Source organism: Mesorhizobium sp. WSM4836, assembly GCF_055811815.1.
Genome location: NZ_JBVVQF010000004.1, coordinates 165,068 through 277,212 on the forward strand (window position 1 = coordinate 165,068; position 112,145 = coordinate 277,212).

At 62.0% G+C, this 112,145-nt stretch carries 114 protein-coding genes, 1 tRNA gene and 3 pseudogenes (2 of these 118 running past the window's edge); 40 read left to right on the plus strand and 78 right to left on the minus strand.

Annotation, left to right across the window (positions count from 1 at the left end; genetic code table 11):
* Positions 1 to 499 carry the 5' portion of an alpha/beta hydrolase gene (locus AC0L2P_RS06910; protein WP_473500471.1) on the minus strand. Its footprint begins 332 nt before the window's first position, so only the first 499 of its 831 coding nucleotides appear in the window; the start codon lies at positions 497 to 499; the stop codon falls past the left edge of the window.
* Between the two features lie 96 nt (positions 500 to 595).
* On the minus strand, positions 596 to 1,843 hold the full coding sequence (gene kynU / locus AC0L2P_RS06915) for a kynureninase (protein ID WP_473500472.1): 1,248 nt from the start codon (positions 1,841 to 1,843) through the stop codon (positions 596 to 598).
* Between the two features lie 445 nt (positions 1,844 to 2,288).
* Here kynU and lexA point away from each other — a divergent pair, with 445 nt between their 5' ends.
* Positions 2,289 to 3,020: a transcriptional repressor LexA gene (gene lexA, locus AC0L2P_RS06920; RefSeq protein ID WP_473500473.1), complete on the plus strand. Its 732-nt coding sequence runs from the start codon at positions 2,289 to 2,291 to the stop codon at positions 3,018 to 3,020.
* Here lexA and AC0L2P_RS06925 read toward each other — a convergent pair.
* Positions 3,014 to 5,479, minus strand: a complete 2,466-nt coding sequence (locus AC0L2P_RS06925) for a ComEC/Rec2 family competence protein (protein WP_473500474.1) — start codon at positions 5,477 to 5,479, stop codon at positions 3,014 to 3,016. The genes lexA and AC0L2P_RS06925 overlap by 7 nt on opposite strands.
* 96 nt (positions 5,480 to 5,575) lie before the next feature.
* Between AC0L2P_RS06925 and gltX the strand changes: the two genes are divergently transcribed.
* The gene (gene gltX / locus AC0L2P_RS06930; RefSeq protein WP_473500475.1) at positions 5,576 to 6,997 is read left to right on the plus strand and encodes a glutamate--tRNA ligase; all 1,422 of its coding nucleotides are present in this window, start codon (positions 5,576 to 5,578) and stop codon (positions 6,995 to 6,997) included.
* Positions 6,998 to 7,172: 175 nt separating this feature from the next.
* Positions 7,173 to 8,501 (plus strand): citrate synthase, encoded by a 1,329-nt coding sequence (gltA, locus tag AC0L2P_RS06935; RefSeq protein WP_473500476.1) that lies wholly within the window; start codon positions 7,173 to 7,175, stop codon positions 8,499 to 8,501.
* Positions 8,502 to 8,570: 69 nt separating this feature from the next.
* Here the strand turns inward: gltA and lpxB are convergent, their stop codons facing one another.
* The 14 genes and pseudogenes from lpxB to AC0L2P_RS07005 form a co-directional block, all read right to left on the minus strand.
* Positions 8,571 to 9,737, minus strand: coding sequence for a lipid-A-disaccharide synthase (lpxB, locus tag AC0L2P_RS06940; RefSeq protein WP_473500477.1), 1,167 nt, complete (start codon positions 9,735 to 9,737; stop codon positions 8,571 to 8,573).
* Positions 9,727 to 10,629: an LpxI family protein gene (locus tag AC0L2P_RS06945; protein ID WP_473500478.1), complete on the minus strand. Its 903-nt coding sequence runs from the start codon at positions 10,627 to 10,629 to the stop codon at positions 9,727 to 9,729. Before AC0L2P_RS06945 ends, lpxB begins: the two co-directional genes overlap by 11 nt.
* A 6-nt stretch (positions 10,630 to 10,635) precedes the next feature.
* Positions 10,636 to 11,460, minus strand: a complete 825-nt coding sequence (gene lpxA / locus AC0L2P_RS06950) for an acyl-ACP--UDP-N-acetylglucosamine O-acyltransferase (RefSeq protein WP_473500479.1) — start codon at positions 11,458 to 11,460, stop codon at positions 10,636 to 10,638.
* Between the two features lie 13 nt (positions 11,461 to 11,473).
* Positions 11,474 to 11,938, minus strand: a complete 465-nt coding sequence (fabZ, locus tag AC0L2P_RS06955; RefSeq protein ID WP_473500480.1) for a 3-hydroxyacyl-ACP dehydratase FabZ — start codon at positions 11,936 to 11,938, stop codon at positions 11,474 to 11,476.
* Complete coding sequence (gene lpxD, locus AC0L2P_RS06960) at positions 11,931 to 12,989, minus strand: UDP-3-O-(3-hydroxymyristoyl)glucosamine N-acyltransferase (RefSeq protein WP_473500481.1); 1,059 nt, start codon at positions 12,987 to 12,989, stop codon at positions 11,931 to 11,933. Before lpxD ends, fabZ begins: the two co-directional genes overlap by 8 nt.
* A 180-nt stretch (positions 12,990 to 13,169) precedes the next feature.
* A complete protein-coding gene (bamA, locus tag AC0L2P_RS06965; protein WP_473500482.1) occupies positions 13,170 to 15,521 on the minus strand; it encodes an outer membrane protein assembly factor BamA in 2,352 nt (783 codons plus the stop codon).
* 217 nt (positions 15,522 to 15,738) lie between these two features.
* Entirely contained in the window at positions 15,739 to 16,881 is a 1,143-nt protein-coding gene (rseP, locus tag AC0L2P_RS06970) for an RIP metalloprotease RseP (protein WP_473500483.1), read from the minus strand.
* A 103-nt stretch (positions 16,882 to 16,984) separates the two neighbouring features.
* Positions 16,985 to 17,818, minus strand: a complete 834-nt coding sequence (locus AC0L2P_RS06975; protein WP_473500484.1) for a phosphatidate cytidylyltransferase — start codon at positions 17,816 to 17,818, stop codon at positions 16,985 to 16,987.
* A 3-nt stretch (positions 17,819 to 17,821) separates the two neighbouring features.
* On the minus strand, positions 17,822 to 18,544 hold the full coding sequence (locus AC0L2P_RS06980) for an isoprenyl transferase (RefSeq protein ID WP_473500485.1): 723 nt from the start codon (positions 18,542 to 18,544) through the stop codon (positions 17,822 to 17,824).
* Positions 18,545 to 18,576: 32 nt separating this feature from the next.
* Entirely contained in the window at positions 18,577 to 19,131 is a 555-nt protein-coding gene (frr, locus tag AC0L2P_RS06985) for a ribosome recycling factor (RefSeq protein WP_084640965.1), read from the minus strand.
* A 91-nt stretch (positions 19,132 to 19,222) separates the two neighbouring features.
* Positions 19,223 to 19,945: a UMP kinase gene (gene pyrH / locus AC0L2P_RS06990; RefSeq protein WP_473500486.1), complete on the minus strand. Its 723-nt coding sequence runs from the start codon at positions 19,943 to 19,945 to the stop codon at positions 19,223 to 19,225.
* Between the two features lie 132 nt (positions 19,946 to 20,077).
* Positions 20,078 to 21,183, minus strand: a pseudogene (locus tag AC0L2P_RS06995) (aldo/keto reductase).
* Between the two features lie 55 nt (positions 21,184 to 21,238).
* Positions 21,239 to 21,376 (minus strand): hypothetical protein, encoded by a 138-nt coding sequence (locus AC0L2P_RS07000; protein ID WP_473500487.1) that lies wholly within the window; start codon positions 21,374 to 21,376, stop codon positions 21,239 to 21,241.
* Between the two features lie 107 nt (positions 21,377 to 21,483).
* Positions 21,484 to 21,669 carry a hypothetical protein gene (locus AC0L2P_RS07005; protein ID WP_473500488.1) on the minus strand — a complete coding sequence of 62 codons (186 nt, stop codon included), beginning with the start codon at positions 21,667 to 21,669 and terminating at the stop codon, positions 21,484 to 21,486.
* Between the two features lie 114 nt (positions 21,670 to 21,783).
* Between AC0L2P_RS07005 and AC0L2P_RS07010 the strand changes: the two are divergent.
* Positions 21,784 to 22,721 (plus strand): annotated as a pseudogene (locus AC0L2P_RS07010) (LysR family transcriptional regulator).
* Here AC0L2P_RS07010 and tsf read toward each other — a convergent pair.
* From tsf to AC0L2P_RS07035, 5 genes are all read right to left on the minus strand, one after another.
* Positions 22,722 to 23,645, minus strand: coding sequence for a translation elongation factor Ts (gene tsf / locus AC0L2P_RS07015; RefSeq protein ID WP_473500489.1), 924 nt, complete (start codon positions 23,643 to 23,645; stop codon positions 22,722 to 22,724).
* Positions 23,646 to 23,764: 119 nt separating this feature from the next.
* Positions 23,765 to 24,562, minus strand: a complete 798-nt coding sequence (gene rpsB, locus AC0L2P_RS07020; RefSeq protein WP_473500490.1) for a 30S ribosomal protein S2 — start codon at positions 24,560 to 24,562, stop codon at positions 23,765 to 23,767.
* Between the two features lie 204 nt (positions 24,563 to 24,766).
* A complete protein-coding gene (locus tag AC0L2P_RS07025; protein ID WP_473500491.1) occupies positions 24,767 to 25,045 on the minus strand; it encodes a DUF4031 domain-containing protein in 279 nt (92 codons plus the stop codon).
* Positions 25,046 to 25,088: 43 nt separating this feature from the next.
* Positions 25,089 to 26,387, minus strand: a complete 1,299-nt coding sequence (locus AC0L2P_RS07030) for a lysophospholipid acyltransferase family protein (protein WP_473500492.1) — start codon at positions 26,385 to 26,387, stop codon at positions 25,089 to 25,091.
* Between the two features lie 126 nt (positions 26,388 to 26,513).
* Positions 26,514 to 27,341 carry a cell envelope integrity EipB family protein gene (locus tag AC0L2P_RS07035; protein WP_473500493.1) on the minus strand — a complete coding sequence of 276 codons (828 nt, stop codon included), beginning with the start codon at positions 27,339 to 27,341 and terminating at the stop codon, positions 26,514 to 26,516.
* A gap of 138 nt (positions 27,342 to 27,479) precedes the next feature.
* On the opposite strand from AC0L2P_RS07035, the gene AC0L2P_RS07040 reads away from it, so the two are divergent.
* The 4 genes from AC0L2P_RS07040 (at position 27,480) to AC0L2P_RS07055 (ending at position 30,493) form a co-directional block, all read left to right on the plus strand.
* Complete coding sequence (locus tag AC0L2P_RS07040) at positions 27,480 to 27,944, plus strand: RidA family protein (RefSeq protein WP_473500494.1); 465 nt, start codon at positions 27,480 to 27,482, stop codon at positions 27,942 to 27,944.
* Between the two features lie 14 nt (positions 27,945 to 27,958).
* Positions 27,959 to 28,687: a glycerophosphodiester phosphodiesterase gene (locus tag AC0L2P_RS07045; protein WP_473500495.1), complete on the plus strand. Its 729-nt coding sequence runs from the start codon at positions 27,959 to 27,961 to the stop codon at positions 28,685 to 28,687.
* 40 nt (positions 28,688 to 28,727) lie between these two features.
* Positions 28,728 to 29,942 carry a GNAT family N-acetyltransferase gene (locus tag AC0L2P_RS07050; protein WP_473500496.1) on the plus strand — a complete coding sequence of 405 codons (1,215 nt, stop codon included), beginning with the start codon at positions 28,728 to 28,730 and terminating at the stop codon, positions 29,940 to 29,942.
* A 119-nt stretch (positions 29,943 to 30,061) separates the two neighbouring features.
* Complete coding sequence (locus AC0L2P_RS07055; protein ID WP_473500497.1) at positions 30,062 to 30,493, plus strand: HIT family protein; 432 nt, start codon at positions 30,062 to 30,064, stop codon at positions 30,491 to 30,493.
* Between the two features lie 95 nt (positions 30,494 to 30,588).
* Here AC0L2P_RS07055 and clpA read toward each other — a convergent pair whose 3' ends face one another.
* The 3 genes from clpA to AC0L2P_RS07070 form a co-directional block, all read right to left on the minus strand.
* Complete coding sequence (gene clpA / locus AC0L2P_RS07060; protein ID WP_473500498.1) at positions 30,589 to 33,057, minus strand: ATP-dependent Clp protease ATP-binding subunit ClpA; 2,469 nt, start codon at positions 33,055 to 33,057, stop codon at positions 30,589 to 30,591.
* A gap of 6 nt (positions 33,058 to 33,063) precedes the next feature.
* A complete protein-coding gene (gene clpS, locus AC0L2P_RS07065) occupies positions 33,064 to 33,390 on the minus strand; it encodes an ATP-dependent Clp protease adapter ClpS (protein ID WP_023717744.1) in 327 nt (108 codons plus the stop codon).
* Positions 33,391 to 33,664: 274 nt separating this feature from the next.
* Entirely contained in the window at positions 33,665 to 33,994 is a 330-nt protein-coding gene (locus AC0L2P_RS07070; RefSeq protein ID WP_473500499.1) for a phasin family protein, read from the minus strand.
* 299 nt (positions 33,995 to 34,293) lie between these two features.
* On the opposite strand from AC0L2P_RS07070, the gene AC0L2P_RS07075 reads away from it, so the two are divergent.
* Positions 34,294 to 35,682: an SPOR domain-containing protein gene (locus AC0L2P_RS07075; RefSeq protein WP_473500500.1), complete on the plus strand. Its 1,389-nt coding sequence runs from the start codon at positions 34,294 to 34,296 to the stop codon at positions 35,680 to 35,682.
* A gap of 48 nt (positions 35,683 to 35,730) precedes the next feature.
* Here AC0L2P_RS07075 and AC0L2P_RS07080 read toward each other — a convergent pair whose 3' ends face one another.
* From AC0L2P_RS07080 to AC0L2P_RS07095, 4 genes are all read right to left on the minus strand, one after another.
* Positions 35,731 to 36,429, minus strand: a complete 699-nt coding sequence (locus tag AC0L2P_RS07080) for a DnaJ domain-containing protein (RefSeq protein WP_473500501.1) — start codon at positions 36,427 to 36,429, stop codon at positions 35,731 to 35,733.
* Positions 36,429 to 37,160 (minus strand): vWA domain-containing protein, encoded by a 732-nt coding sequence (locus AC0L2P_RS07085; protein WP_473500502.1) that lies wholly within the window; start codon positions 37,158 to 37,160, stop codon positions 36,429 to 36,431. Before AC0L2P_RS07085 ends, AC0L2P_RS07080 begins: the two co-directional genes overlap by 1 nt.
* Positions 37,161 to 37,284: 124 nt before the next feature.
* Positions 37,285 to 37,722, minus strand: a complete 438-nt coding sequence (locus AC0L2P_RS07090) for a DUF1489 family protein (protein ID WP_473500503.1) — start codon at positions 37,720 to 37,722, stop codon at positions 37,285 to 37,287.
* A gap of 84 nt (positions 37,723 to 37,806) precedes the next feature.
* Positions 37,807 to 39,210, minus strand: coding sequence for an L-serine ammonia-lyase (locus tag AC0L2P_RS07095; protein ID WP_473500504.1), 1,404 nt, complete (start codon positions 39,208 to 39,210; stop codon positions 37,807 to 37,809).
* Positions 39,211 to 39,380: 170 nt separating this feature from the next.
* Between AC0L2P_RS07095 and AC0L2P_RS07100 the strand changes: the two genes are divergently transcribed.
* On the plus strand, positions 39,381 to 40,124 hold the full coding sequence (locus tag AC0L2P_RS07100; RefSeq protein ID WP_473500505.1) for a DUF599 domain-containing protein: 744 nt from the start codon (positions 39,381 to 39,383) through the stop codon (positions 40,122 to 40,124).
* On the opposite strand, the gene AC0L2P_RS07105 is transcribed toward AC0L2P_RS07100, so the two are convergent.
* From AC0L2P_RS07105 to AC0L2P_RS07130, 6 genes are all read right to left on the minus strand, one after another.
* Positions 40,073 to 40,867: a YdcF family protein gene (locus tag AC0L2P_RS07105; RefSeq protein ID WP_473500506.1), complete on the minus strand. Its 795-nt coding sequence runs from the start codon at positions 40,865 to 40,867 to the stop codon at positions 40,073 to 40,075. The two genes, AC0L2P_RS07100 and AC0L2P_RS07105, sit on opposite strands and share 52 nt — an antisense overlap.
* A gap of 130 nt (positions 40,868 to 40,997) precedes the next feature.
* Positions 40,998 to 42,563 (minus strand): amidase, encoded by a 1,566-nt coding sequence (locus AC0L2P_RS07110; RefSeq protein WP_473500507.1) that lies wholly within the window; start codon positions 42,561 to 42,563, stop codon positions 40,998 to 41,000.
* Complete coding sequence (locus AC0L2P_RS07115) at positions 42,563 to 43,021, minus strand: GNAT family N-acetyltransferase (RefSeq protein ID WP_473500508.1); 459 nt, start codon at positions 43,019 to 43,021, stop codon at positions 42,563 to 42,565. The genes AC0L2P_RS07110 and AC0L2P_RS07115 overlap by 1 nt, the downstream gene beginning before the upstream one ends.
* 7 nt (positions 43,022 to 43,028) lie before the next feature.
* Positions 43,029 to 43,316, minus strand: a complete 288-nt coding sequence (gatC, locus tag AC0L2P_RS07120; protein WP_023674910.1) for an Asp-tRNA(Asn)/Glu-tRNA(Gln) amidotransferase subunit GatC — start codon at positions 43,314 to 43,316, stop codon at positions 43,029 to 43,031.
* A gap of 76 nt (positions 43,317 to 43,392) precedes the next feature.
* On the minus strand, positions 43,393 to 43,806 hold the full coding sequence (locus AC0L2P_RS07125; RefSeq protein ID WP_473500509.1) for a hypothetical protein: 414 nt from the start codon (positions 43,804 to 43,806) through the stop codon (positions 43,393 to 43,395).
* 24 nt (positions 43,807 to 43,830) lie between these two features.
* Positions 43,831 to 44,538 carry a metal-dependent hydrolase gene (locus AC0L2P_RS07130; protein WP_473500510.1) on the minus strand — a complete coding sequence of 236 codons (708 nt, stop codon included), beginning with the start codon at positions 44,536 to 44,538 and terminating at the stop codon, positions 43,831 to 43,833.
* 117 nt (positions 44,539 to 44,655) lie between these two features.
* Here AC0L2P_RS07130 and ruvX point away from each other — a divergent pair, with 117 nt between their 5' ends.
* Positions 44,656 to 45,141: a Holliday junction resolvase RuvX gene (gene ruvX, locus AC0L2P_RS07135; RefSeq protein WP_473500511.1), complete on the plus strand. Its 486-nt coding sequence runs from the start codon at positions 44,656 to 44,658 to the stop codon at positions 45,139 to 45,141.
* Here ruvX and AC0L2P_RS07140 read toward each other — a convergent pair.
* The 3 genes from AC0L2P_RS07140 to AC0L2P_RS07150 all read right to left on the minus strand — a co-directional run bounded on the left by AC0L2P_RS07140 (position 45,108) and on the right by AC0L2P_RS07150 (position 47,761).
* Positions 45,108 to 45,419, minus strand: a complete 312-nt coding sequence (locus AC0L2P_RS07140) for a DUF6105 family protein (protein ID WP_473500512.1) — start codon at positions 45,417 to 45,419, stop codon at positions 45,108 to 45,110. The genes ruvX and AC0L2P_RS07140 overlap by 34 nt on opposite strands.
* Positions 45,419 to 45,973, minus strand: a complete 555-nt coding sequence (locus AC0L2P_RS07145; protein ID WP_473500513.1) for a hypothetical protein — start codon at positions 45,971 to 45,973, stop codon at positions 45,419 to 45,421. Before AC0L2P_RS07145 ends, AC0L2P_RS07140 begins: the two co-directional genes overlap by 1 nt.
* A gap of 159 nt (positions 45,974 to 46,132) precedes the next feature.
* Positions 46,133 to 47,761 carry a DNA alkylation response protein gene (locus AC0L2P_RS07150; RefSeq protein ID WP_473500514.1) on the minus strand — a complete coding sequence of 543 codons (1,629 nt, stop codon included), beginning with the start codon at positions 47,759 to 47,761 and terminating at the stop codon, positions 46,133 to 46,135.
* 155 nt (positions 47,762 to 47,916) lie between these two features.
* Between AC0L2P_RS07150 and AC0L2P_RS07155 the strand changes: the two genes are divergently transcribed.
* The 5 genes from AC0L2P_RS07155 to AC0L2P_RS07175 are packed head-to-tail and all read left to right on the plus strand — an operon-like array spanning position 47,917 to position 52,371.
* Positions 47,917 to 48,882, plus strand: a complete 966-nt coding sequence (locus tag AC0L2P_RS07155) for an aspartate carbamoyltransferase catalytic subunit (protein WP_473500515.1) — start codon at positions 47,917 to 47,919, stop codon at positions 48,880 to 48,882.
* Positions 48,879 to 50,165 (plus strand): dihydroorotase, encoded by a 1,287-nt coding sequence (locus AC0L2P_RS07160; RefSeq protein ID WP_473500516.1) that lies wholly within the window; start codon positions 48,879 to 48,881, stop codon positions 50,163 to 50,165. Before AC0L2P_RS07155 ends, AC0L2P_RS07160 begins: the two co-directional genes overlap by 4 nt.
* Positions 50,166 to 50,222: 57 nt before the next feature.
* Entirely contained in the window at positions 50,223 to 50,810 is a 588-nt protein-coding gene (gene plsY / locus AC0L2P_RS07165) for a glycerol-3-phosphate 1-O-acyltransferase PlsY (protein WP_473500517.1), read from the plus strand.
* Positions 50,807 to 51,931 (plus strand): DNA-processing protein DprA, encoded by a 1,125-nt coding sequence (dprA, locus tag AC0L2P_RS07170; protein WP_473500518.1) that lies wholly within the window; start codon positions 50,807 to 50,809, stop codon positions 51,929 to 51,931. Before plsY ends, dprA begins: the two co-directional genes overlap by 4 nt.
* A gap of 44 nt (positions 51,932 to 51,975) precedes the next feature.
* On the plus strand, positions 51,976 to 52,371 hold the full coding sequence (locus tag AC0L2P_RS07175) for a hypothetical protein (protein ID WP_473500519.1): 396 nt from the start codon (positions 51,976 to 51,978) through the stop codon (positions 52,369 to 52,371).
* 58 nt (positions 52,372 to 52,429) lie between these two features.
* Here the strand turns inward: AC0L2P_RS07175 and AC0L2P_RS07180 are convergent.
* Positions 52,430 to 52,505 (minus strand) — tRNA-Lys (locus AC0L2P_RS07180).
* A 308-nt stretch (positions 52,506 to 52,813) separates the two neighbouring features.
* Here AC0L2P_RS07180 and AC0L2P_RS07185 point away from each other — a divergent pair.
* A pseudogene (locus tag AC0L2P_RS07185) lies at positions 52,814 to 53,294 on the plus strand (BA14K family protein).
* Between the two features lie 79 nt (positions 53,295 to 53,373).
* Here the strand turns inward: AC0L2P_RS07185 and glpK are convergent.
* From glpK to AC0L2P_RS07260, 15 genes are all read right to left on the minus strand, one after another.
* Positions 53,374 to 54,867 carry a glycerol kinase GlpK gene (glpK, locus tag AC0L2P_RS07190; protein WP_473500520.1) on the minus strand — a complete coding sequence of 498 codons (1,494 nt, stop codon included), beginning with the start codon at positions 54,865 to 54,867 and terminating at the stop codon, positions 53,374 to 53,376.
* 143 nt (positions 54,868 to 55,010) lie between these two features.
* The gene (locus AC0L2P_RS07195) at positions 55,011 to 56,738 is read right to left on the minus strand and encodes an ABC transporter substrate-binding protein (RefSeq protein WP_473500521.1); all 1,728 of its coding nucleotides are present in this window, start codon (positions 56,736 to 56,738) and stop codon (positions 55,011 to 55,013) included.
* A 78-nt stretch (positions 56,739 to 56,816) separates the two neighbouring features.
* Positions 56,817 to 57,083 (minus strand): DUF2160 domain-containing protein, encoded by a 267-nt coding sequence (locus AC0L2P_RS07200; RefSeq protein WP_473500628.1) that lies wholly within the window; start codon positions 57,081 to 57,083, stop codon positions 56,817 to 56,819.
* Positions 57,084 to 57,256: 173 nt separating this feature from the next.
* On the minus strand, positions 57,257 to 58,171 hold the full coding sequence (locus tag AC0L2P_RS07205; RefSeq protein ID WP_352448784.1) for a carbohydrate ABC transporter permease: 915 nt from the start codon (positions 58,169 to 58,171) through the stop codon (positions 57,257 to 57,259).
* 1 nt (position 58,172) lies between these two features.
* Positions 58,173 to 59,039: a carbohydrate ABC transporter permease gene (locus AC0L2P_RS07210; protein ID WP_023674893.1), complete on the minus strand. Its 867-nt coding sequence runs from the start codon at positions 59,037 to 59,039 to the stop codon at positions 58,173 to 58,175.
* Position 59,040: 1 nt separating this feature from the next.
* Positions 59,041 to 60,108: an ABC transporter ATP-binding protein gene (locus tag AC0L2P_RS07215; protein WP_473500522.1), complete on the minus strand. Its 1,068-nt coding sequence runs from the start codon at positions 60,106 to 60,108 to the stop codon at positions 59,041 to 59,043.
* A 9-nt stretch (positions 60,109 to 60,117) separates the two neighbouring features.
* Positions 60,118 to 61,197 carry an ABC transporter ATP-binding protein gene (locus AC0L2P_RS07220; protein WP_473500523.1) on the minus strand — a complete coding sequence of 360 codons (1,080 nt, stop codon included), beginning with the start codon at positions 61,195 to 61,197 and terminating at the stop codon, positions 60,118 to 60,120.
* 38 nt (positions 61,198 to 61,235) lie between these two features.
* A complete protein-coding gene (gene glpD / locus AC0L2P_RS07225; protein WP_473500524.1) occupies positions 61,236 to 62,762 on the minus strand; it encodes a glycerol-3-phosphate dehydrogenase in 1,527 nt (508 codons plus the stop codon).
* Positions 62,763 to 62,886: 124 nt separating this feature from the next.
* On the minus strand, positions 62,887 to 63,654 hold the full coding sequence (locus AC0L2P_RS07230; RefSeq protein ID WP_473500525.1) for a DeoR/GlpR family DNA-binding transcription regulator: 768 nt from the start codon (positions 63,652 to 63,654) through the stop codon (positions 62,887 to 62,889).
* 85 nt (positions 63,655 to 63,739) lie between these two features.
* A complete protein-coding gene (locus tag AC0L2P_RS07235; RefSeq protein WP_473500526.1) occupies positions 63,740 to 65,152 on the minus strand; it encodes a pyridoxal phosphate-dependent decarboxylase family protein in 1,413 nt (470 codons plus the stop codon).
* 58 nt (positions 65,153 to 65,210) lie between these two features.
* Positions 65,211 to 65,942 carry a proteasome-type protease gene (locus AC0L2P_RS07240; RefSeq protein ID WP_473500527.1) on the minus strand — a complete coding sequence of 244 codons (732 nt, stop codon included), beginning with the start codon at positions 65,940 to 65,942 and terminating at the stop codon, positions 65,211 to 65,213.
* A gap of 31 nt (positions 65,943 to 65,973) precedes the next feature.
* Positions 65,974 to 66,768 carry a transglutaminase family protein gene (locus AC0L2P_RS07245; RefSeq protein ID WP_473500528.1) on the minus strand — a complete coding sequence of 265 codons (795 nt, stop codon included), beginning with the start codon at positions 66,766 to 66,768 and terminating at the stop codon, positions 65,974 to 65,976.
* 61 nt (positions 66,769 to 66,829) lie between these two features.
* Positions 66,830 to 67,771 (minus strand): alpha-E domain-containing protein, encoded by a 942-nt coding sequence (locus tag AC0L2P_RS07250; RefSeq protein ID WP_473500529.1) that lies wholly within the window; start codon positions 67,769 to 67,771, stop codon positions 66,830 to 66,832.
* Positions 67,772 to 67,914: 143 nt separating this feature from the next.
* On the minus strand, positions 67,915 to 69,327 hold the full coding sequence (locus AC0L2P_RS07255) for a circularly permuted type 2 ATP-grasp protein (RefSeq protein WP_473500530.1): 1,413 nt from the start codon (positions 69,325 to 69,327) through the stop codon (positions 67,915 to 67,917).
* Positions 69,328 to 69,498: 171 nt separating this feature from the next.
* On the minus strand, positions 69,499 to 69,735 hold the full coding sequence (locus tag AC0L2P_RS07260) for an Lrp/AsnC ligand binding domain-containing protein (RefSeq protein ID WP_023674883.1): 237 nt from the start codon (positions 69,733 to 69,735) through the stop codon (positions 69,499 to 69,501).
* Positions 69,736 to 69,932: 197 nt separating this feature from the next.
* Here AC0L2P_RS07260 and AC0L2P_RS07265 point away from each other — a divergent pair, with 197 nt between their 5' ends.
* Positions 69,933 to 70,352: a DUF4864 domain-containing protein gene (locus tag AC0L2P_RS07265; protein WP_473500531.1), complete on the plus strand. Its 420-nt coding sequence runs from the start codon at positions 69,933 to 69,935 to the stop codon at positions 70,350 to 70,352.
* 10 nt (positions 70,353 to 70,362) lie between these two features.
* On the opposite strand, the gene AC0L2P_RS07270 is transcribed toward AC0L2P_RS07265, so the two are convergent.
* The 8 genes from AC0L2P_RS07270 to coaD form a co-directional block, all read right to left on the minus strand.
* Positions 70,363 to 71,088: an SDR family NAD(P)-dependent oxidoreductase gene (locus AC0L2P_RS07270; protein WP_473500532.1), complete on the minus strand. Its 726-nt coding sequence runs from the start codon at positions 71,086 to 71,088 to the stop codon at positions 70,363 to 70,365.
* 61 nt (positions 71,089 to 71,149) lie between these two features.
* Entirely contained in the window at positions 71,150 to 72,280 is a 1,131-nt protein-coding gene (tgt, locus tag AC0L2P_RS07275) for a tRNA guanosine(34) transglycosylase Tgt (RefSeq protein ID WP_473500533.1), read from the minus strand.
* A gap of 8 nt (positions 72,281 to 72,288) precedes the next feature.
* Positions 72,289 to 72,558 (minus strand): hypothetical protein, encoded by a 270-nt coding sequence (locus AC0L2P_RS07280; RefSeq protein WP_473500534.1) that lies wholly within the window; start codon positions 72,556 to 72,558, stop codon positions 72,289 to 72,291.
* Positions 72,548 to 73,633 (minus strand): tRNA preQ1(34) S-adenosylmethionine ribosyltransferase-isomerase QueA, encoded by a 1,086-nt coding sequence (gene queA / locus AC0L2P_RS07285; RefSeq protein ID WP_473500535.1) that lies wholly within the window; start codon positions 73,631 to 73,633, stop codon positions 72,548 to 72,550. Before queA ends, AC0L2P_RS07280 begins: the two co-directional genes overlap by 11 nt.
* A gap of 12 nt (positions 73,634 to 73,645) precedes the next feature.
* On the minus strand, positions 73,646 to 74,044 hold the full coding sequence (locus AC0L2P_RS07290) for a hypothetical protein (protein ID WP_473500536.1): 399 nt from the start codon (positions 74,042 to 74,044) through the stop codon (positions 73,646 to 73,648).
* Positions 74,041 to 74,553 carry a peptidylprolyl isomerase gene (locus tag AC0L2P_RS07295; RefSeq protein WP_254817363.1) on the minus strand — a complete coding sequence of 171 codons (513 nt, stop codon included), beginning with the start codon at positions 74,551 to 74,553 and terminating at the stop codon, positions 74,041 to 74,043. The genes AC0L2P_RS07290 and AC0L2P_RS07295 overlap by 4 nt, the downstream gene beginning before the upstream one ends.
* 28 nt (positions 74,554 to 74,581) lie before the next feature.
* Positions 74,582 to 75,172, minus strand: a complete 591-nt coding sequence (locus tag AC0L2P_RS07300; protein WP_473500537.1) for a peptidylprolyl isomerase — start codon at positions 75,170 to 75,172, stop codon at positions 74,582 to 74,584.
* Between the two features lie 70 nt (positions 75,173 to 75,242).
* On the minus strand, positions 75,243 to 75,743 hold the full coding sequence (coaD, locus tag AC0L2P_RS07305; protein ID WP_473500538.1) for a pantetheine-phosphate adenylyltransferase: 501 nt from the start codon (positions 75,741 to 75,743) through the stop codon (positions 75,243 to 75,245).
* Positions 75,744 to 75,938: 195 nt separating this feature from the next.
* Between coaD and AC0L2P_RS07310 the strand changes: the two genes are divergently transcribed.
* Entirely contained in the window at positions 75,939 to 76,091 is a 153-nt protein-coding gene (locus tag AC0L2P_RS07310; protein ID WP_473500539.1) for a hypothetical protein, read from the plus strand.
* A gap of 56 nt (positions 76,092 to 76,147) precedes the next feature.
* Here the strand turns inward: AC0L2P_RS07310 and gyrA are convergent, their stop codons facing one another.
* The gene (gene gyrA, locus AC0L2P_RS07315; RefSeq protein WP_473500540.1) at positions 76,148 to 78,958 is read right to left on the minus strand and encodes a DNA gyrase subunit A; all 2,811 of its coding nucleotides are present in this window, start codon (positions 78,956 to 78,958) and stop codon (positions 76,148 to 76,150) included.
* Positions 78,959 to 79,107: 149 nt separating this feature from the next.
* Complete coding sequence (locus tag AC0L2P_RS07320) at positions 79,108 to 79,935, minus strand: helix-turn-helix transcriptional regulator (RefSeq protein ID WP_473500541.1); 828 nt, start codon at positions 79,933 to 79,935, stop codon at positions 79,108 to 79,110.
* Positions 79,936 to 80,020: 85 nt separating this feature from the next.
* On the opposite strand from AC0L2P_RS07320, the gene AC0L2P_RS07325 reads away from it, so the two are divergent.
* Entirely contained in the window at positions 80,021 to 80,548 is a 528-nt protein-coding gene (locus AC0L2P_RS07325; RefSeq protein WP_473500542.1) for a hypothetical protein, read from the plus strand.
* 74 nt (positions 80,549 to 80,622) lie between these two features.
* The gene (locus AC0L2P_RS07330; RefSeq protein WP_473500543.1) at positions 80,623 to 81,252 is read left to right on the plus strand and encodes a MarC family protein; all 630 of its coding nucleotides are present in this window, start codon (positions 80,623 to 80,625) and stop codon (positions 81,250 to 81,252) included.
* Between the two features lie 8 nt (positions 81,253 to 81,260).
* Here AC0L2P_RS07330 and AC0L2P_RS07335 read toward each other — a convergent pair whose 3' ends face one another.
* On the minus strand, positions 81,261 to 81,686 hold the full coding sequence (locus tag AC0L2P_RS07335; RefSeq protein WP_473500544.1) for an OsmC family protein: 426 nt from the start codon (positions 81,684 to 81,686) through the stop codon (positions 81,261 to 81,263).
* Between the two features lie 124 nt (positions 81,687 to 81,810).
* The gene (locus tag AC0L2P_RS07340; protein WP_352448761.1) at positions 81,811 to 82,323 is read right to left on the minus strand and encodes a single-stranded DNA-binding protein; all 513 of its coding nucleotides are present in this window, start codon (positions 82,321 to 82,323) and stop codon (positions 81,811 to 81,813) included.
* A gap of 273 nt (positions 82,324 to 82,596) precedes the next feature.
* Between AC0L2P_RS07340 and AC0L2P_RS07345 the strand changes: the two genes are divergently transcribed.
* The 9 genes from AC0L2P_RS07345 (at position 82,597) to AC0L2P_RS07385 (ending at position 90,178) form a co-directional block, all read left to right on the plus strand.
* Positions 82,597 to 82,923, plus strand: a complete 327-nt coding sequence (locus AC0L2P_RS07345; protein ID WP_473500629.1) for a cupin domain-containing protein — start codon at positions 82,597 to 82,599, stop codon at positions 82,921 to 82,923.
* Positions 82,924 to 83,003: 80 nt separating this feature from the next.
* Positions 83,004 to 83,318 carry an ArsR/SmtB family transcription factor gene (locus AC0L2P_RS07350; RefSeq protein ID WP_376704334.1) on the plus strand — a complete coding sequence of 105 codons (315 nt, stop codon included), beginning with the start codon at positions 83,004 to 83,006 and terminating at the stop codon, positions 83,316 to 83,318.
* Positions 83,315 to 83,839, plus strand: a complete 525-nt coding sequence (locus tag AC0L2P_RS07355) for an SRPBCC family protein (protein ID WP_473500545.1) — start codon at positions 83,315 to 83,317, stop codon at positions 83,837 to 83,839. Before AC0L2P_RS07350 ends, AC0L2P_RS07355 begins: the two co-directional genes overlap by 4 nt.
* Positions 83,840 to 83,865: 26 nt before the next feature.
* On the plus strand, positions 83,866 to 84,471 hold the full coding sequence (locus tag AC0L2P_RS07360) for an ATP-dependent Clp protease proteolytic subunit (protein ID WP_473500546.1): 606 nt from the start codon (positions 83,866 to 83,868) through the stop codon (positions 84,469 to 84,471).
* Positions 84,468 to 84,854 carry a hypothetical protein gene (locus tag AC0L2P_RS07365; RefSeq protein ID WP_473500547.1) on the plus strand — a complete coding sequence of 129 codons (387 nt, stop codon included), beginning with the start codon at positions 84,468 to 84,470 and terminating at the stop codon, positions 84,852 to 84,854. Before AC0L2P_RS07360 ends, AC0L2P_RS07365 begins: the two co-directional genes overlap by 4 nt.
* A gap of 691 nt (positions 84,855 to 85,545) precedes the next feature.
* Positions 85,546 to 88,467, plus strand: coding sequence for an excinuclease ABC subunit UvrA (gene uvrA / locus AC0L2P_RS07370; RefSeq protein ID WP_473500548.1), 2,922 nt, complete (start codon positions 85,546 to 85,548; stop codon positions 88,465 to 88,467).
* Positions 88,467 to 88,877: a DUF302 domain-containing protein gene (locus AC0L2P_RS07375; protein ID WP_473500630.1), complete on the plus strand. Its 411-nt coding sequence runs from the start codon at positions 88,467 to 88,469 to the stop codon at positions 88,875 to 88,877. The genes uvrA and AC0L2P_RS07375 overlap by 1 nt, the downstream gene beginning before the upstream one ends.
* The gene (locus AC0L2P_RS07380) at positions 88,874 to 89,344 is read left to right on the plus strand and encodes a GNAT family N-acetyltransferase (RefSeq protein WP_473500549.1); all 471 of its coding nucleotides are present in this window, start codon (positions 88,874 to 88,876) and stop codon (positions 89,342 to 89,344) included. The genes AC0L2P_RS07375 and AC0L2P_RS07380 overlap by 4 nt, the downstream gene beginning before the upstream one ends.
* Before the next feature lie 27 nt (positions 89,345 to 89,371).
* The gene (locus tag AC0L2P_RS07385; protein WP_473500550.1) at positions 89,372 to 90,178 is read left to right on the plus strand and encodes a DUF72 domain-containing protein; all 807 of its coding nucleotides are present in this window, start codon (positions 89,372 to 89,374) and stop codon (positions 90,176 to 90,178) included.
* Positions 90,179 to 90,252: 74 nt separating this feature from the next.
* Here AC0L2P_RS07385 and AC0L2P_RS07390 read toward each other — a convergent pair whose 3' ends face one another.
* From AC0L2P_RS07390 to urtA, 6 genes are all read right to left on the minus strand, one after another.
* Positions 90,253 to 90,453, minus strand: coding sequence for a hypothetical protein (locus tag AC0L2P_RS07390; protein WP_352491591.1), 201 nt, complete (start codon positions 90,451 to 90,453; stop codon positions 90,253 to 90,255).
* Positions 90,454 to 90,670: 217 nt separating this feature from the next.
* Positions 90,671 to 91,366, minus strand: a complete 696-nt coding sequence (gene urtE, locus AC0L2P_RS07395; protein ID WP_473500631.1) for an urea ABC transporter ATP-binding subunit UrtE — start codon at positions 91,364 to 91,366, stop codon at positions 90,671 to 90,673.
* 70 nt (positions 91,367 to 91,436) lie between these two features.
* Positions 91,437 to 92,183: an urea ABC transporter ATP-binding protein UrtD gene (urtD, locus tag AC0L2P_RS07400; protein WP_473500551.1), complete on the minus strand. Its 747-nt coding sequence runs from the start codon at positions 92,181 to 92,183 to the stop codon at positions 91,437 to 91,439.
* 7 nt (positions 92,184 to 92,190) lie between these two features.
* Positions 92,191 to 93,423 carry an urea ABC transporter permease subunit UrtC gene (urtC, locus tag AC0L2P_RS07405; protein WP_473500552.1) on the minus strand — a complete coding sequence of 411 codons (1,233 nt, stop codon included), beginning with the start codon at positions 93,421 to 93,423 and terminating at the stop codon, positions 92,191 to 92,193.
* Positions 93,420 to 95,036 carry an urea ABC transporter permease subunit UrtB gene (gene urtB, locus AC0L2P_RS07410; protein WP_473500553.1) on the minus strand — a complete coding sequence of 539 codons (1,617 nt, stop codon included), beginning with the start codon at positions 95,034 to 95,036 and terminating at the stop codon, positions 93,420 to 93,422. Before urtB ends, urtC begins: the two co-directional genes overlap by 4 nt.
* 99 nt (positions 95,037 to 95,135) lie before the next feature.
* Positions 95,136 to 96,446, minus strand: a complete 1,311-nt coding sequence (urtA, locus tag AC0L2P_RS07415; RefSeq protein WP_473500554.1) for an urea ABC transporter substrate-binding protein — start codon at positions 96,444 to 96,446, stop codon at positions 95,136 to 95,138.
* A gap of 302 nt (positions 96,447 to 96,748) precedes the next feature.
* Here urtA and AC0L2P_RS07420 point away from each other — a divergent pair, with 302 nt between their 5' ends.
* Complete coding sequence (locus tag AC0L2P_RS07420; protein ID WP_473500555.1) at positions 96,749 to 97,141, plus strand: hypothetical protein; 393 nt, start codon at positions 96,749 to 96,751, stop codon at positions 97,139 to 97,141.
* A 47-nt stretch (positions 97,142 to 97,188) separates the two neighbouring features.
* On the opposite strand, the gene AC0L2P_RS07425 is transcribed toward AC0L2P_RS07420, so the two are convergent.
* Both AC0L2P_RS07425 and cckA read right to left on the minus strand, forming a co-directional pair.
* Positions 97,189 to 97,899: a purine-nucleoside phosphorylase gene (locus AC0L2P_RS07425; RefSeq protein ID WP_473500632.1), complete on the minus strand. Its 711-nt coding sequence runs from the start codon at positions 97,897 to 97,899 to the stop codon at positions 97,189 to 97,191.
* 82 nt (positions 97,900 to 97,981) lie between these two features.
* A complete protein-coding gene (cckA, locus tag AC0L2P_RS07430) occupies positions 97,982 to 100,555 on the minus strand; it encodes a cell cycle histidine kinase CckA (RefSeq protein ID WP_473500556.1) in 2,574 nt (857 codons plus the stop codon).
* A gap of 203 nt (positions 100,556 to 100,758) precedes the next feature.
* On the opposite strand from cckA, the gene AC0L2P_RS07435 reads away from it, so the two are divergent.
* Positions 100,759 to 101,511 carry a hypothetical protein gene (locus tag AC0L2P_RS07435; RefSeq protein WP_473500557.1) on the plus strand — a complete coding sequence of 251 codons (753 nt, stop codon included), beginning with the start codon at positions 100,759 to 100,761 and terminating at the stop codon, positions 101,509 to 101,511.
* An 83-nt stretch (positions 101,512 to 101,594) separates the two neighbouring features.
* On the opposite strand, the gene dksA is transcribed toward AC0L2P_RS07435, so the two are convergent.
* Positions 101,595 to 102,011, minus strand: a complete 417-nt coding sequence (gene dksA / locus AC0L2P_RS07440; RefSeq protein ID WP_023674847.1) for an RNA polymerase-binding protein DksA — start codon at positions 102,009 to 102,011, stop codon at positions 101,595 to 101,597.
* A 259-nt stretch (positions 102,012 to 102,270) separates the two neighbouring features.
* Between dksA and AC0L2P_RS07445 the strand changes: the two genes are divergently transcribed.
* The 6 genes from AC0L2P_RS07445 (at position 102,271) to AC0L2P_RS07470 (ending at position 108,746) form a co-directional block, all read left to right on the plus strand.
* The gene (locus tag AC0L2P_RS07445) at positions 102,271 to 102,774 is read left to right on the plus strand and encodes a SixA phosphatase family protein (RefSeq protein WP_473500558.1); all 504 of its coding nucleotides are present in this window, start codon (positions 102,271 to 102,273) and stop codon (positions 102,772 to 102,774) included.
* Positions 102,775 to 102,836: 62 nt separating this feature from the next.
* Positions 102,837 to 104,315, plus strand: coding sequence for a YcjX family GTP-binding protein (locus AC0L2P_RS07450; protein WP_473500559.1), 1,479 nt, complete (start codon positions 102,837 to 102,839; stop codon positions 104,313 to 104,315).
* Positions 104,312 to 105,406, plus strand: a complete 1,095-nt coding sequence (locus tag AC0L2P_RS07455; protein WP_473500560.1) for a YcjF family protein — start codon at positions 104,312 to 104,314, stop codon at positions 105,404 to 105,406. Before AC0L2P_RS07450 ends, AC0L2P_RS07455 begins: the two co-directional genes overlap by 4 nt.
* An 87-nt stretch (positions 105,407 to 105,493) precedes the next feature.
* The gene (locus tag AC0L2P_RS07460; protein WP_473500561.1) at positions 105,494 to 106,048 is read left to right on the plus strand and encodes a hypothetical protein; all 555 of its coding nucleotides are present in this window, start codon (positions 105,494 to 105,496) and stop codon (positions 106,046 to 106,048) included.
* A gap of 293 nt (positions 106,049 to 106,341) precedes the next feature.
* Positions 106,342 to 108,177 carry a monovalent cation:proton antiporter-2 (CPA2) family protein gene (locus tag AC0L2P_RS07465; protein WP_473500562.1) on the plus strand — a complete coding sequence of 612 codons (1,836 nt, stop codon included), beginning with the start codon at positions 106,342 to 106,344 and terminating at the stop codon, positions 108,175 to 108,177.
* A gap of 20 nt (positions 108,178 to 108,197) precedes the next feature.
* Positions 108,198 to 108,746, plus strand: a complete 549-nt coding sequence (locus AC0L2P_RS07470) for a DUF924 family protein (RefSeq protein WP_473500633.1) — start codon at positions 108,198 to 108,200, stop codon at positions 108,744 to 108,746.
* Positions 108,747 to 108,770: 24 nt separating this feature from the next.
* Here AC0L2P_RS07470 and folK read toward each other — a convergent pair whose 3' ends face one another.
* Genes folK through folP form a run of 3 tightly spaced genes read right to left on the minus strand, consistent with a single transcriptional unit; the run spans position 108,771 to position 110,475 of the window.
* On the minus strand, positions 108,771 to 109,283 hold the full coding sequence (gene folK, locus AC0L2P_RS07475; protein WP_473500563.1) for a 2-amino-4-hydroxy-6-hydroxymethyldihydropteridine diphosphokinase: 513 nt from the start codon (positions 109,281 to 109,283) through the stop codon (positions 108,771 to 108,773).
* A complete protein-coding gene (folB, locus tag AC0L2P_RS07480; RefSeq protein WP_473500564.1) occupies positions 109,267 to 109,626 on the minus strand; it encodes a dihydroneopterin aldolase in 360 nt (119 codons plus the stop codon). Before folB ends, folK begins: the two co-directional genes overlap by 17 nt.
* Positions 109,627 to 109,629: 3 nt before the next feature.
* Positions 109,630 to 110,475, minus strand: a complete 846-nt coding sequence (gene folP, locus AC0L2P_RS07485) for a dihydropteroate synthase (protein ID WP_473500565.1) — start codon at positions 110,473 to 110,475, stop codon at positions 109,630 to 109,632.
* Between the two features lie 96 nt (positions 110,476 to 110,571).
* Between folP and AC0L2P_RS07490 the strand changes: the two genes are divergently transcribed.
* Both AC0L2P_RS07490 and AC0L2P_RS07495 read left to right on the plus strand, forming a co-directional pair.
* Positions 110,572 to 111,189: a DUF922 domain-containing Zn-dependent protease gene (locus tag AC0L2P_RS07490; protein WP_473500566.1), complete on the plus strand. Its 618-nt coding sequence runs from the start codon at positions 110,572 to 110,574 to the stop codon at positions 111,187 to 111,189.
* A gap of 227 nt (positions 111,190 to 111,416) precedes the next feature.
* Positions 111,417 to 112,145 carry the beginning of an MDR family MFS transporter gene (locus AC0L2P_RS07495; RefSeq protein WP_473500567.1) on the plus strand. The gene runs 753 nt beyond the window's last position, so 729 of the gene's 1,482 nt are visible here — the first part of the coding sequence; the start codon lies at positions 111,417 to 111,419; its stop codon lies beyond the right edge, outside the window.

A 112,145-nucleotide genomic window follows, 5' to 3' on the forward strand; every position in this document is an offset into this window, starting at 1 on the left:
GCCGGACCACTTCGGGCGCCAGCGGCGTCGTCGCCGTAACCATTCGGCTAACAAGATGGCCGCCGGCCGAGTGCCCGGTCAGCATCAGCGGCCCTGCGACCATCGCCGCCGCCTTGCCTATCGCCGCGCCGACTTCCTTGACGATGCCGCCGATGCGCATCTGCGGACAGAGCGTGTAGGACGGCATCGCCACCGCATAGCCGCGATAAACAGCGCCAGCGGCAAGATGCGACCAGAAACTCTTGTCGAATGCCATCCAGTAGCCGCCATGGACGAACACCACGAGCCCCTCGGGCTTGGTGGCCGGCAGGAAAAGATCGAGCCGGTTGCGTGGTTTATCGCCATAGGCCAAGTCGAGCCGCGCCCTGCCCTCGGTCGAAAGCACGTCGCGGAAAACCCGCGCGGGCTCGACCCAGGCCGCCGGCCAGCGATCGCTGCCGGCTATGTTGGCGCCGTTGGCATAGGCGTTGTCCCAATCGGCAATGTGATGTTCGAACACCCTGCGCCCTCCCCGGACAATATGGCCTGCAACGTAGCCGTGATCATCGTGCGGCGCGTCGTCGTCAGCCTCAAGATTCGAGCTCTCGCATCAATCTCAAGTGACAGCCGCCTTGATGGCGAAGCGCGCATCCTTCCACCCACCGGTGCGCAGGATGTCCTCAAGCACTTCGACGGCCTGCCAGACATCGGCATAGCCGACATAGAGCGGGGTGAAGCCGAAGCGCATCGTCGATGGCGCGCGAAAATCGCCGATCACGCCACGTTCGATCAGCGCGCGCATGATCTGGTAGCCATGCTCATGCATGAATGAAATCTGGCTGCCGCGTTTTTTCCCGTCGCGCGTGCTTTCGAGCGTGAGCCCGTAAGTGCCGCACTTTGCCTCGACAAGCTCGATGAACAGATCGGTCAGCGCGATGCTCTTCTTGCGCACTGCCGTCATGTCGACATCGTTCCAGACGTCGAGCGCGCCCTTCAGCGTGCGCATCGACAGGACCGGCTGGGTGCCGCACAGAAAACGGCGGATGCCGGTGCCGGCCGTATAGCCTGGCTCGAAGGCGAATGGCCGTGCATGCCCCCACCAGCCGGTGAGCGGCTGCTGGATGTCGGCAAGATGCCGCTCAGCCGCATAGATGAAGGCAGGCGCGCCCGGTCCGCCATTCAGATATTTGTAGGTGCAGCCAGCGGCAAAATCGGCGTTTGCCTTGTCGAGCTCGACTGGCATCGCACCGGCGGTGTGGCAGAGATCCCAGACGACCATCGCACCGGCTTCCTGGGCCCTGCGCGTCAGCGCGGGCATATCGCGCAGTTCGCCCGACTTGTAGTTGACGTGATTAACCAGCACCACGGCGGTGCGTTCGTCGATCAGCTCTTCGATGGTCGGCGCGTCGACACCCGACAGGCGCAGCAGCGTATCTTTTTGCGTGGAAACCACACCCTCAGCCATGTAGAGGTCGGTCGGAAAACTATCGCCCTCGGCGACGATGACCCGCCGCTCCGGCCGCATGGCCATGGCGGCGTGCAGCAGCTTGTAGATGTTGACCGACGTCGTGTCGCAGACCACCGTCTGGCCGGCCGCGGCACCGATCAGGCGCCCGAGCTGGTCGCCAAGTTCAAGCGGCATGTTGAACCAGCCGGCCGTGTTCCATGCGCGGATGAGATCATGCGACCATTCTTCGGTCGCGGCCTTGCGCAATTCATCGAAAGCGGCACGTGAAGCAGCTCCTAGCGAATTGCCGTCGAGATAGACCACTCCTTGCGGCAACACAAAGCGGTCGCGCATTGCCCGCAGCGGATCCGCGGCATCCATCGCCTTTATGGCCGCGAGATCGGGAATCCCTGTCATGATTTGACTGCTCCCCCAAGATCCAACGCAACGCCGGACACGCATCGACTGTTCTTCCAATACCTGGTTGCGCGCAGCAAGGCTCACCGGCGAGAAGCGCCCTGACCAGGCGGTGGAAACGAGGACTTAACCGAGGTTGGCGTTTTGAGTTCGTTTCGTTCACGGTGCATTGACCAAACCGCAGAGTCGATACGAGTTCAATTCCGTGCCCTTTGCCGACCGGCGGCCGAAGGCCAGCGTGGCCTTTCGGGAAGCCAGAAGAGCGCAAACGAAAGCAGAATCAAGGCGATGAGGCTCGCGGCGGTGAAAATGGGGTACCCCGGTAGAGGCGTCGTTTGTTTCCCGAGCCTTAACGCATTCATTAAACTTTAAACAGTTGCGGAACACAACTGGAACAGATAGTGTTTGTTCTGGGTTTGTTTTTCTGATTCTGTTGGGGGTCGTTATGCTGACACGCAAACAACACGAACTGCTTATGTTCATCCACGAAAGGTTGAAGGAAAGCGGTATCCCGCCTTCCTTCGACGAGATGAAGGAAGCGCTCGACCTGGCTTCCAAATCCGGAATCCACCGGCTGATTACGGCGCTGGAGGAGCGCGGCTTCATTCGCCGTTTGCCCAACCGGGCCCGTGCGCTGGAGGTGCTGCGCCTGCCTGACTCGATCGCCCCCGGCCTCAATGCGGCACGCAAGTTCTCGCCGAGTGTCATCCAGGGCAGTCTTGGGCAAGGCGGTCCTCGGCAAGGCAAGCCGGCCCCTTCGCGCCCTGCAGCCGGCAATGATGACGATGTCGTCGCCGCCATTTCGATCCCAGTGATGGGCCGCATCGCCGCCGGTGTGCCGATCGATGCCATCCAGCACCAGACGCATTCGATTTCGGTGCCGCCGGATATGATCATGGGCGGCGAGCATTATGCGCTCGAGGTCAAAGGTGATTCGATGATCGAGGCCGGCATTTTCGACGGCGACACGGTGATTATCCGCAATGCCGATACGGCGAGCCCCGGTGAGATCGTGGTGGCACTGGTCGACGAGGAGGAAGCGACGCTGAAGCGCTTCCGCCGCAAGGGCGCCTCGATCGCCCTGGAAGCCGCCAATCCGGCCTACGAGACGCGCATCTTCGGACCAGACAGGGTCAAGGTGCAAGGCAAGCTCGTCGGACTGATCCGCCGCTACTGAGTTCCGCCCTTGGCGCCAGCTTTGGGTTTGTCGGCCCTGCGGTATGGCGGCAGGCCCCGTGCCGCGCGTGAAAATTTTCGCTGCACGTGCCAGGGCCGGTATGATTTTTCGATCGCGAAACGGATTTCGGCGCGCGTTGCCGCTTGTGGATCGAAATAGACGGCCGCACTTCCCGCGCGCGCCAGTTGCCGTTTGGTGACGACGAGGACCAGCCGGTCGTAGTAGCAGGGATTATGGGCGGTGGCGTCGTCGATGACGATCAAGCTGGCAAAGGCGCAGGCTGGCCCTGCAGCATCGCGGTCCTTGGCTTGCGCGATGATCGCGCCGGATGGATGCCGGGCAAGGCAGAGACCGTCCGTGCAAATGAACGGCATGCCGGGCGGTAGGTCGGCCGGATCGGCAATGTCGAATTGCGGATCGTTCTTTCCAGGTGTTTCCGGCGCGACGATAGCCTCTGATGTGAGCGCGCGTTTCCAGTTGTCGATGGTGAACTCATTCGGGCCTGCCCGGTTGACCGCGAGTTCACCGCTGCCGATCGGCAGCGCGACCAGCCGTGCGTCCTCCGAGATCAATACATCGGGTACGCGGGTCTGCGTTGTCGTTAGCAAGCCGGCGAGCGCAAAAGGAAGTGCCACGAGCCGCAGCCAGGTCGTCGCCATGCTGGCAATGACGAGGGCGATCGTCACCAAAAGGACAGATCTCAGCGAAATCAGCCCGACCGCATCGATCGGCGAGCGTTCGGAGATCCACCCGGACAGGGCGATCATCGCCGTCAGCCCCTTGCCCATCACGTAGAGGAAAGGCCCGTCCGCGCCGAACGGCATCGCCAGCGCACTGAGGACGGCGAAGGGCATGACGACCAGTGAGACGATAGGCATGATGGCCAGATTGGCGAGCAGGCTGAGCGGCGCCACGCGCTGGAAATGCCATATGGCGAAAAGCGCCGTGGCGCTCCCTGCAATGATCGAGGTCATCGCCAGGCCGCCCATCCCCAGCAGAACCTTTCGAGCGGCAAAGCGTAGCGGCGACCGCCGGGGCGGCGGCGTGGTGGCCCTGCCGGCGCGGTAATCGGACCAGCCTGCATAGGCGCCGACAAGGGCCGCCGTCGCGGCGAAGGACATCTGGAAGCTCGGACCGACCACCTCGTGCGGCGACACCAGAATGACCGCGATGGCCGAGATCGCCAGATTGCGCATGGTGAGCGCGGCCCGGTCGAACAGCACGGCGATAAGCATCACCGCCAACATGATGAAGCTGCGTTCGGCCGCCACCACAATGCCGGAAAAGACGAGGTAGGCCGCAATCGAAAAAAGCGCGGCGGCGGCCGCATATTTCTTGACCGGCCGTCGCGATGAGAAATCCGGAAACAGCGCAAAGGCGCCGCGCAGCAGCGCCATGATGGTGCCGGCGACCAACGCCATATGCAGCCCCGAGATGGAGATGATGTGGTAGATGCCGGTACGCCGCATCGCTTCGTTGATCTCTTCGGGAATGCCGGCGCGCACGCCGACGATCAGCGCAGCAGCAATCTCGCCCTCAGCGCCGCCGATGACGCTGCGGATATGGTCCGCGATGGATTCGCGCGCGTCTTCGATCGCGGAAGAAAGCCGCGCGGCAAGCGGCATGCTGCCCGACGGCACGACTTTCGGATTGCCCAGAAAAAAGCCGCTGCCGCCGATACCGGCGAAATAGCTGTCGAAGGAGAAATCATAGCTGTCGGGCCGCACCGGCCCGGTCGGCGGCAGCAGCCGCGCATAGCCGGCGATCTCGGAACCGGCGGTCAGCTCAGCCGGTATCTTCATCGCCGAAACGCGGACCCGTTCCGGCATGTAGCGCAGTGTCGGCCTGGCAGTCGAGATCACATCGATCGTCAGCCTGATGCGGCCGCTCGCCATGGGCTCGAACGATACGACGCGACCCGTGAGGCGCGTCGAGATTTCGGAACCGAGCATATGCGTTCCGACACGCCAGGTCTCGACCTTGGCGGCAAGCACGCCAAGCGCGCAGAGCAACGCCGCCATGAAGCATAGGCGGGTTCTGGGCCACGACCGCGAGGCGACGGCACAGACGGCTGCCAAGGCGACGATTGCGATCGGCTGTGGAAAGGCTGGCTCTACCGCCAGCGAAAAATATACGACCACCCCGCATGCGAGGAACACCGGCACCAGCAGGAAGGCGACCCCACGGTCGAGCTCCAGGCCGGCCGCCGAGGTTACGCCGTTGCGGAGACGGGACGGTGACGGGAGGCGGAAACGCCGGCGTAGGCGCACGATGGGCTCGGCCGCGGGCACGGGAACCGTTGCTGGGTCGCTCGCCGGCAGCGACCGGGCATCAAAGCGTGGAGCCGGCAGCAAGGCCGGTGCCGGCAGGACAGGCAGGGGCGTGGCAAACAGCAAGCGTTCGCTGACGCCGCTGCCAACGTCCTCGCCCTCGCCCGCACCACGGCCTCGCACAGCCATCGGGTCTGCCCCTTGCGCCCTCGACCTCCTATGCTACATGAACGCGCAACGCGCGAAAGTCCGCAAACCCACTTCCTTCGCCTGCCTGAGAGTTCCATGCCCGACAAGGTCGTCACCCGTTTTGCCCCCTCGCCCACCGGCTATCTGCATATTGGCGGGGCGCGCACGGCGCTGTTCAACTGGCTGTATGCCAAGCACACAGCCGGCACGATGCTGCTGCGCATCGAGGACACCGACCGCGAGCGTTCCACCGATGCGGCAACCGCGGCCATCCTCGACGGGCTTTCCTGGCTCGGCCTGACATGGGACGGTGAGCCGGTGTCGCAGTTCGAGCGTGCGCCGCGCCATCGCGAGGTTGCCGAGGAGCTCGTTCGCATGGGCAAGGCCTATTATTGTTATGCGACGCCTGCCGAGTTGGAGGCAATGCGCGAGAGCGCACGGGCCAAGGGGCTACCTCCCCGCTATGACGGTCGCTGGCGCGACCGCGACCCCTCGGAGGCGCCGGCCGGCGCCAAGGGGGCGATCCGCATCAAGGCGCCGACAGACGGCGAGACGGTTGTGCATGACCGCGTCCAGGGCGACGTGCGCTTTCCCAACAAGGATCTCGACGATTTCATTATTCTGCGCTCGGACGGCAACCCGACCTACATGCATGCCGTCGTCGTCGACGATCACGACATGGGCGTCACCCACATCATCCGCGGCGACGACCATTTGACCAATGCCGCCCGCCAGACGGTGATCTACCATGCCATGGGGTGGGAGGTGCCGTCGATGTCGCATATCCCGCTGATCCACGGTGCCGACGGCGCCAAGCTTTCGAAACGTCACGGTGCGCTCGGCGTCGAGGCCTATCGAGCCATGGGCTACCTGCCAGAGGCGCTGCTCAATTATCTGGCGAGGCTTGGCTGGAGCCACGGCGACGATGAGATCATGTCGATCGCCGACATGATCGCATGGTTCGACATCGGCGACGTCAACAAAGGCGCCGCCCGTTTCGACTTCGCCAAGCTCGAGGCGCTGAACGGCGTGCACATGCGCCGCATGAACGACGCGACGCTGCTCGATATCCTCATCGCCACTCTGCCCTATCTCGAAGGCGGCCCGGCGATCGCAGCTAGCCTCGACGACAGACGCAAGGCGCAATTGCTTGCCGCTTTGCCGGGCCTGAAGGAACGCGCAAAGACGCTGGTCGAACTTGTTGAAAGGGCTGCATTCCTGTTCGTCGAGCGGCCGCTGCCGGTCGACGAGAAGGCGGCGGCGCTGCTCAGCGGTGAGGCGCGCGCGATCCTGCAGGGCGCTCATGCGGCACTGGCCGCGGTTTCTGAATGGTCTGCCGCCTCGGCGGAAGCCGCGATCCGCGACTATGCGCAGGCCGGCGGCCACAAACTCGGCGCCGTGGCCCAACCGTTGCGGGCCGCGCTCACCGGCAAAAGCACCTCGCCCGGCGTCTTCGATGTGCTGGCCGTGCTTGGCCGCGAGGAAAGTCTGGCGCGGATCGCTGATCAAATCGATTAGGAAACTGGCCCAAGAAGATTGGCATTGAAAGGTGTGTTTCGCAGTGCAACATTGGGTCTTGGCCTAAATCTGGCCCGCAGATTCAGTTGCGGGCGCAAATGTGCGTATTCCGATGCTTTTGACGTGTTCAGATATTTTGCTGTTGCCGGCCTGAGGAAACAAAAAGGAGTTTGCTATGACCGAACCTGCGACAAAGATGGAATTTGGCGGCAAAACCCAGGCGTCGACGGCAAAACTGCAACTCGACGGCAAAACCCATGAATTCAAGATACGAAGTGGTTCGGTAGGACCAGACGTCATCGACATCGGTTCGCTCTACAACACCACCGGCGTCTTTACCTATGATCCCGGCTTTACGTCGACGGCGAGCTGCGAATCGGAAATCACCTTCATCGATGGCGATGCCGGTATTCTTTTGCACCGCGGCTACCCAATCGACCAGCTGGCCGAGCACGGCGACTTCCTCGAAGTCTGCTATCTCTTGCTCTACGGAGAACTACCGACCAAGGCGCAGAAGGACGATTTCGACTACCGGGTGACGCGCCACACCATGGTTCATGAGCAGATGTCGCGCTTCTTCACCGGCTTCCGCCGCGATGCGCATCCGATGGCGGTGATGTGCGGCGTGGTCGGCGCGCTGTCGGCCTTCTATCACGATTCGACCGACATCTCCGACCCTTATCAACGCATGGTCGCCTCAATGCGGCTGATCGCCAAGATGCCGACGATCGCGGCGATGGCGTACAAATACCACATCGGCCAGCCGTTCATTTACCCGAAGAACGAGCTGAATTTCGCAGCCAATTTCCTGCACATGTGCTTCGCCGTGCCTTGCGAGGAATACAAGATCAATCCGGTGCTGGCGCGCGCGATGGAGCGCATCTTCATCTTGCACGCCGATCACGAACAGAACGCCTCGACTTCGACCGTCCGTCTGGCCGGCTCGTCTGGCGCCAATCCCTTTGCCTGTATCGCTGCCGGCATCGCCTGCCTGTGGGGTCCCGCACATGGCGGCGCCAACGAAGCGGCCCTGAACATGCTGGGCGAGATCGGCCATGTCGATCACATCCCGGAATTCATTGCGCGCGCCAAAGATAAGAACGATCCGTTCCGATTGATGGGATTTGGCCACCGCGTTTACAAGAACTACGATCCGCGCGCCAAGATCATGCAGAAGACCGCGCACGAGGTCCTGGGCGAGCTCGGCATCAAGGACGATCCGCTGCTCGACATCGCCATGGAGCTGGAAAAAATCGCGCTGACCGATTCCTATTTCATCGAGAAGAAGCTCTATCCGAACGTCGATTTCTATTCCGGAATAACGCTAAAGGCGCTGGGCTTCCCCACCACCATGTTCACCGTGCTGTTCGCGGTCGCCCGCACCGTCGGCTGGATCGCGCAGTGGAAGGAGATGATCGAGGACCCGCACCAGAAGATCGGTCGCCCGCGACAGCTCTATACGGGCGCGCCGGAACGGGATTATGTGCCGATCGCGAAGCGGTGAAGATAGAGAATAGTGAATAGGAGTAGCGAAGCGTCGCTCGTTGTCTATACAAGCCTGTTCACTACTCACTCACTTCCCCACCATCCCCATCACCACCCCCGCGGCAATCTCGCCTGACGGCTTGGCGGTTGCCATACGCCCGGCAATGTCGGCAAAACCATCCTTCTGCCAGGTGCGGTAGGCGGTATCGGAGAACAGCGCTTCCAGCTGCCGCGCCTGATAATGCGGCCGCACATATTGGTTGTAGTGTTCCGGCACAACCGGCCGGTCGGCGATGAGATTGGGCAAGGCTGCGCTCCATACTTTGATCAGCGGCTGCGCCATGCGCATGACGGGATCGAGCCGGTAGCAGGAGATCATCGGCACACCCGCCAGTGCCAGTTCCAGCGATACGGTCCCCGACGCGATCAGCGCCGCATCCGCCTTGCCGAAGGCCTGCCATTTACGTTCGGCATCAAGGATGATCTCCGGCTTCTCGTCCCAGCTCGCAACCGAGGTCCTGACCAGGTCGGCGACGTGCGGGACGGTTGGCAACAGCAGGCGCAGGCGGTGCCCGCGTCCCCGCAGGATCGACACCGTTTCGCCGAACGGCCCGACCAGGCGTCGCACCTCGCCGCGACGCGAACCGGGCAAGACAAGCAAGGTTTTGACGTGATCTGCGGACAGGTCACGCGGCTGCGCCTGCGCCCTGGCGGCACTGATTATGCCCGGATCATGTGCAAGGCGATGCCCGACATAGGTGCCAGGCGGCCCGCCCAGGCGAGCGAGTTCCTTCACCTCGAACGGCAGGACGCAAAGGATGTGATCGACATATGGCTTCATCGCCGCCGCCCTGCCCGGTCGCCAAGCCCACACGCTCGGGCAGACATAGTGGACAATCGGAATCGTCGGATCGGCGGCACGCACCTTTTTGCCGACGCGCAGCGAGAAATCCGGGCTGTCGATGGTGATAAGACAGTCGGGCTTTTCATCGACAATGGCGTTTGCCGTCTGGCCGATCCGCCGTATCAGGCGCGGCAGGTCGCGCAGAATAGCGCTAAGCCCCATCAGCGCGATCTCGTTGCCGTCGAACAATGGCGCCACGCCGAGCGCCTGCAAATGGCGGCCGCCAATGCCTACGAGCCGAACGTCGCGCCCGGTCATGCGCTTTAACGCCTGCACAAGGTCGGCGCCAAGCAGGTCGCCGGACTCCTCGCCGGCGACGACGGCTATCTTCAACGGCCGCTCATTCGCCATGCGCCGGCTCCGCAGCAGGCAGGCCGATCACGAACAGGCCTAGCGCATTGGCACGCCCGATCGTGGCGGGACCTTCGAGCACCAGCGAACGGCCGGCTTCGACGGCAATGCCGGCCAGTCCGGCGGCATGCGCCGCACCGACGGTCAGCGGACCGATGGAGGGCAGATCGGCACGCAGTTCCTGACCGGGCTTGGCGCATTTGACCAGGACGCCACGCGTCCTGCCGGCCAGCCTGCCGTGCCCGCGCAACTCCCTTGTCCGCTCGAGCAGCCCGTCGGTGCCTTCGACGCCTTCCAACGCAATGGCGCGGCCGCCGACCGCAACAGCCGCCTGGCCGATATCCAGCGCGCCGATGGCTTTTGCCGCCGCGTGCGCCGCCTCGATGTCGCGCCAGTCGGATTTGCGTGGCGCCGCCTTGGTCAGCAGGCCTTCGGCGGCGACCAGCTCCGGCACGATCTCGTGAGCGCCGACGACCTTGATGCCGCTGCGCTCGATCCTGCGCACGAACAGTTTCAGCACTGTATCGTCCCCCCGGGTTACACCGACGAAGAGACTGGGAAGCCAGGCGAGCAGGCCCAAATTGAGGCGCATGGCGCTCAGCCTGGGGCGGCGCGTGATATGACCCGCGGTTACGAGATGCGTAACGTGATGCCGCTTAAGGATCGGCAGCAGCGAGCCGACGTCTTCCAACCTCAAGGTTGCCTGCTCATAGGGCTCGAAATCGGCTATGCGATCGACCTCGCCGGCCGCGATCACGACGAAGGGCGATTTTCCTTGCCGGGCGAGCGCTCGGGCAATTTCGACCGGGAGACTGCCGCCGCCGGCGATGATGCCGACCTTGGCATCTGGCGCGAGATCAAGGCCCTTTCCGGCAGCCTCAATCTTCGTCATCTGCCCTCAGTCTTCATCGGTATCGTCGCCATCTTTAAGCGACGGCACGGCATAGTGCCGCTTGCCACGGCCAGCGATGAAATCGACGATCTTCATGGCAGTCGGCGACAAGGCGAATTCCGCCTTGGCGAATTCGATGTTTTCGCCGACGGTCCGAGAACGATCGAAGATCGTCTTGTAGGCTTTGCGCAGCAAGTGGATCTCCGAACGCGGCAGGCCGGCACGCTTCAGGCCAATGACGTTGAGGCCGCGAAGACTGGCACGGTTGCCAACCGCGATAGCGTAGGGAATGACGTCGCCGACGATCGCCGAGCAGCCGCCGAGAAAGGCGTTATCGCCGATGCGGACAAACTGATGAACCGCGGTAAGGCCGCCGATGTAGACATTGTCACCGACTTCGCAATGCCCGCCTAACGTGGCTTGATTGGCGAAAGTGGCGTTCTTGCCGACCACGCAGTCATGGGCAATATGGGCATAGGCGAGAAAATTGCCGTTGTCGCCGACCGTCGTTTCGGCGCGGCTGGAATCGGTACCGAGATGCATGGTGACGCCTTCGCGGATCATGCAGTTCTCGCCGATCACCAGTGTGGTACGGCCACCCTTGTGTTTGGTGTTCTGCGGCGGTCCGCCCAGTATCGCCATTGGATAAACCTTGGTCGATGCACCGATGGTGGTCGCGCCCATCACCGAGACATGGCTGACCAGTTCGACGCGGTCGCCGATCACGGCGTCGGGGCCGATGTGGCAGAAGGGCCCGATGCGGGCGCCCTCGCCGATTTGGGCTCCTGCCTCGATGACCGACGATGGATGGATGACTGTCTGGATTTTCATTAGCATTCGTTTATCAGCCGCTTGCGACCATCATCGCCGATATCTCGGCTTCCGCCGCCTTGGCGCCATCGACGAGGGCCTCGCAAGCGAATTTGAGAAGATTGCCGCGTTTTTTGATTTTTTTCACATGGATTTTCAACTGGTCGCCTGGAACGACCGGCTTGCGGAACTTGGCATTGTCTATGGTCAGGAAATAAACCAGCGACGGCTTTTCAGTACCGAGGCTGCGGATGCAGATAGCGCCGGCCGTCTGTGCCATCGCCTCGACGATCAGCACGCCGGGCATGACCGGCTGGTCGGGGAAATGACCTTGGAAATGCGGCTCGTTTATGGTGACGTTCTTGATGCCGATGGCGGATTCGTCACCATCGATGTCGACGATACGGTCGATCATCAAGAACGGATAGCGGTGCGGCAGGAGCTTCATCAGCCGCATTATGTCAACCGCTTCGAGCGTCGCCGCTGCGATGTCAGCCATTTCCCCCCTCACCCTGTTTGCGCGTCCGTGCAAGTCTGCGCAAGGCCGCTATCTCGCGCATGGCTTCCGCCATCGGCTGCGCCGGATATCCTCCCCAAATCTCACCTGCAGGCACATTGCTCATAAACCCGCTTCTTGCCGCAAGCTTGGCCCCGGACCCTATAGTCAAATGATCCGCTAGGCCGACGCCGCCACCCATGGTGACGTTGTCGCCTACCGTCACGGAACCGGAGATACCCGAAAGCCCTGCAATTATGCAATTGCGGCCGATGCGAACGTTGTGCGCGATCTGCACCAGATTGTCGATCTTGGTGCCCTGGCCGATGATCGTGTCGGACATGGCGCCGCGATCGACAGTCGTATTCGACCCGATCTCGACGTCGTCCTGGATGATTACGCGGCCGATCTGCGGAACCCGCTCAGGACCCTTGGCGCCGGCCACAAAACCGAAGCCATCCTGGCCGATCCTGGCACCGCCATGAATGATGACGTGATTGCCAATCAACGCATATTGCACGCTGGCACCTGGACCGACATAGCCGTCGCGGCCGATCTGCGAGGACGGACCGATGACCGCATGAGGGGCAATGACGGTTCCGCTGCCGATGGCCGCGCGCGGTCCGATGACCGCGCCTGCTTCGATGATCGCGCCGGCCTCGACATGCGCAGTGGGATCGACATGGGCGTACGGCGAGATACCGGTTTCGCCGGTCATCGGTCCAGGTGTCGCAGCCGCCGGGAACAGCAGGCGCCCCACCATTGCGAATGCCTGCTGCGGGCGCGGATGCACCAGCACCGCGATGCCTGCCGGCGCCTTGCCGGCAAATTCGGAAGGGCAGAGAACCGCTGCCGCCCGCAGCGACTGCATCAGGGTGAAATTGCGCCTGCCATCGACGAAGACAAGAGCGTTCTCGCCGCCTTCGTTGGCGGGCGCCAGAGCCTCTATCGACACGTCGGAGAGGCCGGAATCGACAAGCGTCGAGCCGGTCAGATTCGCGACTTCGCCGGCCGTATACCGGCGTGAGGGCGCGAAGAACACCGGATCGGTCATTCCAGAAGCAATATCCAGCTAGCGCATGACCCCGAAAATCGGAAATCGACCCTCGGAAAGGATCATGCGCAAATCAAAGTGCTACAACGTCCTTTCCGCGTCCGATAGGACGCGCTGCGCTGTAGTGTCGGATCACTGCCCTCCGGATCCAAACGAGCCGGAAGCATCGTTGCCCGCAGATCAGAAGCGGGTCGATATGCCGAAGTTGAATTCCTGCACGTCGTCGGTCTTTTCCTTCTTGACCGGGATCGCATAGTCGATGCGGATCGGACCGAAGGGCGATGCCCACATCAAGCCAACACCGACAGAAGCGCGCCATTCCATTCCGGTTGTCGACTGATCGACGAGGGCGGAGGCAATCTTGCTGCCATAGAGCGTTGCCGCGTCGGCAAACACCGCGCCGCGCAAGCCGAAGCTTTCCGGGATGACCGGCAGCGGGAACTGCGCCTCCGCTGAGGCATTGAAATAAGTGGTGCCGCCGAGATGGTCATTGCTGTTGTCCGAAGCAACCGGGCCGATGCCGCCATATTCGAAACCGCGGATCATGCGATCGCTGCTTTGGAAATGGTCGAAGACACGTAGGTCGCCGCTGCCGTACCCCTGCACATGGCCGGCGCCGCCAGAAATGAGGCCCACCAGGTCCAATTGTTCGGACAGCGTCTGATAGATGCTGCCGCGCGCCGTCACCTTGATGAATTTAGCGTCACCGCCCAAGCCAGCCACTTCCGTGTTGACGTTGGCATAGATGCCTTCATGCGGGTTCTTCATGTCGTCGATGGTGTTATAGAGCAGGCCGAGACTGACCGACGACTTGAGCCACGGGCTCTCTTCGACGCCGTTTTTGATCGCCTGGGAGACGTCGCAGGTGGCGGGGTCGCAGCCTTCGTCGAACTCATACTTCTCTTGTGCGATGTTATACGCCAGTTGCGTCGAGATATTGTCGGTAATCGGTAGGCCGAAGCGCACCGTTGCGCCTGTCGTATCGCTATCGTAATGGTCGTAGTTGCGGGTTTGTTTGTAGATGTCGAAACCGGCGGCGATACGGCGACCGAGGAAATATGGTTCGGTAAACGAGAAGCTGTAGTCGCGAGAGTTCTTGCCGCCACCGGCCGCCACCTTGATGAATTGGCCGCGGCCGAGGAAGTTGCGCTCGCTGATTGAACCTTCGACGGACGGACCTGCCGTCTCGCCACCAGTCGAATAGCCGGCACCGACCGAGAATTCACCGGTCGATTTCTCGACCACGTCGACCACCAGCACAACCTGGTCCGGCTCAGAACCCGGAACGGTGGAAATATCGACTTTCTCAAAATAATCGAGCGCTTCCAGCCGCCTCTTCGCGCGCTGGATGAGAACCTGGTTGAAAGCATCGCCTTCGCTGACATCGAATTCGCGGCGAATGACGTAGTCGCGCGTCCGATCATTCCCGCGAATCTCGATACGCTCGACATAGGCCTTGGTGCCCTGGTCGATCGTATAAACGACCGAAATCGTGTGGTTCTCGAAGTTGCGGTCGCCGCGCGGCGTCACCTGGGCGAAGGCATAGCCGGATCCAGCCACCTCCTCGGTCAGCGCGATGATCGTGTCCTCGACGTCCTTGGCGTTGTAGACATCCCCCTTGTGTGTCTCGACCACCGATTCAAGCGACTTGCTGTCGACCTCGGGGATCGTGCTTTCGACGCTGACATCCCCGAACGTATAACGCTCGCCCTCCTGCACCGTGATGGTGACGGTGTATTTGTTGGTGGTGTCGTCGAGTTCGCCGACGGCCGAGACGACCTGGAAGTCGGCATAGCCGTGATTGTAGTAGAAGCGGCGCAGCAGCTCCTGATCGGCGCGCAGCTTATCCTCGTCATAAACGTCGTCGCGCAGCACAAACGACAGGAAGGATGAGCGCTTGGTGGAGATAATGTCCGACAGCCGGCGGCTCGAAAAGGCGCTGTTGCCGACGAAATTGATCGCTGCAATCTGGGTGCGGCCGCCTTCGTTGATGTTGAAGACCACGTTTACCCGGTTGTCTCCGAGATCCATGATCTGGGTGGTCACGGCGGCGTCGTCGCGGCCGATACGCCGGTATGCGGCCTTGACCGCCTCGACATCGGCGTCGAGCTGCTGTTGCGAAAAGGTGCCGCGCGGCTTCAATTGCACCGCGGCTTCAAGCGCGTTGTCCTTGAGCTTCTTGTTGCCCTGGAACAGCACCTGGTTGACGACCTGGTATTCGGAAACCTTGATGACCAGCGTCGATCCGACCTGGTTGATCTGCACGTCCGAAAACAGCCCGGTGCCAAACAGCGCCTTGACCGCATCGTCGATGTCCGAACTTGAAAACGCCTTGCCGGGTTTGATCGTCACGTAATTACGGATGGTGTCCGCGTCGACACGCTGATTGCCGGTGACTTCGACTCTGGAGACGACAGCCGCCTCGGCGGCCGATGTGGCAACGAACTGTACTGCGAGCGCGCCTGGTACAACCAGAGCGGCGGACATAGCCACCGCGGACGCGGCGCTCAGAAACTTGGATGCTGCCTTCATCGGGCTTTTGTACCTTTTCTCGAAGTCCCCACGGCGAGAAAACCGGACGTGCGGTAATTTCCCCTACCGTATTAACCGGATTTTCCCTACACGCAAGGCTTCTGGTTAATTTGTATTTACTTAACCCTGTGGCGTGGCTTTCGCGTCACGCATATCCCTACGCATGGTAAACGGCGTCTCAACATTGCTCGTGCCGAAGCCAAATTCCTTCATGATTTCAGCACCCAAACAGATCGTTCCAGAAAACAAAGCCCATGAACCCGAGCACCAACATGAGGCCGCTTCGGTAAGCCATTTCCATCATCCGTTCGGACACCGGCCGCCGGATGACAGCCTCCACGCCGTAGAACAGAAGATGCCCTCCGTCGAGGGGGGGAATCGGCAAAAGGTTGAGGATCCCTATCCCGACTGACAGGAATGCAACAAGCTGCACGAGCCATTCAAAGCCGAGCTTTGCCGCCTGACCCGACATCTTGGCGATCTTGATGGGGCCGCCCAGCTGGCACTTGTCCTCGCGACCGACAACGAAACGTTGCAGGAACTGGCCGGTGCGCTGGATGACGTGTCCGGTTTCCTGGACCGCTGCCCCGACCGCCCCGGCCGGACTGTAGGTGATCAGCCGCGGCTGCCCGAGTTCCTTGTTGTTGACGACGCCGATCACGGCCACCTGGACCTTGTTGCCCAGCGCGTCTTGTTGTTCCATCAAGCGCGGCGTCGCCGTGACGGTGATTTCCTTGCCGCCGCGTAGCATGACGAAGGTGATGCTGTCGCCGGCGCGGCCAGAGACCAGACGCTGGACGTCGGCAAAGGTCTCGACCTTGCTGCCGTCGACGCTGACGAATCGGTCGCCGGGCATGATGCCGGCCCCGGCGGCCGGACTGCTGACGGTGACCTCAGCCACCATCGGCTCCAGCACGGGCCGGCCATGGACGGAAAACAGTACGGCAAAGACGGCGATCGTCAGCAGGAAGTTGAACAGCGGCCCCGCTACGACGGTCGCCGCGCGCTTCCAGATCGGCTGCGTGTGGAAGGCGACCTTGCGTTCCTCGTCGCTCAGCGCCTTGATCTCCTCGGAGCTGGGCTGGCTCGACGTCGCGTTCATGTCGCCGACGAACTTGACGTAGCCGCCGAGCGGTATGGCGCAAAGCTTCCAGCGCGTGCCGCGGCTATCGTTGAAGCCGATGATCTCGGGGCCGAAACCTATCGAGAAAGCTTTTGCGCCGATACCGCACCAGCGCCCGACGAGGTAATGGCCCATTTCGTGGACGAAAACGACCACGGTCAGCACGAACAGGAAAGGCACCAGCGTGCCGAGGACAAAGCCCTCTGTGCTGAAAACCGCGTGAAGAATCTCGTTCAACTCATGTCCTCAAATTCATCCACGGCACAGATCACGCCGGACTGTGACATCAATCCAGGCGAATCCATGGCGCAGCCCCGCGCCGGCCCACCGACGATGCCGCTCAAACCGGAAACAGTCCTTGTGCCGGATGATCGGCGGTCGCGCAAATCCAGCCGATGACGTATAGGGCGAAAGCCGCCGCGACAAGCCCATCGACCCGATCCATGATGCCGCCATGGCCGGGTATCAGCGTGCCGGAATCTTTACGGCCGTGGCGTCGCTTGACCCATGATTCGAACAGGTCGCCGGCCTGCGCGACGATCGAAAGCACCAGTGCGACCACGCCAAGCACGACGAGGTTGCCCGTTCCGGCTACGGCGGCCAGAAATAGCCCGGCGACTACGCCGCCGACGACCCCACCGAGCGCCCCGCTCCGCGTCTTGCCCGGCGAGATCGACGGCGCCAGCCTTGGACCACCGACGGAGCGGCCGACGAAATAGGCAAAGATATCGGTGGCCCAGACCACGGCGAACAGGAAAAGAATGGCCAGCAGCCCGGACCGGTCGCCGTCGCGCAGCAAAGCCAGCGACAGGCCGGACACGGCTGCATAGGCCAGGCCGGATGCTTCCCACGGTCCTGCGCTGCGCATGAAAGCCGCGACGGCAGCGACAGCAACCAGAGTCGCGACGAGCGGCAGCAGCAAAGACGCAGGCAGGCCGGCGACCAGGGCACCAATAAAGACCACGATCAGCGCCTCGGGCAGAAAGCCGAGACCTGCCGCAGCATTAGCACCTGGCGGGGCAACGGGGCGGCTCATCCGCGTCCACTCGTAGAAGATCACCGCCGCCATAGCAGCGCAAAGCAACCGGAAGGACAGTCCGCCGAGCCAGGTCAGGCCAAGCGTAACGATGGCGAGCACGGCGGCCGAAATGACCCGGAGTTGGAGGTTGCTCATCCCTCAGCCTGAGGCAACATCTTGGGCGGCAAGTCCGCCGAAGCGGCGCTCGCGGCCGGCGAAATCGCGCAGTGCATCGGACAGGTGCTCGCGACTGAAGTCGGGCCAATAGCAAGGCAGGAAAACGAGTTCGCTGTAGGCAGCCTGCCATAACAGGAAATTCGACAACCGAAGCTCGCCGCTGGTGCGGATGACCAGTTCCGGATCCGGAATGCCCTCTGTATCGAGCGAGCTGGCAAAGGAATCGGCCGTGATCGCCTCGCTGTCGATCTCACCGCGCGCCACCGCCGCTGCGAGCTTGCGCGCGGTGCGAACGATCTCGTCGCGCCCGCCGTAGTTGAAGGCAATCACCAGCGTCAGCGCCTTATTGCGGAGAGTAAGCGTTTCGGCTTCCTCGAGCAGGCCCCTTATGTCGGGCTGCAGCCCTGCCCTGTCACCGATGACCCTGATCCGCACCCCACTCTGGTGCAATTCGGCGAGGTCACGTCGGATGAAAAGCTTCAGCAGGCCCATGAGGTCGCTGACTTCGGATTTCGGCCGTGACCAATTTTCCGATGAAAAAGCGTAGACCGTTAGGAAGGAGATGCCGAGGTCGGGGGCGGCGCGCACAGTCTTGCGCAGCGCCTCGACGCCGGCGCGGTGACCGGCCAGCCGCGGCAAGCCGCGCGCCTTGGCCCAGCGGCCGTTTCCGTCCATGATGATCGCGACATGCGCGGGCGTTGCCATGTTCTCACTTCCGGGCCAGCCGTGGCCAGACCCTAGACCTGCATGATTTCCGCTTCCTTGTCGGAAAGCAGGTGGTCGATGGTGCTGATTGTCTCGTCGGTCAGTTTCTGAACCTGGTCGGCCCGTTTGCGATGGTCATCCTCACTGATGTCGCCGTCCTTTTCCGCCTTTTTCAGAAAGTCCATGCCGTCCCGGCGAACGTGGCGTGCGGCGACGCGGGCATTCTCGGCATAGCCATGCGAGATCTTGACCAGCTCCTTGCGGCGCTGTTCGTTGAGCTCGGGCAGCGGGATCCTGAGATTGGTTCCGTCGACGATAGGATTGAAGCCGAGATTGGCTTCACGGATGGCGCGGTCGACGGCGCTGACCATCGACTTGTCCCAGACCGAAACCGAAATCATGCGCGGTTCCGGCACCGACACTGTTGCCACCTGGTTGATCGGCATGGTGGTGCCATAAGCCTGCACCTGGACGGCATCGAGAAGGTTGCTCGACGCGCGGCCGGTGCGCAGCGAAGCCAGGTCATGCTTGAACGCGGCGATCGCCCCGTCCATGCGCCGTTTAAGATCGTCGTATTCGCCACTCATCATCGTCTCCTCGACCCGTTAACCGGGGTTCACTGCTTAGGCCCTGTTCGAGCCTCATCCGCAACCGGTCCCTTGCGGGTTCATGGTCCGGTCAATCGTCTGCGACCACCGTGCAGCGGCCGCCGCCCCTCAGAATATCGCCGAAACCACCCTTCTCGTGGATCGAATAGACGATTATCGGAATGTTGTTTTCGCGCGCAAGTGCAATCGCCGTCGTATCCATGATCGAAAGCCCGCGTTTGATGACTTCGTCATGGCTGATCCGCTCGAAACGTGTCGCGTGCGGGTCCTTCTTCGGATCGGCCGAATAGACACCATCGACCTGGGTGCCCTTGAACAGAGCATCGGCGCCGATCTCGGCGGCGCGAAGGGCTGCAGCCGAATCGGTGGTGAAGAACGGATTGCCGGTGCCGCCGGCGAAGATGACGACCTTGCCCTGGTTCATGTAGGCGGTCGCCTGACGCTGCGAAAAACTTTCGCAAAGCTCGGGCATGGCGATCGCCGACAGCACCACGGCGTCGACGCCGATCTTGTTGAGCGACGTGCGCAGCGCCAGCGAGTTGATGACAGTGGCTAGCATGCCCATATGGTCGCCGGTAACGCGGTCGCCGCCCTTCGAGGCAACCGCAACGCCACGGAAGATGTTGCCGCCGCCGATGACGACACCGACTTCAATGCCCAGTGCGCGGGCCTCGGCGATGTCGGCGGCGATACGGTCAACCACCGATACGTCGATGCCGAAATGCTGCTCGCCCATCAACGCTTCGCCCGATGCTTTCAGCAAGACACGTCGGTAGAGGGGCTTCACCGTCATCTGGTCCTCGTCATCGTGCGTGTGACGCGTTTCGGTGCGCCCCGAAACACTGGGCGTTCCGATACACGAAGGGCGCCGCGATGTCACGCGGCGCCCGAGCCGGAAAGTTGAGATCGTGGACCGGGATACCCGTCAGCTCACGCCGGCAAAAGTGCCTTGCATGAGCGGGTCCGGCAGATAATTTGCCGGCTTACCACCAACCGCCTGCCCCCCGGTCAAGCCGGCTTGTATTTCAGGGCCGAAGAACGAATACGGAAAGGGCGTGACCGGCCGGCTCACCTCATCGAGCCGTGCCCGAAGATCTTCGGGAATGTGGAAATCAAGCGCGCCGAGATTGTCCTTGAGCTGGTTAAGCCTGGTGGCGCCGACGATGACGGACGCAATGCCTGGCCTGTTTGCCGCCCAGTTCAGGGCGACCTGGGCCATGCTGCGGCCGAGCTGGCCGGCAACCGTCTCCAGTTCGGCGACGATTTGCCAGTTGCGATCGGTGAATTTCTGGAAACCGGGATTGGTCGAACCACGCATTGTCTCCAGCCGGCCACCATCCTTGACGATTGTATCGAAACGGTATTTTCCGCTGAGCAGGCCGCTGGCTAATGGACTGGAGATCATGATTCCGGCGCCATAGCGCGTGCCGAACGGCACGAACTCGTGCTCGATGTTGCGCTCGGCCAGCGAATATTCGAGCTGAAGCGCCGAACCGGTTCATAGCCGCGCTGCTCGGCGACCGCCTGCGCCCGGCTTGCGTACCAGGCCGGCACGTCGGACAGACCGACATGCCGGATCTTTCCGGCGCGCACCAGATCGTCCAGCGTCCGCATCACCTCGTCCGGTGGTGTCAGCCTGTCCCAGGTATGGAGGATGTAGAGGTCGATGTAGTCGGTGCCGAGTCGCTTTAGCGAACCGTCTACCACCCGCAGGATGTTCTTGCGGCCGTTGCCGCCGGCGTTCGGGTTGCCCGGTTCGGCGTTGTAGGTGAATTTGGTACTGATCACCGCCTTGTCGCGCAGCCCACGCTCGGCGATGAATTCGCCGAGCCAGGTTTCGGCAGTGCCACCGGTATAGAGATCGGCGGTATCGAAGAAATTGCCACCGGCTTCGACATAGGCATCAACCAAGGCGCGCGCGGTTTCCTTCTCCGCGCCCCAGCCCCATTCCGTGCCGAACGTCATGGTGCCGAGCGCCAGGCGCGTTACACGCAGTCCGCTGTTGCCGAGCGTGTAGTAGGACATGGTCATGGATTTTCTCCTGAAGTTTGAAAAGTGGGATTGAGGTCTTGCCTGGGATACGCAGTCAGGCCTTGGCCAGCGCATCGACCACCACCTGGAACCGGCGCGGATCGAAATAGTCGTGGTAAGCGCTGATCAGACCACTCTTGAAGCGGAAAATCGCGATATTGCTGTTGGTGTATTCAGTGCCACCGATCAGCACCGCGCGGTTCTTGTACTCAACGACGATCGCGCCCGAATCCGCTGCTGGATAGATGGCTGTCAGCTGCGAATCGAAGGATTCGAAATTACCGAAGAGGCCCTTGTCTTCTACCCGCCGGCAGGATTTGGAAACAGCATCGATGGTAAGGCCGCGATCCTGACGGCCTTCCGAGGGATACGGCCATCTTCAGCCCAAAGGTCGCCCCATGCCTCAATGTCCTTGCGGTGCATCAGATCAAAGAATTTACGCACGGTCTCGAAATTGCGGGGTCGTTCGGAATCGAGGTCGGTCATTAGACGTCTCCTTGGCTGCTCGGCGATTGCCGTGTGATGCAGCCAAAGATGCGCCCTTCTTTTCCCATCGATAAGATTGCATTATCCAAATGGACTATGCGATATCATGCATGAATGGACCGCGATCTACTTAGCCACTTACCTATAATAGTTGCCGTCGCGCGGCGTGGCGGCTTCGCGCCGGCAGCCGCCGAGCTCGGCATGAGCCCGTCAGCGATCAGCCATGCGGTTCGGCTGATAGAGGAGCGAATCGGCCAGCCGTTGTTTGCCGCACCACACGCAGCGTCTCGCTGACCGAGGCCGGCACCGCGCTTGTCGCTGCGGCGGAGCCGGCACTGAAAGACATTGCCGACCGGATCGAACGTATCCGCTCCGTCAAAGGCCGGGCAAGCGGACTGCTCAGGATCAAAGCGCCGCGTTTGGCGCTGCCTCTGGCGCTGATTCCCGTCCTGACGGCGATGGCGGAACGGTACCCTGACGTGACGGTGGAGATCGTCACCGACGAACGTCTGAGCGATATCGTCGGCGAGGGTTTCGACGCCGGCATCCGGCTGGGCGAGATGATCGCAGAGGATATGGTGACGGTGCGGCTAACTCAGCCGTTCCGGACGACCACTGTCGCCTCTCCGGCCTATGTCGACCGCCACGGAAAGCCGCGAACAATTGCGGATCTCTCCACCTGCAACTGCATCGGCTATCGGCTGTTGCGATCACGTGCGCTCTATCGCTGGGATCTGTCCGATCAGGGCAAGGATATCAGCGTCGAGACACGCGGCAGCGTGGTCGTCAGCGATCCACTGTCGGCAAGGGAAATGGCGCTTGCTGGCATCGGCCTCGCCTATCTGTTCGAGCCGCTTGTCAAGCCCGACATCGAGGCAGGCCGGCTGGTCGAAGTCCTTGGCGAGGCATCGATCGAGGAGCCGGGACTGTTCCTCTATTTCCCGCGCCGCGCCGCGATGGCCCCGAAACTTCGCGCCTTTATCGACACCGCGCAAGAAATCAGCCAGGCATCCTCGCGGATACCCGGCCGAAAAAGCCTTTCAACCGAATAGTTACTTCTTGACCGCTGCCGCGACTTCCGCCGCGAAATCGGTCTCTTCCTTCTCGATGCCCTCACCGAGCGCGAAGCGCAGATAGGCAGCGATTTTGGCTGGCGCGCCGATTTCGCTTTCGGCATCCTTCAGCGCCTTCTCGACAGTAATGTCCGGATTGAGCACGAAAGCCTGCTTGAGCAGCACGACCTCTTCATAGAACTTGCGCAAACGGCCTTCGACCATCTTCTCGATGATCGCTTCCGGCTTGCCGGACTGGCGCGCCTGGTCGGCGAAGATCGCCTTCTCGCGTTCCACCGCGGCCGGATCGAGCTCTTCGGTGGTCAAGGCCATCGGATTGGTGGCAGCGACATGCATGGCAACCTGACGGGCGAAGGCGTTGGCGGCATGCGCGTTGCCTGTCGTCTCGATGGCCACCAGTACGCCGAGCTTGCCAAGGCCGTCGGCGACCGCATTGTGAACGTAGGTTGCGACAGCGCCGTGCTCAACGGTGAGCTTGGCCGAGCGCCGGAAGCCCAGATTCTCGCCGATGGTGCCGACGGCGTCCTTGATGGTCTCGGTGATCGACTTGCCCGAGCCCGGATAGGGAGCAGCGGCAACGGCCTCGGTCTTGCCGCCATAGGCAAGCGCGACCTTCGCGACATTGGCGACGATCTCCTGGAACGCAGCATTGCGGGCAACGAAGTCCGTCTCGGAATTGACCTCGACGATCGCTGCCTCGCGGACGCCGGAATCGACGCCGATCAGGCCTTCGGCAGCGGTACGGCCAGCCTTCTTGTCTGCCTTGGAGATACCCTTCTTGCGCAGCCAGTCGATGGCTTCTTCCATGTTGCCGTTGGTCTCGTTCAACGCCGCCTTGCAGTCCATCATGCCCGCGCCGGTCAAGTCGCGGAGTTCTTTGACCTGTGCAGCCGAAATGCTCATTGTCGCCTCTTTGTCTAAATGCACCGACGCACCATCGATTTTCGATGATGCGCCTGGTGCCGGTAGCGCTTACCGCGCCAACATATTGGAAGGATGAAGGTCGCAGCCGGCCTTCGCTACTATGCTTCCGGGGTCTGGGCTGCCGGGCTCTCGGCTGCCGGGGTGTGATCGAGCGCCGGCTCGACCGGAGCCTCGACCGATGCGCCGATATCGACACCGAGCGCGCCCTGCTGACGGGCGATGCCGTCGATAGCTGCCTTGGCGATCAGATCGCAATACAGCTGGATGGCGCGCGCCGCGTCGTCGTTGCCGGGGATCGGGAAGTCGATTTTATCCGGGTCGCAGTTGGAATCGATGATCGCAACGACCGGGATGCCGAGACGCTTGGCCTCGAGAATCGCGATCGCTTCCTTGTTGGTGTCGATCACGAACATCAAATCGGGCGTCGAACCCATATCCTTGATGCCGCCCAGCGCCTTGTCCAGCTTCTCACGCTCGCGATCGAGGTTGAGGCGCTCCTTCTTGGTCAGGCCCTGAGCCTCGCCGGCCAGCATTTCGTCGAGTTTGCGCAGGCGCTGGATGGAATTCGAGATCGTCTTCCAGTTGGTCAGCATGCCGCCGAGCCAGCGCGAGTTGACATAGTATTGGGCCGAACGCTGCGCGGCATCGGCGACGATGTCCGAAGCCTGACGCTTGGTGCCGACGAACAGCACGCGGCCGCCCTTGGCAACAGTGTCGGAAACTTGCTTCAGCGCCTGGTGCAGCAAGGGCACCGTCTGCGAGAGGTCAATGATGTGGATGTTGTTGCGGGCGCCATAGATATAGGGCGCCATTTTCGGGTTCCAGCGGTGGGTCTGGTGGCCGAAGTGAATGCCAGCTTCCAATAGCTGGCGCATGCTGAAATCAGGCAGAGCCATTCTTATTTCCTTTCCGGTTAGCCTCCACGGACACAGGCATTTTTGGACTTTGTCCTCGAACACCACCGGAGGTTTCAGCCGGATTTCTCCCGGGCAGACACCAAAGTCCGTGTGTGGAATGAGCGCGCATATAGAGGGGAAGTGCGACAAAGGCAAGCGCGGTGGCATCTTGTGGTTCAACATGCGGCGATCAGCGCAACGGTATCATCGCCGCGTCTTCCCGTTCGGCACCCGCACACGCCGGAAAATAGCGACGATCTCCTCGCGGCTGCATTCGATGGCGCCGAGCCGCACCGCGCGGTCGCGCTCGAACCCGGTTATGTCATAATGCGGCGCCGATGTCTTGGGCGGCCCTTGGTAGGACGAGCGCTTGATGCCGAGCTGCCCGGCAAAGCGATGCAGCTCGTCGGTGTCGTCTGCCAGCAGATGACACCAGCGGTGGCCGACCCATTTCCAGATCGCCGCATCGACATAGACCGCCATGAGGCTTGCCGCACTCCTTCATCTTGCGCCGACCAACGCGCCGCTAACGATGATAAAAGGCATTGGCATAGAAAATGAAGCCGCCGCCGGCCTCGAGTTGCGCCATCGTCTTGGTGACGGTCTCCTGCATACGGTCGTGCAGTTCGGCGAGCGCCTCCTCGACGGAGCCTTGATAGGCGTGCAATCCTAGCGGCTCTGGTACCCGGATATGGGCGCGGCGTGGGCCTGCCGGCTGCGGCACGAAACGGTTGATCGTATCGCGCAGTGTACCCTTGCAATAGTCATTGCGGATCCGCTTCAAATGTTCGGCGATCTCCTCCTGCGTGATGCGCGGATTGGCTGAAGCCCACGGCCCGACACGCTGCAGGCGCTGGATTGTATCCGCCAGCATTCGGACCTGCTTCTGGCTTCCGGTGCCGTCCGTGTTTTCCCGCAGCCAGCGCCGCGAGCGGCGCAAAAGCTCGGCATTGTCGAGCGTGCCGGCGTCGAGCGAAACAAGTTCAGCAAGGCGACGGCCGAGTTCGGTCAGCAGGTCCTTCTGACGTGCGTCATACGAAGCCGGCTCTTCTGATCGCAGGCCATTTGCAGCCTCATCGCGCGATAGCAGCGTCGCGTAGATATGATGGACGCGCTCCGGCAGCGCATCGGTGGCACGGCGCTCGATCTTCAGGCTGTGCTCGACATAGGCGCATTCCTTTGCCAGCGCTGCCTCGACATTCCCCGTGAAAGCGAGCTTCCAGATCACGGGTGCGATCCAAACCTTGAAATCCGGATCCATCAGGCGGCCGCGCTTCAGCGCTTCGAACCCCATTTCGACCGCGCCCGGCAGTAGCGGGGCAATGATGTTGGCATGCCAGCCGACACCGCCTTCGGGATGCAGGAGCACGCCGTGCCCTTTCAGCGCCCAGGCCACCGAATGTTGCTTGGCGGCCGCGCTGTTGCCCGGGATTTGCGCGATCAGATTGTTAGCCAACCAGAATTTTTGCATCAGCCGGCCAAGCCCGTTGACGACGCCGTGCGTGGCCCAGGATGCCGCCAGCGGGCTTACCCGCGACACGACCTCCTTGTCGATCATCCAGTCGGTAAAGAACTCCGGATGGTTGGGCGTGATGAACGTCGCCTTGCCCGCGCCGCAACAAGCCTTCAGCCTTTGCCGGTCATCCTCCGGAAAATCGATGTGGCGGACATTGGCGACGCCGCGCAAGCCGGCCAGACGGTTGAACGGCAACAGGTCGCGAAAACCTGGAATGCCGTGCAGCATGACAATCCGGTTGACGAATGTCATGGCCTTGATCAGCGTCGCATTAGGCCGCGGCGCCACAAAAACGTCGATCCTGCTCAACCTGCTCCCCGCGGCGCTTACCGTCGTAGGACGTTGATAGGCAATTGCGGCATGCTCAAGTCGAAGCGACGTGCCCGCAAGAACAAGCGCTACTATCCCGGATAGCGGCCGGCGGCTTGTTCGAGTCTATTTCGACGGGCAGGTCTTTGGCTGATCGAACAGCGACAGATTGACCAGTTTGCCCGTCATCGAGAACTCGCCATAGTCCATGACTAGATCGCGCGTGATGCCGTTCTCGTGCAGCTTGAAGCTGATCCGGTATTCCGGCACCTCCTCGCCGCCTTTGTCGGCATCGTCGAAATAGGCGATGTCGACCGGCCAGTATTTGTCGGTGGCGAGCTTGGCCAGCGCCGGCGCTTCCGGATCGGTGTTGTCGGCATCGGCTTGCTTGCCGACGACGACGGTGGTGGTCACCACCTTATTGGCATCCTCCGAGCCGTCGAACAGGTTGGTTTCGTAGAAACGCTCGCCCTTTTCCGCCTTGCCGATCATTTCGACCATTTGCTGGGTCGGGAACTGGGTCGGCGCGAGTTCCAGGCTGTTCTTCTCGGGCTTGTCGATATCGACCTTGAGACCATTGGCCTCCTTCGTTGCGGTACCCTTTACCTCCTTGTCGAGGTTCTGGTCGACAAAGGATTTGTTCACGAATGAGAAGGTCTTGCCCTCGGCATCCTCGAAGGTGGTCATCTGCTGGTCGGTCAGCCTGGTGTTGTCGCTGGTTACGATCTGGGTCACCAAACGGAACTTTACCGTATAGCCCTCGCAGGGCGAGCCGTTGAACTCGTAGACCATGCGGCCGGTGATGCCGGTAATGCCGGAGCGGTCGGAGGCCTTGTCGAGTGAAATGTCGTAAACAGCACGATGCGCCTGCAGCGCCGGCACCGCAAAACTGGGAGCTGCCCAGGAAGCCGCTGTCAGGAGAACGGCGTTGAATGCGAGGCGCGTTGCGCGCATGGGATGCTCCGATCATCGCGGCTAATGGCAGGCCGCATGGAAAGATGGTCCAGCTTAAAAAAAGTCGTGGCGGAAGCGAGGCAAAAATAGCAATTTCGGCCCGGCCTGCGCGGCACCTTCAAGCAATAGGGAAATAGCATGAGCGAAACAATCGAAAAGCGGCTAAGCGATCTCGGCGTGACGCTGCCGGCCGCCGCCGCGCCAGCCGCCAATTACGTGCCCTATTGCCGGAGCGGCACTCTGCTGTTCACCGCCGGGCAGTTGCCGCTCAAGGAGGGCAAGCTCCAGGCGAGCGGATTGCTTGGCCGCGATGTCGACACCGCGACCGGCCAGGAAGCCGCAAAGTACTGTGCGATCAACATATTGGCGCAGGCCCAGGCGGCACTCGGCGATCTCGAGAAAATCCATCGTTTGGTGAAGATCACCGTCTTCGTCGCCTCGGCACCGGATTTTGTCGAACAGCATCTGGTTGCCAACGGCGCCTCGGATTTTCTCGCCGCCGTGCTCGGCGATCGCGGCAAGCACGCACGCTCCGCCGTCGGCACCGCCTCCCTGCCGCTTAATGCCGCAGTGGAAATCGAAGCGATCTTCGAAGTCGAATGACCGGGACTGCGACCATGACCGATCTTTCCTGGCTGACTGCCCGGCCCGTCGCCCATCGCGGTCTTCACGACATGAACAAGACGCGCTGGGAGAACACACTTTCCGCCTTCGCCGCCGCAGCCGAGCGCGGCTACGCGATCGAATGCGATGTGCACCTGTCGTCCGACGGCGTCCCCGTCATCATCCACGACGGCGATCTGCGGCGGCTGACCGGCGAAGACGGCTTCGTCTGGCAGCGTACGGCTGCCGAGATCATGGCGCTGAAGGTCGGCGGCACTGCCGACCATTTGCCGACGCTGCAGCAGGCGCTTGATCTGGTCGACGGGCGTGTGCCGATGGTTGTCGAGCTGAAAGGCGCTGCCGGTCACGACCAAGGCCTGGTCGAAAGCGTCGGTAAGATACTCAAACATTACAAGGGCAGGACCGCGATCATGTCGTTCGACCATTGGCTGATCCGCGAGTTCCCGAAACATGCACCGGGCATACCCGGCGGGTTGACCGCCTACGGCAACGACAACCACCTGATCGAGGCGCATTTCGCCATGCTGGCGCATAACATCGCCTTCACCTCGTACGCTGCCGGCGACCTGCCGAACCGGTTCGTCTCCTTCGTGCGAGAGAGACTCGGCATGCCGGTGATCACCTGGACCGTGCATGACCAGCCTGCCGTCGACCTGACCTTCAAATATGCCGACCAGATGACGTTCGAAGGATTCGAGCCCGATCTTGTACGGCTTGCCTGAGCGGGCTTGTATGAGTCTGCAGCGAGCTTAAGTAAGCCTCATGGATCAAGGGGACGACTGCGAAAGACAAACGGCGAATGCGGAGCTGTCCATCCGCATCGCCGCGGGCATCGGCGCCTTCACCAGCGCTGAATGGGACAGCCTCGGCGGCACTACACGCGGCGATGCAGAAAACGGCTACAACCCGCTTGTTTCATTCGCTTTTTTGAGCGCGCTGGAAGATTCCGGCTGCGCCGTTCGGCGCACCGGCTGGCAAGGCCATCACCTCAGGCTGGAAACCGCGCGAGGCAAGCTGCTCGGTGCGGTTCCCTGCTATCTGAAGTCGCACAGCCAGGGCGAATATGTATTCGATCATGGCTGGTCGGACGCATTCGAACGCGCCGGCGGGCGCTACTATCCGAAGCTGCAATGCGCGGTGCCGTTCACACCCGTCACCGGCCCTCGCCTGCTGGTCGGCAAGGGCGAGAACAGCCCCACCGTCAAGGCAGGTCTTGCGGCCGGCCTGAAGGCGGTGACGGATAAGCTCGGCGTGTCTTCCGCACATGTCACCTTCGCGCCGGAGGATGACGTCCAGACACTGGCGGCGGCCGGCTTCCTTCATCGCACCGACCAGCAGTTTCACTTCTTCAACGAAGGCTTTTCGAGCTACGACGATTTTCTCGCGACGTTAACCTCGCGCAAGCGCAAGGCAATGAAGAAAGAGCGGCGCGAGGCGCTCGCCGACGGCATCTCGATCGACTGGCTGACCGGCAAGGATCTAACCGAAAAGGCCTGGGACGACTTTTTCGCGTTCTACATGGATACCGGCAGCAGGAAATGGGGCCGTCCGTATCTCAACCGCGACTTCTTCTCGCTGATCGGCGAGCGCATGGCCGACGACATCCTGCTGGTCATGGCCAAACGCAACGGGCGCTACATTGCCGGTGCTATCAATTTCATCGGTTCCGACGCGCTCTACGGCCGCAATTGGGGCTGCATCGAGGACCACCCATATCTGCATTTCGAGGTCTGCTACCATCATGCGATCGATTTCGCTATCTCGCGCAAGCTGAAGGTGGTTGAAGCCGGTGCCCAGGGCGAGCACAAGCTGGCACGCGGCTACCGGCCCGTGACGATGCGTTCGGCGCACTACATCGCCCATCCAGGTCTGCGCAATGCAGTGGCCGACTACCTCCAACGCGAGCGGCGCGAAGTCGAGCGGATGAGCGAATACCTGGAAGAGCACACCCCGTTCCGCAAGGACCTGGCGGAGTAGAGTAGCAAGCCCAATCGCTCAGCCGCGCGGGCCGGCACGGCCGATGTCGACCGATCGTCTTGCCCGCCCGGAACAGCTTCGCTACACGAGACAGCGAGCCAAGAACCGGAGCGTGCGCCATGGCCGAACCAACCTACGACAGCAGCAACATCTTCGCAAAAATCCTGCGCGGAGAAATCCCTTCGCACCGCGTCTACGAGGATGACGCGGTCGTCGTTTTCATGGATGTGATGCCGCAAGGACAGGGTCACACGCTGGTGGTGCCGAAAACGCCGTCGCGCAACCTGCTCGACGCGGATCCGGCGGTGCTTGGACCGCTGTTCGTTCACGTCCAGAAAGTTGCGCGGGCCGTAAAGAAGGCCTTCGATGCCGATGGCGTCACGGTCTTGCAGTTCAACGAACCAGCTTCGGGCCAGAGCGTCTTCCACCTCCATGTCCATGTCATTCCGCGCTTCGACGGCATTCCCTTAAAGCCGCACAGCGGACAGATGGAAAAGCCTGAAGTCCTGGCCGAGAACGCCGGAAAGATACGGATGGTGCTGGCAAGCTGAACCGGCACAAACCGTTCAGGCGGGCGCCAGGTGCTTAACTGGAAGGTGTCATAAAAAAAGCCCCGTTTCCGGGGCTCTTTTCGACTTCAGGGTGGTTACCCCTTGCGCGGCAGTTGCGGCACAAGGCTGCGCTTGCCGCCATCCTTGCCCTTTGGCTCGAGCTTTTGCGCAATCGCCTTTTTGGCGGCGGGCTTTTTCGCCACCGCCTTCTTGGCCTTCGGCGCGTCGTCCGGTTCTTCCTTCTTCGGCTTCACCGGCGCCTCGTCGGCGAGCGAATCGAGCTTCAGGCCCGTCTCGCCGGTTTCCTTCTTCTCGACGGTGACACGCACGGTACCGCCCTTCTTGAGCTTGCCGAACAGCACCTCGTCGGCCAGCGGCTTCTTGATGTGCTCCTGGATGACACGACCAAGCGGCCGGGCGCCCATGCGCTCGTCATAGCCCTTGTCGGCCAGCCATGCGATTGCATCTTGCGACAAGTCGAATGTCACGCCACGCTCGGAAAGCTGCGCTTCCAGCTGCATGACGAACTTCTGCACCACCTGATGGATGACCGGCACCGGCAGCGAGCCGAACGGAATGATCGCATCGAGACGGTTGCGGAACTCCGGCGTGAACAGCCGGTTGATCGCCTCGACATCGTCGCCTTCGCGCTTCGTCGAACCGAAACCGATCGCCGCGCGCTGCGCATCGGATGCGCCGGCATTGGTGGTCATGATCAGGATGACGTTGCGGAAGTCTATCTGCTTGCCGTTGTGGTCGGTCAGCTTGCCGTGATCCATGACCTGCAACAGGATGTTGAACAGGTCCGGATGCGCCTTCTCGACTTCGTCCAGCAAGAGCACGCAATGCGGATGCTGGTCGACGCCGTCGGTCAGAAGGCCGCCCTGGTCGAAGCCGACATAGCCGGGAGGCGCGCCGATCAGCCGCGAAACGGTGTGGCGTTCCATATACTCCGACATGTCGAAGCGGATCAGTTCCACGCCGAGGGAGGCGGCGAGCTGCTTGGCCACTTCCGTCTTGCCGACGCCGGTCGGGCCCGAGAACAGGTACGAGCCGATCGGCTTTTCCGGTTCGCGCAGGCCGGCCCGCGCCAGCTTGATGGCTGAAGTCAGCGCTGTGATCGCGGTGTCCTGGCCGTAAACGACGCGCTTCAACTCGATGTCGAGGCCTTGCAGCACCTTCTCGTCGTCGGCGGAAACCGTCTTCGGCGGGATGCGTGCCATGGTGGCGATCGTCGCTTCGATCTCCTTGATGCCGATGGTCTTCTTGCGCTTGGCTTCCGGCACCAGCATCTGCGAGGCGCCGGTCTCGTCGATCACGTCGATCGCCTTGTCCGGCAGCTTGCGGTCGTTGATGTAACGCGCCGAGAGTTCGACCGAAGCCTTGATCGCCTCGCTCGTGTAGCGGACCTTGTGGAACTCCTCGAAATAGGGCTTGAGGCCCTTCATGATCTCGATGGCGTCCTCGACTGTCGGCTCGTTGACGTCGATCTTCTGGAAGCGCCGCACCAGCGCGCGATCCTTCTCGAAGAACTGACGGAACTCCTTGTAAGTGGTCGAGCCAATGCAGCGGATGGCGCCAGACGACAGCGCCGGCTTCAACAGGTTCGACGCATCCATAGCGCCGCCGGAGGTGGCCCCTGCCCCGATCACGGTGTGGATTTCATCGATGAACAGCACGGCGCCGGGATAATCCTCGAGCTCCTTAACAACCTGCTTCAGCCGCTCCTCGAAATCGCCGCGATAGCGGGTGCCAGCCAGCAGCGTGCCCATGTCGAGCGCGAAGATGGTGGCATTGTGCAGCACTTCGGGTACGTCGCCCTCGACGATGCGCTTGGCGAGGCCCTCGGCGATCGCCGTCTTGCCGACGCCGGGATCACCGACATAGAGCGGGTTGTTCTTGGAGCGGCGGCACAGCACCTGGATGGTCCGGTTGATCTCGCTCTCGCGACCGATCAACGGATCGATCTTGCCGGCCTTGGCCTTGTTGTTCAGGTTGACGCAATAGGCAGTCAGTGCGTCCTGCTGCTGCTTCTTCTTGCCGCCTTCCTCTTGCGGCTCGGCCCCGCTCTGGCTGCCTTGCTCGTCGTCGGCGCCGCGCGGCGTCCGCGTCTCGGAAGCGCCGGGGCGCTTGGCGATGCCATGCGAGATGTAGTTGACCGCGTCATAGCGGGTCATCTGCTGTTCCTGCAGAAAGTAAGCGGCGTGGCTCTCGCGCTCAGCGAAGATGGCGACGAGCACGTTGGCGCCGGACACCTCCTCGCGGCCTGACGACTGCACATGGATCACCGCGCGCTGGATGACGCGCTGGAAACCGGCAGTCGGCTTGGAATCTTCATCGTAGCCGGTGACGAGGTTGTCGAGCTCGGTGTCGATATAGGTGAGAACAGTATGCTTCAGCTCGTCGAGATCGACGTTGCAGGCGCGCATGACGGCGGCCGCCTCGGTATCGTCGATCAGGGCGAGCAGCAAATGTTCAAGGGTTGCATATTCATGGTGTCGCTCATTGGCGAGCGTCAGCGCTTGGTGAAGCGCCTTTTCCAGGCCTTGGGAGAAAGCCGGCATGTTACCTCACTTCTTCTCCATCACGCATTGCAGCGGATGCTGATTCTGTCGGGCGAAATCCATGACCTGAGACACTTTGGTCTCGGCCACCTCGAATGTATAGACCCCGCACTCGCCAACCCCATGATTGTGAACATGAAGCATTATGCGTGTGGCGGCTTCGCGGTCCTTCTGGAAAAAGCGCTCCAGCACGTGGACCACGAATTCCATGGGTGTGTAGTCGTCGTTAAGAATGAGGACCCGATACAGACTGGGCTTCTTGGTCTTGGTTTTTGTGCGCGTGATGACGGCCGTGCCGCGACCGGCCTCATTGCCGTTGCTGCCGTTCTGCATTCGCACCACGTAGCTCGTGGCAGTCAAACCTGTAGTCACGTAGTCCTGCCTCTTTCGAATCCTCATGCATGGTCGACATGTAGGTGTTCGATGGACGATTTTAAGCCCTTCTGTTTAGCTGACAATATGGCTAGGTGGCCAAACTTGACCGATTTTTCAAATCGTGAAGACCGCAGGCCCCCAATTTCGAGCTGGCATGAAAAAACCCGGCCGCGCGTTCGCGACCGGGTCTGTCTTTGCAAGCCCAAGGGCCGGCTCGGAACGTTCGTCGAATTTACTTCGCCTTGGCGACGATCGATTCGAACGGCTTGTAGGCTTCCTTGGCGAGTTCGGCATAGAGATCGCCGAGCTTGGTGGCCTCGCTGACGAAGCTCTCATAGGACTGCTTGGCATAGTCGGACTGGATCTCGATCGCCTTGTCCAGCGACTTGGCGGAAAAGAGCTTCTCGACAGCGGCGCTACCGGCTTCGAAGCTTTTCTTGGTGTACTCGCCCGCCTCGGTGGCGATAGCCTGCGCACCCTTGGACAGCGAGGCGAAGCTCTTCAATCCCCTGTCCGCAAATTCCTTGCCGTACTTGCTAAAATCTTCATAGGTCTGGGTCATTTCACACATTCCCTTGGACGGTTGCCTTGGACGATTGACGCGCCTTGTCCGGGCCGCGTGGTGCAATGCGTGTAAACATATTGTGCAGTGCACAAAAAGTCAAGATTCCCGGGCGATGTGCATCGTGACCTGCGGGCAATCGCTAAAATTCGAATAAAGAGAAGCTCAATCCCGCAGAAAATGGTGAACGCGGCGGTTACCATAAACGGATTGGTAACGCTGCCCGCGTTAGCGTGGCCAAAGGTGAGGCAGGACCCCTTTGCCGCCTCCAAGGCAACGAAAATTCAAAGGAACTATCAGTGCGTAAGGCGTTGTCGGGCTTCGTTTCCAAATCCGCGTCCCCCCTCAAAACGATCATGATCCTCTCTATGGCGATCAGCTTCGTCGTCGCGGACGCGGCTTCGTCCATGGCGGCCAAGTCGGCGGCCATCGTCATCGATGCCAAGACCGGCAATGTGCTTTATTCGTCGGACGCCGATGGCCGGCGCTATCCGGCCTCGCTTACCAAGATGATGACGCTCTATCTGACGTTCGACGCATTGGCGAAGGGCAGGATCAGCAAGAATTCCCCGGTCGTGTTCTCGGCCAATGCCGCTGCCGAACCGCCGACGAAGCTCGGCGTCAAGCGGGGCGGCTCGGTCACGGTCGAGACCGCGATCCTGTCGATGGTGACCAAATCGGCAAACGATTCCGCAACGGCGCTTGGCGAGATGCTCGGCGGCAATGAAGCCAATTTCGCCCGCATGATGACCGCCAAGGCGCGGGCACTGGGCATGAGGGGAACAGTTTTCCGCAACGCCAACGGCTTGCCTGATCCCGGCCAGTTCACGACCGCGCGCGACATGGCAATGCTCGGCATCGCCCTGAGAGAGCATTTTCCGCAATATTACGGCTATTTCTCGCAGCGCTCCTTTCTTTACGGGCGGCAGCGCATCAACGGCCACAACCGCCTGCTCGGACGCATCAAGGGCGTCGACGGTATCAAGACCGGTTACACCCGCGCCTCGGGTTATAATCTGGTCTCCTCGGTCTCGGATGGCGATCGGCGCATCGTAGCGGTGGTCATGGGCGGCAGGTCCGGCGGCAGCCGCGACAGCCAGATGGCCGGGTTGATCAATGCCTACATGCCGAAGGCGTCGTCGCGCGGCGGCGGCGTGCTGATTGCAAAGGCTGGCGGTGGCAATCCGATTTCAGCCTTGGCCAAGGTGCTTCTACCAAAGCATGATGCGCCGACACCGGACAGTAAGCCGGACGACGATGCCGTTGCCTCCCTTGTCCAGGAAAATGCGCCCGTCGTTGAAGAAACCACTCCGGTCGTTCAGGCCGAGAGGGTCAAGACGACGGCCGTGTCGACGGTGGACGACGTGGCGACAGCCCGGGTCGCCGCAGCCTACGCCGAACCGGCGGCAGAGGTCGATCCGGTCAGCACGGCGTCGGTGCCATCCGGCTGGGCAATACAGGTCGCCTCTTCGCCAAAACAGGCCGAAGCGAAGGCTTTCCTCGACAAGGCGACGAAGCAGGCGCCCTCCGTTCTGGCCGATGCCTCCGGTTTCACCGTCGCCTTCGACAAGGACGGCGTCACCTATTATCGCGCCAGGTTTGGTGGTTTCGGTTCGAAGACCGCTGCCTGGAAGGCCTGCAACGTATTGAAAAAGAAGAAGATCGAGTGCTACGCCGTCCAGCAGTAAGTGGCGCGCGAAACGATATCTTTCCCGAAAGTTCTGCGTCGAAGGAGACTAGTTGTGATTGGAGAGCAAGACGTCCTTGGCTTCATTGATCCGCGCCGCCAGGAAAGACGTGCCACCGATATCGGGGTGCAGGCGCTGCATCAGGCGGCGGTGCGCCTTGCGGACATCCGCCGCGGCAGCCCCCGCTTCAAGACCAAGGATCTTGTAGGCCTCCTCCTTAGTCATGGCGCCAGAACCTGGCGCAACACCCAGCCCTTCGCCACCATTCGCATCAGCGTCTTTGCGCCAGATGGGAAATCTGCCGTCAAGATACGTCTCTAGCAATTGGCGGCTCTCCGGATCGCCGGAGAGTTCGCGATAGAGTTGCTGCAATTCGGCAAGCCCCATCGAGCCAAGCATCTTGCCTTCATGGCGCCCGGCCAGTACGATGCCTTCGAGGCCGCCGGTATCGTGATCGAGTTCCATCTCAAGCGCCGCGGTACGAACTGTCGAACGCTTGCCTGGTGCCAGTGTTGCCGCCGGCCGATTCATGCGCATGGAGCCGTACCAGGCGAGCGCAGCCGACAGGATCAAGCCGCCGATGCCCTCGCGCCCGACCAGCAGCACGGCGACGCCGACCAGCCCTAGCAGCACCGGTCCAAGCGTCCTCATGCCGCCTGCAAGCTTCGCCGGATCGGCACGCAAGAAGACAGTGACCGCCCCGAGAAACACCAGAAGCAATGCTACAAAAGCGATAATTGCGCCCATCAGTTTCCGCCGCCCCGCATATGTTCGATCATCAGCCGGTCTTCCGGCCTGCCCCGGGCCTCCAGTGCTTTCATCCCGCCGGTTGCAAACACGGCGACCGACGAAAGCAGGCCGGCCAAGGTTGCGGCAGCCCGCCGATCGAACCGGAACCAGGCCCCTTTGGACAACCGCGCAATTTCCTTGAATGCCTTTTCCGCGGCGGCATCATGGCCCTCCTGAAAGACGAAGACAGGAACGCCGTGCAGACCGAGGCTGCCGGCCTTTTCGGCCAGATCATCTATGTTTTCTTCCATCGCGTCGCCGATGTAGACCAGCGCGTTGACCTTGGCCGCCGCCGTCTGTTTCAGCGTATGGGCTAGCACTTTGCCGATCTGGGTATGGCCGCTGCGGCAGTCGATGCGCGTCATCAGCTGTTTCAGAGCTTCGGTATCGGTGACGAATGCGGATGAGCGGCACTCGCCAAGACCGCGAAAATAGACAAGTTGAACCTTGAGCGCCCCGGTCTTGCTGACGGCGTCGAACATCTCGGCCTGCAGCGCACACGCGAGATCCCAGGTAGGCTGGCGGCTCATTGTCGCGTCGAGCGATAGGATCAGCCTGCCTGAACCAGTGGCGGATGCAGCGAGCGTCCTTGCCTGACGGAGAAACGCGTCGATCTCGCCGGTGCTCGATTGAGACTCGACCGGCGCAGGATTGGCCCTTGCAGGTACGGGCTGCTTCTTGTCGCTCATGACATTCAAGATGTGGCGTTGTTCCCCGGCTTGCAAGACCAGATGAGGCGACCTGGAGGACCGGTGATGATGGCAACTGCGGACACGCACTTCGCTGGTGGTTTTGGCGTTGCCTTTCTTGGCGTCAGAGCAGGCCGAGATCGGCAAGCTCACGCCTGAGCTTCGGCGGCATCTCGATCAGCCCGGCTTTACCTTTGCCGAGATCGGCCGGCGCGTCCGCCGGCTTCAGGTAGCGCCACCCCTGGAATGCACGGCGCGGTTGCCAGTCAGTCCGCACGACCTCGGGATCGAGGATCAGATGGCAACGGCCGATGCCCTCGTTATCGGTGAAGGGCCGGATTTCGGTGATCAACTGGCGGCATTGGACATTGCCCTTGATCACCCAGTAGAGCGAGCCGCCGTCGGTAATCTCGGCGCCGCGCGTCGGCACCATGCGGGTGGTGTGGTAGTGCTCGGCCGGTTCGCTAGCGCGCCGCCGCTCGTCGAGACGGAAGGCTATCCACTCTTCCAGATCCTCGACGCTGTCACAGCCGACGCAAAGCTTTATGAGATTGAGAGACATCGTTTAAGGTTTAGTCCAGCACGCGAACGCGTCAACAGCCTGATCGACTTCTCCACAATGGTGGTCCAGGCCCCAGATTGGCGCTCAGCACTCCACGACATTGACGGCCAATCCGCCAAGGCTGGTTTCCTTGTACTTTTCGTTCATGTCGAGGCCGGTCTGGCGCATCGTCTCAATCGCGGCATCGAGCGGCACGAAATGAACGCCGTCGCCCTTGATGGCCAGCGAAGCGGCGGTCACCGCCTTGACGGCGCCAAGCGCATTGCGCTCGATGCACGGCACCTGCACCAGGCCGCCAACCGGATCGCAGGTCATGCCGAGATGATGTTCCAGCGCGATTTCGGCGGCGTTCTCGACCTGCTCGGGTGTGCCGCCCATGACGGCGCACAGTCCCGCCGCAGCCATTGCCGAAGCCGAACCGACCTCGCCCTGGCAGCCGACTTCGGCGCCCGAGATCGAAGCATTCGTTTTGATGATGCCGCCGACGGCGGCCGCCGTCAGCAGGAAATCGCGGATGCTGGGCTGGTCAGCTTCGGGATGGAAATGCAGCCAGTAGCGCAGCACCGCGGGCAAAGTGCCGGCCGCCCCATTGGTTGGCGCGGTGACGACACGGCCGCCGGCAGCGTTCTCCTCATTGACCGCCATCGCATAGATCGACAGCCAGTCATTGGCGAGCAGCGGGTTGGGCCGATTCTGCTGCCATTGCTCCTGCAGCTTGTCGTGCAGCATCCGGGCACGACGGCGCACCTTCAGTCCGCCCGGCATGATGCCGTCTTGCGACAGGCCACGCTCGATGCAGCCCTTCATGGCGCTCCAGATGCCATCGAGACCGGCGTCGAGCTCCTCGCGCGACATCTGCGTCTCCTCGTTGACCCGCTTCATCTCGGCAATGGAAAGCCCGCTTTTTTTTGCCATCGCCAGCATCTCGACGGCATTCTTGAATGGATACGGAACCTTCTTGCCTTCGGTTGTCGCCGAGCCCCTTGCTTTCATCCGCTGCAGTTCTTCCTCGGACACTACGAAGCCGCCGCCGATCGAATAATAGACGCGCCTCAGCAGCAACCGGTCGCCGGCATCGTAGGCCGAGAAAGCCATGCCGTTGGCATGACCGGTGAGCGGCGTCTTGCGGTCCAGCACCAGATCCGCGGCTGGATCGAAACGGTAGGAGGGATGGCCGGGCGGCGAAATCCGCTTCTCGGCGGCTATGCGAGCGACGATGCCGTCCGCTTGGTCGGGATCCACCGTCTGCGGCGTCTGCCCGGCGAGGCCGAGCACCACGGCACGATCGGAGCCATGGCCGATTCCGGTATAGGCGAGCGAGCCATGCAGGCTGGCCGCGATCCGGTCGACCTTGGCGCCGGCCGGGCGCGGCCAGTCGTCACCCGCAATCTCGTCGAGAAACCGCCGCGCAGCCGTCATCGGCCCCATCGTGTGCGAACTCGATGGGCCGATGCCGATCTTGAACAGGTCGAAAACCGAAAGGAACACGTGGGCGTTTTCTCCTGGGACCCTATTGAGGTCTATATATAGGAATTCCCATGATGTTTTCCGCTGTTTTAAGGACCGCGGCGCTGCGCCTGCCGACCTTGTTTGCTCCGGCAGCGACATTCCAGCTTCGGCCATCGAAGCGTCCCCTCCGCCTGTGGTAAAAGCAACGCATGAGCGATTCCTTTCATCTATCGATGGCCGACCTTGCGGCGCTGGGGTTCTTCCTAGCCGCGTGGGTGCTGCATACGCTCGCCGCCGACGGAATGCTGGTCAGTCGCATGTCGCTGACGAGGGCGATGAACGTGCAGCGCGAGGCCTGGATGCGGACCATGGCCGAACGCGAGATCCGCATCGTCGACACCGCCATCATGAGCGGCTTGCAACAGGGAACCGCCTTCTTTGCCTCCAGTTCGCTGATTGCCATCGGCGGCTGTTTTGCCTTGCTCGGCGCCTCCGATCAGGTTCTGACCGTGCTGAGCGATCTGCCGTTTGGCGCCACGTCTTCACGCGCGGCCTTCCAGACGAAGGTGTTCGGGCTGGTGCTGATCCTGGCCTTTTCCTTCTTCAAGTTCGGCTGGGCTTACCGGCTGTTCAACTATTGCTCGATCTTGATCGGAGCGGTGCCCATTCCGCATGGCGAGGCGTCGCGCAATCCGGCCACCGAAACGGCGGTGTGGCGTGCGGCGCGAATGAACATGCTGGCCGGAAAGCATTTCAATTCGGGCCTGCGCGGCGTGTTCTTCTCGATTGGCTATCTCGGCTGGTTCGTCGATCCCACCGTCTTCGTGCTATCGACGCTGCTGCTACTGGCGGTACTGGTGCGCCGCCAATTTTTCTCGGCGGCGCGGCAGGCGGTGCTCGGTCAGCCGCCCGGTCCGGGAAAAGGCCGATCGATGCGGCCCGACAGCCAATAGGCGGTGAGCCCTATCCATTCGCGGATCGCAACAGTGGTGACCTCCAGCCAGTCGCCGGGATAGGGAATTGTGCCGATGCTTTCCTTGCCGGAGGTGCGATAGTCGACCGGCCACGGAACGGTCGCAAAGCCGGCTTTATCGAACAGCGCCTTGGCGCGTGGCATGTGGAAGGCCGAGGTCACCAGCAACCAGGTCTCGCCCGGTTTCGGCCTCACCAGTTCCCTGGTAAAGACGGCATTCTCGTAGGTGTTGCGGGATTTGTTCTCGAGGATCAGCCGATCGGCCGCCACGCCGAAAGCGGCAAAAAAACGCGGCGCGGTATCTGCATCGCCTTCGCCGCCGCGGAACGTTTCGATGCTGCCACCGGAGGTAACGACTTTCGCTGTCGGAAACCGCCGCGCCAGCACGGCCGCCTCGACCATCCGGTCGCCGCTGGAGTTCATTTCATAGCCGCCACGCACCAGATTGACGGCGCCATCCAGACTGCCGCCAAGCACGATGATACCGTCAACCCTTTCCGGCAGCGGCGGCCTGGGGAAGCGCTCCTCCAGCGGATTGAGCATCATGGGTCCGAGCGGGCTCCATGTTGAAACAACAAGGATGAGGAAGGCAAGAGTGCTGCCGGCGGTCGCCAACCGTCGCCGCCCGAACATCGCCGCGATCAGCCCCGCCAGCAACAGGAAGATCGTGAGATTCAACGGCTGGACGAAGAACCAGAGAATCTTGGAGACATAGAAGAACATCCCTCACCCCATTACAGCGCCGCGCGTCCTTTGGACGCGCAAAGGACGCTGTAACGCTTTGATTTTGCGCATGCTCCTTTCCGAAAATCGAGTGCGATTTTCGGGGTCATGCGCTAGATGAGAAACGATCCTACCACCATTTTTCCGGCTGAAATGTGCCGGCGGCCTGTTCGATGACGTGGCCGGTCTGGAACAGCGTTTCCTCGTCGAAGGGCCGGCCGATAAGCTGCAAGCCGAGCGGCAGCCCCTTGGCATCGAGCCCAGCTGGAACCGCTATGCCGGGCAAGCCGGCCATGTTTACCGTCACCGTAAAAATGTCGTTGAGATACATCTTGACCGGGTCGGCGGCCATGTCCTCATCGGCGATGCCGAAGGCGGCGGAAGGCGTTGCCGGCGTCAGGATGACGTCGACGCCTGCGGCAAACACATTTTCGAAGTCGCGCTTGATCAGGGTTCGAACCTTCTGCGCCTGCAGATAATAGGCATCGTAGTAGCCGGCGGAAAGCACATAGGTGCCGATCATGATGCGGCGCTTGACCTCGCGCCCGAAGCCGGCGGCGCGGGTCTTTTCATACATGTCGACAATGTCCCTGCCGGGCACGCGCAAGCCATAGCGGACGCCGTCGTAACGGGCGAGGTTGGACGAGGCTTCGGCCGGCGCCACGATATAATAGGCCGGCAGCGCGTATTTCGTGTGCGGCAGTGAAATATCGACGATCTCGGCGCCGGCATCCTTCAGCCAGGTAATGCCTTTCTGCCACAGCGCCTCGATCTCCTCGGGCATGCCGTCGACGCGATATTCCTTAGGAATGCCGACCTTCATGCCCTTGATCGGGCGGCCGATCGCCGCCTCGTAATCCGGCACCGGCAGGTCGACGGAGGTCGTGTCCTTCGGGTCGACCGAAGCCATTGACTTCAACAGGATCGCGGCGTCGCGCACGTCGCGCGCGATCGGCCCGGCTTGGTCGAGCGACGAGGCGAAGGCGACGACGCCCCAGCGCGAGCAGCGGCCATAGGTCGGCTTGATGCCGACCGTGCCAGTGAAGGCGGCGGGCTGGCGGATCGAGCCGCCGGTGTCGGTGGCGGTGGCGCCGGCGCAAAGGAAAGCCGAGACGGCTGATGCCGAGCCACCGGACGAACCGCCCGGCACCAGCTGGGCATTGTCCAACGTGCGCGCGGTCCTGGTGCCGCCCGCCGAAACGAAGCCGCCCTCGCCCTGATGCGTCGTCGGCATCACCACCGTGTCGAGCCGCGAACGCCGCCACGGATTGATGACGGGCCCGTAGTATGAGGTCTCGTTGGACGAGCCCATGGCGAACTCGTCCATGTTGAGCTTGCCGAGCATGACGGCGCCATCCGCCCACAGATTGGCGGTGACCGTCGATTCGTAGCGCGGCTTGAACCCGTCGAGCACATGGCTGCAGGCCTGGGTGTGGACGCCTTCGGTGCCGAACAAATCCTTGATGCCGAGCGGGATACCCTCGAGCGACCCGCCCTCGCCCTTGGCCAGTTTCGCGTCGGAGGCCTTGGCCATGTCGCGCGCCTTGTCGTCGGTGACCACGACATAGGCATTGAGCGCCGGATTGGCTCGCTCGATTGCCGATAGATAGACCTCGGTGATTTCGGTGGCAGTGATCTCCCTGGAGCGCAATTTGGCGCGGGCCTGCGAAATCGTCAGCTGGGTCAGGTCGCTCATCAGGCAAGGCTCTTTTCGTAAAACACCGACCACTCGGAATCGGGATAATCCAACACCGGGCCGCAGCGCGAAAAACCGGCGTGTTCGTAGACGGTCCAGGCGGCGGGATGACGGTCCCCCGTCTCCAGCACCAGACGCTTAAGCCCTTCTTGGCGCGCCACCGCCTCGATACGCCCGACAATCTTCGCGCCGATCTTGCGGCCGCGATGCGAAGGTCGCGTATACATGCGCTTGACCTCGCCTACGACAGCATCGTGGCGCTTCAGTGCGCCGCAACCAATGGCAAGGCCGTTATCACGGGCGACGAAGACGGTCGTGTCGCGGTCCGCCATCTGCTCGACCGTCAAATGGTAGCAATGCTCCGGCGGCGTCAGCTCCAGCAACGTGGCGTTGAGCTCCTCGACCAGCCCGCGCACATCTTCCTGCAGCGGCGTTTCCGCGGCGATTTCGATTGCCATCGGCCGGCTACTCCACGACCTTTGGCACAAGGAAGAAATTCTCTTCGGTCGCCGGCGCGTTGGCGACGATGTCGGCTGCCTTGCCGCCGTCGGTGACGACGTCCTGGCGCTTTTTCATTGCCATGGGCGTGACCGAGGTCATCGGCTCGACGCCGGAAACATCGACCTCGTTCAACTGCTCGACAAAGCCCAAAATGGCGTTCAATTCGCCGGTCATGCGCTCTGCATCCTCCTCGCTCACCGCAATACGGGCAAGATGCGCGACGCGCTTCACGGTTTTTATATCAACGGACATGTTTGTGCCTCGGGGAAAACAAGCGCTATAGCGGCGCGGCGCCTGCCGCGCAACATGCATCGTGCCTTCAACTGCCCTATGGCATCGCCACGCCGTCGCAGAGGAAATAACTGCCGCCGTTGCCGCTCTCGCTTTCGTCCGCGGCAGGCCGAACCGATACCAGGTCGATCTGCTTCGGGCTCATCTGTGTCAGTGAGAGAACGTCCGGAAAGACGTAGCCCGGCTCCTGGCATATGGCGGTCACGGCCCAGCTTGGAGAGCGTGTCGCTTTGGTGATCTGCAGGAATTCACAATTATATTCGATGCTTTCCAGGCCATTTGCGGACAGCACGATATTGCCGCCCTCGATCACCGTCTGCAGCGTATCCTTTTTGGCCTGCGCGCAGAGATCCTCCGATTGCAGATAGATGCCCTCGATGAAATCCTCCGCTGCCAGCGCTGGCGACGCGGCAACCAGCATGGAAATGCAAAGAGAATTTCTCAAGCGCATCGTATCGTTCCGGATCGGCTTTCTCTACAGCGTAATCGTCTCGCCGATCTTCGGCAACGCCACTTTCACGCCCGATCCGTCCAGCCCGGCCACGAATTTGTCGGCGGTCTGGTCGATCATCGGAAATGTGCCGAAGTGGGCGGGAACGACGGTCTCGAACTTGAAGAAACGTTGGGAGGCAAGGGCCGCCACCGCGCCACCCATGGTGAAACGGTCGCCGATCGGCACGATGCCGATCTTCGGTTCATGCAACTCGTTGATCAGCGCCATGTCGGAAAAGATGTCGGTGTCGCCCATATGGTAGAGCGTCTTGTCCTCGGGGAAGTGCAGGACGAGCCCGCCCGGATTGCCGAGATAGGTATTCTGGCCGCCTTCGCCCGGAAAGGACGATGAGTGCAGAGCCTGAACGAAGGTGGTGGTGAAGCCGCCGCAATCGACCGTACCGCCGATGTTGCCGGGATTGATCTGCTTGTCACCGACGCCCTTGCCGACCAGGTACATGCAAATCTCGAAATTGGCGACCAGCATCGCGCCGCTTTTCTTGAGCACTTCGATGGCGCCGCTGATGTGGTCGCTGTGGCCATGGGTGAGCAAGACGTGCGTGACCCCTTCGGCCGGCCCTTCCCAGCCGCCTGTCCATGACGGATTGCCGACCAGATAGGGGTCGATGAGGATTTTCGCGCCTTCGATTTCGATTCGGAATGCCGAATGTCCGTACCAGGTCAGTTTCATCAATGCTTTCCTCGATTTTTGCTTCGGTAGAGGATAGAACGCCGACGGCGAAATTAAAGTGCCACGCACGCTTTGCGCGTACAGGACGTGCCGCGTCGGCGGTCAAAGGAAAAGCCGTTGGGCATCATCAGCATCGAGGAGTTGCCGGCCCGGCTCGGCGGCGGCAAGACCCTGGCCGGTCTCGACCTCGGCGACAGGACGATCGGCGTGGCGGTTTCCGACCGCGGCTTGTCGTTCGCGCACCCGCGCCCTGTCATCATGCGCAGGAAATTCTCGCTCGATGCCGCAGTGCTGCTCGCTCTGCTACAGAAGGAAAATGCCGGCGCTGTGGTGATCGGCCTCCCCATAAACATGGACGGCTCGGAAGGCCCGCGCGCCCAAAAATCCCGCGCATTCGTGCGCAATATGGCTGGATTGACCGATCTGCCCTTCCTCTTCTGGGACGAAAGGCTGTCGACGGTGGCGGCCGAGCGGACGCTGATCGAGATGGATTTTTCCCGCAAGAAACGCGCCGGCAAGATCGATTCTGCGGCGGCCGCTTTTATCCTCCAGGGTGTTCTCGACCGGCTTCAGGCGCTCGGCGTCGATGCCTGGTCGAAATAGCGGTTGCGCATCGCCGTGATCCAGCCACCAATCGCCTTGCGGCGGCGAAATGCCCAGAACGCCATCAGTAGCAGCCCGTCGAATACGCAAGCTTTCGCCACCATGCCCGGAATGAGCGCCGGATCAATGCCCAGCATCTGTCCATAGAGCTGGAAGACGAGATCGTGCAATTGGCGGCTCAGCATGACATAGCCGAAATTGATGTCGTTGAGCGACAGAAAGAACCAGCCCCAAAACAAGAGGAGCGGAGCCGCCCACAGCGCGAACAAAGTGCGCATCAGCGGTCATCCCTCGAATCCAGCCGGCCGGAAATGCGGGCAAGCGAGGTATTATGCGCCGCTGCCTTGGCCATGACATGCGCGGCCGCTCTGATTTCGCCGGTCCCTGGAACTGCCGCGGCAACAGCCGACCGCCGCTCGGCGAGCATCGCGACATAGGACGCCAGAAGTGCCGCCAATTGCACCGCGACAACCATGAACAGCCCATTGATGCCTTGCGCGGCGCCGCCGATGATTATCAGCGACAGCACGCCCAAGGCGGAAATGAAGGCGATTCGCACGACGCTGTCGGCGGGGTCCGGGTTGGTCGCGTCCCTGGTCAGTGCTTCAACAAAGGCCCAGCAGAACAGCACCGCGACGACAAGCAGTGCCACTGCGAGCGGTGCCACGACGACGGCGTTTTCGAGATCGGCAAATCGAGTCTTCTGGACGGGAACGCCCAGTACGCCAAGGGCCGTCGCCACGCCTCGATTCCCGTCGATGCAGATGAACGCCAGCAGGGCGAAAACGGCCGCCCAATGCAATGCCAGAAAAGAGCTCAGAATATGCCGCATGACGCTCCTGCTTCGCAGGGCAAAGCCGCTCAAGCTGAACAGTCCTTGCCTTAACCATAACACTGGGCTTTGCCACCGGCCGCCGCAATGGAAACTGTTCGTTAAGGTTAACGGTCATCCACAGGGGGCGCGAGAGCGGCAGCGAATGGGCGACGGCACTTAGTTGATCGGCGGATAGAGCGTGTCGATGATCATGCGCGCATCATGGCGCGAATCGATCATGCCATAGGTATTGCGCCACTGGCCGGCGAGGCGCGTTTCGACGAAGGCATCGGCGATCCGCCCTGCCCCCAGCCTGCGAAGCTCTGCCGCCGCCGCCGACAATGCCAATTGCTCGGTCAAGAGCCGCGCCGAGCCCTCGTCGGTAGCAGCGACCTGCATTGCCGCCTTGAGCACGCCGACAGTGCCGCGTCCGCCGGCGCCGAGATCGCGGTCGATGCCGGCCAGCACGTCGTCGAACAGCCCTGGCGCGCGGCCGAGCACGCGCAATACGTCGAGCGCCATGACGTTGCCTGAACCCTCCCAGATCGCGTTGACCGGAGCTTCGCGATAGTAGCGGGCGAGTGGCCCCTCTTCGACATAGCCATTGCCGCCGAGGCACTCCATCGCTTCATAGAGCAGCGGCGGCGCAATCTTGCACACCCAGTATTTGACGACCGGCGTCATGGCGCGGGCGAAGGCCGCCTCGCCGCGGTCGCCGGCCGCCTCGTCGAAGGAGCGCGCCAGCCGGAACGACAGCGCGGTAGCGGCGGCAACGTCGAGCGCCATGTCGGCCAGCACACGCTGCATTAGTGGCTGCTCGATCAGATTGGTTCCGAACACGTTGCGGTGGCGCGTGTGGTGGACGGCCTCGGCCAGTCCGGCCCGCATGATCGCCGACGAGGCGACGGCACAGTCGAGCCGCGTCAAGGTCACCATGTCCATGATCGTCTTCACGCCCGCGCCGGGCTCACCGACCATCTCGCCGATGGCATTGACGAATTCCACCTCGGAGGACGCATTGGAGCGGTTGCCGAGCTTGTCCTTCAGCCGCTGAAAGCGGAAGCCGTTGCCGGATCCGTCGCCAAGCAAGCGGGGAACGAGAAAGCACGACAGTCCCTCCGGCACCTGTCCGAGCACCAGGAAGGCATCCGACATCGGCGCCGACATGAACCATTTGTGGCCGGTCAGGCGATAAAACCCGCTGCCGGCGCGCTCGGCCCTGGTGACGTTGGCACGGACATCGGTGCCGCCTTGCTTCTCGGTCATGCCCATGCCGAGCGTCAGTCCAGCTTTTTCGACCGGCGGCTTTTGGCTTTGATCGTATTTGCGCGTCGTCACCCGGGGCGCCCATTCGCGAAACAGCTTCGGGCTGGCCATCAGCGCTGCCAGCGAAGCGCTGGTCATGGTGATCGGGCAAAGATGCCCGGTCTCGAGCTCAGCCGTGAGATAAAAGCGCGCGGCGCGCACCTGGTGGCGACGGCCGATCTCGGCGTCGCCATTCTCCCAGACCGACGAATGCAGCCCGTTGGCAACAGAGCGGCGCATCAGCGCGTGATAAGCGGGATGGAACTCGACCTGGTCAATGCGCCGGCCCTGGCGGTCATGGGTCCTGAGCTTCGGCGCCTCGACATTGGCAAGACGGGCCAGCTCCTGCGCCTCGTGGGTCAGTACGAAACGGCCAAGCCCGTCGAGGTCCTTGCGCACCGGATCGGAAAAACGCTCGGCAAGCTGGATCAGCAACGGATCACCCCGCCAGGCATTGCCGCCGGCCAGCGGCGGCGGCTGGTTGGTCACGTCGTCAGTCACGCTTCGTCCTTATCACCTGAAGGCTACGAATCCAAAGCCAAGGCGGTTTATAGCCTATGGCTGGCGGCGCGCGACGAAAATACCGGGGAGAACCAATCCAATCCCAAGCCGGTGCTTGCAGCCGCGGAGCCTCCCCCCTATAGCAGCGACTTGAGATGACCGACGCATCGTCCCTGCCACTTTATCCCCACCGCCATCTTCTGGGCATCCGCGATCTTTCCCCCGCCGACATCGAGCTTCTGCTCGACCGGGCGGACCGGGCCGTTGCCATCTCGCGGCAGTCGGACAAGAAGACATCGACACTGCGCGGCCGCACCCAGATCAATCTCTTCTACGAAGCCTCGACCCGTACGCAATCGTCGTTCGAGCTTGCCGGCAAACGGCTAGGCGCTGACGTCATGAACATGTCGGTGGCGAGCTCTTCGGTAAAAAAGGGCGAGACGCTGATCGATACGGCGATGACGCTGAACGCCATGCGTCCCGATATATTGATCATCCGCCATCAATCGGCCGGCGCGGCAGCACTTCTCGCCCAAAAAGTCGGCTGCTCGGTGGTCAATGCCGGCGATGGCGCCCACGAGCATCCTACCCAGGCGCTGCTCGACGCGCTGACCATCCGCCGCGCCAAGGGTCCGTTGTCGAAGCTGATCGTGGCGATTTGCGGTGACATCCTGCATTCGCGCGTGGCGCGCTCCAATATCATTCTGCTCAACGCGCTTGGTGCCCAGGTCCGGGTCGTAGCCCCTTCGACGCTTTTGCCCACCGGCATCGAGAAGATGGGCGTCATCGTCACCCGTTCCATGGCCGAGGGTCTGAAGGACGCCGACGTGGTGATGATGCTGCGCCTGCAGCGCGAACGCATGGAAGGCGCTTTCGTGCCGTCGGTGCGTGAATATTTCCGCTATTTCGGCCTCGACGCCGAGAAGCTGAAGGCGGCCAAGGACGGTGCGCTGGTTATGCATCCCGGCCCGATGAACCGCGGCGTCGAGATCGCCTCGGAGATCGCCGACGGTCCGCAAAGCGTCATTCAGGAACAGGTTGAGATGGGCGTCGCCGTACGCATGGCGGTGATGGAAGCGCTGCTCGATCCCCGCCGAAACCACGAGGGCCGCGGCGCATGAGCATCACGGTCTTCAGCCGGGCCCGCATCGTCGACCCGTCGCGCGGCATTGATGAGGTCGGCACCGTCATCGTCGAGGGCCGCAAAATCGCTGCATCCGGCAAGGCGGCCTTGAACCAGGGCGCATCCGAAGGCGCCGCGATCATCGACTGCGCCGGCAAGACTATCCTCCCCGGATTGATCGACGCGCGCGTCTTCATCGGCGAACCGGGCGGCGAACACCGCGAAACCATCGCTTCGGCGAGCATCGCTGCGGCGGCTGGTGGCGTCACCTCAATCGTCATGATGCCCGATACCGATCCGGTGATCGACAATGTCGCATTGGTCGAGTTCGTGCTGCGCACCGCCAAGGACACGGCAATCGTCAACATCTTTCCGGCGGCAGCGATCACCAAGGGGCTGGAAGGCCGCGAGATGACCGAGTTCGGCCTGCTGCGCGAGGCTGGAGCGGTCGCCTTCACCGACGGCCGCCACTCTATCGCCAGCGCGCTGGTGATGCGCCGCGCACTGACCTATGCGCGCGATTTCGGCGGCGTCATCGCGCATGAAACCCAGGACGCCGACCTCGCTTCGGCCGGCGTCATGAACGAAGGCCTTTACGCAAGCTGGCTTGGCCTTGCCGGCATTCCGCGCGAAGCCGAATCGATCCCTCTGGAGCGCGATCTTGCGCTGGCTCGGCTGACCGGCGGCGCCTATCACGCTGCCAAGATATCGACAGCCATGGCGGCAAACGCGGTAGCACGCGCGAAAGCCGATGGCGCCAACGTCACATCAGGCGTGTCGATCCACAATCTGTCGCTCAACGAGAACGATGTCGGCGAATACCGCACCTTCTTCCGGCTGACGCCGCCGCTGCGCGCCGAGGAAGACCGGCTGGCGATGATCGAGGCGGTCAAGGACGGCACCATCGACCTCATCGTCTCCTCCCACGACCCGCAAGACGTCGACACCAAGCGCCTGCCGTTCGCCGATGCAGCTGCCGGCGCCATCGGGCTGGAAACGCTGCTGGGCGCAGCGCTGCGGCTCTATCACAATGGCGACGTGACGCTGCTCCGGCTGGCCGAGACACTGTCGACCGCGCCGGCAAGATTGTTTGGCCTGCCCGGCGGCACGCTGAAACCGGGGGCATTGGCCGATCTTGCGCTTGTCGATCTGGACGAGCCATGGGTCGTCAGCGAGAGCGGCATCCGCTCGCGCTCGAAAAACACCTGTTTCGAAGGCGCGCGACTGCAAGGCAAGGTCTTGCAAACGATGGTGGCGGGCCGCACAGTGTTTTCGGCCTAGGACGAAGCGGGCGTCACGCCCTAGAATCCGCTCAGCCAAGGAAAGTTCGGGGGAACAATGGCTTACAGTCCCGTCTTGGCATTGGTGTTCGGCTATCTTCTCGGCTCGATCCCGTTTGGCCTGCTGATCACCCGTGCCGCCGGCCTCGGCGACGTGCGCAACATCGGCTCCGGCAACATCGGCGCAACCAATGTGCTGCGCACCGGCAACAAGGGCTTGGCCGCGGCCACGCTGCTGCTCGACGCCCTTAAAGGCACAGCGGCGGTGCTGATCGCCGGCCGCTTTGCGCCCGAGCTCGGACTTTGGGCCGGCTTCGGCGCGTTTTTAGGTCATCTTTTTCCGGTCTGGCTCGGCTTCAAGGGCGGCAAGGGTGTCGCCACTTACCTTGGCGTGCTGATAGCCCTTGCCTGGCAGGTGGCGCTGATCTTCGCCGTCGTCTGGCTGGCCGTGGCCTTCCTGTTCCGCTTCTCCTCGCTTGCGGCACTGACGGCGGCGATCGTCGTGCCCGTGGCCCTGTATTTCCTGACCACGCAGCAGATTGCCGGGCTTTTCGCGGCGATGAGCCTCATCGTCATCCTAAAGCACCGCGCCAACATTGCGCGGCTGCTTGCCGGCACCGAGGGTAAGATCGGGGCCAAGGAGTGAGCGAGCCCGACGCCGGGCCGCGCCTTAGCGACCGTCAGCGGCTGAGCTGGCTTCGTCTGATCCGCACGCCGAATGTCGGCCCGGCTTCCTTCCGCGACCTGATCAACCGGTTCGGTTCGGCCGAAGCAGCGTTATCGATGCTGCCCGAGTTGATGATTTCGGGTGGCGCCAAAAAAATCCTCCGCATCCCGTCCATTGCCGAGGCCGAGGCGGAGCTGGAGACTGCCCGGCGGGCCGGAGCCCGCTTCGTCGGCATCGGCGAGGCGGATTATCCGCCGCTGATGAAAAGCATGGATCATCCGCCGCCGCTGCTCGCGGTCAGGGGCAACAGCGCGGTGTTCCGCTTGCCGGCGGTCGCTATCGTCGGCGCTCGCAACGCATTGCTGGCCGGCATCAAGATGGCGCGGATGCTGGCGGCGGACCTCGGCCGCGACGGCTATGGCATCGTTTCCGGCCTGGCGCGCGGCATCGATACGGCCGCGCACCAGGGCAGCCTTTCGACCGGCACCATCGGCGTGCTCGCCGGCGGCCTCGATTTGCCTTATCCGCCCGAAAATGCCGGCCTGTGCGACGAGATCGCCGATGGCGGCGGCGCCATCATCTCCGAAATGCCGTTTGGCTGGCAGCCGCGCGCGCAGGATTTTCCACGCCGCAACCGGCTCGTCGCTGGCGCTGCATTGGGATTGGTGGTGGTCGAGGCGGCACAGCGCTCCGGCTCGCTGATCAGCGCCCGGCTTGCCGGCGAGATGGGCCGGCTGGTCTTTGCCGTTCCGGGTTCGCCGCTCGATCCGCGCGCCGCCGGCGCCAATGGCCTGCTCAAGGACGGCGCAACCCTTGTGACCGAGGCCGCCGACATCACCAGTGCGATCGCACCGCTGGTCGGCGCCTGGACGCCAAGGACATCGCCGCTCGAAGAGCCGCCCGACTTTTCGGCAACGCCGCCGCCGCGCGAGGACGACCGCGACAGCGTCGTCGAGGCGCTCGGCCCGACGCCGGTAGCAGTCGACGAGATCATCCGCCACACCAGCCTGCACCCCGCCCAAGTGTTCATGGTGCTGCTGGAGCTCGACCTCGCCGGACGGCTCGAACGCCATGTCGGCGGCAACGTCTCGCTGATTTGACCGAGAGCTTGCGCAGCCCGGCAAGCAATTCCGACGTGATCCCGATGGCCGATCCGAGCAACAGACCAAAGCAGACGCTGTTCACTCGTACGACGGCCCTCGTCTGGTCAGCGCTGAGCGTCATGCTGGCGCTGCAATGGTCGATGGATCTCGGCATGCGGGGTTTTCCCGACGGCTACATAACGCCCTTCGCAAAAGCGACCAGCACGCTTCTGGGTATTCTGACGGCAGCCTGTATGGCCCAGGGTCTCTACTTTTTCCTGGCCGGCGTGTTCGGCAGAAAGGTAAGCGCCGTCGGTCTTTGCCTGCAAATCCTTGCCGCCGCAGTTCTCACCATGGTGCCAGTGCTTATCGTGAAAGAATGCCCGCATTCACAGCTGTGCAGCAGTGCCTATGAGGCGCTCACCGGCACGATGATGGACGATGGGGCGGGCGGCTAAGGCCACGGCATGCGTTCGGCACGAGGTCACTATGTGTCCGGGCCGTACACTCTGGATTTGGTGAGCGCGATGGGATTCGAACCCATGACCTACTGATTAAAAGTCAGTTGCTCTACCGGCTGAGCTACGCGCTCCCGCGGGCTCAGAAAGGCCGCCCTCGAAATTGCGCGGAACATAGGGAGAGTGCCTCTGCCGGTCAACCGGAAAAAGACGGCTCCCAAGCCGGACTTTCCTGCCGTGTCATCATGCCGTGCGGTGCGATTCGGCGTTGACGGAACTGCCCCCTCTCGCGCAAGGCCGAAGCTCGCGCTCTATGGGACAAGCGCAAGCAGCGAATCGGGAGAACCTTTGCAGATCAGCAACTTGGGATTTTTAGCGGAACAATGCGCAGCCTGCCCGTTTTTTCCGCGACACGGGACACGCGTTTCAAGGAGAAGATCATTTGAATAGGATCATGTCGGGCCTGCTGGCGACCACTCTTTCGATCTCATTCGCTGCCCGCGGAGATCGTGCCAGTCAACGCCCAGCCCAGCTATGCGCCCCCGACCCAGGGGCTTACCTCGAATGTCCAGACCGTCCGGTACGAGCCGTGGCGGAGGCACCGGAGTTTCAACCGCGATTTCTCGCGTCGCGATTTCGCCCGTCGCAGTTTTGCGCGTGACAACGGCATGTATTGGCGTGGCCATCGCGGCTATCGCGAATATCGTCGTGGCTATCGTCGCCATGGCGACTATTGGTTCCCGCTGGCCGCTTTCGCCACCGGAGCGCTGATTACGGGCGCCATCGTCAACAGTCAGAATCGTGTCTACCGTGGCGATGCACATGTGCAGTGGTGCTACGACCATTATCGAAGCTATCGTGCCTCCGACAATACGTACCAGCCGAACTACGGTCCGCGTCGGCAGTGCCGCTTGCCTTACTGAGTCTTTGATTAGAGGCTGCAAGCCCGCGCCCGAAACGGCGCGGGCTTTTTCATTAGTGCGAATCCGGTGCTACGCCCGCTTATTGCGCACTTAGCGTCCTGCGCACAGCGTGGCGCCAACCTGCCAGTTTGGCGGCACGCGTCGAAGCATCCATGTCTGGCGTGAAGCGGCGCTCGAGCGCCCAACTCGTGGCGAATTCCCGCGCCTTCGGCCAGACACCGGCCTTCGAGCCGGCCAGCCATGCCGCACCAAGCGCGGTCGTCTCGAGAATTGTCGGCCGGTCGACCGGCGCATCGAGAATGTCGGCCAGCCGCTGCATGGTCCAGTCCGACGCCACCATGCCGCCATCGACCCTGAGCACGGTCTTGGCCGAGGCGCCCTTCCAGTCCTTGCGCATGGCGTCAAGCAGATCGCGCGTTTGGAAGGCAACGGATTCCAGTGCCGCGCGGGCAAATTCTGCCGGCCCCGAATTGCGGGTCAGTCCGAAGATGGCGCCGCGCGCCTCGGCATCCCAGTGCGGTGCGCCGAGCCCGACGAAAGCCGGCACCAGATAGACGTTCTGCGTCGGATCGGCTTCCGCCGCCAATTTGCCGCTCTGCTCGGCCTTGCCGATCACTTTGATGCCGTCCCGCAGCCACTGCACGGCGGCGCCTGCGATAAAGATCGAGCCCTCCAGTGCATAGGTGGTCTTGCCATTCAGCCTGTAGGCGATGGTGGTCAAAAGCCGGTTCTTCGAACGCACCAGGTCGCTGCCGGTGTTGAGCAGCGCGAAGCAACCGGTGCCGTAGGTGGATTTCATCATGCCCGGTTCGAAACAGGCCTGGCCGATCGCCGCCGCATGCTGGTCGCCGGCCACACCGAGGATTCCGATCTCTGCACCAAACAGGCTTTTGTCGGTGATTCCAAAATCATCGGCACAATCTTTCACCTGCGGCAGCATTCTTGCAGGTATGCCAAGAATGGCCAGCAGCTCGTCGTCCCAAGCGTTTTGTTCGATGTTGTAGACCAGCGTGCGCGAGGCATTGGTGGCGTCAGTGGCGTGGACCTTGCCGCCGGTCAGGCGCCAAATCAGAAAACTGTCGATGGTGCCGGCCAGCAGTTCGCCCTTCTCGGCGCGTTTTCTGGCGCCCTTCACCTTGTCCAGCACCCAGGCGATCTTGGTGCCGGAGAAATAGGGATCGAGCAGCAGGCCGGTCTTTTTCGTGAATTTCTTCTCCTGCCCCAGCTTCTTCAATTTCTGGCATAGCGGCGCGGTGCGGCGGTCCTGCCAGACAATCGCGTTGTGGATCGGCTTGCCGGTCTCTATGTCCCAGATAACGACGGTTTCGCGCTGGTTGGTGATGCCGATCGCGGCGACTTCCGCCGCGTTGCGGCCGGCTGTCTTCAGCGCCGCCTTCGCTGTTTCCACGACGCTTGCCCATATCTCCTCGGGATCGTGCTCGACCCAGCCGGAGGCCGGATAATATTGGGTGAATTCCTTTTGCCCGCTGCCGACGACCTTCATCTTCTCGTCGAACAGGATCGCCCGGCTCGATGTCGTCCCCTGGTCGATTGCAAGGATGTATCCGGTCATTCTCTCTCCCGTCGAAGCGGATTCAAAGGTGCTACGATGTCTCGACGCCAGATGGCGCGGAACCGTTCACGCAAACAGGGGAGACGGCAACATGCCGCCTCCCCTGAGTATGGCGATGCGGGCGCGAACGCCCGCACCAGGATTTACTTCTGCCAGCTCTTCACCAACTCGTCGTAATTGACGGTGATCGGCTTTTCCTTCTCGTTCTCGATCTTGAGCTGAGGAGCGAGATTGCCCTTCTTGACCGCGTCGGCGTTCCAGTAGGCGAGGTCATGCTCTTCGGCCATCTTCGGGCCGATATCGCCCTGGACGCCCGACTTCTCGATACGGCTCATGACCTTTTCCTGTTCGCCGCAGAGCGAGTCCATCGCCTCCTGCGCCGTCTTGGCGCCCGACGAAGCATCGCCGATCGCCTGCCACCAGAGCTGTGCCAGCTTCGGATAATCGGGCACGTTGGTGCCGGTCGGCGACCACTGGACACGCGCCGGCGAACGGTAGAACTCTATCAAGCCGCCGAGCTTCGGCGCACGTTCGGTGAAGCTCTTGTCGTGGATCGTGCTCTCGCGGATGAAGGTCAGGCCGACATGGCTCTTCTTCACGTCGACTGTCTTCGAGGTGACGAACTGGGCGTAGAGCCAGGCGGCCTTGGCGCGGTCGGTCGGCGTGGACTTCATCAGCGTCCAGGAACCCACATCCTGATAGCCGAGTTTCATGCCTTCCTTCCAGTAGACGCCATGCGGTGACGGCGCCATGCGCCATTTCGGCGTGCCGTCGTCATTAAGGACGGCTTTGGCGCTGGCATCCACCATGTTGGCGGTGAAGGCCGTATACCAGAACATCTGCTGGGCGATCGCCCCTTGTGCCGGCACCGGTCCAGATTCGGAGAAGGTCATGCCTTGCGCTTCCTGCGGCGAATAGGCCTTCAACCAGTCGAGATATTTCTGGAGCGAATAGACCGCCGCCGGGCCGTTGGTGTCGCCGCCGCGCGCCGTGCAGGAGCCGACCGGACGCGAGTTCTCGTCGACCTTGATGCCCCATTCGTCGACCGGCAGACCGTTCGGAATGCCCTTGTCGCCGTTGCCGGCCATCGACAGCCAGGCGTCGGTAAACCGCCAGCCGAGCGACGGGTCCTTCTTGCCGTAGTCCATGTGGCCGTAGACCTTCTGGCCGTCGATTTCGCGGCCGGTGAAGAACTCGGCGATGTCCTCATAGGCCGACCAGTTGACCGGCACGCCGAGATCGTAGCCATATTTCGCCTTGAAGTCGGCCTTGTTCTTCTCGTCGTTGAACCAGTCGTAACGGAACCAGTAGACGTTCGCGAACTGCTGGTCGGGAAGCTGATAGAGCTTCTTGTCGGGAGCCGTCGTGAACGAGGTGCCGATAAAATCCTTCAGGTCGAGGTTCGGGTTGGTGACATCCTTGCCGTCGCCCTCCATCCAGTCGGTCAGGTTGCGCACCTGCTGATAGCGCCAGTGCGTACCGATCAGATCGGAATCGTTGACCCAACCGTCATAGAGATTTTCGCCGGTCTGCATCTGGGTCTGGATCTTCTCGATGACGTCACCTTCCTGGGTGATGTCGTGCGTCACCTTAATGCCGGTGATCGCGGTGAAGGCCGGCGCCAGCACCTCCGACTCGTATTTGTGCGTCGTGATGGACTCCGAAACGACTTTGATATCCATGCCGGCGAAAGGTTTCGCGGCATCGATGAACCATTGCATTTCGGCTTCCTGGTCGGCGCGCGAAAGCGTCGAAAGGGGCCCGATTTCCTTATCGAGGAAGGCCTTGGCTTCGTCCATTCCGGCATAGGCATTGCTTGCCCCGAGCAACAGGACAAGCGCAGTTGTTGATGTCAAGAATTGCCGTCGCATGTATTTCCTCCACTGTTAAAGTTTAAAGTGCGATCTGGATCGGCGGCCGGCACGCCGCCGTTCCAACAGTTTCCCCCTCTATACGTAGCGGAACACGCCGACGGCGTAGACCACGGAGAGAGCGAGAGCCCACCACAGATTGGGTCCGACTAGACCCAGCCAAGCGAGATGGATAAAGGCGCTGCCCAGCAGCGACAGGAACAGGCGGTCGCCGCGCGTCGTTTCGAAGCGCAGCACGCCGACGCGCGGATTGCCGCCCGGCGACACATATTCCCACGCCGCCATGCCGCAAAGCAGCAGAAAGATGATTCCAAAGAAGGCCGCGGTCGGCCACGTCCAGGCCATCCACGAAAAATCGAGGTTGGAGGAGAGGTTAAATCCCCACAGGCGGATATTGGCCGGATCGCTGAAGCCCACCGTTATTGCCACGAAATCGATTTGAAGTGCCACCCAGGCCACGACGATCAAGGCGAGAAACAGCACGGCCCACAACCAGGGGCTTCTGTCGACCTGCTCCATCATACCCTCCCCAGGGCAAAGCCCTTGGCGATGTAGTTGCGCACAAACCAGATGACGAGCGCGCCCGGGATCAGCGTCAGCACGCCGGCGGCGGCGAGCAGCCCCCAATCCATGCCGGCGGCCGAAACGGTGCGGGTCATGGTCGCGGCGATCGGCTTGGCGTCCGTCGTCGTCAATGTGCGGGCGATCAGCAGCTCGACCCACGAGAACATAAAGCAGAAGAAGCACGCCACGCCGATGCCGCTCGCAATCAGCGGCATGAAGATCTTGATGAAGAAGCGCGGGAACGAATAGCCGTCGATATAGGCGGTCTCATCGATCTCCTTAGGCACGCCCGACATAAAGCCTTCTAGGATCCACACCGCCAGCGGCACGTTGAAGAGGCAATGCGCCAGAGCCACGGCGATATGGGTGTCGATCAGGCCAAAGGCCGAGTAGAGCTGGAAGAATGGCAGCGCGAACACCGCCGGCGGCGCCATGCGGTTGGTCAGCAGCCAGAAGAACAGATGCTTGTCGCCGAGGAAGCGATAGCGCGAAAAGGCATAGGCAGCAGGCAGTGCCGCAGCCACGGAAATCACCATGTTCATAACCACATAGGTGATCGAGTTGATGTAGCCCGAATACCAGGACGCATCGGTGAAGATGGTGCGGTAATTCGCCAATGTCGGCGCGTGCGGGTAGAGCGTCAGCGACGAGACGATCTCGCCATTGGTCTTGAAGCTCATATTGATGAGCCAGTAGATCGGCAAAAGCAGAACGATGATGTAGAGCGTCGGCACGATCCACCACCAGCGCGACTCCTCGCCGCGACGGCGCATCAGCCGTGCGATCTCGTCCTGCCGCAGCGTGCTGGCGAGCCCTTCCGAAGCTGTCGTCTCGCTCACCCTATCGGCTCTCTCTTCGGTGCGGCTCATTTCAACGCTCCGCGTCGTAATTGGTCATCACGGTGTAGAATACCCATGACAACAACAGGACGATGAGGAAGTAGACCAGCGACATAGCCGCGGCCGGGCCGAGATCGAACTGGCCAAGCGCCGTCTTGACCAGGTCGATGGACAGGAACGTCGTCGAGTTGCCTGGGCCGCCGCCGGTCACCACGAACGGCTCGGTGTAGATCATGAAGCTATCCATGAAGCGCAACAACACTGCAATCAGCAGCACCCGGTTCATCTTCGGCAGCTGGATATAGCGGAACACCGCCCAGCGCGAGGCACCGTCGATCTTGGCTGCCTGGTAAAAGGCATCAGGGATCGAGACCAGGCCGGCATAGCAGAGCAGCACGACGAGGCTGGTCCAATGCCAGACGTCCATGATGATGACAGTGACCCAGGCGTCATAAGGGTCTTGCACATAATTATAGTCGATGCCGAGCGCGTTGACGTAATAGCCGAGCAGGCCAATGTCGTTGCGCCCGAACACCTGCCAGATAGTGCCGACGACGTTCCATGGGATCAGCAGCGGCAACGCCATCAAAACAAGGCAAACCGGCACGCCCCAACCCTTCTTCGGCATATTGAGCGCAATGAAGATGCCGAGCGGCACTTCGATCGCCAGTATGATGAACGAGAAGACAAGGTTGCGGATCATCGCCTGCCAGAAGCGGCTGGAGGAAAGCAGTTCCTCGAACCATTCGGTGCCGGCCCAGAAGAAGACGTTGTTGCCGAAAGTGTCCTGCACCGAATAATTGACAACCGTCATCAGCGGTATGACCGCCGAGAACGCCACCAGCAGCAGCACCGGCAGCACCAGGAACCAGGCTCTGTTGTTCCAGGTCTTTTCCACTTCAAGCTCCCATCTCAACGCGCCAGGAATCGGCATAGATGTTGATGCCGGCCGGGTCGAACCGCACCTTCGGATCAGCCGGAACCGTCTCGTCCTCGCCGATGACGGCGGCGATCTCGCGCCCTTCGAGATTGGCACGGACCACCTTGTGGCGGCCGACGTCCTCGACTTTGCTGATCCGGACGGCCATGCCCTGGCTGCCCAGGCGCACATATTCGGGACGGATGCCGAGCTCGATGGCGCCGCTGCCTGCCTTGGGCACGCCCGGCAGTTCGATCTGCTGCGAGCCCAGCTTCGCGGTCTTGCCGTCGATCGCCACCGGCATGACATTCATGCCAGGCGAGCCGATGAAATAGCCGACAAATGTGTGGCGCGGGCGCTCGAACAGCTCCGCCGGTGTGCCGATCTGCACGATTTCGCCGTCATACATCACGACCACCCTGTCGGCGAACGTCAACGCCTCGGTCTGGTCGTGCGTGACATAGACCATGGTGTAGCCGAAGCGGCGGTGAAGCTGCTTCAACTGGGAACGCAGCACCCATTTCATATGCGGGTCGATGACGGTCAAAGGCTCGTCGAACAGGATGGCATTGACGTCGGAGCGGACCAGCCCGCGTCCGAGCGAGATCTTCTGCTTCTGGTCGGCGGTCAGTCCGCGGGCCTTTCGTTTGGCCATATCGGCCAGCCCGGTCATCTCCAGCGTCTCGCGCACCTTGCGGTCGACGTCGGCTTCCGGCACGCCGCGATTGCGCAGCGGGAACGCCAGGTTGTCGTAGACGGTCATCGTGTCGTAGATCACCGGGAACTGGAAGACCTGAGCGATGTTGCGCTCTTGCGTCGACAGATTGGTCACGTCCCGGCCGTTGAACAGCAGCCGGCCATGCGAGGGATGCAGCAATCCCGAAATGATGTTGAGCAGCGTGGTCTTGCCGCAGCCGGATGGGCCGAGCAGCGCATAGGCGCCGCCGTCCTCGAACGTGTGGTGCACTTCCTTCAGCGCGAAATCGGCGTCCGTGCGCGGGCTCTGCAGATAGGAGTGGCGGATATGATTGACGTCGATGCGCGCCATCGTGTCCTCCTAAGCCGCCAACTTCGGCGCGGCCACGGCGCGGCCGTGTTCGTCGAAGACCATGATGTGGCGCGGGTCGATGAACACCTCGACCTCCTCGTCCGGCTCGAAGTCGCGAATGCCGTGGGTCAACATGACCCAGCGCGCATCGGCGAAATCGAGATGGATGAAGCTTTCCGATCCCGTGATCTCGGTGATCGTCACCTTTGCGCGCACCGGCACGGCGGCGGCGTTGGGCCGATCGAGGGACAGATGATGAGGCTGGAAACCGATCGTATAGATCGCATCGGCAATGCCGAAGAGCTCGGCCGGCACCGGCAATTTCACGCCGCCCTCAAGCAGGAAATCCAGGCCCTTCTTGGCAAGTACGATGGTGTTGAGCGGCGGATCGGCGAAGGTTCTCGCCGTCACCAGATCGACCGGCTTGCGGAACACGTCGATGGTCGGCCCGAACTGGGTGATGCTGCCCTCGGAAAGCGTCGCCGTGTAGCCGCCGAGCAGCAAGGCCTCGTGAGGCTCGGTCGTGGCGTAAACGAAGATTGTGCCGGCGGCCGCGAAGACCTTCGGCAGTTCCGCGCGTAATTCTTCGCGCAGCTTGTAGTCGAGATTGGCGAGCGGCTCGTCGAGCAGCACGAGGCTGGCATTCTTGACAATGGCGCGGGCCAGCGCGGTGCGCTGCTGCTGGCCGCCCGACAGACTGAGAGGCGTTCGGTCGAGATAGGGTGTGAGTTTGAGAAGGGCGGCGGCATTGCGCACTTCCCTGTCGATCTTTGCCTGCTCCGTGCCGGCCACCCGCAGCGGCGAGGCAATGTTTTCGTAGACCGTCATCGCCGGATAGTTGATGAATTGCTGGTAGACCATGGCGACGTTGCGCTTTTGCACCGGCATGCCGGTGACATCCTTGCCATCGAACCAGACCGAGCCGGAGGTCGGCACGTCGAGGCCCGCCATCAGCCGCATCAGACTGGTCTTGCCGGAGAGCGTCGGCCCGAGCAGGACGTTGAGCGAGCCGTGCTGAAGCGTCAGCGAGACGTCGCGGATATGTTCCGCCGCACCAACCGTCTTCGTCACGTTTCTCAGTTCAAGCATGATGCCTCCTCCCAGGCTTTCTGCATCAGTCGGCCATCCTATTCGGCAGCCGCTACCTGCTGCCGGCTTATTCCGCGCATGAACTCGTCGAGCGCTGCTGCCTGCTCGCGGCTGAGCCGCAGGCCGCGCTTGGTCCTGCGCCACAATACATCTTCGGCAGTTATCGCCCATTCGTTTTCGACGAGGTAGCGCACCTCGGCTTCGTAGAGATCGGCGCCGAAGTTGCGGCCAAGATCGGCGTTCGATTTGGCGAGGCCCAGCAGATTCCTTGCGCGAGTGCCGTAGAGCCGGGTCAACCGGCGGGCCAGCCGCGCGTCGAGGAACGGGTAGGCCGTTTTCAGTTTCGCCACCTCGGCATCGAAGCCGGTGACGGGGAAATCACCGCCGGGCAGCGGCGCGTTCGCCGTCCATGGCTTGCCTCGCTTGCCGAGAAAACCCTCGATCCTCTCGAGCATCGATTCCGACAATCGGCGGTAGGTGGTGATCTTGCCGCCAAAGGCATTGACGATCGGGGCGGCACCCTCGCCTCCATCGCCCTTCAGCACATAGTCGCGCGTGGCTTCCTGCGCCTTTGAGGCGCCATCGTCGTAGAGCGGGCGCACCGCGGAATAGGTCCAGACGATATCCGACGGCTTGACCGGCTGCGCGAAATATTCGCTTGCCGCAGCGCAGAGATAGTCGATCTCGGCATCACTGATCCTGACGTCGTGCGGATCGCCGGGATAGTCCCGATCGGTGGTGCCGATGAGCGTGAATTCGTCCTCGTAGGGGATGGCGAAAATGATGCGCCCGTCCTTGTTCTGAAAGAAATAGGCGCGTGGGTCGTCGAACTTCTTGCCAACGACGATGTGGCTGCCTTGTACGAGGCGGACATTGTGCACGTCGTTCAGGCCGACGGTGGCCGAAAGCACCTGATCGACCCACGGACCGGCGGCATTGACCAGCAGCCGCGCCTTGACCTCCTCTGTATCGCCCGTCCGCACGTTTTCAAGCCTGACCATCCAGAGATTGCCTTCGCGGCGTGCGCTGACGACCTTTGTTCGGGTTCGAATGGTTGCGCCGCGCTCGACAGCGTCGCGGGCGTTCAACACAACCAACCGGGCATCGTTGACCCAACCGTCCGAATATTCGAACGCCTTTCGAAACAGCGGCTTCAGCGGCTTGCCGGCCGGATCCTTAGCCATGTCCATCGTTTTCGTCGGCGGCAACAATTTGCGCCCGCCAATATGGTCATAGAGAAAAAGCCCGAGCCGGATCAGCCAGGCCGGACGCAGCCCCTTGGCGTATGGCAGCACGAAGCGCATTGGCCAGATGATATGCGGCGCGTTCCTCCACAGGACCTCGCGTTCCATCAGCGCTTCGCGCACCAGGCGGAATTCGTAGAATTCGAGATAGCGCAAGCCGCCATGGATCAGTTTGGTCGAACCGGACGAGGTCCCGCTGGCCAGGTCGTTCATCTCGGCAAGGAAAACCGAAAAGCCACGCCCGACGGCATCGCGGGCGATACCGCAGCCGTTGATGCCGCCACCGATGACGAAAATGTCATGGATCGGTGATGCGCCCAAAGAGTCCTCCCTCGATTTCGCATTGCAGCATTTTTGGTTCTTGCGAAACCGTATGGGAATTATTTCGAAATAGCAACGAATGTCAAACGAAATATGATTGACGACGGATGCCGCAGCGGCATCTCTAGGAGAGCGACGTTTCGATCAGCTGAACTTCTGCCTCCTGGCAGATCTTACGCACTGACGGGATGTCGCAACGATCGGTGATGAAGGTATCGACTTGCGACAGATGGCCGATGCGGACCGGCGCGGTGCGCTCGAACTTGGTCTGGTCCGACACCAGGATCACATGGCGGGCGTTGGCAATGATCGCCTGAGCCACCTTCACCTCGCGAAAATCGAAGTCGAGCAGTGCGCCGTCGTGGTCGATGGCCGAGGCGCCGATCACCGCAAAATCGACTTTGAACTGCCTGATGAAATCGACCGCTGCCTCGCCGACCACACCGCCGTCGGAACCGCGCACGACACCGCCGGCGATCACCACCTCGATCGAAGGATATACGCGCATCCTGTTGGCAACATTGATGTTATTAGTGATGACCATCAGGCCGCTGTGATCCAGCAGCGACTTGCTAACAGCTTCCGTCGTGGTCCCGATATTGATGAACAGAGACGCGTTGTCAGGGATCAGCCGGGCTGCTGCGCGGCCAATCGCCTCCTTCTCCTCGGCGGCGATCTTGCGCCGAGCCTCATATTCCATGTTCTCAATGCCGGACGGGAACAATGCCCCGCCATGGATGCGAGACAAAAGCCGCTGGTCGCAGAGATCGTTGAGGTCCTTACGGATCGTCTGCGGCGTCACGTTGAAATGCGTCGCCAGTTCCTCAACCAGTACGCGGCCGTGGTTCTTGGCCATCTGGATGATTTCGGAATGACGCGGCGACAGATACATCTAGCAACCCTCATTTTCGTTTTACTTGTCTATAGCTGAAAACGAAAGCAGTGAACAGGCAGGGCCTGGATTTCGATTTGACGGGTCAAGCCACGCTACGCGCAATCTCACTGATGACCTCGAAAGCAGTGTCGACGTCCGCCGCAGTCGTATCGAACTGCCCGACCTGAAAGCGGACCGCCACCTGTCCGTCCACCCGGGTCTGTGTCAGGTAAATGCGGCCGTCATCGTTGATCGCGTTGACGAGCCGCAAATTGTGCTCGTCAAGGTTGATTCCCGCAGCCGCGAGATGGCGGAATGAGAACAGCGACAGCATCGGTTCCGTGACGATCTCAAAGTCCGGTTCCCTTGCCAGCCGGGCGGCGAGGCTCCCGCTCCAGGCGACATGATTGCGGATCATGGTCCGCAGATTTGCCAAGCCATGCGCGCGCAGCAGGAACCATAGTTTCAGCGCGCGAAATCTCCGGCCAAGCGGCACCGACCATTCGGAGAAGTTGATGACCCCGTCGCGGCCATGCGTCTTGAGGAATTCGGGCTTGATCGCCAGCGTGCGCACGACGTCTTCCGGTTGGCGGATGAAATGCATCGAGCAATCGAACTGTGCCCCCAACCATTTATGCGGGTTGAAAACGATGGAATCGGCGTGTTCGGCGCCTGCCCAGAAATGCCGGAACTCGGGGCAGATCATGGCGGAGCCAGCCCATGCGGCATCGACATGCAGGTAGAGCCCGTGCCGCTTCGCCACCGCGCCAACGGCCGCCACATCGTCGGTGCCGCCGGTGCTTGTGCCGCCGACGCTTGCGATAATGCCCGCCGGCAGCATGCCGTTTTCGCGGTCGGTGACGATCGCCGCTTCCAGAGCCGCTGTCTGCATGGCGCGAAAACGCCCGGCGACCGGAACGCGTACGAGGTTCGCCTCGCCGATACCCGACACCCAGATCGCCCGGTCGATCGAAGTGTGGACTTGGTCGGAAGAATAGACCCGCACCACCGGCTGGCCTTGCAGGCCGCTCTTGTTGCCTTGCCAGTCGAGAGCGCGCTCGCGCATGGTCAGGACGGCGGCAAGCGTCGCCGATGAAGCCGAATCCTGCATGACGCCGGAGAATCCCGCCGGCAGACCAAGCGCCTGCCGCATCCAGTCGACGACCCGCATCTCTAGCTCGGTTGCCGCCGGCGAGGTTTGCCAGAGCATGCATTGCGCAGCCATCGCGGAAACCAGATACTCAGCCACGACGGAGGCCGGTGCCGCATTGGCCGGGAAATAGGCGAAGAAACGCGGATGCTGCCAGTGCGTCATGCCCGGCAGGATCTTTTGCTCGAAATCGGCGAAGATTGCCTGCATCGTTTCGCCGTCCTCCGGCGGCGTGGCATCGATGCTTTTGAAGATTTCGCCCGGCTCGACAAGCGGCCGCACCGGTCTCTCGCGAAGGCTGTTTCTGTAGTCGGCACCCCATTCAGCCGCTCGCAGCGACCATTCGCGGAATTCGTTGCTATTCATCTTCGCCTCCGTAGCGCCTCATCGAGCCGCGATCAAAGAGCACGAAAAACGAAGGTTTTCATTCGGGAAAATCAGGCAAACTGGCAAAGGCGGTCTTCAGCGCGTTCGACCAGCTATCCGAGATCGTGCGATAATATTGATCGTCCTGGGTTATTCGCTTTTTGAGGCCGACCTTGAAAGTGTCCTTTTCGTAGAACAGCAGGTCCAGCGGCAGGCCGACCGACAGGTTCGACTTCAGCGTCGAGTCGAACGACACCAGCAGCAGTTTTACCGTCTCGGCGAAACTCATCGTCTTTTCGTAGGCCCGGATGATGATCGGCTTGCCGTATTTGGTCTCACCGATCTGGAAGAACGGCGTATCGTCGGTCGATTCGATGAAATTGCCTTCCGGATAGATCATGAACAGGCGCGGCGCGCTGCCCTTGATCTGACCGCCGAGGATGAAGGAGGCGTTGAAATAGGAATCCGCCTTTTCGCCGGCCGGCGACGAGTTGGCGATGACCTCCTTGACGGTGTCTCCGACCAACCGCACTGTCTGGTACATGGAGGGCGTTTCGAGCAGCGTGGCATGGCGCTCCGCCACTGCCTTGGTGCGTTCGTCGAGCAGGCTGACCACGGCCTGCGTTGTCGCCAGATTGCCGGCCGACATCAAAACGATGACGCGCTCGCCCGGTTCCTCCCAAACATGCATCTTCCTGAAGGTCGAGATCGAATCCATGCCGGCATTGGTGCGCGTGTCCGACATGAACACGAGCCCGCGATCGATCTTCAGGCCGACGCAATAGGTCATCGAATCTCTTTGGCAACAATCTTGCCGGGCATTACTGCTCCACGGAGACGGTGACCGCAAGCTGTTCTTCCGCCTGTCCCAGCCGAATTCCCGACACCGGTGTGGCGTCGCGATAATCGCGGCCGGTCGCCACCTTTACATAACGCTCGTCCGGAGAAATGCCGTTGGCGACATCGAAAGCCACCCAGCCGAGGCCCGAGACATGCGCTTCGGCCCAAGCGTGGCTTGCCGCCTGCTCGATCGCTGCATCCATCATCAGATAACCGCTGACATAGCGCGCCGGAAAATCCATGGCACGAGCCGCGGCAACGAAGATATGGCTATGGTCCTGGCAAACGCCGGTCTTGAGCGCCAGGGCCTCTTCGGCCGGCGTCGTCACGTTGGTGGTGCCCGGCGTATAAGCGACGCGCTCGCCGATCACCGCCATCAACCGGTGCAGCCTTTCGATATCGGTGCCCGCGCCCACCGAGGCAGCAAGCTCGCGAATGCCGCTGCCGATCGTCGTCAACTGCGTTTCCTGGCCGAACAGCCAGAGCGGCGCGAAGCCCTGGTGCGGCCCGCAGACGCCGGCGGTGTCGCGCGTCACCACGTCGCCGGCAGCTTCGACGGTGATGAAGTCGCGCTCGCCCTCGACGCTCAACAGCCGGGTATCGTTGCTGAAATGGTCGATGAAGCGCACTTCCTCGCGCGCGCCTTCGATCTTCAGCGCCCAGGACAGTACCGTCTGGGTGCGCCCGTTCACCGGGAGCAGCCGCAAACGCTGCAACAGATAATGCACCGGCGCATCGTAGCGGTATTCGGTCCGGTGAGTGATCTTCAGCCGCATCGCACTCGTCCCTGGAGCATGAGCTTTTCCGAAAACCGGTCTCCGCTTTTTGGGATCATGCTCAATAGAACCTGTAATCCTGCGCGATCTCGTCGCCGAGTCTGGTGTTGTCGCGGATGAAGTTGGCCAGGAATTCGTGCAGGCCGGCGTCGAAGATATCCTTGATCGAGCCTGCGGTCAGCATGGAATGGGTCTTGGCGGCCGTCGCATGACAGGCGTGGCGCTCGCCATAGTCGTCACCCAGGAATTTGAGATGCTCCGTCAGGAAGCGGTAGCAAAAGGTCAGCGAGCGCGGCATGCGGACATTGAGGATCAGATAGTCGGCGATGTTGCTCGGCTTGTAGTCGGCGTCATAAACCCAGCGATAGGAGCGGTGCGCCGACACCGAGCGCAGGATCGATTCCCATTGGTAGTTGTCGAGCGTCGAGCCGACCCAGGAGATCGACGGCAGCAGCACGTAGTATTTCACATCCAGGATGCGCGCGGTGTTGTCGGCGCGTTCGACATACGTGCCGAGCTGCGAAAAATCGAAAATCTCGTTGCGCAGCATCGTGCCGTAGAACGAGCCGCGAATCAGCGCCGTCTCGCGTTTGATTGCGTCGAGCGCATTGGGCAGGTCGCGCTCGTCGATCGGCTTGGCCAGCATCCGCTTCAGCGACATCCAGGCTTCGTTGATGCTTTCCCAGGTTTCACGCGTCAATGCCGTGCGCACCATGCGGGCATTGCTACGGGCCGTTTCGATAGACGACATCGTGCTCGACGGGTTCGATGTGTCGCGCAGCAGATAGTCGGCGACATTGGCTGCGGTGTAGTCGGAATATTTCTGCGTGAAGGCGGCGTCCGAACCGGCGCTGAGCAGCACCGAATTCCACTCCTCCGAAGCGTTCTGAGTACGAGTGAGCGCCATGCGCAGGCCGGCATCCACCAGCCGCGCCATGTTTTCCGCCCGCTCGATATAGCGATTCATCCAGTAGAGCCCGTTGGCGGTGCGGCCGAGAAGCATGTGGAGATGCCCTTCGGGCTAGTGAGTAGGGAATAGTGAGTAGGGAATAGTAAGCTTTTGAAGCTCAACAGAATACGGCATTTCCCTGTCCTCTCTACTTTCACTACTGACTACTGACTACTGACTATTCCCTACTCATCAGCTCAATCATCCAACACCCACGTATCCTTCGTGCCGCCGCCTTGCGAGGAATTGACGACCAGCGAGCCTTCCTTGAGCGCTACTCGGGTCAGCCCGCCGGGCACGATCTGGATACGGTCGGAAACCAGCACATAGGGGCGCAGATCGACGTGGCGCGGCGCCAGCCCCTTGTCCGTCAGGATCGGGCAGGTCGACAGCGCCAGCGTCGGCTGGGCGATGTAATTCGACGGTTTTGCCACGAGTTTTTTGGAAAACTCCTCGCATTCCTTCTTGGTCGCCGCCGGCCCGACCAGCATGCCGTAGCCGCCGGAACCGTGGACTTCCTTGATCACCAGTTCGTCGATGTGCTCGAGCACATATTTCAGGCTGTCCGGCTCCGAGCAGCGCCAGGTCGGGATGTTGCCGAGCATCGCCTTGCGGCCGGTGTAGAATTCGACGATTTCGGGCATGTAGGAATAGATCGCCTTGTCGTCGGCGATGCCGGTTCCCGGCGCATTGGCGATCGTGATATTGCCGGCGCGGTAGACGTCCATGATGCCCGGTACGCCAAGTGCCGAGTCGGGGCGAAAGGTCAGCGGATCGAGGAACGAGTCGTCGACACGCCGGTAGAGCACGTCGATCTGCTTGTAGCCCTCGGTCGTGCGCATCGCGACATGGCCATCGACGACGCGCAGATCCTGCCCCTCGACAAGCTGCACGCCCATCTGGTCGGCAAGGAAGGCATGTTCGAAATAAGCTGAGTTGAAGCTGCCCGGCGTCAGCACGGCAATGGTCGGCGCGCCCTTGGTGCTTTGGGGCCGTACTGCCGCCAGCGACTGGCGCAAGAGCTGCGGATAATTCTCAACCGGCCGCACCTTGATCTGCTGGAACAGCTCGGGAAAGAGCTGCATCATCGTCTCGCGGTTCTCCAGCATGTAGGAGACGCCGGACGGCGTGCGCGCATTGTCCTCCAGCACGTAGAACTCGTTCTCGCTGATGCGTACGATGTCGACGCCGATGATATGGGTATAGACGCCGGCCGGCGGCCGCACGCCGATCATCTCGGGCAGGAACGCCTCGTTCTTGGCGATCAACTCCTTCGGCACCCGGCCGGCGCGCAAGATCTCCTGGCGATGGTAGATGTCGTCGAGAAAGGCGTTCAGCGCCTGGACGCGCTGCTCGATGCCTTGCGTTAGCCGTCGCCATTCATTGCCCGAAATAATGCGCGGAACGATGTCGAAGGGTATCAGCCGTTCCGATGCTTCCTGCTCGCCGTAGACGGCGAAAGTGATTCCGGTCTTGCGAAAGACGCGTTCGGCGTCCTGCATCTTCTCGGTAAGTCTGGCCGGATCCTGTTCCTTCAGCCAGCGATCGTAAGCCGAATACGGTTTTCTCAGCCCGGAAACTTCCGGAAGCATTTCGTCGAACGCTGCCAATCGCATACTCCCCTATGACGCCATTTCACTGGCCTCGATGGGGAAAATCAAGCGCAATCGGTGATTTGGCCGGCGCCGGCGATCAGTATATCGCGGTTGCCTAAAATTAAGGCAGTATCTGTGGGGCCTTGATCAGGCTTTGCCGCGTGTCCGGGCAAATGTCGATGGAGATCAAAACGCGCGAAAAGTGACGACCGTGAACGTGTCCTTGATGCCCGGCAGAATCTGCACTTTCTCGTTGACGAAGTGGCCGATGTCTTCCTCGTCGTCGACATAGAATTTTGCGAGCAGGTCGTAGTTTCCGGCCGTCGAGTAGATTTCGGAAGCGATCTCGGCATCGGCCAAAGCGCTGGCAACGTCATAGGCCTTGCCCAGATCGCACTTTATCTGCACGAAAAATGCCTTCATCGCCTGGTCCTGCCTAGCCTCAGCTCGAATGAGCGGCCCTTCTCGCAGACTGAGAGCGGGCTTTCAAGCGTTGGAATTCGGCTCTGTCTCGCCAGACAGGCGAATGTTTGCGATCGCTGAAAACCGCGAGGCGTCTCGAGGCGTATTGTATGATGCGTCTTCGGACAGCGATTTTTGAGGGACAACGGAGGCAGGCCATGCGCCGCGCGTTATTCGCATTCGCAATCGTTCCACTGCTCCTGGCCTCTTCGGCATTTGCCGGCGATGCTGAGGTCAAGGCGGCGCAGACAGTCATAGACAGCCAGTTGAAAGCCTTCCTCGCCGATGACGGCGCCACCGCCTACAGTTTCGCAGCGCCGAACGTGAAACGGATATTCCCGACCGTCGACACCTTCATGAACATGGTCACCAACGGCTACGCACCGGTGCGCAAGCCGCAGAGCTATTCCTTCGGCAAGGTCGAGCAGACCGGGCCGGTCTCGATCATCCAGCAGGTGCTGATCGTCGGACCCGACGGCAAGGACTACGAGGCGGTCTACACGCTGGAGCAGCAGCCGGACGGCAGCTTCAAGATCACCGGCTGCAGCTTGCTGGCGGCGAACTCAGTCAGCACCTGAGCCGCGTGCGTCAATGTCGCGCCCTGCCCCCCGACATGTCGAACACCGCGCCGGTATTGAAGCTCGAGGCATCGCAACAGAGCCAGAGGACCAGCGCCGCGACCTCCTCCGCCGCCCCAAGCCGCTTGAGCGGACTGGCCCCAATCATCTCGCTGACGACCTCGTTGCCGAGACGCCGGATAAGATCGGTATCGATCGGTCCGGGCGCGACGCAGTTGACGCGAATGTCGGTATCGCAGACCTCACGCGACAAGGCTTTGGTGAAGGCAATGATGCCTGCGCTCGCCGCCGAATAGGCCGCTAGGTTCGGCAATCCTTCCTTGCCGGCGAGCGATCCCATGTTGACGATGCGGCCGCGGCCGCTCTTGCGCATGACCGGCAATACCTGATGCGTGACCTCGAACGTCCCGACGAGATTGACCCCGATGATGCGTTGCCACTCGGCCGGATCGAAGGCCTCGAAGCCAAGGTAAGGACCAAGATAGCCCGCATTGTTGACGAGAATATCGATCTGGCCCGTACTGGCGACGACTTCGCCGAGGGCATTGCTTATGTCCTGCGTCTTGGTCACGTCGACGGTCTGGCTGCGGGTTTCATCATTCGGCGCAGGATCGGCGTCCCATATCCAGACGTCGGCTCCCGACCTTACCAACTGCGTGGCCACGGCCCTGCCGATGCCCCTTGAGCCACCGGTAACGATCGCCGTCTTGCCGGCAAAGTCGTATGTAACGGTCATGGCTGATCCCCGCAGCGGAACTCTGCTCCCGGGCAGGCAGTCCGTCAATCGCGGGGACGCGCTAGACGGCCGGAATATCGCCTCGCGCCCAGCCCTCTGATATCTCCGCCGCGCGCGCCTCGAAGGTCTGCGCGTCGATCGCGGCACGGATGTCCTGCATCAGCTGCTGATAATAGGACAGATTGTTCCAGGTCAGCAGCATCGCCCCAAGCGCCTCTTGCGAGCGCACCAGATGGTGCAAATAGGCGCGCGAATAGTCGCGTGCCGCCGGGCAGTCGCTTTCCTCATCGAGCGGGCGCGGATCGTCGGTGTGACGGGCGTTGCGCAGATTGACCTTGCCGCGCCGTGTATAGGCAAGGCCATGCCGCCCTGCCCGCGTCGGCATCACGCAGTCGAACATGTCGATGCCGCGCGCCACCGACTTTAAGATGTCGTCCGGCGTACCAACACCCATCAGGTACCGCGGCCGGTCAGCCGGCAGCTCCGGGCAAGTGATGTCGAGCATCTCCAGCATCACCGCTTGCGGCTCGCCGACGGCCAACCCGCCGATCGCATACCCCTTCAGCTCCATTGCCTTCAGCGCCCGCGCCGAGCGCAGCCGCAAATCCGGCACGTCGCCGCCTTGCACAATGCCGAACATCGCTTTGCCGGGCTGCTCGCCGAATGCCGTCTTGCAGCGCTCGCCCCAGCGCAGCGACAACTCCATGGCGCGCTCGATCTCGTTCTGCTTGGCCGGCAGCGCCGTGCATTCGTCGAGCTGCATCTGGATGTCGGAATCGAGTAGCCCCTGGATCTCGATCGAACGCTCCGGCGACATCTCGTAGGCGCCGCCGTCGATATGCGAGCGAAAGGTCACGCCATTCTCGGTCAGTTTCCGCAGCTTCGATAGCGACATCACCTGGAAGCCGCCGCTGTCGGTGAGGATCGGGTACGGCCAGCGGGCGAATTCATGCAGGCCGCCGAGCCGCGCCACGCGCTCCGCGCCGGGCCTCAGCATCAGGTGGTAGGTATTGCCAAGGATGATGTCCGAGCCGAGGCCGCGCACCTGATCCATATACATGGCCTTCACCGTGCCGCCCGTGCCGACCGGCATGAAGGCGGGCGTGCGGATTTCGCCGCGTGGCATGGTGATTGCGCCACGCCGTGCCCTGCCGTCGGTCGCCAGCACGTTAAAGGTGAATGCGTTAGTCATCGAATTCCCTAACCGTCGAACTCCTTGTCGAATACCGGCGCGTCCGGAGCCTGCTTGTCGAGTGATTGCCGGTAGCGGATGCAGCCGCGCATGAATTTCGGCCACGGCGGCACGGCAATCGCCGGCTCCGTCTTTTCGGGCAAAAGCGACCACAGGTCGGGATGGTGCCAGCACAGATCATGGCCGGTGGCGTCGCGATGTTGGCGGATGCCGGCGCGCAGTTTCCTGATCTCGGCGATCAAGGCTTCGCGGTCGAAGGTTTCCATGTCATCGTCCATGATTATCCTCCCTGAACAGAAGACTTGCGTCTCCATAGGAATAGAACCTGTAGCGGTTCTCGATGGCATGCGCATAGGCCGCGCGCATCGTCTGCAAACCGCAGAATGCCGAAACCAGCATGAACAGCGTCGAACGCGGCAGATGGAAATTGGTCATCAATATGTCGGCGGTCTTGAAGCGATAGCCGGGGGTGATGAAGATGTCGGTCGGGCCCGACCATGCGCCCAGCCTGCCGTCCTCGCCAGCCGCGCTCTCCAATAAGCGCAGCGATGTCGTGCCGACGGCGACGATGCGCCCTCCTCTTGCTTTCGCCGCATTCAGCGCCTCGGCGGTTTCCAGGCTGACCGAACCCGTTTCGGCATGCATCTTGTGGTCGGCGGTGTCGTCCGCCTTCACCGGCAAAAACGTGCCGGCGCCGACATGCAGCGTGACGAAATGGCGCTCGATGCCCTTGGCGTCGAGCGCGGCAAACAACTCCGGGGTGAAATGCAGCCCTGCCGTCGGCGCGGCGACGGCGCCCTCCTCCCTGGCATAAATGGTCTGGTAGTCGCTGCGGTCGCGTTCGTCGTCGTCACGCCTGGAGGCGATGTAGGGCGGCAGCGGGATGTGGCCGACGGCGTGCAGCGCCTCGTCGAGGAACGGACCTGACAGGTCGAAGCCGAGCAGCACCTCGCCGCCTTCCCCCTTGTCGATCACCGTCGCGTCGAGCTGGCCGAGAAAGCAGGAATTCGCGTCATGACCGAAATGGATGCGATCGCCGGCGGCGACGCGCTTGCCCGGACGCATGAAGGCGAGCCAGCGGTCGGGCGCCATCCGCATATGCAGCGTGGCTTCGACCTGCGCCGTCGCCTCGCCGCGTCGCCTGATGCCCTTCAGCTGCGCCGGAATGACCTTGGTGTCGTTGAAGACCAGCACATCACCGGCCTTGAGCAGGGACGGCAGGTCGCGCACCGTCCGGTCCTTGAGCCCCTCACCCGGCCTGACCACCAGCATTCTGGCGCTGTCGCGCGGCGCGGCTGGGCGAAGCGCGATGCGCTCGTCCGGCAGATCGAAGTCGAAAAGATCGACGCGCAAGAAATCCCCGCCTCAAGGTTCCGGGCAGGTCACCGCCCAGGCGCCGACACCGTCTATGCTCAATGTGCCGCCCATCGCGAAACTGGACTGCTCGCTGGCCTTGATCAGCCGCAATTTGGCGATGATCGAGCTGAGGCCCTCGTCGGTGAGGTCGATAAGCATACGCCCGTCGTCTTCGAATGCCTGCCCGACGATTACTTTGGTTGAATCCGGCTGGCCGTCCGTGGTCCATGTCTTGCCGCCGGCATCCAGCCAAACCCGCGCCACCGCAATGACGGCCGTGTGTCCCATCAAAACGTCGATCGATGCCGCGCCGCCCTCGGCGCTGCAAACGATCGATTCCGTCGCCAGCGCCGGAGTGGCCGCCGCGACGAGCACAAATGCGATAGCCGCGACAGCCCGGCCGGTCATTTCACGTCTGCCGCTACCTTGAGCGACACGATCTTGTCGGGATCCTGCACCGGTTCGCCGCGCTTGATCTTGTCGACATTGTCCATGCCTTCGATAACTTGGCCCCATACCGTGTATTGGCGGTTGAGGAAGGCGGCATCGTCGAAGCAGATGAAGAACTGCGAATTGGCCGAGTTCGGGTTCTGCGAGCGCGCCATCGAGCAGGTGCCGCGGCCGTGATTGGCGTTGGAGAACTCGGCCTTCAGATCGGGCTTGTCGGAACCGCCAGTGCCGGCGCGCGACGGCGCGAAAGACGGCTTGTTGGAATTGCCGAACTTGACGTCGCCGGTCTGCGCCATGAAGCCGTCGATGACGCGGTGGAAGACCACGCCGTCATAGGCGCCCTCGCGCGCCAGCTCCTTGATACGGCCGACATGGCCGGGCGCCAGGTCTGGAAACAATTCGATGACGACCTTGCCCTTGGTCGTGTCCATGATAAGCGCGTTCTCGCGGTCCTTGATCTCGGCCATGTCAGAAATATCCTTTTGAAACTTGGGTCTACTTGCCGTCGGCGGCGATACGCACCTTGATCATGCGATCGGGGTCGGTCACCGTCCCGTTCTGCGCCTCGTCGCCTTTCTTGATGTGGTCCACCAGTTCCATGCCGCTGACCACGTTGCCGACCATGGTGTACTGGCCATCGAGCGGCGGTGCCGGCGCGAACATGATGAAGAATTGCGAATTGGCGGAATTCGGATCGTCGGAGCGCGCCATGCCGACCACGCCGCGCTGATAGTGTTCCGTGCTGGAGAATTCGGCCGGCAGGTCAGGAAGATCGGAGCCGCCGGTGCCGACGGCGTCGGCATTGAAGCCGCTCTTCATGTTGCCGAACTTGACGTCGCCGGTCTGTGCCATGAAGCCGTCGATGACGCGGTGAAAGGCGACGTTGTCGTAGGCGCCCTGGCGCACCAGCTTTTTGATCTGCGCGACGTGCTTCGGCGCAAGGTCGGGCCTCAGCGCGATGGTCACATCGCCGTCCTTCAGCGTTACGATCATGGTGTTTTCAGGATCGGCGGCAAAGGCCGACACGGAGGCGGTCACAAGACCGGCAAGCATGGCAAGCACAAAGGCAAGCTTTTTCAGCTGCATGGGATCTTTCTCCGAATATCTTCGTTCATGCATGTCGTTACCCCAAGCCGGCCTTTTGGGCGGCATGCGTTTATTTCGCGAATTTGACGGTGAGCGCGCCGGCTACGGCCGCCGGCACGAAGGGGCGGATGTTGCCTCCCATCGAAGCTATCTGGCGCACAAGTGTGGCGGTAATGGTGCGCACTGAAGGGCTGGCGGGCAGGAAAACCGTCTGCAGCTCCGGCGCCATGGTCTCGTTCATGCCGGCCATCTGCATCTCATAGTCGAGATCGGTGCCGTCGCGCAGGCCGCGGATCATGATCGAGGCGCCATGCTTCCTGGCCGCATCGATGACCAACCCGTCGAAGGCGACAACTTTGATACGCGCACCGTCGCTGCCGAATTCCGCCTTCGTTGCGGTTTCGATCAGATTGACCCGTTCCTCGAAGGAAAACAACGGCTTCTTGCCGGGATGGATGCCGATCGCCGCATAGATTGTATCCGCCACGGCCAGCGACGCCTTCAGCACGTCGAGATGGCCGTTGGTCAGCGGGTCGAAAGAGCCGGCATAAAGGGCGATGCGTTCGGTCATGGCAGGTGCTTCTAGCGAGCCTCTCTCCTAAAGGCAAATGCGATCGCCAGCTCGCCCCATGAACCTTTTGGCCGACGTGAACGACAGATGAATGTGCCGCTCACAACGGCGTCACGCAGTGTTCACCAAGCTGCAGCTGCAGAAGATGAAACCAAACACCCATCTAATCGTTGTTAGGCGCAGGAGAACACGCACATGCTGATCTACATGCTCGCCACCGCAATGACCGTCGCCATGCTGATCGCTACCGTATTCGGGTTGCATCAGGAAGCACAGCGTGTCCGCGCCAAGGCTAATACCAAGCGGTTCGAAGGCTTCGGCAACCGCAAGCCTTATCGCAACTTGTAGCTTGCGAGGGTTTCTTCGCAACGCCGGCCGATAGGGCTGGCGCCGTCGTGGCAAACTCACTCGACGGTGGTATCAGGCTCCCCACCTTCGGTACCGGCAACAGCGCCACCTTCAACCTCAACACTCTCTTCTATCTCCTCGTCCGCCTGCGGCTCTGAAATCCGCTCCACCGAAACGACCTTCTCGCCCTCCGCGGTATTGAAGATGGTAACGCCCTTGGTGGCGCGGCTGGCGAAACGAATACCGTTGACCGGGACGCGAATGACGGTGCCGCCATCCGAAACCAGCATGATCTGATCGTCATTGCCGACCGGGAAGGTCGCCACCAGGCGGCCGATTTCGGCCGTTTTCGACACGTCGGTGGCACGAATACCCTTGCCGCCACGGCCGGTCAGACGGAAATCGTAGGACGACGAACGCTTGCCGTAGCCATATTCGGTCACCGTCAGCACGAACTGCTCATGTGCCTTGAGGAATTCGTAGCGCTCGTCGGAAAGCTCCGCCTCTTCGCCGACCTCTTCATTGGTGAGCTGGATTTCCTCCTCCTCGCCGGCCGCAATGTCGGCGGCGAGCCGGCGTTCGGCCACCACCCGCTTGAGGTAGGCAGCACGCTCCGCCGGCGGCGCATCGACATGCTCGATCACCGCCATCGAGATCACCCGGTCGCCATCGGCCATCGCAATGCCGCGCACGCCGACCGAATTGCGGCTCTGGAAGACGCGTACGTCGCTGACCGGAAAGCGGATGCATTGGCCGGAACTTGCCGTCAAAAGCACGTCATCATTGTCGGTGCAGGTCTCGACGCCGAGGATCTCGTCGCCTTCCTCGTCCAGCTTCATGGCAATCTTGCCGTTGCGGTTCACCTGGACGAAGTCCGAAAGCTTGTTGCGGCGCACGGTGCCGCGCGTGGTGGCAAACATGACGTCGAGCTCGCCCCAGCTCGTCTCATCCTCCGGCAGCGGCATGATGGTGGTGATGCGCTCGCCCTGTTCGAGCGGCAGCATATTGATCAGCGCCTTGCCGCGCGATTGCGGGTTGCCGATCGGCAGGCGCCACACCTTTTCCTTGTAGACGATGCCCCGCGAGGAGAAGAACAGTACCGGCGTGTGCGTGTTGGCGACGAACAGCCGGGTGACGAAATCCTCTTCCTTGGTCGACATGCCGGAGCGGCCCTTGCCGCCGCGGCGCTGCGCCCGGTAGAGTGATAGTGGCACGCGCTTGATATAGCCGGAGTGGCTGACCGTGACGACCATGTCCTCGCGCTGGATCAGGTCCTCGTCTTCCATGTCCGCCCCGCCCTCGGCGAGCTCGGTGCGGCGCGGTGTGCCGAACTCGTCGCGCACTGCGACGAGCTCGTCCTTGACGATCTGCTGGATGCGGGCGCGGGACGACAGGATGTCCAGGTAGTCCTTGATCTCGTCGCCGATCGTGTTCAGCTCGTCGGCGATCTCGTCGCGGCCGAGCGCGGTCAGGCGCTGCAGGCGCAGTTCGAGGATGGCGCGCGCCTGCTCCTCGGAGAGATTGTAGGTGCCGTCCTCGTTGATGCGATGGCGCGGGTCGTCGATCAAAAGAATCAGCGATTCCACGTCGCCCGAAGGCCAGCGCCGCTCCATCAACTGCTCGCGCGCCGTCTGCGGGTCCGGGGCGCTGCGGATCAGCTTGATGACTTCATCGATGTTGGCAACAGCGATGGCAAGGCCGACCAGCACATGGGCGCGGTCGCGCGCCTTGCGCAGCAGGAATTTCGTGCGCCGGCTGATCACCTCTTCACGGAAGCCGACGAACGCCTTCAGCATGTCGGTCAGCGTCAGCAATTCCGGCTTGCCGCCGTTCAGCGCCACCATATTGGCGCCAAAGGATGTCTGCAGCGGTGTGAAGCGGTAGAGCTGATTGAGAATGACGTCGGGGACGGCGTCGCGCTTGAGTTCGATGACCACGCGGTAGCCCTGACGGTCACTTTCGTCGCGAATGTCGGAAATGCCTTCGATGCGCTTCTCGCGCACCAGCTCGGCCATCTTCTCGATCATCGACGCCTTGTTCACCTGGTAGGGGACCTCGGTGATGACGATCGATTCACGGTCGTTACCTCGCGCCTCGATGTTGACGCGGCCGCGCATGGCGATCGAACCGCGGCCGGTCGAATAGGCGCCGTAGATGCCGGAGCGGCCAAGCACGATGCCCCCGGTCGGGAAATCGGGTCCAGGAACGATTTCCATCAGCGCCGGCAGGTCGATCGCCGGATTGTCGATAAGGGCAATGGCGCCGTTGCAGACCTCGCCCAGATTGTGCGGCGGGATGTTGGTGGCCATGCCCACGGCGATACCGCCGGAGCCGTTGACCAACAGGTTCGGGAAGCGCGCCGGCAGGACTTTCGGTTCGCTGCCCGAGGCATCGTAAGTGTCCTGGAAATCGACGGTGTCCTTGTCGATGTCTTCCAGCAACTCATGCGCGACCTTGGTCAGCCGCGATTCCGTGTAGCGCATAGCCGCCGGCGGATCGCCATCGATCGAGCCGAAATTGCCCTGCCCGTCGATCAGCGGCACGCGCAGCGACCAGTCCTGCGCCATGCGCACCAAGGCGTCATAGATCGAAGCGTCGCCATGCGGATGGTATTTACCCATCACATCGGCAACCGGGCGCGCCGATTTCACATATTTGCGGTTCCAGTGGTAACCGCTCTCATAGGCGGCGTAGAGGATGCGGCGATGCACCGGCTTGAGGCCGTCGCGCACGTCCGGCAGCGCGCGGCTAACGATGACGCTCATAGCGTAATCGAGATAGGAACGCTGCATCTCCTCGATGATGGATATCGGCTCGATGCCGGTGGGGCCGCCGTCGGCGCCGCGCGGTGTCTTTTGGTCGGTCAAATCGGATCACAATCTAATCAGGAATCACTTGGTGCTTATATAGGAAGCCGACCCGAAACTCCAATAATCGCGGCAGTTTTCCAGTGTGGTTTTTAGCGGCAAATTCAAAAGGATACACCAATTGCGACGATATGGCCGTGGCACCCTTTTCACGAGCGTCGCCGGCGGGCGCGATAGGTGCCCGGCGTCTCGCGCATCAGCCGCCGGAAACGGCGGTTGAAGGTCGATAGATCGTTGAATCCCGCCGCAAAGGCGATCGCCGAAATCGCCTGATCCGACGTCCGCAGCCGCACGGCTGCCCTGTGCAGCCGCGTTCTCAGCAGGAATTGGTAGGGCGTCATGCCGGCGACGTGCCGGAAGGTGCGCAGGAAATGGTAAGGGCTGGTGGCGGTCTCGTCGGCAAGTTCGGCAAGCGAAATCGGCCGGTCGGCATCGACTTCAATGCGCCGCACCGCTTCGGCGACACGCTTCTGGTCACGGCGGCTCGGCGCCCGTTCCCGATCCGTATTGCTGCTAGCCGCTGCCACGGATGCACCGGCAATGCGCAGGGCGAGTTCCTCGAACGCGCCGGTGTCGGCCATCTCGCGCGCCGTCTCCGCTTCGGCAAGCAGCGGCACCAGCGCCGGCAAGGGCGGCAGGCGCGGCGTGCCGAAATCGAGCGTCTTCGCGCCCGGCACGTCGGCGACGATCCGCTCCATATAGGCCGTTCCGAAATGGAAGGAGAGGCAGCGGTCGCCGGCGCCATGCTCGTGGCCGCATTCATAGCATGTGCCGGGATTGCCGAGCAGGAGTGCGCCCGGCGCCAGCATTGCCGTTCCCTGGCGCGCACGATAGCGGAAGGTGCCGCTGGTCACGGCGGCGACGCAGAAATCCCGATGCTCTTCCTCGAATGGGCTGTCGGCGGCGCTGGCGGTGCAGATGACATCCGACACCTGCCAGCCTCGGCCCGACGCCAGCCTATGCGCAATCGTCGTCATGAGGCGAAGATAGCAATTTTTCCCAAGCGCAGAACCCCTGTCGGGCTCTATGCTTGCGGTCTGCTGACACGACGAGAGCGAAGCCATGTCCAATTCCTTTGCCAAAGCGCTGCACAGCGATGGACCGGCCGATAATCTGGTAGAAAAACTGAACCTTTACGGCCGCTTCGTCGGCGCCTGGACGTTCGACGCCACGCGCTATCTCGAGGACGGTCAGGTGCTGACCGGGCGCGGTGAGGTGCATTTCGGCTGGGTGCTCGAAGGCCGCGCTGTCCAGGACGTATGGATCCTGCCTTCTCGTGACGCCGGCCCTTCGCCTTCGCTCGGCAAATGGACCTTCTACGGCACGACGTTGCGCGTCTACGACCCGGGCGTCGACGCCTGGCACATCTTCTGGAGCGATCCGCGCAACCAGTATTACAGCCGCCAGCTCGGCCGCGCCGAAGGTGACAACATCATCCAGGAAGGCGCTGACGGCACCGGCGCCTCGGTGCGCTGGAGCTTTTCCCGGATCACCGAAAATTCGTTCCGCTGGCTGGGCGAACGCTCGCACGACGACGGCGCCACCTGGCGTCTCGAAGTCGAGTTCCTGGCGCGACGGGCCAATCCCTGATCCGCACGGTTTCCACCGGGCCCGCTTTGCTCTACCAATCCCGCTATCCGGCATGTCCGGCGGGAGGGTCAGCGATGCCGAGCTTCGACAGCCTGTTCAATGCCTTCGTCACCATTCTCGTGACCATCGATCCGCCCGGCCTGGCGCCGCTCTTCCTCGCCGTGACCCGCGGCATGAACCGCGAGGAGCGCAACCAGGTCTCCGTGCGCGCTTCGATCATCGCTTTCCTGGTGATGGCGTTGTTTGCAATCGCCGGCGCGTCGATCCTGTCAGTGTTCGGGATCACCCTGCCGGCCTTCCGCGTCGCCGGCGGTTTTCTGCTGTTCTTCATCGCTTTCGAAATGGTGTTCGAGCGCCGGCAGGACCGTAAGGAGAAGATCGGCGACGTCGCCATCACCAGAGACATGATCCACAACATCGCCGCCTTCCCGCTGGCGATTCCGCTTATTGCGGGTCCCGGCGCGATTTCGGCGACGGTCCTGCTCTCAAGCTCGTTTCAGGGTCTTGGCGCGCAGACAGCACTTGTCGGCATCATCGCGATCTGCCTTGTCATCACTTACCTTGTGTTCGTGCTGTCAGAGCGCATCGACCGTATCCTCGGCCAAACCGGCCGTTCGATCCTGACCCGGCTGCTCGGCGTCATCCTGGCGGCGCTCGCCGTACAGTTCGTCGCCGACGGCATCAAGGCGCTGATGGCGACTTAGGAACTGCCCTACTTCGCTGTCGTTTCAATGACTTCGAAGTCGTGGGTAATCTCGGCAGTCTTGGCCATCATTGCCGAGGCCGAGCAGTATTTCTCGATCGAAAGCCCGATCGCCCGCTTCACTTTGTCGTGTGACAGCGCCCGGCCCTTGACGACAAAATGCATGTGGATGCGGGTGAACACCTTGGGATCGGCTTCTGCACGGTCGGCATCGAGTTCTACCACACAATCTTCAACTGCCTCGCGCCCCTTTTCCAGGATATGGACCACGTCATAGGCCGAGCAGCCGCCGGTGCCGATCAGCACCAGTTCCATTGGGCTCGGCCCCGGCGTCTTGCCCTCCGGCCCGAACGCAGTGCCTAGCACCAGCTTGTGCCCACTGGCGGACTCGCCAACGAAAGTGCGCTCCTCGACCCATTTGATCCTTGCTTTCACCTGATACGTCCTTTCACCGCTCAAACGCACAACGTCCCGAAAATCCAGGACAGATTTTCAGGACGCCAATTCGTGGCCAAGGTGCTGGCGCTTTTCGCCGTAAGGGCAGTCCGCCCCGAAAAAATCAGAACGGGATTTCGTCGTCCAGCTCGCGTGACGAACCACCGCCGCCGCCCTTGTTGGCGCCACCGCGATTGAAACTTTCGCCCGGGCCGGACTGGCCGAAATCGGAACCGCGGCTCGCACCACCACCAGCATAGTTGCCGACCTGGCCGCCGCCCTCGCCCCGTGCATCGAGCATCTGCAGCTCGCCGCGGAATTTCTGCAACACGATTTCGGTCGTATAGCGGTCATTGCCGGTCTGGTCCTGCCATTTGCGCGTCTGCAGCTGGCCCTCGACATAGACCTTCATGCCCTTCTTCAGATACTGCTCGGCCACCTTGGCGATCTGGTCGTTGAAGATCACGACATTGTGCCACTCGGTCTTTTCCTTGCGCTCTCCGGATGTCTTGTCGCGCCAGCTTTCCGACGTCGCGATGCGAATGTTGACGACCGGGTCACCCGAATTCAGGCGGCGGATTTCAGGGTCCGCCCCGAGGTTGCCCACCAGAATGACCTTATTGACGCTACCCGCCATGACACTTCTCCGCGCTCATCCGAAACCAAATTTTTTGTCGCCGCACCTTACAGGCCATGGATAATCCCTGCCTGCCGTCGCTGCCTTTTCCCACAAGGTTTTTGTTCTCTTTTCGTTCTAGGTTAAAGACCCCGCACTGTCAATAGATGTCAGTAACAAGTAATGTCTTGTCGTCGAATTTCCACGAACCCTGAGATCGAGGCGAAGTCAATGAAGATGGTTGCGCATGACGATCAGCCGCAAGAAGAATGGCGGGCGGGAGTAAAGACCCGAATGCATGTGTCGGCCCGCAACGGCGCAACTCAACTTTGCATATTCGAACAATGGGTCGAACCAGCCGTTGGCGCCCCGACACATTGGCACCCGGTCGAGGAAGTGCTTACCGTCATCGCCGGCAGGGCCGAGATGTGGATCGACGAAGAGCATGTCGTCTTGACTGCCGGACAGTCGCTTGTTGTTGCCGCGCACAGGCAACATGGCTTCCGAAACGTCGGCTCCCAAATACTTCATATTCACGCCGTGCTCGCGTCACCAGTTTTCGAGGCGACGTTCAACGGATCCCCCGACACGTTGAGACGCTGGCTTCCGACGCGTTTGTAAAATCTCGCCCGTCGTAAAGACACCGCCTGTCTTAAAAACATGGCTTGCCAAACCGATAAGTGTCGACTTATGCTTTCGGAATGATCGAAGCAGACATCTTTCGGGCACTGGCCGATCCAACGCGTCGCGCCGTCTATGAGCGGCTCGCCGATGGCGAGATGACGGTATCGGAACTGCGCACTGGCATGCCGGTATCGCAACCGGCGGTATCGCAGCATCTCGCCGTGCTGCGCGGCGCCGGCCTTGTGGTCGAGCGCCGGGCCGGCCGCAACGCCTATTACCGCGCCGATCCGAAGGGGCTTGCGCCGCTGCTCGGCTGGATCGAACGCTACCGTGCGTTCTGGCCCGAGCGCATCGAAAGGCTCAAGACGGTTTTGAAGGACATGGACCAATGACCAGCCGAGGCAACGAACGCGCGGAAATGACGGCAGACAAGATCGAGTTTGAGTGCGAGCTGCCCGAGCCGCCGGAAAAAGTGTGGCGGGCGCTGACGGTGCCGGACCTGCTCGCGGCCTGGATGATGCCGAACGACATTGAACCAAAGGTCGGCAACCGCTTTGCCTTTAAAGCGCCGAATGCGCCGATCGAGTGCGAAATCCTCGACGCGGATCCCGGTCGGCTGCTGCGCTATTCCTGGCGGGAGCGGCCAGCGCCCGGCAATACGCAAGTGCCGCCCGGCAGCCCGGTGGACAGCCCAATGAGCGATAGCCCAGTGGACAGCATCGTCACCTTTACGCTTGACCGCACTGTTTCCGGCGGCACGCATCTGCGCATCGTCCATGATGGTTTTGCTCGGGCAGCAGCGCCGGAGATCGCGATGGCAGGCGCCGGCTGCCGACTTTCGTTTGAAGCGCGCAATCCCGGGCATAAGCAGATCGCCGCAAAGACGCCGCGCCTCTTCCTGCGCGCGGCCTGAACGACAATAGTCAACGGAGACAAACGATGAGCGGCCTTGCCAATCTGGTCCCAATGGTGATCGAGCAGTCGAGCCGCGGCGAACGCGCCTTCGACATATTTTCGCGGCTGCTGCGCGAGCGCATCGTCTTCATTAACGGTCCGATCGACGATAGCACCTCGGCACTCGTCTGCGCCCAGCTTCTGTCGCTGGAATCCGATAATCCCGACAAGGAGGTTTCGCTCTACATCAACTCGCCGGGGGGCGTGGTGACCAGCGGTTTCGCCATCTACGACACGATGCAGTATATCAGCTGCCCGGTCTCCACCGTTTGTATGGGTTTCGCCGCCTCGATGGCCTCGTTCCTTTTGATGGCCGGCACGCCGGGGCGGCGCATCGCGCTACCCAACACCAGCATCGTGCTGCATCAGCCTCTCGGCGGCTTCCAGGGCCAAGCCTCCGACATCCAGCGCCACGCCGAGGGCATCCTTCGCACCAAGCGGCGCATGACCGATCTTTACGCCCACCATTGCGGCCGCACCTACGAAGAAGTGGAACGCACGCTCGACCGCGACTTTTTCATGACTGCGCAGGAAGCCAAGGATTGGGGCCTCGTCGACCATGTTTTTGATACTCGCAAGCAGGCCGCATGAACGATCAGTGCTGGCGGCCGGCGCTGAGGCGACTGAGCGCCAGCAATTTCAGCGCCGTCAGTGTGGTCTTGCCGCTACCGCGGCACTATAGTCGGGTGATGATCGCGAACCGTTCATCCGGCCTGTTACGCCTTGCTATCGCCACCATTGCCGGCACGAACATGCTGGTGGGCATGGCACTTGCCCAAGATAATTCGACATCTTCGCAACAGGGAGCCCTGCCCGGTGTGACCAGCGACTATCGCATCGCCGAGCCCGAGCCCGACGACGTGGTTCCAAGCAGCGGTAACGGCACGTTCAAGATCGGCGATACCGATGTTCGGATTTCCGGTAGCATAACCATCGATGTCGCTACCGGCGGGATCAGGCCCCCCAAACGCTAAGTTCGCCTGGTATGCACCACAAATGTGCGCTTCAAACGAACGGCCCCGCCATTGCTTGTGCAATTGACGGGGCTTCTTGGATCTAAAATCCAAATGCCGGGAGTTTCATGCCGGCCTTTTATTCGGATGCTTCGCGGCATTCAGCCGACGATCCGACTCGCAGTCTCTGATTGTTGTGGGATCGGCAGGTCAACGTTGGCAGGTAGCGCTAAACGCCTGACCTGGCTACTTATACCTGCCGCGGCTCCAACGACACGTGGAGCCTCAAGGGACTATCCGGTGGAGTCATGCCTCTGCTCTCCTGCTGTTCGTTGCGACTGTCGTCGAAGCGCTCATCGCATAACCCGCGGCGTCTCGCAGGCTAGCCCCAGGCCGCGACGCCATCGAAAGACGGCCGGCTTCGTTGACGTCTGGAGTCTGGCCCCATGGCGCAGAGACGTCAACCTTGAATAGCCGGTTACCGAAAAATGTGATCGCGAGACGCTTTGTGAAGCCGGCTGTACGGGCAGCTTTTGTCAGGAGCGTGTTCGGCCTTTGTTCTTTCCGCTTGCCCGTTCGCGCGAAAGACGGTTAAACGCTCTAGTCGAGAGTTGTGGCGTCTCTCGAAAAGGCGACGAAATTACCTACATAGGGGGTGGTCGGGAAAACCCGCCCATCCCATGAATTCCAGATTCTGAGGCGGCGACCGGCGATGGCCGACCATAAATTCCTCTCCATTCGCGGGGCACGCGAACACAATCTGAAGAATGTCGACCTCGACCTGCCGCGTGACAGCCTGATCGTCATGACCGGGCTGTCGGGGTCGGGCAAGTCGTCGCTCGCCTTCGACACCATCTACGCCGAGGGCCAGCGCCGCTATGTCGAGAGCCTTTCGGCCTATGCACGGCAATTCCTCGAAATGATGCAGAAGCCGGACGTCGACCAGATCGACGGCCTGTCGCCAGCCATCTCCATCGAGCAGAAGACCACCTCGAAGAACCCACGTTCGACTGTCGGCACCGTCACCGAGATCTACGACTATATGCGGCTTTTGTTCGCCCGCGTCGGTGTACCCTATTCACCAGCCACCGGCCTGCCGATCGAGAGCCAGACGGTTTCGCAGATGGTTGACCGGGTGCTTGCAGTCGAGGAAGGCACCCGGCTGTTCATTCTGGCGCCGATGGTGCGCGGCCGCAAAGGCGAGTACCGCAAGGAACTGCTGGAGCTGCAGAAGAAGGGTTTTCAGCGCGTCAAGGTCGATGGCGTCTTCTACGAGATCGCCGACGTGCCGGCGCTGGACAAGAAGTACAAACATGACATCGACGTCGTCGTCGACCGCATCGTCGTGCGCGGCGATCTGGCAACGCGGCTCGCCGATTCCATCGAGACCGCGCTGAAGCTTGCCGACGGACTGGCGGTAGCGGAATTTGCCGACAAGCCGCTCGACGCCAGCCAGACCGGCGAGGATTCGGTCAACAAATCGAAGAACGAGACGCATGAACGCATGCTGTTCTCGGAAAAATTCGCCTGCCCGGTGTCCGGTTTCACCATTCCCGAGATCGAGCCCAGGCTGTTCTCCTTCAACAATCCGTTCGGCGCCTGCCCGACCTGCGACGGGCTCGGCAGCCAACGCGCCATCGATGCCAGCCTGGTCGTGCCCGACGAGAATGTCTCGCTGCGCGCTGGCGCCGTCAGCCCGTGGGCGAAGTCGACCTCGCCCTATTATGCGCAAACGCTGGAAGCGCTGGGCGTTGCCTATGGCTTCAAGCTCGGCGACAAGTTCAAGGATCTGAGCGAGGAGGCAAAGCAAGCCGTCCTGCACGGCACCGGCGAGCGCGAAATCACGTTCCATTATGATGACGGCCTGCGCTCCTACAAGACGACGAAAACCTTCGAGGGCGTCATTCCCAACCTCGAGCGTCGCTGGAAAGAAACCGAATCCGCCTGGATGCGCGAGGAGATCGAGCGCTTCATGTCGGCCACACCCTGCCCGGCCTGCCGCGGCTATCGCCTGAAGCCCGAGGCGCTCGCGGTCAAAATCGCCGGCAAGCACATTGGCGAGGTCACGGAGCTGTCGATCCGCAAGGCCGACCAGTGGTTCACTGACCTGCCCGCTTCGCTCAACGACAAGCAGAACGAGATCGCGGTGCGCGTGCTCAAGGAAATCCGCGAGCGGCTGCGCTTCCTCAACGATGTCGGTCTCGACTATCTGACGCTGTCGCGCAACTCCGGCACACTGTCGGGTGGCGAGAGCCAGCGCATCCGTCTTGCCTCGCAGATCGGCTCCGGCCTGACCGGCGTGCTTTACGTGCTGGACGAGCCGTCGATCGGTCTGCACCAGCGCGACAACGCCCGCCTGCTCGACACGCTGAAGCATCTGCGCGACATCGGCAACACGGTCATCGTCGTCGAGCATGACGAGGACGCCATCCTGCATGCCGACTACGTTGTCGATATCGGCCCGGCTGCCGGCATCCATGGCGGCCACATCATCGCCCAGGGCACGCCGCAGCAGATCATGGCTACCCCCGCCTCGATCACCGGCAAATATCTGTCAGGCGAACTCGAAGTGGCGACGCCGGCCGTGCGGCGCGAGCCCAAGAAGAACCGTCGGCTAAAGGTCGTCGGCGCGCGCGGCAACAATCTGAAGAACGTCACAGCCGAAATCCCGCTCGGCACGTTTACCGCCGTTACCGGCGTGTCCGGCGGCGGCAAGTCGACCTTCCTGATCGAGACCCTGTTCAAGGCGGCGTCACGCCGTATCATGGGCTCGCGCGAGCATCCGGCCGAGCACGACCGCATCGAGGGGCTGGAATTCCTCGACAAGGTCATCGACATCGACCAGTCGCCGATCGGGCGCACCCCGCGCTCCAACCCCGCCACCTATACCGGCGCCTTCACGCCGATCCGCGACTGGTTCGCCGGGCTGCCGGAGGCCAAGGCGCGCGGCTACCAGCCGGGGCGCTTTTCGTTCAACGTCAAGGGCGGCCGCTGCGAGGCCTGCCAGGGCGACGGCGTCATCAAGATCGAGATGCACTTCCTGCCCGACGTCTACGTCACCTGCGACGTCTGCCACGGCAAGCGTTACAACCGCGAGACGCTGGACGTCCTGTTTAAGGGCAAGTCGATCGCCGACGTTCTCGACATGACAGTCGAGGAAGGCGTCGATTTCTTCGCCGCCGTGCCCGGCGTGCGCGACAAGCTGGAGACGCTCAAGCGGGTCGGCCTCGGCTACATCCACGTTGGCCAGCAGGCAACGACTTTGTCGGGCGGCGAGGCGCAGCGCATCAAGCTTGCCAAGGAACTGTCGCGCAAGGCGACAGGCAAGACGCTCTACATCCTGGACGAGCCTACGACCGGTCTGCATTTCCACGACGTCGCCAAGCTGCTTGAAGTCCTGCACGAGCTGGTTGACCAGGGCAACACGGTCGTCGTCATCGAGCACAATCTAGAGGTGATCAAGACCGCTGACTGGGTTCTCGATCTTGGCCCGGAAGGGGGCGACGGTGGCGGCGAGTTGGTGGCGTCCGGCACGCCTGAGGACATCGTTCGCGAAAAACGCAGCTATACGGGGCAGTTCCTGAGGGAGTTGCTGGAGCGGCGCCCCGGAGGCAAGCGCGAAGCGGCGGAGTGATGACAAAGAACGGTCTCATCACGGTCCAAAGCCACTTCGGCGTGACCGAAACCATCGATCGCCTGGTCGAGACTGTGGAACGTGCAGGATTGCTGGTCTTCGCCCGCATTGATCACGCCGCTGGTGCGCGCAGTGACGAAACATTACTGCGTCCAACCCAGCTCCTGATTTTCGGCAATCCGAAAGGCGGTACGCCACTGATGCAGGACCGGCAGCTTGCCGGTATCGATCTGCCGGTCAAGGCACTGGCTTGGGAGGACGAGCAAGGCAAGGTCTGGCTCTCCTACAATAACGCACACTGGCTGGCGGAACGCCACGGCTTGGGCGACGCCAGTCGCAATGCCGTCGCCGCGATCGCCGCGGGCATGGACAAGGTGATTGCGGCCGCTGCCGGCGCGGGCCAGTTTTGATCATGAGAGCCGCTCGGGCCGATGATCTCCCCACGGTGGTCTCGCTCACCACCGACGCCTACGCGCCCTACACTGCCCTGTTCGGAGCGCCGCCGATCCCGGTCACCGAAGACTATGCGCCGCGTATCGAACGCGGCGAAGTCTGGTTTTCGGAGCAGGACGGACAGCCGGCTGGCCTGATCGTTCTCGAACGGCACGATTACCACACAATGATCTTCAGCGTCGCCGTTGCGCCCGCCTTTCAAGGCAAGGGTTTCGGCATAGCGCTGCTCGATTGGGCGGAGCAACAGACCCGCCTGTGGAGCTTGCCTGAAATCCGGCTCTACACCAATGCCAGAATGGAACGGAACGTTTCGTTGTATAAGGCCTACGGCTTTCGCGAAACGGGTCGCCGGCCCAATCCATATCGGCCAGGATGGACGGTCGTCGACATGGCGAAGCCCGTCGAGACGACCGCCATCGCCTGATCCTTTTCTGAAAACCGGAGGACGACCATGACTCAATCAGGAACAATCCGCGCCGGCATGGGCGGCTGGACCTTCGAGCCGTGGGACACGTCCTTCTACCCGGACAAGTTATCGAAGGCCAAGCAGCTGCATCATGCCAGCCGGCAGGTGCCGACTATCGAGGTCAACGGCACTTATTATTCGAGCTTCAAGGAACCGACTTTCGTCAAATGGGCCAACGAGACGCCGGATGGTTTCGTCTATTCGCTCAAGGGCAACCGCTTCGTCACTAACCGCCGCGTGCTCGGCGAGGCCGGGGAATCGATTATGCGTTTCCTCGGGTCGGGCGTTGCGGCACTTGGCGACAAGCTCGGGCCGATCCTGTGGCAGTTCGCACCGACCAAGAAATTCGACCCGGACGACTTCGAGGCCTTCCTCAAGCTGTTGCCGGAAAAGCAGGACGGTGTTGCGCTGCGCCACGCGGTCGAGGTGCGCAATGACAGCTTCGTCGTGCCGGAGTTCGCCGCCTTGGCGCGAAAGCATAGGGTGGCGATCGTCTTTGCCGACCACGCCAAATATCCGGGGATTGCCGACGTCACCGGCGATTTCATCTATGCGCGGCTGCAGACCGGCAGTGACGACAATCCCGATTGCTACACGCCCAAGGCGCTCGACGAGTGGGCGGCGCGCGCAAAAACCTGGGCAGAAGGCAAGATGCCGGCCGACCTGCCGCGTGCCGATCCTTCAACCGACGCGCCAGTCAAGCCACGCGACGTGTTCGTCTACTTCATCACCGAGGGCAAGGTCCGCGCTCCATTCGGCGCCATCGCGCTGATGAAGCGGGTCGCAGGTTGAGATACCATCGCAACCCTGCGTTGGCGGCCGACGTTGGCCGCTTCCTTGCCTAGACCTGCCGCCAGATCTGCTGGCTATGCAGCGCGCTCGTCCGGACGCCGATCAACCCTGACGATCTCGTTAAAGGCATCGAGATCGACATAGAAGACCTTGGTGATCTCCGCGATGAGTTCGTCGTGTTCATATCCCTGCGATTTCAGAATGTTGATGGCTGTCAGGATGTCGACGCGCTCCGTGAGCCGTCGTTTCTGGTAGTCCTCGACATAGCGCTCCATCGACTGGCCCTGGCTCCCAAGCACCCGAAATGTTGGACGACAACAGATCGCTGGAAGGGACCGGCTTGCGCGCAAGCGTGCCGACGCGGGCCGCGCCTTTCCCTGATCTGCCAAATTGGAACTGGTACGGAAAGCGGCCGACTCACCAAGGCCAAGCAAAATCTAGCACGCAATCTGCAGCGCGCCAGAGTTGCAAAGTAATGGAATCAATAAGAATTCAGACAGTCAGGAACTTTCGGACGTCCGCCCGGTCGAGATCCTCGGCGGGGCCGGCATGGACGATCTGGCCGCGGTCCATGATGTTGACCTCGTCGGCCAATTCCCGGCAGAAATCGAGGTACTGTTCGACCAAAAGCACGGCGATGCCTGCCTGATCGCGCAGATAACGGATGGCGCGGCCGATATCCTTGATGATCGATGGCTGGATGCCTTCAGTTGGCTCGTCGAGCACCAGCAGTTTCGGCCGCATCACCAGTGCCCTGCCGATGGCAAGCTGCTGCTGCTGGCCGCCGGAAAGATCGCCGCCGCGGCGCGCGAGCATCTGCTTCAGCACCGGAAACAATTCGAAGACGTGACCGGGAATGTTGCGATCGGCGCGCTTCAACGGCGCAAAACCCGATTTGAGGTTTTCCCGCACCGTAAGCAGCGGAAATATCTCCCTGCCCTGCGGCACGAACGCGATGCCCGACCGGGCGCGATCATACGCCGCGCTCCGGTCGAGCGCCTTCCCCTCGAAGGCAACGCTTCCGCTCGTCAGCCGATGATGGCCGACGATCGATCTCATCAAACTGGTCTTGCCGACGCCGTTTCGGCCAAGCACGCAGGTAATCTTGCCGGCGCCGGCTGTCAGCGAGACACCGCGCAGCGCCTGGGCAGCGCCGTAATGCAGCGTGGCATTGGAGACTTCGAGCATGGTCAGCGCTTTCTCCAGCGCCTGAAGCACGAAAGGTCGAAAAGATGGAACGGAACGCGCCAGACCATGTTCATCTCCCTAGGTAGACTTCGACGACGCGCTCGTCGGCCGAAACGAAGTCGAGACTGCCCTCGGAAAGCACCGAGCCTTCGTGCAGGCAGGTAACCTTGACGCCGAGCTCGCGCACGAAATGCATGTCGTGCTCGACGACGATGACCGAATGGTCGCGCGCGATATCCCTGAGCAGCCGCGCGGTTTCCTCGGTCTCGGCGTCGGTCATGCCGGCAACCGGTTCGTCGACCAGCAGCAGCTTCGGATCCTGCGCCAGAAGCATGCCGATCTCGAGCCATTGCTTTTGGCCGTGGCTCAGGTTGGCGGCGAGCTCGTCACGCTTGCCGCCAAGCCGGATGATGCCGAGAATGTCGTCGATCCGCCGCGCCTCGGCCGCCGAACGGCGATGGAACAGCGCCGGGAAAATTGAACGCGGGCCTTGCAGCGCCAGCATCAGATTGTCCTCGATCGTGTGGCTTTCGAAGACGGTCGGCTTCTGGAATTTACGACCGATGCCCATCATCGCGATTTCGGCCTCGTCGTGTTTGGTCAGGTCGACCTCACCGTCGAAGAAAACCTCACCCGCATCGGGCCGCGTCTTGCCGGTGACGATGTCCATCATCGTCGTCTTGCCGGCGCCGTTGGGGCCGATGATCGCCCGCATCTCACCTTTGTCGAGCACCAGCGAAAGGTTGTTGATGGCGCGAAAACCATCGAAGGAAACCGACACGCCGTCGAGATAGAGGATGGTGTTGCTCTTCGACATCAGACCATCACTCCGCCGGTTGCGGTTCGGCGCCGGAGGCCGACCAGTCGCCCGGCCTTCTCGCCGCCGAGCGGTCGGTATTCGGCGGCACCGGTGCATCGGGATCGGTCCCGGCTTCCTCGGCGACGGAGGCCGCCCGCAGCGCCTTGGCGTTGCCACGCCAGGAATCCCACATGCCGATGATGCCCTTGGGCAGGAACAGCGTGACGGCGACAAACAGTCCGCCTAGCGCAAACAGCCAGAATTCCGGCAGCACGCCGGTGAACCAGGATTTACCGGCATTGACCAGAAGCGCGCCGATGATCGGCCCGACAATGGTGCCGCGCCCGCCGACGGCCGCCCACACCACCACCTCGATCGAATTGGACGGCTCGAATTCGCCAGGGTTGATGATGCCGACCTGCGGCACGTAAAGCGCACCGGCGATGCCGGCCATCACCGCCGAGACGGTGAAAGCGAACAGTTTGACGTTCTCCGCCCGCCAGCCGAGAAAGCGCGTGCGGCTCTCGGCATCGCGCACCGCCATCAAAAGCTTGCCGTATTTGGAACCGACGATTGCCCAGGTGACGAAGACGGCAAACGCAAGCATGACGGCGCTGGCCGCGAACAGCGCCGAGCGTGTCATGTCGGCCTGTACGTTGAAGCCTAGAATGTCCTTGAAATCGGTCAGGCCGTTATTGCCGCCGAAACCCATGTCGTTGCGGAAAAAGGCAAGCAGCAGCGCATAGGTCATCGCCTGGGTGATGATTGACAGATAGACGCCGGTGACGCGGCTGCGGAAGGCGAACCAGCCGAAGACGAAGGCGAGCAGGCCGGGCACCGCAAGCACCATGATCGCCGCGAACCAGAAATGGTCGAAACCATACCAGAACCATGGCAATTCCTTGTAGTTCAGGAACACCATGAAATCCGGCAACAGCGGATTGCCGTAGACGCCGCGCGAGCCGATCTGGCGCATCAGATACATGCCCATCGCATAGCCGCCGAGTGCGAAGAAGGCGCCGTGGCCGAGCGAAAGGATGCCGCAATAGCCCCAGACGAGATCGAGCGCCAAGGCAAGCAGTGCGTAGCACAGGTATTTGCCGGTAAGCGCGACGATGTAGGACGGCACGTAAGACGCACTTGTCGGCGAGACCGCAAGGTTGAGCAGCGGCACAAGGATGGCAACCGCCAGCAGGCTGAAAATGGTGATGGCGACGCGGCGGTCGGCGCCGGCGGCAAAGAAGCGTCCCGTGATCATGCTTCCACCGACCTGCCCTTGAGCGCGAACAGCCCGCGCGGGCGTTTCTGGATGAACAGGATGATCAGCACCAGGACGACGATCTTGCCGAGCACCGCTCCGGCATAAGGTTCCAGGAATTTGTTGACGATCCCGAGCGAGAAAGCGCCGACCAGCGTGCCCCAAAGATTGCCGACACCGCCGAAGACAACGACCATGAAGCTGTCGATGATATAGCCGCGGCCGAGATTGGGCGAGACGTTGTCGATCTGGCTGAGCGCGACACCGGCGATGCCGGCAATGCCGGAGCCGAGTGCAAACGTTAGCGCATCGACCCAGGGCGTCCTGATGCCCATCGAGGCGGCCATGCGGCGATTGGCGGTGACGGCACGCATCTGCAGCCCCCAAGACGTGCGTTTCATCACGTAGAGCAGCACGGCGAACACGCCGAGCGCAAATACCAGGATCCAGAGCCGGTTCCAGGTTACGGCAAGCTGGCCGATATCGAACGATCCGGACATCCAGGACGGGTTACCGACCTCCTGATTGGTCGGCCCGAAGATGGTGCGTACGGCCTGCTGCAGGATCAGCGAGACCCCCCATGTCGCCAGCAGCGTCTCCAGCGGCCGGCCATAGAGGAAGCGGATCAGCCCGCGCTCGATGACAAGGCCGACGAGCGCCGCCACCAGGAAGGCCAGCGGCAGGGCGATGACTTGCGACCAATCGAACAAGCCGGGAAAGGAATTGCGGATCACCTCCTGCACGACGAAGGTCGTGTAGGCGCCGAGCATGACCATCTCGCCATGCGCCATGTTGATGACGCCCATGACGCCGAAGGTGATGGCCAGGCCAATCGCCGCCAGCAGCAGCACCGATCCGAGCGATATGCCGTACCAGATATTCTGGCCGGCATCCCACAGCGCCAGCGTCGAATTAATGTTGGCGATCGCCGCGATCGCCGCGTCCTTTACCGCACCTTCGGAATTGGCCTCCACCGACGTGAGTAGCGACACCGCATCGCGGTCGCCGCGCGCGCCGATAAGCGCGATAGCCGCCAGTTTGTCGGTCTCAGGCCTGTCGGAAACGAGAACCGACGCGGCGCGGGCCTGTTCGAGTAGCGCCTTGACGCTCGCCACGCTCTCATTGGCGATCGCAGCGTCAAGCGGCTCGATGTTTGCCGCGTCCGGCGTCTTGAACATTGTGTCGGCAGCGGCAATGCGCACGGCCGGATCCTTGGAGCCGAGCGTCAGCGTGCCCAGCGCGTCGCGGATAACGCGGCGCAGTGTGTTGTTGACTTTGATCTTGGTGATTTCGGCCTTGGCAGCTTCGCCCGATCTTTCGCCGGTGAGCGCATCGAGCAGCTCGATGCCGTCGCTGCTCTCCTTGCCGACAAAGACCAGTGAATCGGCCTTACGGACGTAAAGGCTGCCCTCCGCAAGCGCGGCAAGCGGCCATTCCACGGCCGGATCACCGGAAGCCGCAAGCTCGCGCACGACGGCTTCGATCGCCGGAAAATTGGCGGCGGTGGCGAATTTGGCGACGACCGGGCGCAAATCAGCTTCGCTGGCGTTCGACGGCAGCTGCATGCCGACGAGAAGGAGCAGCATCAGGCCAATCGCGCGGATCAGGATCATTGGTTTCTGGTGGCTCTTGAAGGTTGAATGTCGCCTCCGGGCAGGCTGGAGGAGAAGCCCGCCCGGAGGCTTGCGGTCTGGGAGGACAGACCGGGAGGATCAGTTGGTTCCCTTGCCACCGCATTTGCCGGTAGCAACGTTGAAGTTGCCGCAGGACAGAGGCGCGCGCCAATCGGAAATCAGTTCCTTGGAGTCAGGCAGGTAGTCGGACCACTCGTCGCCCATTACCAGGCCCGGCGTCTGCGACACGGTCTCAAACTGGCCGTCAGCCTGGATTTCGCCGATCAGCACCGGTTTGGTGACGTGATGGTTCGGCATCATGGTCGAATAACCGCCGGTCAGGTTCGGCACCGAGACGCCGACCATGGCGTCGATGACCTTGTCCGGATCGGTGGTGCCGGCCTTCTCGACTGCCTTCACCCACATGTTGAAGCCGATATAATGGGCTTCCATCGGGTCGTTGGTGGTGCGCTTGTCGTTCTTGATGAACTTGTGCCAATCGGCGATGAACTTCTCGTTCTCGGGCGTATCGACGCTCTCGAAATAATTCCAGGCGGCGAGATGGCCGACCAGCGGTGCGGTGTCGAGGCCGGCAAGCTCTTCCTCACCGACCGAGAAGGCCATGACCGGAATATCCTCGGCTTTGATGCCCTGGTTGCCGAGTTCCTTGTAGAACGGCACGTTGGCGTCGCCATTGACGGTCGAGACGACGGCGGTCTTCTTGCCGGCCGAGCCGAACTTCTTGATCGCCGAGACTTCGGTCTGCCAGTCGGAAAAGCCGAACGGCGTGTAGTTGACCATGATGTCTTCGGCAGCAACGCCCTTCGCCTTCAGATAAGCCTCGAGGATCTTGTTGGTGGTGCGCGGGTAGACGTAGTCGGTGCCTTCGAGCACCCAGCGCTTCACCGAACCGCCATCCTCACTCATCAGATAATCGACGGCCGGAATGGCCTGCTGGTTCGGCGCCGCACCGGTGTAGAACACGTTGCGCTCGCTTTCCTCGCCCTCATACTGGACCGGGTAGAACAGGATGTTGTCGAGCTCGCTGAACACCGGCAGCACCGATTTGCGCGACACCGAGGTCCAGCAGCCGAACACCGCCGCAACCTTGTCCTTCGAGATCAGCTCGCGCGCTTTTTCTGCAAACAGCGGCCAGTTCGAAGCCGGATCGACGACCACCGCCTCGAGCTTCTTGCCGAGCAGGCCGCCCTTGGCATTCTGCTCTTCGATGAGCATCAGCATGGCGTCCTTCAGCGTCGTCTCCGAGATCGCCATGGTTCCCGACAGCGAATGGAGGATGCCGACCTTGATGGTGTCGTCGGCCGCCTTGGCGGGAATGCTCATCAACAGGCCGGCGGTGACTACGCCGGCCGAAAACATTTTCGTTATTGTCGAGAAACTGCCCCTCATACTTTTAAACTCCCAAGCTGGTTAACTGCATCGGAACAGACCATGCAACGGCTGTGCCAATCACCGGAGCAGGGTCGGCGGATTTGAGATTTCCCAGCTCTGTCAGTCGGTTAATATGTTAGCTGCAGGAGATGAACCTCGCCTGTCAGGTTCGAAACGAGAAAGGATCATCCGTATCAGCCTAAGTTTTACTCACATACGGGCCAATGCCCGAATTTTGAGCAGAATGATATGCCCGCCAGTGAGGATTGCAGCGCCGCAGCGAAATGGGGCAAGTTTGAACCCCTTAAACGAGCGATCCCATGGCTTTCAGAGCTTCTTGCATTTTCACCATCATTCTTTTGTTGGCGGCCACCGTAGCGCGCGCCGGCTTCAGCGACGGCAAGCTGCCGGACGGCTCCTATCATTGCGAAGTCTATCTGCTTGGCATGTTCCTCAGCCTCGGGGACATCACGATCAAGGGAAACGTCTATAGCGGTCCGGTGAACTTCGGCATCGCGCCCCAGCGCTACAATTATCAGATGGATGCAGACGGCGTGATCACCTGGCTGGGTCCGCTGGGCGGCTACACGAGTGGCGGCAACTCGATCTCGCTCACGCAGGCAACGCTGGAAGGCGGAACCACCCCGTCCTTCGACATTATTATGAAGCAGCCGGACGGCGCCTTCACCGCCTCGACCTGCACGAAGCGTTGAAAAAGTGCGGAACCGGCGAGGTTCCGTACTCCTAGGCAGAAAGCCGCCTAGCTCTCCGCCGCCAGATTGAGCGCCAGCCGGGTCATATCGGTGAAAAGGCGCTGGCGTTCGGAATAGTCGGTCTGCTCGCCGGTTGCCACGTTGTCGACGACGGTCAGGATCGACAGCGCCCGGGCGCCGAAATCGGCCGCAATGCGGTAGAGCGCGCTGGTTTCCATGTCCACGGCGAGCGCGCCCTGTGCCTGTGCTTCGGCAAAGCGTTCGCGCCCCAGTGGATGATAGAAAATATCGCTGCAGATGGTCAGCCCGGCCCGATGGTCGATGCCGAGTTGCGCAGCCCGGGCCAACGCCTGGACCAACAATGCCGGATCCGGGCCGGCATCGGCACGATAGAGCCCAAAGACCTGGCCGCTCTCCGCATTTTCGCCGCGCACCGATTGCGCGATCACCAGGCTGCGCAGCGCCATCTCGGCGGTGAGGCCACCGCAGGTACCAGTGCGGATCAACGTCTTGGCACCATAAAAGTCCAGCAGCTCATGCACATAGACCAGGAACGAAGAGACGCCGATGCCGGTGGACTGGATGCTGACAGGCTTGCCGCGAAACAGCCCGGTAAAGCCGAGCGCGCCGCGGCGGCGGTTGACGCAGCGCGGCGCTTCCAGAAAAGCCTGCGCCATCCATTCAGCGCGCTGCGGATCGCCCGGCAGCAGCACCGTGCTTGCGTAGTCGCCCTTGCTTGCCTCGTTGTGTGGCGTCACGGCATGCTTTCCAAATCCGTCGCCCGTTTCGCCTGCAATCATGGCAGTCTCACGACATTGCGCAAGCGGAGCATTGGAAGGGTCAGGATTCCAGCATGTCCTTTACGATGGTGGCCAATTGCTTGAGCGAAAACGGCTTCGGCAAGAAGCCGAAATGCGCGTCGGCCGGCAAATTCTTGGCGAACGCGTCTTCGGCATAGCCGGACACGAAGATGAACTTGATGTCGGGCTGCCGTTTGCGCAATTCGCCAAGCAGCGTCGGGCCATCCATTTCCGGCATCACCACGTCCGACACCACGATGTCGACCTTACCGCCGAGCGCTTCGTAGACTTCAAGTGCCTCGACGCCCGAGGACGCCTCGTGGACGGTGTAGCCGCGCGACTTCAGCGCCCGCATGCCGCCCATGCGCACGGCGTCCTCGTCCTCGACCAGCAGCACCGTGGCCGAGCCCGACAGATCCTTGGCTGAGTCGGCGATCTTGGCAGGTGCGGCCGCCACTTCTCCAGCCTCACCCGCCTTCCTTGCCTCCGCGATGTGCCGCGGCAGGAAGATGCGGAACACGGATCCCTTGCCGACTTCGGAATCGCAGAAGATGAAGCCGCCTGTCTGCTTGATGATGCCATAGACCATGGACAGGCCGAGGCCTGTTCCCTTGCCAACCTCCTTTGTCGTGAAGAAGGGCTCGAAGATCTTTTTCAGCACATCAGGCGCAATGCCGCTGCCGCTGTCCTCGACCTCGACAAGCACATAATCGGCCGGAGTAAGTTCGCGGTAGGAAAAGGTTTTGCACTCTCCGGCGCTCACGTTGCGGGTGCGTACGGTGAGCTCGCCGCCGGCCGGCATCGCATCGCGCGCATTGACGGCCAGATTGACCACCACTTGCTCGAACTGCCCGATATCGACCCTGACCGGCCACAGGTCGCGGCCATGGTCGATCTTGAGCTTGATGTCGTTGCCGACCAGCCGGGCAAGCAGCATCCTGAGATCGGCGAGCACGTCGGTCAGGTTGAGCACCTCCGGCCGCAGCGTCTGCTTGCGCGAGAAGGCCAGCAACTGCCGCACCAAGGAGGCCGCCCGGTTGGCATTCTGCTTGATGTTCATGATGTCCGGGAATGACGGATCGGACGGCCGGTGGTTGGTCAACAGCAGGTCCGAGGCCATGATGATGGCGGTCAGCACATTGTTGAAATCATGCGCGATACCGCCGGCGAGCTGGCCGACCGCCTGCATCTTCTGGCTCTGCGCCATCTGGCCCTCGAGGGCCTTTTGCTCGGTGGTCTCGACGGCATAGACGATGGCCGATTCCTCGGCGCCTTCGCCGCCGGTACCGTCTGCGACCGCGTTGACGTAGAAGCGTATGTGGCGCTCCTCATTGCCGGGCAGCACCGTATCGATCGGCGCGATGTCAGCCCGTTGCTGGCGTGCCTTTTCGAACGCCGCGGCGAAAGCCGGCCGGTCGCGCTCGTGGATCACAGTATCCAGTCGCACACGCCGATCGACCGCGTCGCGGTCGACGACCGAGGAAAACAGCGACAGGAACGGCGCATTGGTGCGCAGGATGCGGCCGGCATGGTCGACGCCGGCTATCGCCATCGGCGTCGAGTTGAAGAACCGCGTGAAGCGTATTTCCGAGGCGCGGAGATCGGCCGAAGCGTCCTCGCCTTGCGTCCGGTTGAGCACGATGGTGCGAGTCGGGCCATTGAGGCCCTCTCGGCTGGCCGAAACACGATGCATGAAGCGCACGGGCAGCGCCTCGCCGGTCATCGTCGTCAGATCGAGATCGATAACGGCATTGCGCGTAGTACCCGCGTCGGCCTTGACCGAACGGACCAGCGCCATGCCGTCGCCGGCGACGATCTCCGGCAGCGTGATGGCGCCGGGGGTGAAGCTGGCCAGGTCGATGCCCAGCCACTCCGCAAGCGTCGCGTTGATATAGGTGACGCGGCCTTCCTGGTCGGCGGAAAAGAACCCCGCAGGCGCATGGTCGAGGTGATCGATGGCCTTTTGCAGGTCGAGAAAGAACCGCTCCTGCTCGGCCCGTTCCCGCGAGATATCGGCAAGCTGCCAGGCAAGCATCGGCAGCCGCTGGCCGGGAACGGCGAACGCGCGGGCCTGGACGCGGTACCAGCGCGCGCCCGGTTCGGCGCCTGGCCGAATGGACTGCGCGAGCCGAAATTCGCCGTCGCCCGGCTGGCCGTCGCGCAGGCCTGACGCCAGCCGGTATATGGTCACCGAGGCCTCGGGAACGTCTGAAAGCAAGCCTTCTACCGTCTTGAGGTCGGCGGCCGACTCGGCACCCGTCATATCGGCATAGGTCCGGTTGGCGTACATGATACGGCCTTTGGTGTCGGTGACCAGGAGGCCTTGCGACATCGAATCGACGAAAGCTTTCGACAATTCGTCGCTTGTCGAGCGCGGCGTGATGTGCACGAAGCCGATCGCAGTGGCGAATAGAAAGCCGACGCCGATCATCGCCAGCACGCCAAGCATGCCGAGCAGGAATGGGTCGCCAAGTCGCTCGCGGAAAAGGCCGAAGACGATCGCTGCCCCTGTCAGGACGACGATGAAGACGATCAGCCGGGTGACCGCTCCCGGCCGCGTGTTCTGGTCGACGATAGGTACCGGATAGAAATCGCCGCGCGCTTCCTTGGCCATGTGCCCCCTGCTCGTGAATTCCGGTGTCGGTTGAATCATATTCTCAGGGTCGGGAAAAGGCCCGGCGGCAGATGTCCGCTAAAAATGACGCCGTTCGGCTCCCGGTGTTTCGAGCTGTTCACGAAGCGTTAAAGGCAACTTGCGGTGACCTGCCGCAACAGTCTAGTGTCGCCACTCTTCGAAAGCTGATTTTGGGGGAACCAATGCTGCAATGGCTGGATGGCGTGGCGGGTCCTGGTTATGCCGCAGCAATCCTGTGGACGTTTGCAGTACTTGTCCTTCTGCTCATTGTTCTTCTTATCATCAGGCTGGTCCGCAGCCTGACATTCGGAACATTCGTCGCCGGCGGCAGGAACCGCAAGACGCGGCTGGCTGTCATGGATGCCACAGCGGTCGACAGTCACCGGCGGCTGGTGCTGGTGCGCCGCGACGACATCGAGCACCTGCTCTTGATCGGTGGTCCGACCGACGTCGTCGTCGAGCGCGACATCAGGCTCTCGGCGCTACGGCGCCCGGCATTGACCGGAGATAATAGCCAGCAGCCGGCAGCAAGATCGGCTCCGACCACGGCCGCGCCGGTGAGGCAAGCGCCGCAGCAGCCGGCAAGCGTGGCCGCAACCCCTGTCCGAGCCCGCCAGACGGCGACGATGCCTGCAGCAATGCCGGCGCCGGCGCCGAAACCGGCATCGAACGTCACGCCGTTGCCAAGTTATGGATCCGTCAACGCCAATGCCTCGCGACATGCGCCGCCGTCGGCAAGACAGGACTCCCCGGCAAGATACGAGCCGCCGGCACAGCATGAGTCGATCGACGATGCGCTGATGAAGGAGCTGGAGGTTTCCCTCGACGAGCCACGCTTCAGCCAAACGCCGAGCAAGTCGGTGGCGAAGGCATCGGCCTCTCTCGACGACGAGATGACGAAGCTCCTCGGCGAGTTGTCCAATCAGAAGAGATAGGCCGATAGCGAACGGCCAATGAAAATGGCCGGAAAACCGGCCATTTTGAACGCTTTGCCGATGCTGCTGTTTTTCTCGCCGACTCAGTCGTCGCGGTAGACCTTTTCGCGCCGCTCATGGCGCTCCTGTGCCTCGATCGACAAGGTGGCGATCGGGCGCGCGTCGAGCCGCTTCAGCGCGATCGGCTCGCCCGTCTCCTCGCAATACCCGTAAGTGCCTTCGTCAAGGCGCTGGAGGGCGGAATCGATCTTCGAGATGAGTTTTCGCTGGCGATCGCGGGCGCGAAGTTCGATGGCGCGGTCGGTTTCCGAGGAGGCGCGATCGGCGAGGTCGGGGTGGTTAGCGTTTTCCTGCTGCAGAATTTCGAGAGTTTCGCGCGCTTCGCGCAAGATGTCGTTCTTCCAGGTGACGAGCTTCATGCGAAAATAGGATTTCTGCCGCTCGTTCATGAACGGCTCGTCTTCGGAGGGTACGTAATCGGCGGTAACGATGTCGTTCATTCGACTCACCCAACAAACCCCAAATTTGGCGCCTATATATTCGCGGACCGAAAACTGTACAAGCTCAATCGACGACAGTTTCACGCAATTGTTAGTCCCGGACAAACCGCCATCTGCGATGCCCTTTTTGCGAAGAATGCGACCGAATCGCTACAGGATTCGCTATGTTTGAGGGCCGCTAGCCATTGCGCGCGGAGCTCGTCTGATGGCAAACCCTGCGGTGTATTGACGGGTTCGGTGCCGGCACAATGGGGGTCCAGTGACCAGACTTTACCTGCTAAGGCATGCGAAGGCCGGCTGGGCACTGCCTGGCATGGCTGACGTCGACCGCCCGCTCGACATATCTGGCTTCGCCGATGCCGAGGCGATGGGTGTGCTGATGCGTTCCCGCAAATACGTACCGGGCCTCACACTTTGCTCAAACGCCAGGCGCGCCCGCCAGACGCTGGAAAGCTTGGCCGGCCACACCGACACGGGCCGGGTGCTGTTCTGTGACACCCTCTACAGCGACGATGCGGCCGCGTACCTCGGCGTCATCCGGCAGAATGGCGGGCTGGATGCCTTGCTCGTCATCGGCCACAATCCGATGATTGAGGATCTCGCCATGGCGCTCTCAGACGAAGGCGACGAGACCGCGCGGGCCATGCTGAACCACGGCTTCCCGACCTCCGCACTTGCGGTGGTCCGGTTCAACGGCAGTCTTGCCGAGGCTGCGCCGGGCGCCGGCTATCTCGAAGCCTTCCTGATGCCTGCCGATATCTGAGGCCATTTCAAAGGCGTGCATCAAAGCCTATATCGGAGCCTGACCGGCCCGCGAGAACAGATTTGGCATCATCGCTGACGACTTTTACCGACGAGGCGAAGATTGCCTTGGATACGTTGTCAGGCCGCGCTGCCGGACTTCTCGCTCCGTCGCTGCGTCTTGGCGTGACCGGGCTGTCCCGCGCCGGCAAGACGGTGTTCATCTCGGCCCTTGTGCACAATCTCGTCCATGGCGGACGCTTGCCGCTGTTTGAGGCACAAAAATCGGGGCGCATCGCCCGCGCTTTTCTCGAAGAGCAGCCGGACGACGCCGTACCACGCTTCCAGTACGAGGATCACATCGCGGCTCTTGTCGACGACCGCGTCTGGCCGGATTCGACGCGTGCGATTTCCGAACTGAGGCTCACCATCGAATACGAATCGGCCTCTGGCTGGAGCCGCATATTTTCCGCCGGCAAATTGTCGGTCGACATCGTCGATTATCCCGGCGAATGGCTGCTCGACCTGCCACTGCTCGGCAAGTCCTACGCCGATTTTTCGCGTGAGGCCTTCGAGATGGCCGTGTTGCCGGTGCGTGTCGATCTTTCGCGGGAATGGCGGGCGCTCTCCAATCCGATCGACCCCAACGCCGACGCCGACGAGATGACGGCGCGTCGTCTCGCCGAAAGCTTCGCCGCCTATCTCAAGGCTTGCAAACTCGACGAGCGGGCGCTTTCGACCTTGCCGCCCGGCCGCTTCCTGATGCCCGGCGATCTTGAAGGATCGCCGGCACTGACCTTTGCGCCGTTGCCGAAACTCGGCGCGGGGCGCGCCCGCTCGGGATCGCTGCAGGCGATGATGGAGCGGCGCTACGAGGCGTACAAGACGCATGTCGTTAAACCGTTCTTTCGCGAACACATCACGCGTCTCGACCGCCAGATCGTGCTCATCGACGCATTGCAGGCATTGAATGCCGGCCCCGGCGCGATGGCCGATCTGGAACGCGCGGTCACCGAAATCCTGTCCTGTTTCCGGCCCGGCCGGGGCAACTTCCTGACCGACCTGTTTTCGAGGCGCATCGACCGCATATTGGTGGCCGCGACCAAGGCCGACCATCTGCACCACGAAAGCCACGACCGGCTGCAGGCGATCGTGCGGCGGCTTGCCGACCGCGCCGTGGCGCGGGCGAATTTCACAGGCGCCGACGTCGACGTCGTCGCCATGGCGGCCATGCGCGCGACCCGTGAAGGCACGGTCAAGCAGGGCCGCGAGACTTTGCCGGTCATTATCGGCACGCCATTGCGTGGCGAAAAAATCAATGGCGAAACCTTTGACGGAAGCACCGAAACAGCCATATTTCCCGGAGACTTGCCGGAGAAAGTTGATGGGCTGTTCGACGTTTCCGAATCGGCCCGCCGGCAGAACAATGACGACCCCGCGATCCGCTTCGTGCGCTTTCGCCCGCCGAAACTCGAGCGCACGGCCGAGGGCATGACGCTGTCGCTGCCGCACATCAGGCTCGACCGCGCGCTGCAGTTCCTTATCGGAGATCATCTCGCATGAGCGCGCCCCGCAGACCGGCGGCCTTTCGCATCGAGCCGGAGCCCCAGCTGAAGGAAGATCCGACGGCTCGCCGTGCCGGGGCCGAGGCCGCGCCGGCGCGAAAGCCGCGTACCGTGAAGGCGGATCTAGCCATGGTCACACCGGCGGAGATCGACGTCTTCGACGAGCCTGATATCGTCGCTGCCGAACCGCCGCCGGCGATTGCGCCGCGAAAACGTTCGCTGCTTGGCAGCGTCTTCTTCGGCGCGCTGGGCGTTCTGGTTTCGCTCGCCGTCGGCCTCTGGACCGACCAGCTAATTCGTGACCTGTTCGAGCGCGCCGAGTGGCTGGGCTGGCTGGCTGCCGGCATGGCCGCGATCGCCACCCTGGCGCTTCTGATCTTCCTCGTGCGCGAGTTCATGGCGATTGCCCGCCTTGCCGAGGTCGAAAAGTTGCAGGAGCGGGCGCTCGATGCGATTGCCCGGGACGATCCGAAGGCCGCCCGCGCCGTGGTCGACGAGTTGTCGGTCTTTGTCGCGGCCAAGCCCGAAACCGCGGCCGGCAGGCGCTCGCTGGCTGAATTGCGCGGCGAGATCATCGACGGCGGCGATCTGGTGCGGCTGGCCGAGACCGAGATCCTCGGCCCACTCGATGCCCGCGCCAGGGTGATGATTCTCGAAGCGGCGAAGCGCGTCTCTCTGGTGACCGCGGTCAGCCCACGTGCGCTGGTCGACGTCGCTTATGTCGTGTTCGAAGCCGGCCGGCTGATTCGCCGCCTATCGGAGCTCTATGGCGGGCGCCCCGGCACGCTTGGCTTTTTTCGCCTGGCGCGCAGCGTTCTGGCCCATCTCGCGGTCACTGGGTCGATCGCCGTCGGCGACAGTTTCGTCCAGCAGATCGTCGGTCACGGCCTTGCCGCCCGGCTCTCGGCCAAGCTCGGCGAAGGCGTCGTCAACGGCATGATGACGGCGCGCATCGGCATTGCAGCGATGGAAACCGCAAGACCCCTGCCCTTTTACGCTGTCAGGCGGCCCGGATTGGGCGATTTCCTCTCAGCGCTGACCTCCTTTGCAGCAAAGAAAGAAAAAGAAACATCCGCTTCCGGAACGTGACTATTGCCTTGGGGTGACAAAGCATTAACCAATCTTGTCCATGGTCGGAAGCGTCCAAACTAGTCCCTTTGTTGCCGGGTGTCGTCGATGAAAAGCGTTATTCTGTCCAGCGGGCTGCCCGTGGCGCTCGCGCTTGTCGCAACCGTCGGCATAGCCGGAAAGAGCTCGGCGGCGGAACCGGACAAGCAGTTCTTTCGATCGGTCGAAGGCAAATGGGTCGGCCCCGGGGAAATCGTTGCCGGCAAATACAAGGGCACGAAATTCACCTGCAGCTTCATCGGCTCGACGCCTGGCGGCAAGGTCGGCATGTCGCTCGACGGCGGCTGCCGGGTAGGCATGTTCACCCAGCAGATGTCGGCAACGATCGAACACAAGGGCCGGCAGGGCTACAAGGGCAGCTTTATGGGCGGGGCCGCCGGCTCCGGCCTCGACATTATCGGCGGCAATGTCGTCGATGCGCACAAGGTGGTTTTCACCATCAATCGCAATCAGTTGCGCGGCGTGATGCAGGCGCTTGTCCCCGACGACAATTCGATGACCGTGACAATTGCCGTGCGCGTCGACCAGCAGTTGGTCCCGGTCATCGGCATGAAGTTGAACCGGATCGATGCAGTCGAGGTCGGCTCCGTAACTCCGAACTGACTTTCGGCGGGAAAGAGGCGGCGGCCAGACGGCGCCGCCCTCTTTTGATTTGCAATTAAGTGCTCAGCCCTTGATCGCGGCAATCAGCTCGTCATAGGCCATCGCTCACCCTCCATTGGGCCGAAGCCGGGCGTCCTTAGCGCCGGATCGCTGGAACAAGCAACGCCAGACACCCCATTATCCTGGGGAGTGCGCCTGCAATATCGTCTTCACAATGCGCCGCATTCGCACTGTTCGGTCCGCCCCGAAGCCCCTATCTTGGCCGCTTGTTGCAAGAGAGCGGAATGGCAGGCATGGCGGCAGAGGCATCGAACAGCGATCTGATCCAGGTGGTGGCGCTGCTTGCCGCCGGCGTCGTTGCGGTGCCGATCTTCAGGCGCATGGGACTGGGTTCCATACTCGGCTATTTGACCGCCGGCGTCGTGATCGGCCCGTTCGGGCTGCGCATCTTTTCCGAATCGGAAGCCATTCTTCATATCGCCGAACTCGGCGTCGTCATGTTCCTGTTCATCATCGGGCTGGAGATGCAGCCGTCACGGCTATGGGGCCTGCGTCGCGAGATTTTCGGGCTTGGTGCGCTGCAGGTCGGCGTCTGCGCGGTCCTGCTGACCGGCGTCGGGCTGGCGGGAGGTTTTCCCATCGCGCAATCCTTCGTCGCCGGCGCCGGTTTCGTGCTCACCTCGACGGCAATCGTCATGCAATTGCTGGAAGAACGCGGCGAACTAGCCACGCCCAAGGGCCAGCGCATCGTTTCGGTCCTGCTTTTGGAAGACCTGGCCATAGCGCCGCTGCTGGCGCTGATCGCCTTCCTCGCGCCGGGCGGCGCCGATATGAGCCTGTCGGATCGGTTGACCGAGGTCGGCGTCGGCCTTGCCGCGATCGTCGGGCTGGTGCTTGCAGGACGCTATCTGCTCAATCCATTCTTCCGTGTCCTGGCGGATGCGCGCGCCCGCGAGGTGATGACCGCAGCCGCCCTTCTGGTCGTTCTCGGATCGGCGCTCGCCATGCAGCTTTCCGGCCTGTCGATGGCGATGGGGGCCTTCCTGGCCGGCGTGCTTTTGTCGGAATCGACCTTCCGCCACCAGCTGGAGGCCGACATCGAACCGTTCCGCGGCATTCTGCTCGGGCTGTTCTTCCTCGCCGTCGGCATGTCGCTCGACCTGCATGTGGTCGTCGTCAACTGGCAGCTCATTGCCATCTATGTCGTCGCCTACATAGTGATGAAGGCGATCGGCATCTATATCGTCGCTCGCATTCTCAAAACCGGCCACCGGGAAGGCCTCGAACGCGCGGTCTTCATGGCGCAAGGCGGCGAATTCGCGTTCGTCCTCTATTCCGCGGCGGCGGCTGTCGGGATCATCGATAACCAGGCCAATGCGATGCTGACCGCGATCGTCATCATTTCCATGGTCCTGACGCCGTTGGCAATCATAGCCCTGCGGTATCTGACACCGCACGACGAGCAGTCGCTTCAAGGCGTCGATGTCGCCAACGGCCTGACCGGCAGCGTGCTGATCATCGGCTTTGGCCGGTTCGGCCAGATCGCGAGCCAGCCGCTTTTGTTGCGTGGGATCGACGTATCGATCATCGACAATGAGGTCGAAATGATCCAGGCGGCAGCCGATTTCGGCTTCAAGGTCTATTATGGCGATGGCACGCGGCTGGACATCCTGCGGGCCGCGGGAGCCGGGCGGGCACGCGCGGTGCTGATCTGCGTTGACAAGCCCGATGCCGCCGTGCGCATCGCCGAACTGATCAAGGCGGAGTTTCCCTTGCTGACGGTGCTGGCGCGCGCCTTCGACCGCGGCACGGCGTTGCAGCTCATTCGTGCCGGCGTCGACTATCAGCTCCGCGAGACGTTCGAATCGGCGCTTGTCTTCGGCGGCTCGACCCTGGAAGCCCTTGGCGTCGACCCGGAAGAGGTCGCCGAGGTGGTCGAGGACGTCCGCCGCCGCGACGCTGCCCGTTTCGAGCTTCAACAGGCCGAAGGCATCCGCGCCGGACGGCGCTTTCTCAAAGGCAATATCGGCACCCCCATCCCGACGCCGCTCAGCACGCCACGGCGCGCGGGCCAGCCGCTCAACGAAGAGACCGCCGGCGTGTTGCAGAAGTCCGAACCGGCCGATTAAACCTTGGAAAGACGGGAATGATGGACGAACTGGATGAGCGCGCTGTCTCCGTCACCAGATTCTGGCGCGACGCGGGGGAGGACGCGTGGTTCGAGAAGAACGACGCCTTTGATACCGACTTCCGCACCCGGTTTTTCGATCTGCACTTCGCCGCCGCCCGCCGCGAATGCGACAGCTGGTCTCAACACGCCGAAGGGTCGCTGGCGCTGATGATCCTGCTCGACCAGTTTCCGCGAAACTGCTTTCGCGGCACCGGCCACATGTACGCCACGGACCCGCTGGCGCGGCATTTCGCTGGGAAAGCGATCGCGGCCGGCCATGACCTGGCGCTCGACGAAGACCTCCGCGTCTTTCTTTATCTGCCCTATGAGCATTCGGAGGACATCGCCGATCAGCTCAGATCGATGGAGCTTACCGCCGCCAAGGCCCCCTCCTACCTGAAATATGCGGTCGAGCATCGCGATATCATCCAGCGCTTCGGCCGTTTTCCGCATCGAAACAAGATGCTTGGCCGCGAGACGACACCGGACGAACAAATATTCCTCGACGGAGGTGGGTTTTCCGGCTGACTTCGGGCGCCGATGGCGGCAGCATCAAGCCTTCCACCAATCCCGGCCCGACGGCAGCCGTTCAATGCCCAATGTGTCGGCGGCGGCCAGCCGCTCCGATACGCTCTTGCCGTCGACCACAAGCTCCGGCGCAATTTCTGCCAGCGGTGCCAGCACGAAGGCGCGCTCCAGCATGCGCGGATGCGGCACCTCCAGTCCGGTCTCGTGGATGATGCGGTCGCCGAACACCAGAATGTCGATATCGATCAGCCGCGGGCCCCAGCGCTCCTCGCGCACCCGCTTCAGTTTTCGCTCAGCGTCGAGGCAAAGGTCGAGTAAAGCCCGCGGCGCGAGCGCTGTCGAGATTTCGGCCGCTGCGTTGAGGAAATCCGGCTGATCGAGCTTGCCCCAGGGCGGCGTTCGGTAGAGCGACGAAACGGCAACGACGCGCGTGCTCTCGTCGGCATCCAGAATGCCCAATGCCGCAGCCATCGATTTCGCCGGATCACCGAGATTGCCGCCAAGGCTGAGATAGACGGTATTATTCTGGCCAGACAACGGTCACCTCGACATGATCGAGCACACCCGGCACCGGGGCGTTCGGCTTGCGCACGGTGATCTCGGCCTTTCTGATCTGCGGAAACCGCGCCGTCAGCGCCCTCGCCACTTCGAGTGCCAACGCTTCGATCAGAAAGCGCCGCTCGCCGGTAATGATCTTTTCGATGACCGCAAAGGCGATGCCGTAATTGACGGTGTCGTCGATGGAATCCTCGACCAGTGCCCGTCCGGGATCCACCGTGAGTGCCGCATCGACATAAAAGCGCTGGCCGAGCGTCTCTTCTTCGTCCAGCACACCGTGCCGGGCAAAGAAGGCGCAGTTCTTCATGCGGATGATATACATGGCTCAGCTTTCCCCGATCTCACGAGCCAGCATAGCATCGGCAATGGCCAATGCGTCCACGTTGATTGCGACATCGTGGACGCGAAAGAGATGCGCGCCTTTGAGCCTCAGGATGACGCTGGTGGCCGCGGTTCCGGCGCCCCTTGCAGCCGCATCGCGGCCGGTGACGGTGCCGATAAAGCGCTTTCGCGATGTGCCGGCCATCAGTGGAAAACCTAGCGCATGAAGCTCGGAAAACCGTGCCATCAGGTCAAGATTTTCCGCTGCCGTCTCCTTGGCGAAGCCGAAGCCCGGATCGAGCACAATATGGTCGTCGGCAACACCGCTCCGCCGCGCGATTTCCAGCGACTTCCTGAGGAAGACAAGCTGATCGGCAATCACGTCGGGCAGTTTCTGCCGGTCCCGTCCCGTGTGCATGACGACAAGCCCGGCGCCGGTTTCGGCAGCGACGCGGGCAATGCCCGGTTCGCGCTGCAAGCCCCAGACGTCATTGACGATATGTGCGCCGGCTTGGACGGCAAGCCGGGCCGTAGCCTCGCGATAGGTATCGACCGAGATCAGCGTTCCGCCAGACGTCGCGAGCGCCTCGATCACCGGCAATATGCGGGCCTGCTCTTCCTTTGCGGAGACCCCAGATCCCCCGGGACGTGTCGATTCTCCGCCGATGTCGATGACGGAGGCCCCCTCCTCCACCATGCGGCGCGCCTGGGCCACCGCCTTTTCCGGCACATCGAACAGGCCGCCGTCGGAAAAACTGTCTGGCGTAATGTTGAGGATGCCGACGACCACGGCGTTGCCGCCAAGGTCGAGATGGCGTCCGTGCGCCAGCTGCCATCGCCCTGTCATCATTGCCCATCAACCATGTTCCATCCCGCGGCGTGGCCGGGGATCAATTCCGTTGCGCCGAGGACGGCGGTAAGGCAAGGTGGGAAAAGAGGCAACACGATGAAACGATCCCTCCTCTGCGCCCTGATGCTCGCTCTGACCGCATTCCCAGCCGGCGCTGCAACTCTCGTCAAGACATATAGTTATTTCCCGATCGGCGGCAGGACGCTCGACGACATCGAGACCCAGCTGTCGAAACTCGGGCCTCAGGTGAAAAGCACCGGGTCGCGGCATCCAGGCGCTACCCAGATGGCGTTCACTACCCGCGTCAGCTATGCGCAAAAGCCGGGCTCGTGCTGGATTGCCGACGCTGTCGTCACCGTCAAGGTCAAGGTGATCCTTCCCGAGTGGCGCCGTCCGCGCAAAGCCGATGCCGGCGTCAGGCTGTTCTGGGACACGTTGTCCGCTGACATCAAGCGCCATGAGGAACGCCACGTCGAGATTGCCAAGAACCATGGCCGCGAACTCGAGGACGCCCTGAAGGCGAGCTACCCGGAAAGGACCTGCGAACTGGCCAAGACGAAGGCCGCGAAAATTACAGCGGCCATGCTTGCCAAGCACGACCAGGAGCAGATGCGCTTCGATCGCGTCGAAAGCGTCAATTTCCAAAGCCGTATCCTGCGGCTTTTGCACTATCGCATCGAGCGCATTGAGAACGGCCGACTCGCTCCCGGCTGAACTCCGCGTCGTCGGACAAAGCGAATTTGGAACAAAGCCAATTTTGCCGAAGCATGGTGCCAGCTTCGAAAAACTTTCGAGCCGCTGTCGAAATCGGCCTATAGCGAACGACATATGTCAAGTTCGCAACGCTCAGTCCCAAGGCGCGAATACACGGCCAATCTGCACACTCGACGCACTCCAGCCGCCTCGCGGAACGTGCACGCAAGCGTAATGGACGAACGGATATGGACCAGGCTATCGACAAGCAAGCGATGGTGGAAACCAGCACGCCGCTGACCGAAACCGAGAAAAACGCCATCATCGGCGGCGTGCTTTTGTCGATGCTGCTGGCGGCGCTCGACCAGACCATCGTTGCGCCGGCGATGCCGACGATGGCACGTCTGCTCGGGCATGCCGAATATCTGCCGTGGATCGTGACCGGTTATCTTCTGACCGCGACCGCCGTGGCGCCGCTCTACGGCAAGATCTCCGACATCTACGGCCGCCGGCCGACCGTCTATGCTGCAATCCTGATCTTTCTCGCCGGCTCGCTGGTCAGCGCCACAGCCCCCAACATGCTGGTCCTGGTTGTCGGCCGGGCGATCCAGGGCGCCGGCGGCGGCGGGCTGTTCGCCCTGACGCAGACCGTGATCGGCGATCTCGTGCCGCCACGCGAGCGGGCCCGCTACGCCGCCTGGATCTCGGGCACCTGGGCCGTCGCCAGTATCGCCGGGCCGCTGCTCGGTGGGACCTTCGCCGAACATCTGCATTGGTCGTTGATCTTCTGGATCAACATCCCGCTCGGCCTGTTGGCCATGGCGATCATCAACAAGCCGCTCAAGAAGCTGCCGATCGCCGCAAAACATCACCGCATCGACGGCCTCGGCGCGCTGCTTCTGGTCGCGGCCACCTCGTTGCTGCTGCTTGCCTTGAACTGGGGTGGTAGCGAGTATCCGTGGCTGTCCACTGAAATC

Coding starts and splice junctions, on each gene's coding strand:
- AC0L2P_RS07360 (WP_473500546.1), top strand. CDS start 83,866: ATGAGCGGCCTTGCCAATCTGGTCCCAATGGTGATCGAGCAGTCGAGC.
- AC0L2P_RS06925 (WP_473500474.1), bottom strand. CDS start 5,479: ATGGCTGTGCGAGGCCGTGGTGCGGGCGAGGGCGAGGACGTTGGCAGC.
- AC0L2P_RS07175 (WP_473500519.1), top strand. CDS start 51,976: ATGGCCGATCCGAGCAACAGACCAAAGCAGACGCTGTTCACTCGTACG.
- uvrA (WP_473500548.1), top strand. CDS start 85,546: ATGGCCGACCATAAATTCCTCTCCATTCGCGGGGCACGCGAACACAAT.
- AC0L2P_RS07490 (WP_473500566.1), top strand. CDS start 110,572: ATGAAACGATCCCTCCTCTGCGCCCTGATGCTCGCTCTGACCGCATTC.
- urtA (WP_473500554.1), bottom strand. CDS start 96,446: ATGAGGGGCAGTTTCTCGACAATAACGAAAATGTTTTCGGCCGGCGTA.
- gltA (WP_473500476.1), top strand. CDS start 7,173: ATGACCGAACCTGCGACAAAGATGGAATTTGGCGGCAAAACCCAGGCG.
- AC0L2P_RS07085 (WP_473500502.1), bottom strand. CDS start 37,160: ATGAGCGACAAGAAGCAGCCCGTACCTGCAAGGGCCAATCCTGCGCCG.
- AC0L2P_RS07130 (WP_473500510.1), bottom strand. CDS start 44,538: ATGAAACTGACCTGGTACGGACATTCGGCATTCCGAATCGAAATCGAA.
- AC0L2P_RS07125 (WP_473500509.1), bottom strand. CDS start 43,806: ATGCGCTTGAGAAATTCTCTTTGCATTTCCATGCTGGTTGCCGCGTCG.
- rpsB (WP_473500490.1), bottom strand. CDS start 24,562: ATGGCTCTGCCTGATTTCAGCATGCGCCAGCTATTGGAAGCTGGCATT.
- lexA (WP_473500473.1), top strand. CDS start 2,289: ATGCTGACACGCAAACAACACGAACTGCTTATGTTCATCCACGAAAGG.
- AC0L2P_RS07235 (WP_473500526.1), bottom strand. CDS start 65,152: ATGAATAGCAACGAATTCCGCGAATGGTCGCTGCGAGCGGCTGAATGG.
- AC0L2P_RS07250 (WP_473500529.1), bottom strand. CDS start 67,771: ATGCTTCTCGGCCGCACCGCCAACGGGCTCTACTGGATGAATCGCTAT.
- AC0L2P_RS07340 (WP_352448761.1), bottom strand. CDS start 82,323: ATGGCGGGTAGCGTCAATAAGGTCATTCTGGTGGGCAACCTCGGGGCG.
- AC0L2P_RS07035 (WP_473500493.1), bottom strand. CDS start 27,341: ATGCGCGCAACGCGCCTCGCATTCAACGCCGTTCTCCTGACAGCGGCT.
- lpxB (WP_473500477.1), bottom strand. CDS start 9,737: ATGGCGAATGAGCGGCCGTTGAAGATAGCCGTCGTCGCCGGCGAGGAG.
- AC0L2P_RS07105 (WP_473500506.1), bottom strand. CDS start 40,867: ATGTTCTTCTATGTCTCCAAGATTCTCTGGTTCTTCGTCCAGCCGTTG.
- pyrH (WP_473500486.1), bottom strand. CDS start 19,945: ATGACGGTGAAGCCCCTCTACCGACGTGTCTTGCTGAAAGCATCGGGC.
- AC0L2P_RS07465 (WP_473500562.1), top strand. CDS start 106,342: ATGGCGGCAGAGGCATCGAACAGCGATCTGATCCAGGTGGTGGCGCTG.
- AC0L2P_RS07325 (WP_473500542.1), top strand. CDS start 80,021: ATGTCCAATTCCTTTGCCAAAGCGCTGCACAGCGATGGACCGGCCGAT.
- AC0L2P_RS07295 (WP_254817363.1), bottom strand. CDS start 74,553: ATGGCCGAGATCAAGGACCGCGAGAACGCGCTTATCATGGACACGACC.
- AC0L2P_RS07280 (WP_473500534.1), bottom strand. CDS start 72,558: ATGGACGATGACATGGAAACCTTCGACCGCGAAGCCTTGATCGCCGAG.
- AC0L2P_RS07055 (WP_473500497.1), top strand. CDS start 30,062: ATGGCCGAACCAACCTACGACAGCAGCAACATCTTCGCAAAAATCCTG.
- AC0L2P_RS07115 (WP_473500508.1), bottom strand. CDS start 43,021: ATGGCAATCGAAATCGCCGCGGAAACGCCGCTGCAGGAAGATGTGCGC.
- clpA (WP_473500498.1), bottom strand. CDS start 33,057: ATGCCGGCTTTCTCCCAAGGCCTGGAAAAGGCGCTTCACCAAGCGCTG.
- AC0L2P_RS07375 (WP_473500630.1), top strand. CDS start 88,467: ATGACAAAGAACGGTCTCATCACGGTCCAAAGCCACTTCGGCGTGACC.
- urtD (WP_473500551.1), bottom strand. CDS start 92,183: ATGTCGAAGAGCAACACCATCCTCTATCTCGACGGCGTGTCGGTTTCC.
- AC0L2P_RS07390 (WP_352491591.1), bottom strand. CDS start 90,453: ATGGAGCGCTATGTCGAGGACTACCAGAAACGACGGCTCACGGAGCGC.
- tgt (WP_473500533.1), bottom strand. CDS start 72,280: ATGACTAACGCATTCACCTTTAACGTGCTGGCGACCGACGGCAGGGCA.
- AC0L2P_RS07330 (WP_473500543.1), top strand. CDS start 80,623: ATGCCGAGCTTCGACAGCCTGTTCAATGCCTTCGTCACCATTCTCGTG.
- coaD (WP_473500538.1), bottom strand. CDS start 75,743: ATGACCGAACGCATCGCCCTTTATGCCGGCTCTTTCGACCCGCTGACC.
- AC0L2P_RS07005 (WP_473500488.1), bottom strand. CDS start 21,669: ATGACCGACCTCGATTCCGAACGACCCCGCAATTTCGAGACCGTGCGT.
- cckA (WP_473500556.1), bottom strand. CDS start 100,555: ATGGCCAAGGAAGCGCGCGGCGATTTCTATCCGGTACCTATCGTCGAC.
- glpK (WP_473500520.1), bottom strand. CDS start 54,867: ATGACCGGATACATCCTTGCAATCGACCAGGGGACGACATCGAGCCGG.
- AC0L2P_RS07435 (WP_473500557.1), top strand. CDS start 100,759: ATGCTGCAATGGCTGGATGGCGTGGCGGGTCCTGGTTATGCCGCAGCA.
- AC0L2P_RS07310 (WP_473500539.1), top strand. CDS start 75,939: ATGCTGATCTACATGCTCGCCACCGCAATGACCGTCGCCATGCTGATC.
- AC0L2P_RS07290 (WP_473500536.1), bottom strand. CDS start 74,044: ATGACCGGCCGGGCTGTCGCGGCTATCGCATTTGTGCTCGTCGCGGCG.
- AC0L2P_RS07345 (WP_473500629.1), top strand. CDS start 82,597: ATGCATGTGTCGGCCCGCAACGGCGCAACTCAACTTTGCATATTCGAA.
- AC0L2P_RS07140 (WP_473500512.1), bottom strand. CDS start 45,419: ATGCGCACTTTGTTCGCGCTGTGGGCGGCTCCGCTCCTCTTGTTTTGG.
- AC0L2P_RS07270 (WP_473500532.1), bottom strand. CDS start 71,088: ATGACCGTTACATACGACTTTGCCGGCAAGACGGCGATCGTTACCGGT.
- folB (WP_473500564.1), bottom strand. CDS start 109,626: ATGTATATCATCCGCATGAAGAACTGCGCCTTCTTTGCCCGGCACGGT.
- urtC (WP_473500552.1), bottom strand. CDS start 93,423: ATGATCACGGGACGCTTCTTTGCCGCCGGCGCCGACCGCCGCGTCGCC.
- clpS (WP_023717744.1), bottom strand. CDS start 33,390: ATGCAGAACGGCAGCAACGGCAATGAGGCCGGTCGCGGCACGGCCGTC.
- AC0L2P_RS07100 (WP_473500505.1), top strand. CDS start 39,381: ATGAGCGATTCCTTTCATCTATCGATGGCCGACCTTGCGGCGCTGGGG.
- frr (WP_084640965.1), bottom strand. CDS start 19,131: ATGAGTGGCGAATACGACGATCTTAAACGGCGCATGGACGGGGCGATC.
- AC0L2P_RS07110 (WP_473500507.1), bottom strand. CDS start 42,563: ATGAGCGACCTGACCCAGCTGACGATTTCGCAGGCCCGCGCCAAATTG.
- AC0L2P_RS07155 (WP_473500515.1), top strand. CDS start 47,917: ATGACCGACGCATCGTCCCTGCCACTTTATCCCCACCGCCATCTTCTG.
- AC0L2P_RS07215 (WP_473500522.1), bottom strand. CDS start 60,108: ATGGCGCGCATCGACGTCAATCATATCCGCCACTCCTATCTGCAGAGC.
- AC0L2P_RS06975 (WP_473500484.1), bottom strand. CDS start 17,818: ATGAGCAACCTCCAACTCCGGGTCATTTCGGCCGCCGTGCTCGCCATC.
- gltX (WP_473500475.1), top strand. CDS start 5,576: ATGCCCGACAAGGTCGTCACCCGTTTTGCCCCCTCGCCCACCGGCTAT.
- AC0L2P_RS07090 (WP_473500503.1), bottom strand. CDS start 37,722: ATGTCTCTCAATCTCATAAAGCTTTGCGTCGGCTGTGACAGCGTCGAG.
- AC0L2P_RS06945 (WP_473500478.1), bottom strand. CDS start 10,629: ATGACGAAGATTGAGGCTGCCGGAAAGGGCCTTGATCTCGCGCCAGAT.
- AC0L2P_RS07230 (WP_473500525.1), bottom strand. CDS start 63,654: ATGTATCTGTCGCCGCGTCATTCCGAAATCATCCAGATGGCCAAGAAC.
- AC0L2P_RS07350 (WP_376704334.1), top strand. CDS start 83,004: ATGATCGAAGCAGACATCTTTCGGGCACTGGCCGATCCAACGCGTCGC.
- AC0L2P_RS07145 (WP_473500513.1), bottom strand. CDS start 45,973: ATGCGGCATATTCTGAGCTCTTTTCTGGCATTGCATTGGGCGGCCGTT.
- AC0L2P_RS07460 (WP_473500561.1), top strand. CDS start 105,494: ATGAAAAGCGTTATTCTGTCCAGCGGGCTGCCCGTGGCGCTCGCGCTT.
- AC0L2P_RS07205 (WP_352448784.1), bottom strand. CDS start 58,171: ATGAGCCGCACCGAAGAGAGAGCCGATAGGGTGAGCGAGACGACAGCT.
- AC0L2P_RS07265 (WP_473500531.1), top strand. CDS start 69,933: ATGCGCCGCGCGTTATTCGCATTCGCAATCGTTCCACTGCTCCTGGCC.
- AC0L2P_RS07220 (WP_473500523.1), bottom strand. CDS start 61,197: ATGCTTGAACTGAGAAACGTGACGAAGACGGTTGGTGCGGCGGAACAT.
- fabZ (WP_473500480.1), bottom strand. CDS start 11,938: ATGGCTGACATCGCAGCGGCGACGCTCGAAGCGGTTGACATAATGCGG.
- AC0L2P_RS07040 (WP_473500494.1), top strand. CDS start 27,480: ATGAGCGAAACAATCGAAAAGCGGCTAAGCGATCTCGGCGTGACGCTG.
- AC0L2P_RS07385 (WP_473500550.1), top strand. CDS start 89,372: ATGACTCAATCAGGAACAATCCGCGCCGGCATGGGCGGCTGGACCTTC.
- tsf (WP_473500489.1), bottom strand. CDS start 23,645: ATGAGCATTTCGGCTGCACAGGTCAAAGAACTCCGCGACTTGACCGGC.
- AC0L2P_RS07070 (WP_473500499.1), bottom strand. CDS start 33,994: ATGACCCAGACCTATGAAGATTTTAGCAAGTACGGCAAGGAATTTGCG.
- AC0L2P_RS07080 (WP_473500501.1), bottom strand. CDS start 36,429: ATGGGCGCAATTATCGCTTTTGTAGCATTGCTTCTGGTGTTTCTCGGG.
- AC0L2P_RS07365 (WP_473500547.1), top strand. CDS start 84,468: ATGAACGATCAGTGCTGGCGGCCGGCGCTGAGGCGACTGAGCGCCAGC.
- plsY (WP_473500517.1), top strand. CDS start 50,223: ATGGCTTACAGTCCCGTCTTGGCATTGGTGTTCGGCTATCTTCTCGGC.
- AC0L2P_RS07355 (WP_473500545.1), top strand. CDS start 83,315: ATGACCAGCCGAGGCAACGAACGCGCGGAAATGACGGCAGACAAGATC.
- AC0L2P_RS07240 (WP_473500527.1), bottom strand. CDS start 65,942: ATGACCTATTGCGTCGGCCTGAAGATCGATCGCGGGCTCGTGTTCATG.
- bamA (WP_473500482.1), bottom strand. CDS start 15,521: ATGAAGGCAGCATCCAAGTTTCTGAGCGCCGCGTCCGCGGTGGCTATG.
- AC0L2P_RS07245 (WP_473500528.1), bottom strand. CDS start 66,768: ATGCGGCTGAAGATCACTCACCGGACCGAATACCGCTACGATGCGCCG.
- AC0L2P_RS07160 (WP_473500516.1), top strand. CDS start 48,879: ATGAGCATCACGGTCTTCAGCCGGGCCCGCATCGTCGACCCGTCGCGC.
- folP (WP_473500565.1), bottom strand. CDS start 110,475: ATGATGACAGGGCGATGGCAGCTGGCGCACGGACGCCATCTCGACCTT.
- AC0L2P_RS07200 (WP_473500628.1), bottom strand. CDS start 57,083: ATGGCCTGGACGTGGCCGACCGCGGCCTTCTTTGGAATCATCTTTCTG.
- lpxD (WP_473500481.1), bottom strand. CDS start 12,989: ATGACCGATCCGGTGTTCTTCGCGCCCTCACGCCGGTATACGGCCGGC.
- AC0L2P_RS07050 (WP_473500496.1), top strand. CDS start 28,728: ATGGATCAAGGGGACGACTGCGAAAGACAAACGGCGAATGCGGAGCTG.
- lpxA (WP_473500479.1), bottom strand. CDS start 11,460: ATGAAAATCCAGACAGTCATCCATCCATCGTCGGTCATCGAGGCAGGA.
- urtB (WP_473500553.1), bottom strand. CDS start 95,036: ATGATCCTGATCCGCGCGATTGGCCTGATGCTGCTCCTTCTCGTCGGC.
- AC0L2P_RS07455 (WP_473500560.1), top strand. CDS start 104,312: ATGAGCGCGCCCCGCAGACCGGCGGCCTTTCGCATCGAGCCGGAGCCC.
- AC0L2P_RS07260 (WP_023674883.1), bottom strand. CDS start 69,735: ATGAAGGCATTTTTCGTGCAGATAAAGTGCGATCTGGGCAAGGCCTAT.
- urtE (WP_473500631.1), bottom strand. CDS start 91,366: ATGCTCGAAGTCTCCAATGCCACGCTGCATTACGGCGCTGCCCAGGCG.
- AC0L2P_RS07195 (WP_473500521.1), bottom strand. CDS start 56,738: ATGCGACGGCAATTCTTGACATCAACAACTGCGCTTGTCCTGTTGCTC.
- AC0L2P_RS07300 (WP_473500537.1), bottom strand. CDS start 75,172: ATGCAGCTGAAAAAGCTTGCCTTTGTGCTTGCCATGCTTGCCGGTCTT.
- dksA (WP_023674847.1), bottom strand. CDS start 102,011: ATGAACGACATCGTTACCGCCGATTACGTACCCTCCGAAGACGAGCCG.
- AC0L2P_RS07470 (WP_473500633.1), top strand. CDS start 108,198: ATGGACGAACTGGATGAGCGCGCTGTCTCCGTCACCAGATTCTGGCGC.
- AC0L2P_RS06980 (WP_473500485.1), bottom strand. CDS start 18,544: ATGGCAACGCCCGCGCATGTCGCGATCATCATGGACGGAAACGGCCGC.
- AC0L2P_RS07320 (WP_473500541.1), bottom strand. CDS start 79,935: ATGACGACGATTGCGCATAGGCTGGCGTCGGGCCGAGGCTGGCAGGTG.
- AC0L2P_RS07420 (WP_473500555.1), top strand. CDS start 96,749: ATGGCTTTCAGAGCTTCTTGCATTTTCACCATCATTCTTTTGTTGGCG.
- AC0L2P_RS07025 (WP_473500491.1), bottom strand. CDS start 25,045: ATGGCGGTCTATGTCGATGCGGCGATCTGGAAATGGGTCGGCCACCGC.
- kynU (WP_473500472.1), bottom strand. CDS start 1,843: ATGACAGGGATTCCCGATCTCGCGGCCATAAAGGCGATGGATGCCGCG.
- gatC (WP_023674910.1), bottom strand. CDS start 43,316: ATGTCCGTTGATATAAAAACCGTGAAGCGCGTCGCGCATCTTGCCCGT.
- AC0L2P_RS07045 (WP_473500495.1), top strand. CDS start 27,959: ATGACCGATCTTTCCTGGCTGACTGCCCGGCCCGTCGCCCATCGCGGT.